This is a genomic window from Chitinophaga varians (assembly GCF_014529945.1).
Lineage (GTDB): Bacteria > Bacteroidota > Bacteroidia > Chitinophagales > Chitinophagaceae > Chitinophaga > Chitinophaga varians.
This window is the reverse complement of sequence record NZ_JACVFB010000007.1, coordinates 57,672-173,014: the sequence shown is the minus strand read 5'-3', so window position 1 is coordinate 173,014 and position 115,343 is coordinate 57,672. Positions and strand designations below refer to the sequence as shown.

Sequence of the window (115,343 nt, the reverse complement as noted above, 5' to 3'; positions counted from 1 at the left end):
CGAGTACAATGCACGCGACTCGGCAATCTTCAGCCGCAACTTCATCACATAATCCTGAAAACGTTCGTTGGCATTACGCCGGAAATACTCGCTGAAGTAGGTTTCAGCGATGTGGAAGTGCTTTGACAGATAGGGTACGCTCAGCTTGTCCACATCCATGATATTAAAACTGATGAAATTGATCAGGTCCGCAAACCGGGTGTCGGTAAACCGGCGGCCATCCAGTTTTTTCTTCTGGATATTACGGCAAATCACAGCCAGCACAGATACCAGCGTGTTTTGTATGATGAAGGCAGAACAGATATCTTTCCTTTCGTATTCCTGTAAGATGATGTCCAGCAGCTTTTTCAGCTGGGCCTTGTCGGCGGCGTCTTCTACCAGTTCTCCCGGATGATAGTCGTGATGCCCGAAAATAAAATTCAGCCGGCTAAACCAGCTGCTGTAATCTATCACGTCCGTTGGGCCGGGGATGAAATAACTCCCGGTGAACCGCACAAAGAGGAACCGGCTGGGTTCCTTTACTTCATAGGAATGGCATTTGGCCGTTGGTAAAAGAAAAATACCGTTTGAAGCATAAGGGAATTGCATCTGGTTGACCGTCTGGTAACCCGATCCGTTCAACACATACACCAGCTCGAAGAAGTTGCTTTTACGGCTTCTTTCCCTCCATTCATCGTATGTGGCGATTTCCATCGCAAAAGAATCATGTAAAAAATCCATGGTATAAAATTACGGTAAAGGAATACGCGAAAATGTTCCATCCCGGAATGTTACTGTTTTTTCAAAGTAGCGTACCGGGGTTTGTATGGCGGTCGAAAGACCTTTGTGCCGTTAAACATCAAAATAAAAAAAGATGAAAGCAGTACAATTAACCGCCTTTGGGACGGACCATCTGGTGATCAATGATATTCCCACCCCTTCCCTCAAAGCCAACGAAGTATTGGTCAATATCAAAGCAGTATCCTTAAACTACCTCGATCTGATCCTGCTGAACGGCACTTTCAGCAGAGGAGTGCAGTTTCCCTATATCCCCGCGTCTGATGGCGCCGGCGTGGTGACCGCAGTAGGCGCGGAGGTTACCCGATGGAAGCCCGGCGACCGGGTGGTCGTACAGTATGTGCAAAACTGGACCAAAGGCAAAGTAGATACGGAAAGTAATAAAGTGCGGGTAGCCTGGCAGACGCCCGGTGTGATGTCTGAATACACCGCTATTCCGGAACACGGACTGGTGAAGATGCCGGACAACCTGCGCTTTGAAGAAGCCGCGACGTTGCCCATTGCGGCACTCACCGCATGGTATTCGCTGATAGAGCAGGCGGGCCTGCGGCCGGGGCAGACGGTATTAACGCAAGGGACCGGCGGCGTATCGTTGTTTGCGTTGCAAATTGCGAAAGCGGCCGGGGCTAAAGTGATTGCTACCACCAGCAGCGAAACAAAAGCCGACCGTCTTAAAGCACTCGGCGCTGATGCGGCGATCAACTACCGGCAGTATCCCGAATGGCATGAGCAGGTAAAAGCGCTCAATGGCGGGGAAGGTGCGGATATCACCCTGGACGTGGCCGGAGCCGCTACCATCGGGCAGTCGCTGCTTTCGGTGAGAGAAAATGGTTTCGTGGGCACCACTGGTTTCATCGCGGGGCCGGAGCTGCCGCTGGACATTCACAAACATCAGATCAACCTGAATTTCCTTCGGATACAGGGGCTGGCAGTGGGCAGTGCGGAGAGCTTTGAAGCGATGAACCGGGCTATCGAAGTCAATGATATCCATCCGGTGATAGATAGCGTGTTCGCCATGGAGCAGGCGCGTGAAGCTTATCTGCGGCTGGAGTCCGGTCAGCATATCGGCAAGATCGTGATTACGCTCCCGTAATAACAACGTATATAACAAAGGGCTGCCGGCATGATGTGCGGGCAGCCCTCGTTGTTATATAATGGTAGGTTTATTTGTCGGTTTTGCTGATGATCACATCATCGAGGATGATCTCCTGTTGACCGGTATTTTTAAAGTAAATACGGACCGTCTTCATATTGTGGCCGTATTCTTTACCGGTCTGGAAGTGCAGCTGCTGGCGGGTGAACGTGTTTTTACCACTTTGCGTCTGCGCAGCGGCCTGTTGCAGTTCACCGGTAACGAGTTTCATATTCGCCACAGCGGCGTGCAGGGGGCTGTTGCCCTGCTGCCAGTAGGTCAATTGGTAGTTGGCGTCATTGTTCAGGTAGACATATTGTTCCATTTCCTGGCCGGGCTTCAGCAGCAGGCCATGGCTGCCGTTGCGGCCGTTGGTCAGCGTACCGTTGCCTTCCCAGGGTAGCAGGCTGGTATTGGCGTCAAAACCGGGATTAGGCAGTTCGTTGTTGCCTTCCAGTGGCCATTGGTAGCCGCGGATATAATCTACTTCCATGCTCACGGAGCCGCCACCACCATAAGCGCCCAGGAACACGTTCATGGCATGGTTGGGAGAATAAATCTGATGTTTGTCAGTGTATGCTTTTATCAGCTGGCCGTTGATATAATGTTTGATGCTGTTGGGCGTCCAGAGGATACCGTGGGTCACCCACTGGTCTTTGTGTTCAAACCCTTTGGCGATATGGGTGTTCAGGTTGTGCACAAACTGACCTTTCTCATCCACATGGCCGTGCAGCACAAACTGTGCGTCGATATTTTCAAACACGTCTATTTCAAATACCTGTCCTTTAGGACGCACGCCGGTAACGCCTTCCAGCGTGGTGCCTTCCTGGAGGTAGTATTTCAGGTCGGGCCCCGGGGAGTCGAACCAGTAGGCGGTGTTCAGCCCTTGTGGTTTACCAGTGAAGCTGCGTTTCACCCTTACTTCAAAATATCCGCCGCGGCTGTTGTCCAGCAGGTTCTCGTTGGTGCGCCAGTCGTACGTCTGAAGGGAGGATATCTTCCGGCCGTTGGACGGATAGAAAGCTTTGGCAGGCAGCGAGTCGTTGGTAAAGATATTGATGGTACGGCCGTTCAGCGTATAGGCCGCTTCCGGCAAAGTGCCATTGCGCATGGCTTCCAGATTGTCTTTGCGGAGGTAGTCAATATTGGAATAATAGGTCGTATGCCATTTGTTGCGGTCCAGCAGCGAATCGTTGAATTCATCGTGCCAGAAGAGGGCCATGCCTTCCGGCACAGCGGCGGAGCTGGAAATGTCGAGCTGACGGGCTTCGGCGGGGTCCAGCGACCAGCGCGTGTTGGTCAGTACTGTGCCGGTCAGTGGTTTACTGTGCCGGCGGTCATCAAAAGCTTCCACCCATACATGGTAGCGGGTGTTTCCCTTTACCTGCTGAATATAAAAGCGGGTGCTGTTGGCCGGCAGGGTAGCGATGGGCGTGGCGGGCTTCCTGTTGTTGTCCGACCAGTACAGATGATACCCTGTTTCATGAGAGGTTTTATCCTCCCAGTCCACCCTGATCCAGCTGCGGGTACCGGTGAGCCGGAGATTTGCAGGCGCGGATAAATCCTGCGCCTGCAAACCGGTAGATGTTAAAAACAATAAATAAAACAATCGCTTCATGGTCCTTAGTTATATCCTTCGTTTTGTTTGATAACACCATTGCTTTGTGTGATCACCAGCCTTGGCAAAGGCAGCAACACTTTATAAGCCTGGGCGGTAGTGGAACCGTCGTTGATGGCGCGCTGGATGTAAAGGTTCCAGCGGATCAGGTCATCTTTTCTCCAGCCTTCGCCCCACAGTTCAAACAGGCGTTCGTCCTGTATCTTAGCGAGGAACTGGGATTTAGAGAGACCGATGGGCAGATCGTCTACGCCGGCTCTTCTTCTGACTGTGTTGATGGCATCGTAAGCCGTTTGGTCCGGTGCGCCATTGGCTTCGTTGATGCTTTCAGCCAGCATCAGCAGCACGTCGGCATAGCGGTAGATCGGGAAGTCGACGGCGCTGTTCTGGGAGTTGGCGCGGGACGGGTCGGGACCGAATTTTACCGGGATAGCGCCCAGCTGGCCATCGGTCCTGGCATTTTTATAGATCACTTTGCCGGTGGCGTCTTTTCCTACCGGATAGGATTCGAGCAATACTTTCAGGCGTTTATCCTTTTTGTCGAATTTATCGTAGCTGGACCAGGGCATTTTATAACCACCCCAGGCTGTCAGCGGAATGCCGGTAGAGTCTTTGTAATCTGATGGCAGGGCATGTGCCAGCCACATGTTGGTGTACTGGTCGCCGCCGGAAGAAGAGCATACTACCGCGAGGATCATCTCTGTAGATACGCCTCCTTTGCTGGCCGTGGTGAAGTTGTCTTCATACTTCGGCAGCAGGGAGAAACCCATTTGGGTAATTTGCTGACCGGTCGTTACCGCTTCGGCCCATTTTTTTTCATGCATGTACAGCTTCATCAAACCGGTGAGGGCAGCGGCTTTGGAGAAGCGGCCGTAATCATTGCCGGTGAATTTGTCGGGCAGTGTGGCCGCAGCTTCTTTGTAGTCTTTTTCGATCTGCGCTACCACCACGTCTTTCGTAGGACGCGGCAGATAAGGCGCATCGGGATTGGCGGCTATTTTAGCGTCTGTTACAATCGTGAACGGGCCATAGTTGAAATAGAGCAATTGCGCGTAGTGTGCTCTCAGCGCTTTTAACTCCGCCAGGTACCGCTGTTTCAGGTTGGTTTCAATATTCAGGTTGTTGAGATTTTCCAGCGCGATAGCGATGCGGGAGATATAGGACGTATAGTTACCGTAGTTATGGGTCACCCAGTCAAAGTCGGGCGTATAGTTGAGGTTACGCAGCGGGATCCAGTTGCCGCCCCAGGAGCAAACGCCCTCGTCGGTGGTCATCATGGCCTGCGTGCGCCAGGCGTAGGTGCCGGCGTCCCAGCCGCCTTGCCAGTCGCTGCCACCAGCCAGGCCGGTGTACGCCGCATTAACAGTGGCCACAGCGCCTTCGTTGGTATTCACCACATCGGCCAGGTTGCCGTAGGTGGTGGTTTGCAGGTCTTTTTCACATGCGCTGAAAGCCGCGAGGCTGCCCAGCAAAACGAGTCGGTGATATATGTTTTTCATGATTGTCCGGTTAAGTGATTAGAAGGATACGTTTACGCCAAATACATAACTTTTTACCAGCGGGTAGAAGTTGTCCGGGTCCAGCTCAGGGTCCAGGCCAGGGTATTTGGTGATGGTAAACGGATTCTGTACGTCGAAGGAGAACCTTACACCAGAGAACACTTTTTGTTTTTCCAGTACTTTGGCCGGCAGGGTGTAGCCCAGCGTGATGTTGCGGCAGCGCAGGAAAGAAGCATCAGCGAGCCAGTAGCTGGCTTCATTCTGGAACTGGGAGTAGGTACCATCAGTCAGCGCTGTCGGGAAATCTCCGTTCGGGTTTTTGAATGTCCAGCGGCTGGAGGATATCGGCATAGCGTTGAAACCAAACGGATTGGTGGTGGTTTCATTGACTCTGCCAGACAGGTAGGGAGACCATTTTTTCTGAATCAGGCCGGAGAAGAAAATGCTCAGGTCAAAATTCTTGTAGGAGAATTGGTTGCCGATACCGAAGTTGAAGCGAGGGTCCTGATTGCCCAGCAGGGTTTTGTCGGCGGCGGAGATGGTGCCATCAGGGCCTACCACTTTGCCATTACCATCGAAGCCGTGAATGTCCTGCAGGATGAGGCCACCGGGCAACATGCCGGGCATATTAGCAGGCAGGTTGGCCTTATCACCGTTGTAGATGCCGGAGGAAATATAGCCGTAGTAGGCGCGGAACAGCGCATCTTTACCAGTGGCAGCCTCCCACGGTTTCAATGCTCTCAGGGCTGCATCCGAACGTTGGGTCCAGTAGCTGAGGTAATGAGAGAAGTTCACACTGGTAGACCAGGAGAACCCGCTGGCAGACTGGATGTTCTTGCTGTGCAGGGCTATTTCATAACCGGTAGATCTGGTTTTGCCCGCATTGGTAAATCCGTCTTTGAGGATGAAACCGGTCGGATAGGTGATACCGAAGATCAGGTTACGGATGTCTTTACGGAAATAATCGAATGAACCGGAGAGGCGGTTGTTGAAGAAGGCGAAGTCCACGCCTGCGTTCAGTTCACCGGCGGTTTCCCAGGTGAGGTTGGGGTTTTCAGCGCGGGTCATTATCAGCCCGGAATTAACGTTGCCGGTGCCAAAGAGGGGACTTCTGGAGGCATCATATACCACGTTGGCAGCTGAACCGAAGTTACTGTTACCGGTTTCACCGTAACCAGCCCTTACTTTCAGGAAGGAGAGCGGTGTAAAGCCTTTCAGGAAAGACTCATCAGAGAGTACCCAGCCGGCAGATACACCGGGGAAGTAGCCCCATTTTTTATTGGTAGCAAATACAGAAGAACCATCGCGGCGGATAGATGCCTGTAAGGTGATGTTGCCTCTGTAAGTATAGATCGCACGGGCGAAGTAGGAAGCCCAGATCGTTTCTGATTTGCTGGAGCCTACGATCGGTTTGATCGCTTGTCCGGAGCCGAGGTCATAGTATTTGGAGATATCAGAGAGGAATCCCTGGTTGGCGGCGTTGAAGCCTTCCCAGCCTGATTTCTGATAGCTGTAACCGGCAACGGCGCTGAGGCTGTGTTGCTCAGAGAAATTTTTGTTATAGGCAAGGGTATATTCCAGCAGGGTGGATTTGGCTTCTGACTGGGCGATGCTCGCAGAGCCGTTTACCTGTGAACCAAGGTAGAATGTTCTTGGCAGGTAGGTAGAACGTTTGGAGTTGGAGTTGTCGTAGCTGAAGCGAACATTGGCTTTCAGGTCCGGGATGATGCTCCATTCTGCAAAAGCGCTGCTCAGGGTGCGGGTGGTCACCGTCTGATCGGTGATGGTACCGTAAGACACCGGGTTAGGGATGTTAGGGTAATAGGGGCTTACCGGGTAGCTACCGTCGGGCAGCTGCAGCGGTTGCACCGGCGCCCAGTAGATAGCGGAAGTAATGATACCACCGTTTTCATTGGAGCCACCTGTGAAAGTATTATGAGCGGTGGAGTTGGACAGGATCATGCTGGCGCCCAGTTTGATTTTGTCGGACACCTGCTGATCGAGGCTTACACGACCGTTGTAGCGTTTGAAATCGGTACCAAGGATGACGCCTTTCTGGTCGAAATAGTTACCGGAAGCGTAGTAGTTGGTTTTGCCATTGCCACCGGAAACGGCGATGTTGTGTTGTTGGGTATAACCGGCGCGCGTGATAGCGTCGGTCGCTTTTTGATTATTGCCGCGCGCAGAGTCGATCTGGCCCTGGGAGTAGATCGGTTTGTAAGGCGTTACGGAAGCCGGATCGATATTGCCGTAGTAGGGAGCGATTTTATTATCGCGGTACCACATTTCTTCTTTCAGCAGGTTACGTTGTGTCATGTAGTCTGCCGCGCCATATACCGGGTACATTTTGTCTACGTTCTGAATGCCGTAGGAGCCGGTATATTCCACTTTGGGTTTGCCATTGATACCTTTTTTGGTGGTGATCAATACCACGCCGGCGCCTGCACGGGCGCCATAGATGGAGGCCGCGCTCGCGTCTTTCAGGAATTCGATGGAAGCGATATCATTAGGGTTGATGAAGTTGAGCGGAGATTTGTCTACGCCACCTTCTGCATTTTTACCGTATTTGCTGCCGGTGATCGGCTGTGCAGCGGCGTCCATTACCGGTACGCCGTCGATCACATACAGTACGCCTGCGTTGGCGAAAGAAGGGTTGCTCCTGATCTGTACATTGATACCGGCTCCGGGCTGACCGGTGCTTTGTGTTACCTGTACGCCGGAGGCTTTACCCTGTAACGCGCTCTGGAAGCTGGTGCTGGCGCTGATATCCAGGTCTTTGCCTTTTACGGTGGTCACGGCGCCGGTGAGGTTCTTTTGTTTTACCGTACCATAACCGATCACCACTACGTCGGACAGCGCGTTGGTAGCTCTTTTCAGACGGATGTCGAGGGTAGGCTGACCGTTGTAGGTGATTTCCTGTGTTTCAAAACCGATAGAGCGAACGAGCAGCACATCGCCTTTGTTGAGGCTGAGACTGAAGCTGCCATCTGCTTTGGTGATGGCGCCTTTCTGCGTGCCTTTTACCGCTACGCTCACGAACGGCAGCGGAGCGCCGTCAGCATCGAGGATCTTGCCGGTCACGTCTGACAGCAGGTTGCCGGTCAGGGTAGTGGCTGCCGCTTTTTTCCTGACGGTGATTTCTTTGCCCTCGATCACATAGGAGAGGGGCTGGTCTTCGAAAATGATTTTCAGTGCGTCTGCCAGCGGAACATCGGTGAGGTTGACATTGACCGGTTTGGCAGCGTTGATGTGGTCTTTTACGTAGAAAAAGTTGTAGCCTGTCTGACTTCTCAGTTTGTGGATGACCGTAGCAAGGGAAGCGTTTTTTTCAGAAAGGGTGACTTTCTGGGCGCTGGCCACAGCACTAAGGCTGATGAATGCTGTAAGCAGTAATGTGGTAGCAATCCGCATGAAAACGAAAATTTTGGAAGGCCGGCAATAGCTCGCCCTGCCTCCTTTGTGAAGAAGGTTTAATATCATACCTTTACGAGGTTTGGTTTTTAATGCAATGTTGTTTTTCCGTGCGTGAAAAATTGATTTTGATTGGAACCTTACGACCGAACGTGGAAGTGCTTCCTCACTTTCACGTTTTTTGTAAGGCCACATGCTGGTTGGCGCTTTTACTTCATTGGCGTGGATTTAAAGTTCACTGTTAATAGTTGTTCTCTTTTTGACACTCACATTGTTCACAATCGTGTTTAATACTTGGTTACATATATTTTTCCGGTTACTATCCTGAATTTTAATAGACCTGCTTTCTCGATGGTGTTTAATACTTTGGATACGTTTTCGAAGCGGGAGATGGTACCTTCCATTTCGTTGGTGGGGATGTCTCCTTCATAGATGACTTCCACATTATACCAGCGGGATATTTTCCGCATGATCTCATATATATTCTCGTTGTTGAATTCGAAGTATCCGTTTTTCCAGGCCACGATGCCGTCGGTGTTGACGGTAGTGATTTTCAGCGCACCGTTTTTATTGCTGATGGCTTGTTGACCGGGCTTCAGCACCTGTGCCTCGTTGATCTTAACGGCGCCGGAGAGCAGCGTTGTTCTGGCAAACGGTTCGTCGGCGTAGTTGTTGACATTAAAGCTGGTGCCCAGCACCTGTATCTGCTGGTGGTTGGTCCGTACTTTAAAAGGGCGGGCCGGATCGGCGGCTACTTCAAAGTAGGCTTCCCCGTTAACTTCCACGGCGCGTTCTGCCTGTTGTGCGAAGGAGGCCGGGAACGTGAGGGTGGTGGCGGCATTGAGCCAAACCTTTGTGCCGTCCGAGAGGGTGATCTGGAATTGTTCGCCGCGGGTGGTGCTGAGCGTGTTGTATTGAACAGCAGCGGCACCGGTTGTGGGGCGGTATTCCAGGGAGCCATCGGCCGCTTTGTTGACTTCTGCGCCCGCCTGATCTGTCAGTTTACCCGTCTGTGTATCAGATAGCAATATTTTCTTTCCGTTGGCCAGCGTGAGGGTAGCGGAATTTTTCCCCGCCGCCACGTCTGTTGTTGTGGGCACGGTGTGGATAGCCACCGGCGCGGGCTGCTGATGGCTGTGGCGGAACCAGTAAAAGCCGCCGGCCAGTAGGCCGGTGAGGGCAGCAGCCGCCGCGATGCGCCAGGGGAACACCCTGCCGCGGGAAATACCGGTCTGCCGCTGTATTTTTTTCAGGATGAGCGCTTCCTGTACGGACACGTCGCCGATATCCGGTTTACCTGCCTGCTGCGCGTCGCACCAGGCGCTGTACACCGCCAGGTCCTCATCTGTGGCCGTATTGGTCGCTATTCGATCTATAATATCTGCGATATGTTTTTCATCCATGGAAAGCCTGTTAAGTGCTGGTGTTATCTATTAAGGGACATAGATAGGGGCTACCCCCCAAAGGAGCAGAAAAAAAAATTATAACAACAGGAAGGAAAGCATTTTTTTGCTCAGGTCTGACCGGAGTTTTTTCAGGGCGATGGTGATCTGGTTTTCGACCGTTTTTTCGGAGATGCCCATCCGGGCGGCGATTTCCTTGTTGGTAAGGTGTTGTACCCGGCTGAGATGAAATATTTCCCGGGCCCGTTGAGGCAGCGTTTCTGAGAATTCATTGATCACCCTTCTCAGTTCTTTCACCTCAAAATCTTCTTCTATCCGGGTGATAGTAGGCAGTTCCACGTTAGCAGCGAGGATAGCGGCACGGCGGCGGGAGGTCTGGATAATACGGGCCAGCCGGTATTTCACGGCGGCCATCAGGTAACCCTTCAGGGAGGTCACTTCCAGCGTGCTGCGGTTTTCCCATAGCCACACAAATATCTCCTGCACCGCGTCGCTGCATTCTTCTTCATTATTCAGGATATTCCAGGCGTACTGGTACAGCAGCCGGAAATAGCGGGCGTACACCTCGTTAAAGGCCTGTACCTCGCCTTCCTTTAATAAAGGTAGCAATGCTGCATCACTGAACGCGTTATAATCCCTCATATACTAATAACCTCCGGCAGAGCCCATCGGCCAAATTTATTTAGTTATTTGATTATTTGGACATTTTATTATCGGATTTATGGATTTGGAGGTTTTTGCGGTTGGGATTTGGGGGAGATTAAAATACGATGCTAAAAATTAATTTATATTTGCTTTTGTCGATTTCATCCTGAAAAACACCAGCAAATGGCTAAACAAACAACAGGCGGAGCAGGCATACAACAGGCCGGATTAGATTTTTTAAATGTGCTGAAAAAAAATAACAACCGTGAATGGTTTAACGCACACAAAGACGATTATCTCCGGGAACTGAAACAGATGGAGACATTTGCCGATGCCCTGTTGGCCGATCTTTCCGCTCATGACGTGATAGAAACAGCTTCCGGCAAACAAAGCCTCCACCGCATTTACCGTGACACCCGTTTTTCTACAGATAAAACACCCTACAAAACTTATTGGAGCGGTGGTTTCAAACGAGCCACCCAACAGCGCCGCGGCGGATACTACTTCAGCATAGAACCAGGCGCTAGCTTCATTGGCGGCGGCTTCTGGGCCCCGGTGACCGACGATCTCAAAAAGATCCGCGATGATATCGCGTTTGACCCGGCACCGTTGCAGAAGATCCTTCGCAGCAAATCTTTTACCTCCACTTTCGGTTCCCTGGGAGGGGAGCAGCTGAAAAAGGCGCCCCGTGGCTACGACCCGGCACACGAGGCTGTTGACCTGTTGCGCTACAAACAGTTCCTGCTGATGCGCCGCTTTACAGACGAAGAAGTGATGTCACCGCAGTTCAGAAAAGAAGCAGGTAAAACATTTGCCGCCATGCGTCCTTTCTTCGACTATATGAGTGAAATTTTGTCCACCGATTCCAACGGATTATAATCATCAGTGTATGCCCAATATAGAACCGCTAGCTCCGGAGATAGAACAACGTGTGCGCGATAGTTTTGGCCGGCAGAAAATGATGGCGCTGTACGGCGCCACCATGACCGGCATTGGCAAAGGTTATGTAGAAATCAGCATGCCGCCCAGCGACATCGCCCTGCGCCCGTCGGGCATCTTCCATGGCAGCGCCATCGCAGGCCTGACAGATGTGGTGGCCGGCTACTGCGCCGCTACTATCCCGGTGGAAGACCCTTATTTTGTGACCGTCGAATTTAAAATCAATTTCCTGAATCAGGCCAAAGGTGATATGTTGGTCGGACAGGGAAGATCAATTAAAGCCGGCGCCACGCTGACCATTGTACAAACAGATATTTATACCCGTACCGGGGAGCGGGAAACCCATGTGGCTACCGCCCTGGTCACTATGATGAAAATCAATAAACGTTAACCTGTATGGAAATCACGTCTATCAACACTTTCCTGCCTTACTACGACAAAATCCGTGAGCGCACCAAAAGACTGCTCGCAGTAGTGCCACCTGATTCCCTGGACTGGGCCTACAAGCCTGGTAAATTCACTATCGGCGATGAGATCCGCCATATCGCCACGATTGAACGGTATATGTTCGCCGAAACCATCGCCGGCCGCCCCAGCTGCTACCGTGGCTGCGGCAAAGAACTGGCCGATGGCTACGACGCCGTAATGGCTTACTTCGATCAGCTCCATGAAGAATCGATGGCTATCTTCCGTGCCCTGAGCGAGGAAGACCTGCTGCGGAAATGCACTACGCCCGGCAACGCCACCATGCCCGTCTGGAAATGGCTACGCGCCATGGTGGAACACGAAATTCACCACCGCGCCCAGTTATACATCTACCTGAACATGATCGATGTGAAAACACCGCCAATGTTCGGGCTGAGTGCAGAAGAGGTAGCAGCCTATACGAAGTCGGAATAAACCGCCGTCCATGACATTACGGTCTATATCTATGCTGTTGCGCCCGGGCTTTTGCTGCGGGGCGCAGCCGTGTGTCTGGTCTGTTCGGGCATTCACCTGTGTTCAAAAAAAATCTAAAGTATGGCTGAGAATGATCTTATATTCAAATGTATCAATACCGGTGCGGAGCAGCTCGTGGTGATGATTGATTTTCCTGTTTGGAACATTGCACGACGAATAATCAATATGTTGGTATGAAAGCAGCTTTAAAATTTATTTCCTGGTATGCTGCCTGTTGCCTGGTGGTCATAGTGGTCCTGTATGGGTTGAAATTCTTTTCGGTCGAAATATTCTCCTATTTGTTGTGGTTTTATATAGAAGAGTGGCTGTTGGGATTGATCATATATCCTTTGATCAATCGTGGTGTTGAAAGGCTGCGTTCCGGCTATCTCCTGAAGATCCTGATGGATAGTGTGATAGTTATCCTGCTGCTGAACATCCCTTTCCTGATAGCTGATCACAGGATACTGACGGTAGATTTGGTAAAGCGTATAGGCAGTGGGGTTGATCTGCATGATAATATTAATCTGTTGATACATGTTGTATCGTTGTCCTGTATGATCGGGGTGGCAATAGTGACAAGAAGCGTGGTGGTTGAATGACTACAAATCAATACCTATGTATAGATTACTGCTGATAGTGGTGTTATTTAGCATGAAGGTCAGTGCCCAAATGAAATGGAAGCCATCTTCCCGGGAGTCATCCATTTGGATCGGGGATAATACAGACAGCCTTTTCTTCAGGGGAGATACTGTTAGCCTGATCAAAGCCCCGGCCACAACAGATAATTATATGATCAGGCATGACTTTGTCACCTTGGTGTTTGGAAAAGCGGGAGCGTTGGATATCTCCGCTACGAAGGTCAGTACATGGTCGGTAACAAAGCGGAAAGGACTTTATACCTGGCAGTTTGATCCGCAGCGTCAGTTGCTGACGATCTTTTTTAATGGTGGAAAGTGGGCCGTATTCCGGTTGGTATCTGAAATGCCTGTACGGCTGGAATCTTGTTATGTGAATGAGCCGGAAATAACCACCACCAAAATTACCATGAAAAGGGTCAGGCTGGCGCAGGAGCCTGTTATTTATAGCCTGTTTTATCACTGGAACAAAAAGAGCCTTGCCTTGGCACAGGATACGCCGGCAATACATCAGGACCGACTGGCAGGTTTTCTCGAATCATGGAAAATGAACCCCGATAGCTTTCATCATACCTCTTTGAGGTGGCGTTTTCTGGAACAGATTAGTGCTGAGTTCAACTGGAAAGATAAAAGATGGTCGGTTATCGAAATGATAAGAAATGGCGAGATAATGCGGGTGGACAACTATCTCGTTTTTTATCAGGGCGGAATAGCACATATTATGGCGTATCGCTATCAAACAGACAAGTGGGTGAAAATACAGGAATGGCAGGAACGTTTTAAAACGACCGGCCTGGTGAGAAAGATAGGTAATAACGCCGGAAGTCAGGGACACAATAACGGCGATGTAGTGGTGACGGACTTTACAGCTGCACTTCCGCTACGGGTGGCCTATTTTGCAGAATACACGGTGCCTCCGGGAAGTGAAATGGAAAGGATTATTTCTCATTCCCGCTAATGTGAGACGGACGGTCATAGGCTTGACGTTTTAAAGACAATAAAATAATAGATATGAAAAGAATGTTGGGTTACATTTCGTTGTCGATGCTTTTAGTATCCTGTTTTTCGCCTTTATTAGAAGTTGACAGAAGAGCGATAGCCAACATACCGGTTCCCGGCAAGGATTATAAAATAGTGATTTATTATATTTCCGGAAACGCGACAGTGCAGAATTGTATGCAGGTGGTAGCCTCGTCAAAGGATAAAGGGGAGCACGTGTTGGAAAACTACGAGCGATATAATACACTGGAATCTTATCGACTGGTGGCTGACTCCTCTCTGATGCTCGTTGTGGGCGATTCGATAAGCTATTTGGGCAGTAAAAGCAAGCCGGATACCATTTTTTTACCATTGAAGCAGATCGATTGAAAAATACACTCATCCTGCTGATCAGCATAGCGTTGATCAGTTGTCAGCACAAAAAAACGACTGCCTCCTTTCATCAACTGGATATCACCTATAGCAGTGGATGGGGGAAACGTTTTTCCGTTATCATTGATAGTACCGGGAAAGTTATTCTCGGGGAAAGATGGGCTGACAGGACTTTTTTCAGCGCGCAATTAGATGACCAGGATTTGCTAAAGCTGGATAGCGCCTATCGGCAGACGCCATTTGAAAGCTATGACAGTACTTATTATAAGGATGATGGTACGGATGCATACTCTTACAAAGTAGTATTGCCAGCCTTTAATAATAAAGCGGTATATGTATATGGAGAAATGGAACCTGGTTCATTGAAATTATTCATGGAGTGTGTTATAGAGATAGTAGACAGGCTGTCACCGGTGCCTGCTGATACCGCTGTTATCTTTGAAAGTCATAAAGGTTTTTATCCTCCACAGCCTCCAATTAAATAGTATAGTATAAAATGGATTTGTCGATTAACCGGATTTTAAATACAACATGATGAACTGGCTCCGTATTAAAGGCGACCTTAAAACCCCGCTGTTTGTGGCATTTGCTCTGCTGTTTGTGCTGATGCAGAATAAGCTAATTATTTGGATATTTCCTCCCGGAAGGAAGTATGGCGTGTCTTTTAATGCTGAGCGCGAGCGGCTGGGAATAGCGACGCTGCCTGACACCTGGACCACAGAGGATAAGTATAAAGAGCTGAAAGTATGGCGTGCACCTAATCAGCCTGACAGCGGATGCTTTAGCTCCGTATTAAGACTAAAATCAGTGGTGTCACATTTTGTGATACCACACAAAAGGCTTGTCCAATGCTGATTTGAATATTTGCATTATGAGAACCTTTGTTTCATTACGCAAATTATCAGTTAATTATCAGGAGGTAACGAGGGTATTGGATGAAATGCGTGAGTAGTATGATAATCAGTTTGAGGATATTTATCGGGTGCTTGAACATCTTATTCATAAGCCACAAGCACCACGTAATCTAATTGGTTTTAACCGACATAATGAATAAATGTAAAGCCGGGATTTGCAAGTAGGCCTATATTGTTAATAGCGCAATGATATCAAAACAACTCATCCAGCAACACATAATACGCCACCCTTTCCTCATCTCTCTCGATCCCCAGCCTTTCAAACAACATCCCTGCATAATCATCTGTTCCGAAATTATGCTTCAGCGACCGCACGCATAGTGCAATATCCTGATAGGCATCCGCCACGCCGGCGCCGCCGATATCGATGAAACCGCTCACCTGGCCTTGGTTGCCGAAGATGTTTGGCAGGCAGTAGTCGCCGTGGGTGAAGACGGGCGTGTACTGCGATGGCCTGTTGGCGATGAGATAGTCCAGCAGGGCCTGCGGAGTAGGGAAGCGGTTATTGTCTTCCCAGTCGGAGGTGTCTACCAGGCCGTGGGTTATATTATAGGCGGCGGCTTCGAGTTTCTTTTCCAGGCTGTTATCAAAAGGGCAATTGTCGATAGGGAGCGCAGAGAGCAGCTGTATGCCGTCGGCCAGCAGTTTGACCGTCAGTTCGGGATTGTCGAGGTAGCTGTCGGCGCAGAGCATTTCTCCGTCTACTGCAGTGGTGAGCAGATAATCGACCGTATCGTGGGTGCTGAAATACTGGATCACTGGTACGGGCAGTTTGTCCTGCAGCCAGGCCAGCACTTCATATTCGAGGCGCAGCCCTTGTCCGGAAGGCTGTGTTTTCAGGTAAAACACGCTGTGGGCGCTGGTGTAACGATACACGCTGGCGGCCGAGTAACCGATGGTGATGGGTTCGGGCGACATGTCTGCCAGCAGATGGGCCAGGTCTGTAGGGAGGTTGGGCATGGGTTCCTGTTTGGTGTCGCTGTAAAAATAGGGTTTTAATATTTTCGGGACATACTTGCATATGTAAAAGGCTTTTTTTTATTTTTATGGCTAAACCTTTCGTGTTTGGAGCAGTTGTCGGATACCGCGTTGCTGGAGCGTATGCAGGCATATAATGACAGGGCCGCCTTTGATGAACTGTATCACCGGTATTGGGAACAGCTTTACATGGCCGCATATGCCAGATTACAGCAGGATGCAGATGCCAAGGATTGTCTGCAGGAAGTTTTCGTTGCTCTCTGGCATAAGCGCCGGGAGTTGCGGATTCAGGGCCCATTGGGGCCATACCTGCATGTGGCGCTCAAATACAGGGTCCTCAACCATCTCCGCAGTCATCAGAACTACCAGAAACACCTGGATATCTTCTCCGCTATCCCACCGGCAGTATTTGACCGGGCAGACGACCGCCTCGCGCTGGCGGAAATACAACAGATCATAGAACAGACCATTGCGGCCATGCCGGAGAAAATGCGGCAGACCTATATCCTTAGCCGGCAGGAACAGCTGACGGTCCGCGAAATGGCCGACCAGCTGGGCGTTTCGCAGCAGACGGTCAAAAACCAGCTCACCACAGCGCTAAAGCGTCTGAAAGAAGCCCTCGCAGGATTCAAATAATCCCATCTCCCCAAAAAATATTTTTTAAGGCTTTAGTACTATCCTTTTCGGGCAGTGTCATTATTGTAGAAAACGGTTAAAACGTGCACGATCAGGAAAAAATAGCAGCGATCATCACACGGCTCGAAACCGGTACCTGTACTCCACAAGAACTGGAATGGCTGCATGAATGGTATCAATCCCAACACATGCAAGCCGGCACAGCGTTCCGTCATGAAGGCCATCGGCAGCAGCTCCGGACGGATATGTTGCAACATATCCATGACCAGCTGGATACGGTGCCCGTTGTGGCCGCAGGAAGGGTCGTGCCTTTCTATAGGAAATGGTGGGCGGCCGCCAGCCTGCTGGCCGCTATCGTGACAGTGAGCGCCTGGTGGTGGCATGACTACCGTCAGCAACATACCCTGCTGCTGGTAGAGGTAGGCCCGGGGCAGCAACGGCAGCTGATGTTGCCCGACAGCTCTCTGGTATGGCTCAACGCCGGGGCGAAACTCAGATACCCGCGCACGTTTGACGCGGTGCGGAAAGTGGAACTGGAAGGGGAAGGATTCTTTGACATACATCCGGATGCACATCATCCATTTGAGGTACATACGCAGGAACTGAATGTGCAGGTACTGGGTACATCTTTCGATGTGAAAGCCTATAACACGCTGGACGAGACACAGGTGACGGTGAAAACAGGCATGGTGAAAGTATTACACCATCAAACCGGCCTCGATGTGCTCAGCGCCAATGATCAGCTGACATACAGCCGCTCGGCGCAACAGTATATGAAATCAACCGTAGAAAACGAACAGATCAACGAATGGGCCACCGGCATGATCAGCCTGTCGCAGGCCGCCTTCGCAGAGGTAGCGCTCACGCTGGAAAACCAGTACGGTGTCCACATCCGGTACAACCCGGCGGAAATGAAGGCATTTGAATACACGCTGAGATGCAGCAAACAACTGTCGGTAACACAGGTATTGGACATCATCAGCAGCATACATCCGATACAATATGATATAAAGGACAACGAGATTACCATTCACCGTAAAAACTAATGTAGCACCAAGGAGGTTGCACCACCTATCAACACCGGGATGACAGCAGAAAAAGCATCCCTGGCACCGCTATGACCATATGTATACAAAAAAACCGCGTCTGTTGCAGCAGACACGGTTTGAATCATACAATGTTTTGTATGCATTTAGTAAAACACTAAAATCAACCAAAGATATGCAAAAATCGCTTTCGCTAACGTATATACGACGCTTAGTGAGATGGAGCATCGCGTTCACAGTGTTCTCACTGGGAAATATCAGCCTCCTTTCTTCACAGGTATATAGTCAGTCTGCGCAGCCGGTCAGTGTTACCGCTGCTTTTGAAAATGAAACGCTTGCATCCTGTCTCAAAAAACTGGAACGCAGCTACCACCTGTCTTTCGGCTACGATAGCCAGGAACTGTCCCAATACCGGATCGATAAACAACACTTCGTCAACGAGCCATTGGACAAAGTATTAACGGCCCTGCTCCGGAAAACAGCCTACGCCTGGCAGGCCAAAAACGGCGTTTACCTGATCGTTAAACAGCCAGTTACATTTGCTATGGCTACTACACCGGCCACGCCTGGTAAAATCCGCGGTCGTATTACGGATGCCACTACCAACAACCCCGTTCCGGGCGTAACGGTGCGTGTGGCCGGCGCTAAATTTTATGCCGTCTCCAACCCGGAAGGAGAATACGAACTGTTGCTACCTCCCGGCAATTATTCCCTTCTGTATTCTTTTATCGGTTATCAGGAAGAAGTAGTCCCCGCTGTGAAAGTCGCGCCAGCTGCCGTGGCAGCGGTGCCGGTAGCGCTGGTGGTGAAACCTTCCCGTTTAACCGAGGCCGTAGTCATCGGCTACGGTGTGCAGGAACGCCGTAGCTTGCTCGGATCGGTCACCAGCTTCAAAGCCAGCGAAATGCCCGGCCAGATGCCGCTTTCAGTGGATGAAGCGATGGTGGGCAAACTACCCGGCGTGTTCATCGCGCCCTCCAGCGGTGTGCCCGGCGCTGCCAGCAATATCACCATCCGCGGTATCAGCACCCTTAACGCTAACGGCAACACGCCGTTGATCGTCATCGACGGGGTGCCTATCTACGGCATTGATCCCAACCTCAACACGGTGGATTATGATAAAGGCACCACCCAGAGCTTTTCCTACGGTGGTAATCAGGTGGTGAACGAATACCGCCAGCCGACCACCTTCGAGAAAAACCCGCTGGCGACCCTCAACCCCGATGATATTGAATCCATCGAAGTGCTGAAAGATGCCTATTCCACTGCTATCTACGGCTCGCGCGGCTCCGGCGGCGTGATCCTCATCACCACCAAAAAAGGAAAACGCGGTAGTGCAAGGGTAGATGTGCAGCTGGGCGCTTCGATCGCTTCTCCCCGTAAATTGCCGTCTGTATTGACCGGCGATCAGTACGCCGATTTTTATAACAGGCTCTTTGCCGTGAAAGACTCCATCGGCCGCGCTACCAACCCTTTTTACCGTCCGCTCAATTATAAGTTCCCCAAAGGGGTTAACACCAACTGGCTGGATGAAGTAGTCCGTAATGCCGTTGGCAGCGATGCCAATGTGTCTCTCAGCGGCGGCACAGAGAAGAGCAATTACTATGTCAGCCTGGGATACGACCAACAACAGTCTTACATCGTGAATAACGATTTCACCCGCTATCAGGGCCGTGTGAACTTCGACAACCAGATGACTAAATCCCTGAAAGTGGGCGTGAGCATGTCTATGAACCAGGCTAACAACAACTCGCTCAACGCGCAGGAAGTATACCGCAACGCTATCCAGAAAGCGCCCAACATCGGTATCTATGACAGCACCGGCAATTTCAACTGGCGCTACGGCAACAACCCTACGGGGCCGGAAGCCGTGTCCAATCCGGTGGCGCAGGCTACGGCTACTAAAAACTATTCCACTGACAGCCGCATGCTCGGCAATGTGTTCGCGGACCTGAAACTACGCTCCTGGCTTAGCCTGCATTCCGATTTCGGGGTAGACTGGATCAACTCCCGCGCGTATAGCCGTAACATCGATCGGCCGCAGATGCCGGGAGGCAACGCCACCGAGTCACAACAGCAGCTACGCAAATGGGTGACCAACAACCGCCTCGATATCAACAAAGCCTTTGAGGGCGGACATGCTATCAGTGCCATGCTGGGCCAGAGCTTCGAAAAATCCGTGGAAAGCGTGAATTCCGTGGCGGGCGACGGTTTCCTCAACAACGATATGCTGAGCATCTCCACCGCCAAAAACAAACGTGTGGTCAATTCGCTGCAACAACAATGGGCACAGGTGTCCTTCCTTGGCAGGCTCAATTATGAATACCTCCACCGCTACCTGGTAGGTGTCACTTATCGTATGGACGGCTCCTCCCGTTTCTCTGCCAATCACCGCTATGTAGGGTTCCCTTCCTTTGCCGTAGGCTGGATACCGAGCGAAGAAACTTTTCTGAAAGGCAGCAAACTCATTGAACAACTGAAAATACGTGGTAGTGTAGGCTTCACCGGTAGTGACGGCGGCAACGGCTACTACGGTAATCAGGGCCAATATGTGGTAGACGTATACGGTGCTTCCTATGGCAATGTATCGGCCATCGGCGTCAAACAACCGGCCAACCCTAACCTGCAATGGGAACGTACCACCACCTGGAACGTGGGCATGGACCTGAGCCTGCTGAAAGGCCGCGTAAGCGCTACGCTGGATTACTACAGGCGACAAACATCCAACGCTATCCTCAGCTCCGTACTGCCTTATTTCATGGGCTTCTCCATGCAAAAACAGAACCTGGCAGACCTCAGTAATAATGGTATAGAGTTCAGTGTGACAAGTCAGAATATGGTGCGGAAAAATTTCAGCTGGACCACCAACTTTAATATCTCCGGTAACAGAAATAAAATCATCCGCCTGCATAAAATCAGCGAAGACCAGCTGGCTAATCAGAATGAAATTGAGGGCAACAGGTTCTGGCGGGTAGGGCATTCCGCCACAGCTTTTTATCTCTACAAGTGGGGCGGTGTTAATCCGGACAATGGTCAGCCGCTTTGGACCGATAATACCGGCAAAAGCGCTGAAACTCCTATTCAGCAACAGTATCCCAATGCGCCATACGTACACCGCGAATACATGGGCGATGCCATGCCGGTGGTATTTGGTGGCCTCGGCAATACGTTTACCTATAAAGATCTGGAGCTGAACTGCTTCCTGTCTTTCTCTGCCGGCAATAAAATCATCAATGGCGCCAGGGCCGCACAGTTCAGTTACCTGGGAAGTTCGGCTACCGCCAATAACGTGTATAACCTCTCTCCGGAGATCCTGCACTACTGGCAGTATCCGGGACAGCAGACAGACATTCCCGCGCTGATCAATAAGTCGAACGCAGCTGCCGCCGGTTTCGGCAGCTCCTACGACTATACGCTCAGCCGCCAGAATTCCCGCTTCCTGGAAGATGCGTCGTTCATCAAACTGAGAAGTGTGTCGCTCACGTACAATTGTACCCGCCTGCTGAAAAACAGCCGGTCGGTGAAGTCGTTGCGTGTATTCGTGGAAGGTAACAACCTGCTGGTCCTGACCAACTATTCCGGTCTTGACCCTGAGGTGAGCGCCTATGGCTCTTCTGCGCTGAACATGGGATTTGATGAGCTCACCATGCCGTCGCCGCGCACTTGGCGGGTAGGTATTAAAGCATCTTTTTAAAATGAGATTATGAAAAGATATTCCTGTTATATATATGCGGTGCTGCTGCTGTCGCTGGGAGCTTGCAGCCGGCAGCTGGACCTGAAGCCGGAAGGTACCATGGTGGAGGCAGACCTGCTGAAAAACAAACAGACCACCGAAAGTTTTCTGGCCGACACCTACCTGCAATTGATGGAAGCGTGCGGTGGTAACGCTTTTATCTTTGGAGATGTGACCGGCAATGTGGTGAGCAGCTTCGACCAGGCATTGGTGAAAGGCGCGGTAGACCCAAGGGACGGTAACTACGACGCGTTATGGTCCAACTATTACGCCACTATCAACCAGGCGAACGTGATCATCACGCAGCTGCCCAAATATGCCGCCTTTGACGTCGCTACGCAACAGCAGTTTATGGCGGAAGCGAAGTTTATCCGTGCCTTCGGGCACCTGATGTTATTGCGGATGTACGGCGACGGCGCCTTACAGGCAAAGCCGGGCAATATGGGGATTCCGCTGATGCTGCAAGCTTTCGACGGATACGATGGTTCCCAGAACAAAGCCAGAAATACGAACGAGGAGGTATATACGCAGATATTAAAAGACCTGGATGAAGCCATGGCCGCACTACCCGAAACGAGGACAGATCCCGTGGCGCAGGCCAGTCGCGCTACCAAAGGAGCCGCCGCAGCGGTGGCGGCAAGGGCCTGCCTGTACAAACAGGACTTTGCCAAAGCGGCCACCTACGCCAATATGGTGCTGGCCAAACCGCTTTACAGCCTGCAACCTTCCTTCGTGGCGCTGTGGCCCGACAATTCACAAGGCAACGGTAAATATCCGCTCAGCAGTGAGATTTTATTTGCCTTCCCGGAAAGCTGGAATAGCACCAGCTATGGTAAACATGAAATCTATTACTCCTATGGCTTCTATCAGCCACTGCCGGAATTCCTGGCTATCTATGAAGCACAGGACGAGCGCCTCACAGATATGTTTACCGCCACTAACATCATGCGCAAGTTCACCGATCCTAAAATTATGGACAACGTGAATATGGTCCGGCTGCCGGAAGTGATGCTGACGGCGGCGGAAGCGATGGCACAAACTACCGGTGTGAACGCCGCTTCCATAGACCTGCTCAACAGGGTATACGCCCGCGCCTACACGAAAAATCCCGTACCTAAAGTATACAGCGTGGCCGATTTTACCTCCAAACAACAGCTGGTAGATCGTATTCTGCTGGAACGCAGGCGGGAACTGGCTTTCGAAGGCTTCGCGCGGTTTGATGCGATCCGTAATGGGCAACAGCCTAATCCGCAGCTGCCGGCCAACCGCTATTGTATGCCCATTCCACAACGGGAAATTGACATCACCGGTGGCCTGATCGTACAGAATCCGGGCTATGCACAATAACGTAAAAGTATAAACGATAAACCATGAAGAAAATCATCACCACCCTTTCAGGAGCTTGCCTCGCGCTCAGCTGCCTGGCACAATCAGGGAAAAACATCACCCTACAGGGCGACATCTCGGGAGACCTGAAAGGACACAACAAAATGTATATCTATACCCGTACCTACAGAGACTCCGCAGTTATTGAAAACGGGCATTACACCTTTAAAATACCTTTCGACGGGCCGGTGTTCATGATGTTGTATCCGGAATATATACAGGCGGAACGCCAGATGTACGTGCCTTATGGCGTATTGATGGACAAACCCACCACCTATACCGTCACCAGCGACATCAGCAAAGGCATGAACGCCTCCACAGTAAAAGGTTCAGAGGCGCCGGAACTGTATCAGGCCTATAGCAGAGATAAATCTGCTGCCTGGAAAACGATCAGCGCTACGCTGCAAAAGGAATTTGGTAAACCATGGCTGCAGGAAAACGACCCGCAGTATGAAGCTTTCCAAAAAAGACAGGAGGCACTGCAAAAACAGCATCTGCTGCCGTTACTGGAGAAACTGGTGAAAGAACATCCCAATTCCTACGCTACAGTATTCAGTTTGAGCGATGCCCGCGAGATCGCTACGGTGGAGCAACAGGACCGGCTATACGCTATGCTGTCCAAAGACATGAAAGCTTCCACACCGGCGAAAGAATTTCATCAGTTTACCAGCGGTATCCGTAACGCCGCTATTGGCAGGCAGGTGAAAGATTTTAGTCTGCCCGACCCGCAGGGAAATGCCATCTCTTTCAGCAGCCTGAAAGGCAAATATGTGCTCATCGACTTCTGGGCGAGCTGGTGTGCGCCCTGCCGTAAGTCCTTCCCGCATATGCGGGAGGTATACCAGCAATACAAAGATCAAAACTTTGTCATCTACAGTATTTCTATCGATAAAAGCAAAGCTGACTGGTTAAAAGCCGTGGGAGAGGAGAACAATCCCTGGCTGCAATCCCTGGACAATATCAACATTGCTGGCAGCGGCTTTGCGATCACCGGTGTGCCCACTACCTACCTGATTTCTCCCGAAGGAAAAATCCTGATGAAAGAAATCGGTTTTGATGATACCGGCAACGGTAACATCGAAAAAAAACTGGGGGCTCTTTTTGGCGGCGCTGCGAAAAAAGCACCAGAACAGCCTAAAGCAGATGGAAAAGTCACAAAGGCCATACCCATGGTACCTATGCAATAGTAAATCATAAACCATCCACATGCAAAAAAATCAACGTTCCTGGTTGTTGGCCCTGCTCGCCGCTGCCATGGCGCTGCCGGCGGCAGCGCAGACAAAAAAGTACATCACCGTGAGCGGAAAAATCAAGTTTCCCCCGTCAAAAGAACAACAGGAGAAATTTCCCTTCCGGGTACAAAAACAGGATGGCGATGATCGCGTCACTATCGATACCATCCATCTGAAGCCGGATGGCTCCTATAGCATCAAGATAGATGCTACCCGGCCACAGTTCTATATCCTGAACGAATTTGAAGAAGACAGGCTCACCATCTGGGCCAATAAAGACAATCTTCAGATCGATTTCAGAGGAGAAGATACCGCTGCGATGAAAATCAAAAACCCACCGTATGTGTACATCCACGGCAGCGAAGAGAATAACCTGATCAATCAGGTGAATTTTATTACGTACCGCAACTACCAGCAAATGATCGAGAACGGCGGCCTGCAATATCAGGCATCCCTGGCCAAAGACACGGCGTTGGTGCGGGTAATGCAGGACCAATACACCTGGCTGGGTGAAGATATGGGCGAGCGCATAAAGCTGCTCATCAAAATGTATCCCAACACACCGGTACTGTTGTATGCGCTGGATTATCTGCATCCGCGGAGAGACAAGGAACTGATCAATACGGAGCTGGCTAAGCTGGTAAAAAAGTATCCCTATCTCGAAGAGGCTAAACGAAAACAGGCGGACCTGGTGAAGGCGGAAGAGATCGCCCGTAAAACCGATATCGGTGTTACGGCGATGAACTTCACGCAGCACAATGTGAGCGGTAAAGCGGTACAGTTGAAGGATTACAGGGGCAAATACGTACTGCTCGATTTCTGGGCCAGCTGGTGTGGTCCCTGCCGGCAGGAAAATCCTAATGTACTGGACAACTACGAAAAGTATCACAGCAAAGGACTGGAGATACTGGCTGTATCACTGGACGATAAAAAAGACGCCTGGGTGAAAGCCATTAAAGATGACGGCCTTACCTGGGAGCATGTGTCTGACCTGAAAGGCTGGAAAAACGAAGTGGCAAAAGAATACAATATCCGCGCGGTGCCCAGCAATTTCCTGATCGACAAGGAGGGGAAAATTGTGGCGAAGGACTTGCGCGGTGAAGAACTGACGAAGAAACTGGAAGAAATTTTTGGTAAATAGTGTTTAAACAAAACTGTAAAGAAGCGTTATGAAGCGATTGTTATTATTGTTGTGTATCTGCTGGAGCGGCGTGTCCATGGCCCAGATGCAGGCGGCTAAAAAAATCATCCCTGACTACACCCACGAAACACAAATCAAAAGTTCGACGGTGAAAATATGGCGCGTGATCCGTGACCTGCCACAGGTGAAAGAATATTCCAATGGTATGGTGCGGGAAGTGAATGTACGGACCGTGAACGATACAAAGTACCGTGACCTGACTTTCAGCGATGGCCGCAAACGTACCGATGAAATTGAACAGATACATGACCAATACAAGTTCTTTGTGTTTAATGTGCAGGGTCCTTTGCCGGCAGGCATCAGCAAAGCAGTTGTGACGGCGCTGGTAGAATCGATGCCGGACAAGGACGATGTGTCAGTAGTGCGCTGGAGCATTATTCTGGAGGGCGATAAGGCTGGCCGGAAGCCGCTGGTAGAAAGCCTCTCCGCGGAGATAGCCAATTATGAGGCAGGGCTGAAGAAGATGCTGGAATAGCAAAGAGAGAAAAGAGCCGGGTTCATCACCCGGCTTTTTTATTATTCGTTCAGGAAGTCGTCTATCATGGCTACCGCCATTTGTGGCGTGTGGCTGTGGTGTTTGGCCGTCAGCACATCGCCCAGGAATTCTCCGTGTTGACCTGGCAATATGGAGAGGCGGCCTTTAGGCAGCAGTCGGTACATGGCGGTGGCATGTTCCGGCGTGATGGCATCCTGATCGCTGATCAGTATCAGTGTGGGTACTTTGATGGAGCGGATCATATCATCGGGCCAGTCTTTAAAGGCCAGCATCCGGCCATTGTCCTGGTTGAACATGGTCTGCAATGCTTTAGGGTCGTTGTGGACAGCGAGGAATGCGTCTTTAAAAGGTTGCGGCATATCGCTGAGGTGGGCTTTTTTCATCATGTCCCAGAACATGGGAGGCAGGCCTTCTCTTTTGTAGAAGGAGGAAATGGCTACAATGCGGCGTACTAGTTCAGGATGGCGAACGCCGATCTGTAGCGCTGTACAGCCGCCGTTGCTAAAGCCGAGGATGTCCGCCTGTTGAACGTGCAATGTTTTTAGCAGGGCCGCCACATCATCGGCGTCTTGTTCGAAGGTAGTAGGACCGGGGCGTGCTTCCGTGTGCCCGTGGCCTTGCAGTTCTACAGCTATCACCTGATGATGTTGCGCAAAATCATGTAGCACCTGCCCGAAAGTGGTGCGGATAGTGGAGCCGCCGCCGTGGATTAATACCAGCGGGCTGCCGCTGCCATGGATTTCATAATACATTTTGATGCCGTTGACCGTAGCGTAGGCGCTGGTAGTATCCGTTTGTACGGTGGTCTGGGGCAAAGGAATGGTGGTTCCGGATATGGCGCCGTGGAGGGCCATGGTCAGAAAAATACTGGTAAACATATATCTGTTTTTGTGTGGGGAGATCAGCGGATGCCTGCCGGTTGGAGGTGTGCCTCGAGGATGTCGAGCATCTGTTCCCAGCTGGGGTAGGCGCCGGTTTTTTTAGCCAATGCCATGTTGACTGTCTGATGTAAAGTGAACAGGGTTTTGTTGCCCTCCGGCGTGAAGGTGACGGTCAGGATGGTCGCATCCGGCCAGTCGGGGTCCATGCCGGCTTCCCGGGAAGTGATGGGGTTTCCGTTGGCGTCTGCCACCTGCAGTGTGCAGACGATTTTTTCGGGCCTCGTGATTTCCAGGAAAGTGGTTTTGCACCAGCAGTTCTTGTAAGGGCCGTCCGGATTGCGGATGCAGGAGAGGAAGCCGCCGCCGGGGCGGATATCGACCTGGGCGAATTGAACAACGCAGCCTTTGGGGGCATACCAATGTTGAAGATGTTCTTCCTGGGTCCATGCGTCAAAAACCAGTTCCTGTGGCGCGTTGATGATACGGGAGATGAACGTGTCCTGATTATTGCTGTTTGCCATGTTTTTTATTTTTAGTTTGTAGTTGCTGTAAATAATCCTCCATGGAGTCGATGGCCGCGTTCCAGTATTTGTTGCATTCTTCCACCCATGAAGTTACTTCTTTCAGTTTGTCTATTTTCAGTTCACAATAGCGTTCCCGGCCCTGTTGGCGGATAATGACCAGCCCGCATTCCGTCAGCACTTTAATATGCTGGGAGATAGCCGGTCTGCTGGCCTCGAAGTTGTCCGCTATCGCGTTCAGGTTCATCGACTGACGGGCTATCAGCGAGATGATTTCCCGCCGGGTGGGGTCTGCTATGGCCTGATAAATATCCCTTCGTTTCTCCATTATGTAAGTATTTGCTTACAAATATAGTAAATGTAAGTAAATACTTACAAAATATTTTTTGGGAGATAATTTGGGCATCTTCCGAAATCGAAAAATCGCCCCTCAAAAAAATATAAATAAGATAAATGCGAACAGGGACGGGTATACGAAAAGCAGGTGGTTGATTAGTATAAACAACATGCAGGCATCGATAGCTGTCATTTTTGTGTGGAGCTGACAGCCTGCTATTTTTAGTTTACCTTTGCGGAAACTAAAAACAGGAGATGGGACCGTGGTTACATATCTGTGCGCAATGTGGCGCCAAAGAATATTATAAGGCATGGGACTTGTGTCAGCCGGAAGTTCATTGCCGGCAATGTGGGTTTGTTAAAGTGAACCCGCCGGAAGAGGTGGAGCGGATGCGGAGGATACAGGCGGAGAATAGCTGGTATGCCGGTTTTGTGGAACTGTTATTTGCGATAGAGGACGAGCTGGGCATCGAATATAACGGCAAGGAGTTTCCGGAGCCTTTCGCTACGTGGAGAACATTGTTGGAGGCCACGTTGCAATACACTGATACGGCTATAACGGAAGCGCAGGTGATGGAAGTGATAGCCCGTTGTGCCGGTGTAACGGAAACGAGTATACGTGAAAAAATAGATAAACCGATTGGGATATAAAAAGTGACATTTTATATAATAGTCAGGAAAACTAATTATAGGTTTATTTTATTTGTTGGCTTGTAATCCTTTGTGGTATTGTGTTTTAGGCTTGTTTGATGAGGTTATTTGTTAATCTTTCAAATTTTTTTCTAAAAAAATTTGGTGAAATCAGAATCTTATTTATCTTCGCTTCACTTATCCAAACAGTCTGTTTTTCTAGTTGTCCCAAAGTTGTCCCAAAATAGTTGAATAACGTTGTACTACCCCTGAATACTTATACTTATACTGAGATTGGCTATATCCTGAAACATCAATTCCATAGGTTTTACAGAAAAATATCCCTTCGCTGCGGTTACTGTTATCAGTATTATCCGTTGGTGCCTGTTGGGAAAACAGATGTATCGAGTGCATGTGATTGTTATGTATGTATTGCTTCGTGTGTAAGGAAGTGTTGCGCTTATCCCTGGCCGCACTCTGCTTAATTTCCGTTCTTTAAGATTTGCTTATTGTTTTAAATCTGACTTCTTATGAAAGAGAAGATCCTCTCCGTGACCTTGCCTGTCGCGGTCTCGTGGGCCTGTAAGGTCTTCGCGCAGGCACCGGTAACAACGGTTACAGCTGATGCTTCCGCAATAGTGGCGGCTCCTGTATGGTGTTCGCGGACCAATGGTAACATAGGCTTTGGCAGCACTGCACCTTCCGGGACAGCTGGTGTTGTGACGCCAGCTCCTGGTGGTACTCGCAGGACTTCCGCTTTCTGGGAACGAAGTATCATAAACGCTGAAATTGTTGATGCAACAGGTGACGGGTAACCGCAAAAAGTAACTGATCGGCAATTCCGGCTAAAACCAAATGGTCCTGTACTTCACCTGGGTGCAGGCCTTTGGTATCCCTACCCTGGCAACCCAAAAATTTTTGAAAGATGTATGCAACCATGCTTATGAAGCGGCTAACCCTGCGCGTGCAGCAGAGATATGAGATAGTCTTTGCCACCGCATTCTCCCTTTCCTTTTTGTTACTGCACACGGTCATTGTGCATGCGCAGGGAAACCTGATGATTTACCCAAAACGAGTGGTATTTGATGGTTCCAAAAGAACGCAGGACCTTGGCCTCGCCAATACCGGCGCGGACACGGCTACCTATCAGGTATCTTTCGTTCAGATCAGGATGAAAGAAGACGGTTCTTTCGAAAACATCGAACAACCGGATTCCGGACAAAGCTTCGCAAGCGCTAACCTCCGTATTTTTCCCCGTACCGTTTCCATTGCACCCAAAGAGTCACAAGCCGTGAAGCTACAGGTCATCAATACTGGTAGCCTGCCTCCCGGCGAGTACAGATCTCATGTGTATTTCAGGTCTGTTCCTGCTCCCTTACCTGCCGGTGAAACACCACTGATGCGACCCAAAGACACCAGTAACGTGGAAGTCAAACTGGTCCCCGTATTCGGTGTCACCATCCCCGTCATCATCCGTGTGGGCCCCGATTCTACCCTGGTCGTTATTTCCGACATGGACATGGATTTTAAGGACCCCAAACAACCACAGGTGATGTTTGCGCTGAACCGCAGCGGCAATATGTCGGCCTACGGCGATCTGACGATCGACTATATCTCGCCGTCAGGCCAGCGAACGCGTGCCGCGGCGGTAAAAGGAGTGGCGGTGTATACGCCGCTGTCCAAAAGGAAAGTCAGGATAGATCTCGACAACACGGCCAGGCTTAATTATCATCAGGGCCGGCTGGAAGTCAACTACGAAACGGCTTCCGGTAAACCAGTCACCCTGGCTAAACAGGAAATAGTTCTGCGCTGAGATAAACAGATGATTGTTTAACCCCTTAGCATTTACCCGATCATGTGTATGCATTTTGTACAGCACCCTGCAGGGTGGGCTGTGACGGGCATCTTATGTTTACTGCATTGTTTGCCCGCGGCAGCACAGGTAACGCCCACCATCGTTCAGCAACTTAGTTTTGGCTCCTTCAGTACCGGTCAAAGCGGTGGCACCATCTCCGTGAATGCAGATGGCGCCACTACCACCACCGGAGATGTGATCACCATTGGCAAAGGAACCATGCCCTCACCGGCGGTGATAGAACTGATGGCACCTGTTGGCAGCAGGATCGCTATCCTGGAAACCAACTCCCTGCTGAAAGGTAGTAACGGCAACACCCTGTCACTGCGCATCAAAGGTTCGGACCCGGTGATGCCTTTCATTACCAAAACACCCAGGACCAGCATTCATATCGGCGGGACGTTAACAATCAATAAACCCGGACAAACAGCTTCAGGAAATTATAACGGACAGGTCTTCATCACTTTTTTAGCAGGCGAGTAACCCCCGCCATCTATGTGAAACCATGACCCATGAAAAACCTTCACGATATGCTCATGCCCGTTCTGTTCGGCGCGCTCTGCATCGCGTGCGCCATCACCGGAACATCGGGCAGCTGTTATGCACAAAGCCCCGGCTCAGATGAAGAACTGGTAGTGACCGTGGGGATGCAGGAATTGGGGAACGCTGAGATATCCGCCATTATCCGTAACCAGGACGTTTACCTGTCAGTGAGTGACCTGTTCGATTTCCTGCAAGTAAAAAATATACTGTCACCCCAGGCTGATACCCTGTCAGGATTTATCATCAGCCCGGACGACAAATTTATCATCGACAAAGCAACACGTACCATTACCTACAATAAAAAAACATTCACCATGGACGCTCAAAAACTTCTCTGCACGCCTGCGGGATTCTATCTCCGCTCCGCCAGCTGGGCCGATGTGTTCGGGGTGAACTGTGTATTCCGCTTCCGCGATCTGTATGTAGCGATGACGACTAAACGTGAGCTGCCGGTGGTCCGTGAAATGAAACAACAAAAACTTCGTGATAATATTAACCGGTTAAAAGGAGAGGAGAAAGCAGATACCGTTATCCGCAGAAAAGCCACTGCTTTCAGCATCAATGCGGCCGACTGGTCAGTAATGACCACCCGGCAGCAGCAGGCTTCCAGCACCACCCTCAACCTGTCGCTCGGTGGACAAATGGCCGGTGGCGAAACCAACCTGCAAATGAATTATATCGATGGAAACCTTGACATACGCAACCAACAATTCATGTGGCATTATGTGAACAATGACCATCCATTGTTACGGCAGGTTACCGTAGGCAAGATCAATAGTATGGCGATCGCCTCTGTATTGTATCCGTTGGCCGGCGTGCAGTTCACCAATGCATCCACGCTCAACAGGACTGCCTTCGGTACCTACCGGTTGACCGACATCACTACGCCTGGCTGGAAAGTAGAGCTGTATATTAATCATGAGCTGATCGACTATCAGCAGGCAGATGCTTCCGGTTTTTTTGCCTTTAATGTGCCCATCATTTATGGCAACACGACTGTTACCCTTCGTTTCTATGGCCCCTTTGGGGAGGTGCGCACCGAACAGCGGGAAATTATGGTGCCTTTTAATTTCCTGCCTGCCGGTGAAACGGAGTACACCGTTACCGGCGGCATCCTGCTCGACGGACAAAGCAGCCGTTACGCCATGGGCACTGTTCATTATGGTATCACCAAACGTATCACCGTAGGTGCTGGTACGGAATACCTTTCATCCATTGCCGGCGGAAAACCCATTCCCTTTGTGCATGCCGCCTGGCGGTTGACCGACAACCTGATCTTCAGCGGTGAATATGCCTATGCGGTAAGAAGCAAGGCCTCCCTGTTCTGGCATCTGCCCTGTGAAATGGAAGTTGAAGCACAGTACCTGCGTTACAAACCTGGTCAGCAGGCGGTGAAATACAACTATCAGGAAGAACGCAAGTTGTCTGTTATGCTGCCTATACGAAAACCCAATTTTTCCCTTTTCTCCCGGTTGACAGTAGATCAGATCACCATGCCGCCGGCAGAACAGACGCCCGTGATAGAAAAAATTCCATCGACGCCTGCTGTCCCTTTGGTGAAATACACCACCGTGGAGTGGATCACTTCCGGTACCATAGGCCGTGTGAACACTAACCTGACCACGTTCTGTAATTTCCGGGAAGATGCGCCGGCAGTGGCGTACAGCACCTTAACCCAAACGTACCGGCTCTTCTCCAATATGTTTGTCATGCCCCGGGTACAGTATTCCTATGACAGCCACCAGTTTTCCAACGCCCGCGTGGAGCTGGAGCGCAACATCAGGGAACGCACCTACGTAAGATTATCTTTTGAAAGAGATTTTATCAACGAGCAGTTTATCGGTGGTATCACCCTGCGTTATGATTTCAGATTTGCGAAAGTGGGAATGAGCACTATGATAGCAGGCCGTAATTCATCGATCAATGCTTCAGCAGGCGGCAGCCTGCTCTATGACCGGGAAAGCCACTACCTGATGACCAGCAATGTAGGTAGTGTGGGACGCGCACAACTGACGGTACTGGCTTTCCTTGACATCAATGGCAATGGTAAAAGAGATGCCGGTGAACCCAAACTGGACGGACTTTCTATACAGGTAAACGGTGGCTTGTCTGTATTCGACAAACAGGATACCCTTTACCGTGTCTTTAACCTGGAACCTTACCGAAAATACCTGATACGTTTGAACCCTGATGGCCTTGGCTCCGTTGCCTGGCAGCTGAAACATACCGCCATCGGGGTTACCGCACTGCCCAATCAGTTTAAACCGGTAGAAATACCGGTGACCGTTTCCGGTGAAGTAGCCGGTATGGTCAGGAATACCCAAAAACAAGGCATGTCCCGTATCCGGATAAATATACTGGATACCGACTGTCGCACAGTTGCCTCCGTACTTACGGAACCCGACGGTTATTTCAGCTACCTTGGCCTTCGTCCCGGTACCTATACCCTAAGCCTGGACCTGGCGCAGCTGCAGCGCCTGCATATGACAGCCCAACCCGCTGAAATAACCGTTACCATTAAACGAAATCCCGATGGCGATGTAGTGGACGGGCTGATGTTTAAACTTATTTCGAATCTATCCTCTAACCCACCCAAATAGTTGTGTTGAATTAACCCCAAACTTTTTTATTAATCACTTATTTATTATTCATTTTTTAAAACCCAAATTTTATGAAAAAGGTGTTATCATTACTGGCTATCGTTTCAGTTATCTTCGCTGGCAAAGCAGTTGCCCAGACATCCGCTACCGCAACAGCCAATGCATCTGCTACTGTCATTACTCCCATTGCCATTGCGAAAACCCTCGACCTGAACTTCGGTGTTCTGGCTTCATCTCCCATTCCAGGTACCCTGAAAATCAGCCCTGCTGGTGTTCGTACCACTACAGGTGGTGTGTCTACACTGTCTACCACTGGTACCGTTACCCCCGCGATCTTTTCCGTGACCGGTGAAAACAATTTCACTTACGCCATCACACTGCCGCTCATCCCTGTAGTATTGAACCATACTACACTTCCGGGCGCATTCATGCTGGCTACTAACTTTACCAGCTCACCTGCAGTGATCACTGGTGGTGTTTTGACTGGTGGCTCCCAGGCACTGAACGTAGGTGCTACCCTGTTTGTTGGCCCTAACCAACCTCATGGTCTGTACACTACCAATATTCCGTTCCCGGTTACAGTAAACTATAACTAAGCAATTGTTGCGGTTGCTAGAACAAGGGGTTGTCCTGCACACAGGGCAGCCTCTTTATTTTTATATCTTTGCGGGCTGCTGATCAGATGGGTGGCCTACTACATGGGAAAGAAAAGTAATCGTAAGAGGGGGCGGCAAAAGCCTGTGCTATACGAACAAAAAAATGTCTTCGCCTGCTGTTCACCGGACAGCCAGCTCTTTGGGGGAAAAAAATGTCCGCTGCAATTGTAATGCTGCTGCCCGATAGGGCGGCCCCCGGGGCGTGACCCCGGGAAATCATCTATATCCTTATTGCATGGCTGTCACTTCCGGCAGCTGTTTGCTCAGATAGCCGATAAATGTCCAGATTTCAGCCACTTCATTGATGGGCACTTCGAAGTCTGTATATGCTTCGTTGAGAGAGCGCAGCAACAGCGTGCCTTTTTGTTTGACGCGGCTGGTCACCAGTTTGAAGATGATATCTTCTTCTCCGCCCTTCAGCACCAGCACGCAGGCGGTATTATCTTTCAGGTGCGACCAATCTTCCAGATACTGGGCGATGATATGGCTGCCATCGGGGATGGGATGCATGGAATCGCCGGAGATAGGGAACATACGGATGGTTTTACCGCGTGGCAGTTCCGGCAGGGAGAACTTCGGCAGGCCGGCGATAAACTCCGGATCGGCATGGCCGCTGCGATAGCCCGCCCTGGCGCGTGCCGGCACATACTCCATATTTTCTTCGTTGTCCTGATCTACCGTGATCGGCAGAATGCGTATATGCCTGCCCGTTAAATCCACCGTGTTACCGGCTTCCAGCTCCAGCAGCTGTTCTTCTGTAGCCTGTTGCAGATCATTTTTGATAAACGTGTCCAGATCTACCCGGAAAAAGTCAGAGATCAATACCAGATCTTCCAGTCGTGGGTTCCGTGTTTTACCACTTTCCTGCGCTGTAATTTTGTTTCTGTTGATACCCAGCAGATCGGCCAGATGCTGCTGTGAAAGCTTTTTCCGCATGCGTAATATCCTCAGGTTCTCTCCCCAGAAAGTCGGCTTCTTCATCATTTTCCGGTTATATTTAAAATAAATTATATTTATAACGAATGAAGGCAAAAGTAATCAATTACGAATTATGAATGACGAATTACGAATGGAGAACTTATTTTAAGCAGGTAATCTTAGTGATCTCCCTATAATAAACCCCTGATTCGTCATTCGTAATTTGTGATTCGTAATTTATCCCCGGTGGTATCCCTTGCTGTATAGCTCCGCGGCAGTGTACGCGGCATAAGGGGCTTCCAGCAGGGGATAGTCCCAGCAGCCCATGCGATGGAACAGCTCTCCGCCGAAGCCGTTTTTGAACTTGAAGAGGCCATATAGCGGATGTTGCGGATCGGGTGTGGGAGACACGCCGAAGAAGTCATACTCCGTACAGCCTTTACGTTTAGCCCGCTGCATGGCTTCCCATTGCAGCATATAGGTACCCATGTAATTCCGGTGTGTATCGGAGGAGGCGCCATAGAGGTAAGTGCCGCGGTGGCCCGCCACTACGAGGAACATCGCGGCCAGCGGCATACCATCAACTTCCGCCAGCAACATCTCCACGTCGGCAGGAGAGGTGCTGTTATTGGCCCGGGCAGTGAGGATGGTCCTGAAGTAACCGATATCTTCCTGTACAATGCCGTTGCGTGCGCACGTTTGTGCGTAGAGGTGATACCAGGTGTCGATGTTCTCCAGTCCGGCAGCTTTTACCTGTACCCCTCTACGACCGGCCAGCTGGATGTTGTAGCGGGTCTTGGTTTTCATCCGGTCGAGCAACTGCTGATCGTCTTTCTTCAGGTCCATAAAAATGGTATTGGAAGGCAGGATGTCGGTATTGGATTTTTTCAGGTTCTGGCCGCGGGTGCTGTAGTTGAATCGCAACTCCTGCATTTGTTTGCCCGGAGGGCCCAGCCAGCAGCCGTTTTCATCGAGATACCGGTCTTCGCCGGACCAGTGCGACTGCCACGCCAGATCGTAACGTATCATAATACACTGCTCCGGCAGGAGAGGCCGCAGGCATTCCGACAGCTCCTCCAGGAATACGCCCTGACAGTCGGTGTCAGGCTCTATCTCCGGACCGTAGGGCACATACGCGATATAATGTTCATCGCTGATCTGCCGCAGGATCACCAGCACGTCACTCTCGATATAGTCTTGTCCCACAGCGCCGGCAAACAGTTCCTGTCGCCGCACTTTAAAATCAAACGCGCAGGTTTCCCAGCCCTGGCGGCTTTTCACCTCCGACCAGTAAGCGGTCTGCTGTAAAATAGCTGTCTTGTTTACCTGCCTGATCTCTTTTTTGCAAATGTCAATATACATGATGCATCACGATTGGATGTAAAAAAAGAAGCGCTTCACTTCCAACCGGAAATGAAACAAATAAAAAATAACGCTATAAGTATGGGTTCCCCGGGTATACGGCCGTTAGATCAACAGCCCGGGGCTTGTGTATGGAAGTCTTTGAAATTGGAAATGAAGTACAGCTTTTCACAGAAGCAGCAGCAGGAGATAGCAGTGCCTATTTCCGCTACAGGAGCAGAAAGCATGCGGTGTTGCATTTTGTTGTATGATAAAAACTGTAACATAACGGCTGCAAAGATATGGAAAAAATATGGGGGGATCCCAGGTTCCCAGGGTTTTAGCCCTGGGGCAAAATAATGGGGGACCGATATCGTATCGGTCCCCCATTATTTTAAAAATACGTTCTAATCTTCCAGCGCCTGGTACACGGCCACTTTAAACTCGTCGCCAATGCTCCAGTAAGGCGATAAATACTCCTGGGTGAATATGAGTCCGACCAGGTCTTGTTTTGGATCGGCCCAGTAGTGGGTGTTAAAAGCGCCGGCCCAGCTGAAGGTGCCGATGCTGTAGGGCATCAGGTGGTCGTTGGCTTTTGTCTCGAGGGAAAAACCGAGCCCGAAGCGGAACGATTCCGGCTGAGCAGGCAGGGGAGAAGGACGTACGCCTTCTTCCAGCTGGTTGGTCAGCATGAGGGCTACCGTAGCGGGACTGATAAGTGTTTTGCTGGTGTTGTTGTTTTTGTCGATGTACTTTCCTTTCTGCAGCAGGAGTGTCAGGAATTTGCCATAGTCGGCGGTGGTAGACACCAGTCCTGCGCCGCCGGAGAGGTAAGTGCCCTGCCGGTTGGGGAACAGCGGGTCCAGTCCTTCATAGATGGGATGGTTGACCAGTTGCATTTTCCCGTTAACATCTTCGTACAGCGTCACTAATTTCTTTTGTTTGTCCGCCGGCAGATGGAAGTAGGTGTCTTGCATGTCCAGTGGTGTAAATACCCGTTGTTGCAGGAATACGTCCAGTCGTTGGCCGCTCCATATTTCTATGAGATAGCCCAATATGTCGGTGTTGAGGCCGTAAGTAAAGGCTTGTCCCGGGTCATGCATCAGCGGCTGTTGCGCCAGCAGGGGGATTTTTGTTTTCAGGTCAGAAGCCATGGTGCCGATGCCGCTGGGCACTCCTGCTTTGGCGTAGATGGCCTGCATCTGCGGATCGCTGAACACGGCGGCGTAGGCGATGCCGGAGGTGTGGCGGAGCAGGTCACGTACGGTGATTTCCCGTGTAGCCGGTCGCGTGGTATAGCTGCTGTCTTTCGGATTAAAAGAAACCTTTACCCGTGGGTTTTGGAAGGCGGGGATGAATTTGGATACCGGATCATCCAGTTGGAATTTACCTTCTTCCCAGAGTATCATGACACCCAGGCTGGTAATGGCTTTAGTTTGGGAAGCGATGCGGAAGATGTTGTCTGTCTGCATGGTTTTACGGGAGGCCACATCGGCGTAGCCGAAAGCCTTGTTATATACCACCTGTCCGTGGCGGATAATGAGGGCGGTGGCGCCGGGAATATGTCCGGCTGCTATATGGCGATTGATTACGTCGTCAATGCGGGAGGTCCGTTGTGCGTCCAGTCCGGACTGGGCATAGGTTGTAAGGGTCATGGCCACGACGGCGATGACAGTAAATATACTTTTCATGATGGTTGTGTGTTATTTTTTGTATTTGATATGGCAAAGATGGGGCCGTTTGACGTATAAATAAAATAGGATAAATTATATCAATCTATAAAATGATTTATACATTTGGGATATGGTGAATTTTGAATGGTTTCGCACTTTTAAGGCTATTTATCAGACGGGCACACTTACGGGCGCTGCGCAGGAGTTACTGATATCGCAGCCCAACGTAAGTCAGCATCTGGCTGCACTGGAAGCTTATATCTGTCATCCTTTGTTTGAAAGACAGCCGCGCCGTATGGTGCCCACTGATTACGGCAAGCTACTGTATACGGAAGTCATTGATGCGGTAGAGAAACTGGAGAAAGTAGAGCTGGACTTCCGCAATACCTACGCCTGGGAGGTGCCGCTCACCTGCCTGGGCGCCCCGAAAGAATTTTTCCAGGCCGTGATAGCGCCGCGTATCGGTCAGTCGGATGCCAACTTCATCTTCGAATTTGGCGACTCAAAAGCTTTGCTGGAGAAGGTGATCAGGAAGGATATGTATTTTACGCTGACGACTACCTGCGGTCACGAGAAAAACATCATGTATGACCCGGTGCTGGAAGAGCGGTTTGTTTTGGTAAGTAATGTGGGACTGGATGATACTGTTCTCCGGAAGGCGGTCCGGAAAAATGATAAGGCAGCAGCAGAAGCATGGCTGTACGACCAAACCTGGTATACCTACAGCAGCGACATTGCTCCGGTACGCCGCTTCTGGCAGGAGAATTTCTATAAACGCCCACAGATAAGGCCCCGCTTTGTGATACCGGACTACGACGCTATCCTGAAAGCGCTGGTCACCGGCGAGGGTGTCACCATCGTACCAGACTACCTGGTGAAAGAGCACCTGCGCAGAAAAGAGCTGAAACAGCTCTGGCCAGACGCCGAATCGGCTAGTCAGACCATTTATCTGGCCTATGATAAAACGCGCGTCACCACTCCGCAGGTGCAGCAGGTAAAAGCGCTGTTGCATTTGTAGATCCTAATGGTTATTTTGTTCTGCAACTACAGGCAGTTGTTGTCATTCCACGTTAAAAAACAGCTACGGGTGTAGCTGCCAGCGGCTGCTGCGAACAAAATAATGCTTATGTACCGTTCAGTATGGCTAACGGTGGCGTATATACTCATTACCGCCACCACCTTTGCCCAGCGCAATGCGCAACGTGCCGGCCTGCTACAGGCGGCGGTCGACAAACATCTGTACGAACCGCGCACCGGCCTTTATATCCAGACCAGCGATCCGGCCAAAAACCATAACCCGCATGCCGATCTGTGGGGGCTCTGTGCGCTGGTACAAGCGGCGAATGAAATGGAGGCGCTGTATCCCGGAAAGCGATATCTGCAGCCGGTGGTGAAAGCCATTGATCAGTATTACGATCCGATACCGCCTGCGCCCGGGTATGCGTCGTATGTGGTAAAGGAACGACGGGAAGACCGCTACTACGACGATAACCAGTGGATCGGCATCGCTTACCTCGATGCTTTTGCCCGCACCCAACAGCGCGCTTATCTCGAGAAAGGCGCGGAGATTTACCGTTTCATGATGACCGGCTTTGATACCGTGAGCGGGGGAGGGCTGTACTGGAAGGAAGGTGACAAGACCACTAAAAACACCTGTTCCAATGGTCCGGGCATACTGCTCGCTTTGCAGTTGTATGAAGCCACGCATCAGCAACCCTATCTGGACACGGCCTTGCTGCTCTATCACTGGACAAACAAACATTTGCGGAATGCCAACGGTGTGTTCTGGGATGCCCTCAAGCCGCTGGAGCACAACCGCATCGACTCCGCTACGTATACCTATAACAGTGGTACTATGCTGGAAGCGAATGTGAAATTATATCGTATTACGCGGCAGCCGCAGTATCTCAAAGAAGCGCAGCAGATAGCTGCCGGTACGCTGCAGCGGTTCTATCGTGATGGCCGGTTTCATTCTTCCTATTGGTTCAATGCCGTGCTGTTGCGCGGCTATCTGGCCCTATACCGGGAAGACAAGGACAAACGGTATGTAGCTGCCATGCAGACCTATGCCGATAAAGTATGGGAGGAGGACCGGGACGCCGGTAACAATATGCTGGGAAAGCGGCCGGAGAAGGAGTTGCTCGGACAGGCGGGTATGATGGAGATTTATGCCAGACTGGCTTTAATAACCCAATAATAAAATATCAGAACACCCTAAATAATAAGCCGCGCTGGTGAAGACCAGTGCGGCTTTTCCTGTTGTTGTCGTTGTCGTATGATTAAAATCTTGTAACCAAAGCAATGCCCTGATAGGTGTCCAGGGAGTTTTCGTTGAGGAACACTACGTTCCCGCCTTTATTCAACACGGAGTCGATGACCGGCAGCGTTACGTCCGTAGAGCCGTTGCCGTTACCCAGGCTGATGATGCCTTTGTCGATGTGGCCGGAGGGGAGATAGGTCTGCTCAATATAGAGCGTATCTGCCTGACCGTTTTCCGCGGCGGTGTAGATATCGTTCAGGTCTACCAGGAGGCGTTGCGCAGACTGTGCGGTGTTGATAGCCAGGAGGGCTGTGTCCTGTTTGCCGGCAATGTATTGTTGGATGACCGGGAACGTCACTTTCGCGATTTCCGGGTCGGAGGTGTCGTCGAAGCTACCGTGATGGGTGCCCACTACCAGTCCTTTGATGTCCATTATTTCCTGATAAAATACCAGGTTTCTTTCCTCTCCCAGCAAAATCACCGGCAGCGGATTTTCTTCATAATATTTTTTAAATCGTTTATCCGCCGTGTTAAAAAATTCTTTCAGGAGATTGTCGATGATAAGGTCCTGTTGCTGGCGCATGGGATCGGTGGTATAATATCCGTTGAGATAGGGGAAGTCTTCATTGGTCACCTCATGGACTATTTTATCGTTGAACGCTTCCAGCAGCCGTATTTTCTGGCGGGAAACGGTGAGGATATAATAGTGCTCACTTTGCTGGATGGCTTTGAGCAGGGGGCGGATTTCGAAGCGGTCGCCGATCACGTACCGGTCGGTAGTGGCGATGGGCAGGCGTTTTACCTGTAGGAAATCCGCGCTGGCAAAGATGACCAGCGTATCCAGGTTATAGTCGTGATTGATAGACTTCTCCGTTTCTTTTATTTTATCGAGCACGGGCCAAACGATCCGTTTATCGAACTGTTCATATAGTTCTTTTTCCACCTGCGTGATGAGGTTTTTGAGGTGGATGCTGTCTTGTTTGTTGTCAGGGAAGGTGCGGTGAGTAGACACCAGGATGGTGACGGCCGGTGTACCGGTGTACCGGCTTAGATCGATGAGTGCTTGTTCCATAGTGTCCTCCTGTTTTTTCTGGTGATAAACAATCCGCGATGGGTATGTTTCCCTGCGTTTACAATGCAAAAATGCGATGAAACGCGCACCTGAAAAATGACAGGGGTCAGTTTATGCCCTGATGTTTGTCAGCCTGTTGTCTTCCTTTAGCCGTGAGGTAGGGATAGAACTGGTTGAACAGCACCTGACCGTAGTACTGGACTGCTTTTTTGCCTTTGAGCTGCATTTTTATTTCGTTGTGCGACAGGGCAAAGTCGGCCATGATATATTGTTGGGTGATGAGATTTTTCCAGATATAGGGAGGGATGTCATCGCGGAAGATGCCTTCTCTGATGAGCGTGTTGAACAGGAGGAGAAATTGTTCTTCGCGGGCTTTGTCCCAGCTGTTGTAGAGGGTTTTGATTTCCGGTACGCGGCGGGTCACTTCCACGAAGTGGAGGAAGATGAAGCGGTATTGCCAGATGTGTTCAATCAGTATTTCCACCCAATGGCGGAAGTCTTCCAGTGTTACCTGTCCGCTGTTCTCCCGGTGGGTAAAAAAGCGGGAGAAGCCCTCGTTGAGCTCATTGAAAAGCACGAGGATGATATCGTTGGTGTTTTTATAGTGGTACTGGAGGTTGCCGTGACTGATGTCCAGTTCTTTAGCGATATGCCGTATGGTGATGGCATCAATGCCCTGTTCGTTGAACAATTTGAGGGCCGCTTTCCGTATTTTCTCTTTTGTGTCTACCATTAGTACAAATGTACTATTTTTTTCCGGGTGATATTATTTTAGTGTGTAGGATGATATAATATTACATAATTCCTTAATTTTAAGTTTTTCATTATTTTTCAGGGCGGGAAATATTCCCGTTGTGTTAAACGATAAACCTATCCTAACCTATGAGGCTGTTGTTGTTCCTGGTTTTTGCCTTCGTGCAGTTGACTGTCAACGGACAGACGGCGACGCCGACGGCTAAAAAAGGGAACCGCGCCACGGAGTTCCAGATGAAAGAGGGGAGTTACCTGGCGTTTGCACAGGTGAACCTCAGTATGGGCGAAATCGGTTTCCGGGTAGAAGTGGCCTGTGAACACAAGAAGAGCGGTTCCAAACTGGAGTTCCGTATCGACAAGCCCAAAGGTAAAATTATCGGCACGCTGGATATTCCTTACACCGGCGACAGTACCTACGCGCTGAAGTTGACCGGTAACCTGCGACATGCGGAAGGTGTACACGACCTGTACCTTGTAGCCAAAGGGGGCGTGGCTTTCAGCGTTACCTCCTTTAGTTTTATCCACAATTATTAGTATATTCTTTCCCGTTAGTTTGAAAAAAAATTTACTTTTTGTTTGGAGAATTAAAATGAGTGCTTATCTTTGCGCTCCCTGATCACAATATCAGTTGCCCAGATGGCGAAATTGGTAGACGCACTGTGTTCAGGTCGCAGCGCCTGCAAGGGTGTGCTGGTTCGAATCCAGTTCTGGGCACTAAAGAAGGTTGTAAGTTTAAACTTGCAGCCTTTTTTGTTTAATGAAAGTTTGTATTCCAGAATCTTACAATTTAATATTGTTTTTTTAAGGTGATATATATAATCTGAGCTTGGATTGGCAATTTTGTTTTTTTAAGGTAGATGATCTGTAGTATACTAAGTAGTTTCCCTTCCTATTACCAGGAAAATTGAATAATTTATTACATCAATCAATCAACAATAATTATCCCTAAATTCTATTAAGCTTATGTATCCCCAACTGTTGCAATTAAGCGTGCCTGTGAAGGTTAAGCAGGTACTTGTATTTCCTGTAGTGTTATTTATAATGGTGTTTTCCAATAAGGCTAACGCACAAAAACTTACTGAACAGGAGCTGACAAATAGGTTAAATAAGATAAATTCTATACTGAGCGGTCGGGATACAAGCAATTATGTGTCATCCCATATTTTTGATACGATCATTAATGATAAGCAGAAAATGATCAGCGGAATACAGGTGAGGGACGGTAAAATAGCTAGTACCTCTGTTTCTATTCAAGATAAAAGTGTAACATTCAATCTTGCCATTGGCAAGAACAATTTTTTCATTCAACCATCGATCACCGGGAGTTCTAGTAAAGATTTTGTCAGTGTATTTACTGGAGATAAATATCAACGAACTTTGACGGGGGGATTGAATTTTCAATGGTTTTTTAATAAGAGGGCATTTTTTGATCGATCAGATAGAGTATACCTCCATAATCAATTGCGTTTTGAGGAAGCTCAATTTACTCCACAGAAGGGAACCTCTGATGAAACAAACAGACAATTTGTAGCTGCCTTCGATTCAGCTTATCAGTTGTATGCTAATATGGCCGTGTACGATGTGCAATTTACTGCAAAGAGTGCATTCTGTACAAACAAGTTAAACAACAAAGATACGATTATATCCTACGGAAAAGGCCCTGTGGATTCCTTGAGACGGATGTATGAGCTGGCGCCTAAATTAGTAAAAAAGGGTATACTTCCGGTAGACTGGGACCAGAAATATCCAAAAAAAGTGTATGCGCTTGTCAGAAAAATCGACACGACTCTTGTGGACGATTCTATTGCATCCAATCAACAGCGATTATTGGGAAGGTTGAATGAATTGCAGCAAATTGCACCATGGAACTCTTTTTATTATTGGTGGGTGTCTGGTGGAGTACAAATAAACCAGGCCACTAACGCTATTTTTAATCCAGGTGCCGGTATAAAGGAACTTTTTAAAAGGGATGAAAGGGATGTTTTTGTCAGTGGTCAATTTTCATTCAATTTTTTCCGAAACGGTAAAAGAAACCTTACAAATCAATGGTTGTCTATTACACTTAAATATACCAGTCAAAAGAAGTTTGACAGTAAGGACCAGATAAATATTCAGGCAGAATCTTTATTCCCCGTTAACGGAGACACTGTTGTTGCGATTGGAAAATCTGTAAGTTTTTACAAAAATGATGTAGAAAGAAAAGACTATATTTCAATGGAAATTCCATTTACGTATTACTGGGTGAACAAAAAATTTGGAGTTGATGTTGCTGCTGGATTTGATCTAAGTCCTAAGTTTGATAACCTTGCTGCAAGATTTGGAATTTATGTACCAATCAGTTCGGGTGATAAGGTGGTGACTGTTGAACCCCTTCTTAAGTTTATTAATCTTAACAAAAGTGGTTTAGTCTTCTTTCAGGATCAGGTAACCTTTGGGTTTAGTTTAAGTGTTGCGATTCCAAAATTTGTATCCAGTAAATAGATGATCAACGACAATAGTCGAAAATTGATTGTACGAACGAGAACCTTTATTTGTAAATAGCTAATTAAATAATCCGACACATTATTGATGTAAATAGCTCACAATGTATTCAATATCAAATAGATAGAAGTTAGTTTCTGGGCACATAATAGAAAGGCTTGTAAGTTGATACTTACAAGCCTTTTTTCTTTGAGTTGGTTGTCGCTTTATCCCACCACGTACCACAGAAATTTGACACATTCATTCACGCACCCATTACAGGAACAACACCCCTTCACTCCCCGTAGTTTTTTGCGACGCTGTATAATGTAAGGAAACTTAATGCTGCTTTAATCTTAATGTTAATTATTCCCCTGAAGAAAATATCATCAGGCAACCTGCGTTAATGATTTACCGTATATTATAAATTGTCAAATTAACAATTATATTAATCGAAAAACCTGTGAAATTAATGAAAGTAAGTGCCTTGGGGGGAATACTGTTATTTTTCGTCATAACAGCCTGTAGAAAAGAGATGGTCAATGCTGAGGAAAAATTGACCTTGAACAATCATGATACCGTTTTCGTGCATCCGGGATTGTTGCATAAACAATCCGATTTCGACCGCATGAAAAACAAAGTGGGGGCGGGGGCAGAGCCGTGGTTGTCTGGCTGGGGCCAGTTGACCGCCAATCCGCACAGTGCCCTTAGTTGGCAGCCTAACCCTGCGGATACCGTGTACCGCGGCAGTGATGGGATTCACCGTGAGAACTACGGCCAGCTCTATAATGATATCGCTGCGGCTTATGCTACTGCATTGAGATGGAAGGTATCGGGGGATAAAAATTATGCGGAAAAGTCGATACAGATCCTGAACGCGTGGTCGGCCCGGCTAAAAGGCATCGGCGGCAATAACGACGCCAATCTGGCCGCGGGGATATATGGGTACCAGTTTGCCAATGCTGCCGAAATAATGAGAACGTATGATGGCTGGGCGCGGGCAGATTTTGCCCGGTTCCAAAAGATGATGCTGAAGGTTTTTTACCCTCTGAATCATGCTTTCCTGACAAGGAAGGAAAAGTGCATGAGCCATTTCTATGCCAACTGGGACCTCTGCGTGATGAACTCCATCCTGGCTATCGGCGTATTATGTGATGACCGGGACCTATATAATGAGGCGATCCATTATTTTAAGTATGGTGCAGGGAATGGCGCCATCGCCAATGCCGTTTATTTTATTCATCCCGATGGCCTGGGTCAGTGGCAGGAGAGTGGGCGCGACCAGGGCCATACTACGTTTGGCATTGGATTGATGGGAGCGTTTTGTGAAATGGCCTGGAACCAGGGAGATGATATGTATGGTTACGACGACAATCGGTTCCTGAAAGGGGCGGAGTATGTGGCAGCCTATAATCTTGGCGACTCGGTTTCCTTTAAGCCCTATACCAATTGCGTCGGCGTTGTACAGAACGTCATCAGCAGCTCCGGTCGGGGAAATACACGTCCTGTTTGGGAATTGGTATATAACCATTATGTAAACCGCAAAGGCATGGCTGCTCCGAATTGTGCGCGGTTTGCCCAGAAAGTACGGCCGGAAGGCGGCGGCGGAAATTACGGCCCCAACAGTGGAGGTTATGATCAACTCGGCTATGGAACGTTAACCTGTACCCTGAAATAAACTCATCTTATTCATGCCAGGGCAGCGACCAATCGCAGCGCTGACCTGGCATTTTTGTTAGCCCGATTTATTGCTTTATCGTATAATCCTTTACTGCTACTTCCGATAATCTGAAGTAGCCATAGGCGAAGTTTTCGAAATGGCTCTGATTGATGATATTTCCTCTCACTGCGCCCGGGGTTGTCTGAAACGGGCCACTACCAGCCCCGGAGGCTGCCAGCAGCTTTCTGAAATAATCGTAATACCTCCTGGAAATTCCATACAGCCTGATGTTGACCAGATCTCCGGCTTTTAGGTCTTTGTCGGAGAAGTATTGCTGCATTAGCTTGCCCTGACTGTTCTCGTCATCTTCGGCTTTATACTCCGGAAACACAGATACGGGTGATAGAATACGGTGCAGATAATGGTTTTCCTCTTGGCCATTATCCTGATAGTAGTAGGTGATTTCCAATTCATCACCGCCAAATCCGCCGTCGTTATGTTGTGCAATATTATCTTCAATTTTTGGTACGCCTATACACGTTTCGGTTGCGGTGTACGTCTCCCCGTTTAGAGCCACTTTTAAGGTATAAGTTTCCCCGATGGCCGGATGGAAATTGGAGCAGATATATTCTCCTGTCCCGGGATTTTCTACAAAACTAAAAACAGTATTTGCTGCATTGGTCACCACGATGTCCGCGCCTGACACTGTGGGAATCGTGGTGCTGTAATACCCTGTTGTGGTGGAGAGTTTGATTTTCTGCTCCTGGCCTGTGGTGCCTTTCACCCAATCAATAGACGCATCAATGACCAATCTCGGTGGTGCTGTTTCCAGACCCACTTCCACCACTTTGGTGCAGGACAGCAGAAGAAGACAGCAGGAGACAATCTGGTATCTAAGTATATCTTTCATGTTTAGATGATTAGCAATTAAAATCTGAAATTGTAAGCCACCCCGGGAATGATACCGAAAATCGATATCCGCTTGGCTTCGCTCAGCCCCGTTTCCCTGTTTTGCTCGAACATAAGCGAGGCAGCGTTGTTTCTGGCGTAAACATTGTAAATACTGAATACCCATTCACCTTTCCACCTTTTTTTGCTGTCGGGCCTGGGTATGTACGTGGCCGAGATGTCCAAATGATGATAAGCCGGAAGCGAATTAACATTCCGCTCTCCGTAATTCGCTATCGTGATGCCCTGATACTGATATTTGCCGATGGGATAGGTGGCAGCTTTCCCTGTCTGGTAGGTGAAAATGCCGCCAAAACTCCACTTTTTCGTCAGTTGATAAGCGGCGGTCAGTGAAAGGTTATGTGTTTTGTCGTAATTGGCACGATACCATTCGCCATTATTAATGCCGGGTTCTCCTGCGTTTCTGCCCGGTGTGCGCTGTTCCGCTCTGGAAAGTGTGTAAGAAAGCCAGCCGGTCAGTTTTCCGGTATTTTTCTTCAGCATCAGTTCCAGTCCGTAAGCCCTTGCCTCCCCGTTTAACATCACCTGTTCTATGGCTTTGCGGGCAATTAACTCAGCACCGTCAATGTAATCTGCTCTGTTTTTTATTTTCTTGTAAAAAGCTTCTGTTTCCAGAGAGTATCTTCCATTGTGGAAATTTCTGAAATAACCCAATGCAACCTGGTCGAGGATTTCAGGTCTCAGGTATTGGTCGCTCGGCGCCCAGATATCAAGAGGAGAAACGGAAGCAGTGTTGGAAATTAAATGGATATACTGGCTCATCCTGTTATAGCTAGCTTTAATGGACTGGTCGTCGTTGATGGCATAGGACACTGCCAAACGTGGTTCCAGATTTCCGAAATCAATAATCTTTTCATTTTTCTTGTAATGTGTTATACTGGTGGGTGTTCCTTCTTCATAAATCTGTAACTCCGGATTGAAAACTACCGCCTGATTATTGGCGTAGTTGTTCACGTTCTGCTCCCCCAGCCGTAGGAAGCTGCTGTAACGGAGGCCATAGTTCAATGATAATTTTTCCGTAAGTTTTTGCTCGGCGCTGATATACAATGCATTTTCCCAGGCGTATTTTTTTTCGAGCTGGTCGGGATTAACAGGGGACGTAGCTTCCAGAGGTTTTATGGTGCCGGGGTTGAATTGATAATAGATGGAATTGATGCCGTAATTCAACGTCAGCTTATCAGACAGATGATGGCTAAAATCGTACTTCAGGTTGTAATTACGGATATCCGATGCCCAATCAATGCCCACGTATTTTATTTTCAGGCCATAATCGTACTTACTGTAAATAACCGATGCATTGGAGAAAAATTTCTCAGAAAAATTATGGTTCCAGCGAAGATTAATGAAGGAGTTGCCGTAGTCGTTGCTGAAAAAATTGTTGAAATCCATGTTGTCCTTGCCGAAATACCCTGAAAGGAAAATCCTGTTATTGTCATTGAGCTTATAATTCAGTTTAGCATTCAAATCATAAAAGGAAACACGATTGTCGTTATTGGCCAGTTTCATCAACAAATGAGCATAGGACGCGCGGCCGGCAACTATAAACGAACTTTTATCTTTTACGATAGGGCCTTCTGCCAATAGCCTGCCCGACACCGCTCCAATGCCACCCGTCAGGTGATATTCCTTGTTGTTCCCTTCTTTTTGATACATGTCCAAAACGGAAGAAGTGCGCCCGCCGAAATTGGCGGGTATGCCACCCTTATACAGTTTCAGATCTTTAATCACGTCCGCATTAAAAACGGAGAAGAAGCCAAACAGGTGAGAAGTATTGTACACGACGGCTTCATCCAATAAGATCAGATTACCGTCAACCGAGCCGCCCCTCACGTTAAAACCTGTGGCGCCTTCCTGAGCATTGGACACCCCCGGAAGCTGCAGAATAGCCCTCAGAATATCAACCTCGCCCATCACCGCCGGCATCTTCCGGATGGTGGAGATAGGGAGTTTATTCACACTCATTTCGGGTTTTCGGATATTGCTGGCTGAGCCGTTGTATTTTATCACTACTTCGTCTAACGTTTTACTCTTTTCAACCATCGAAAAGTTCTTCCTGGTGTTGGAGGTCAGCGATATAGGTTCCTCTATCGTCTCAAATCCTATGCAGCTGATAACGATGGTGTACGTTCCTTTGGGCAGGGTGATGGTATAAAAGCCATAGGCATTGGTAACAGTGGAAACTTTTGCTTCAGGAATGAAAATGCTGGCGCCGATGATGGTTTCGGTGTTTGTTTTGATGGTGATGGTGCCACTCACGGTGACTTTCTCCTGTGAATAGGCCCCGAATGAAATGGTGACAAATAACAGTGTGTAAATGGCTTTGTATCTCATCTTTTAAAAATCGATTTAACAGTTGATTGCAGACACAAAACTATTCCTTTGGATAACCGCCTTTTTTTAATTATACCAAACGTGGTATCTTTTATAGCAAACTATATTATGATTCTATGAAATATATCTCTTGTTTTATGCGTTTTTAATGCTTCCGGCTTTCGTATAAAAAGCATGTACTTTCGTATAAAAGCTGGTCAGACCACGGCTTTAAATATTAAGTTTGTTCCATACGATTGCTACATGAATGATTTTACCCGTCAACAGCTGATTAGTGAAACCGCGTTTTTTCGTTTCCTGATTTCACCTGACCGCAGGATACTCCGGCATGTGCTGCTCATTGTTTTTATTGGTACCGTATTGTATAACAGCGCTTCCGTCATTGACAATCCGATAGTGGTATTTCTGTATTTTATTACGTTGTTTTATGTAAATATGTACGTGCTGGTACCAAAGCTTTTGTTCAGGAACCAGAATATTGCATATTGTTTGTCTGTGGTCGGTATCCTGGTGGTAGTGGCGGTTTGCGGTCGTTTTTTTAATCCGTTTAATAAAGAAAACGGGTTGAATATTCCGCTTTTTTCCTTTCTTACCGTACTGTTGTTAGCAGCTTCCGCTTCCATAAAACTGTTTCAGAAGGGGATGAGGGACAAGCAATTGATCTACGAGCTGGAGCAGTCGAAAACTTACACGGAATTGGAACAGTTGAAAAACCAGATCAACCCGCATTTTTTGTTTAACATGCTCAACAATGCCAATGTGCTAACGAAGAAAGACCCGGAAAAAGCCTCGCAGGTGCTGATGAAGCTGAGCGACCTGCTTCGCTATCAACTTTATGACAGTGCCAGAGATAAGGTGCTGTTAACCTCCGATATTCGTTTCCTGGAAGATTTTTTAAATTTGGAAAAAGTAAGGCGCGATAGTTTTGATTTCCTGATTTCTAAAGAGGGCAACCTGAGCGGCGTACAAATTCCGCCTTTACTGTTTATTTCGTTTGTGGAAAATGCGGTGAAACACAACAATGACGCCACCAAATCGTCTTACGTACAGCTATATTTTAATGTTAGCAATCATGAACTCTCCTTTAAATGCATCAACTCCAAGCCGATGCTAAAATCCGGTAATAACACAGGCGGATTGGGGTTGACGAATGTGAAACGAAGACTGCAACTGTTGTTCCCGGAAAAGCATAGTTTGGATATCGAAGATGACCCGGAAAGATATTGCGTAACCTTAACCATACAGCGCTGAATCCGGCATTGTAAAAAAGAAAATTCAAAAATCATGAACTGTATTATTGTAGATGATGAACCATTGGCCAGGGAAGCCATTGAGATGTTGATTGACCAGACTGACGGGCTGGATGTAATCGCTTCTTTCAATAGCGCCGAAGCTGCCGCGGATTTTATAGCGGGAAATGCAGTCGAATTGATCTTTCTGGACATACAGATGCCGGGAATTAACGGAATTGAATTTGCCCGGACCATTCCGAAAGAGACATTTGTGATTTTTACAACGGCCTATGCTGAATTTGCTACCGACAGCTACGAAGTAGATGCGATCGACTACTTAATAAAACCTGTAAAACCAGCACGTTTTCAAAAGGCGGTTGAAAAAGCCCGTACCTACGCCAAATTATTGAAGGCAGACTACGGCAACAACAATATCGAACAGGTAGCGGATGATTTTTTCTTTGTGAGAGCAGACCGGCGATTTTTTAAAGTTCATTTCAACAACATACTTTTTATTCAGGGTTTAAAAGATTATGTTGTCATGCACACTGAGAGCCAGAAAGTAATTACGTCGATGAATATCAAAACGATCTATGATCAGTTGCCCAGAGATATGTTTGTGAGAGTAAGCAAATCCTATGTGATCAATATTAAGCATATCGGTTCGGTGGACAACAATACGGTGTACATCGGTACAAACGAAATCCCTATCGGAGGTATTTACAGGGATTACTTTTTCAATGAATTTGTGGCAAAAAGGATAGTGAACAAGTAGTTACCTGTTGTTAATCCGGTTTTACATGCATGGCCGGATATGACGCCTTGTTGTCCTTTACGGAAAGCGCGGTAAAGGCTAATTTTGCCGCATGACCAGAAAAATTGCCTTTGTACTGCCTCCGCTGGTGGAGCTGTTGGACCTGGCAGGGCCGACCCAGGTATTCAGGGAAGCAAGCCTGATGGGGATTGATATTGACATAACATTTTATGCCGTAGATCATCAGGCAGCCAGTGCAGTGGGACTGCCTTTCGGAAAAATCATGAATTACCGCAAAGCGGTCCTGGGCGAAGGTGATTTTATCTTTATTCCCGGCTTCTATTTTGAAGGCCTGAAAAGACGTCCTGATATTGAAACCTCATTTTTTCGCTGGCTAAGCGATTGTTCAACCCGCAAGATCAACATCTGTTCGGTATGTAATGCTGCCTTTATACTGGGCAGCGCCGGTCTGCTGGACGACCGTGAATGCACCACCCACTGGAGAAGCACAGCGCTGTTGCAAAGTATGTTCCCTGCTGCCCGTGTACTGACTGACGTATTATTCGTAAAGAGCGGAAATATCTATACCAGCGCAGGCATTAGCTCCGGAATTGACATGGCCCTGTCTATCCTGGAAGAATGGCTGGGGCCATTGGTGGCTAACCAGGTGGCCAGGGCACTGGTGATTTACCATCGTAGGAGTGGTAAACACAGCCAGCAGCATATCTACCTGGATTACCGGAACCACCTCAACCCCAGGATCCATCAGCTGCAGGATTATATGATCAACCATCTGGAGGAGTCCCTGACAGTGGACACGTTGGCTGAACTTTTTAATAGCAGCTCCAGGAATCTCACGAGGATTTTCAAAGAAGCCACAGGTATCACAATCAATGAATATCTCACCCGTCTTAGGGTGGAAAAGGCAGGTACGTTGCGTAATAATCCTGCATATACCATTACTAAAATAGCCTCGGAGTGCGGATTCAGGTCCGCCCGGCAATTACAAAGAATTCTAAAAAAGTATGGCGAAAGTGAAAAATAGGAAAATGACTTATGGCATCCTGCTGACTATTGGCGTGACAATGATCTGGTTTTTTTATGCCTGCGCCCCCGTGCGGGAGTTTATGCGGTGGAAATCATTTGAGGGGCACGCTGCTGTAAGCTGCCAGCGCCCCGGTTTCGATGCCGCTAAAGAGACAGTGATACTTGTCGCAGATAACGAGGGTACTGAAATATTCGACCTGATGGCGCCGTACTACCTGTTCAGCGCTACAGGAAAGGCAAATGTGTATGTGGTAGCAGAGAAAAAAGAACCTGTTATCATCAGAAAGGGACTTTTCCTGCTGCCGCATTTTTCTTTCGATGAATTCGATTCTATGGGCATCGTGGCGAAAGTGGTCGTTATTCCTAATTTATCGGCAATGGATGCACGTCACCAAAATCCCAGGATCGTGAATTGGATAAAAAAACACTATCATAGCGCTACTACTACTATGCTTTCCGTTTGCGACGGCGCGCTGACAGCAGCGGCTACCGGTATTTATGATGGCAGGCCGCTTACTGCCCATGCGTCTGACTACGCAGCCATCCGGAAGCAGTATAGTAAGCCGCAATGGGTTAACAACATGCGCGTGACCCGCAGCGGAAACCTTTATAGCACCGCCGGTGTTTCCAACGCCACCGATGGAGGGCTTTCCATTATTGATACCCTTTGGGGACATCAAACGATGTTACGGGTAAGCCGGTTGATCAACTACACCGCTTCTCCCCAACAGACAGCACATAAGAGCATCCCCATTGGTTTCAGTGATAAAATAGCGATCGGGAAAAAAGTATTGTTCGGAAAGAACAGACGGATCGGGGTACTATTACAGGACGGCGCCAACGAGCTGGAGTTGGCCGCGGTATTGGACACTTATAACCGGACGTTTCCCCAATCACTGGAAAGCATAACACTGAATGGTAGTAGTATCACTACCGGCTATGGGCTTACTTTGCTGCCAACCGCCGGTTTGGATAAATTCCATCCCGATGAATTGCATGTTCTGTGTCCGGATAAGCTTCCCTCAAAAATTCAATTCCTGAACGATACTTCTGTATTAGTCAACTATGACAGGCAGGTTTCTCTGTATATCATAGACGCTTGTCTGAACAGGGTCCGGCAACAATATGGTGCAAGATATACGGAAGTCGTAAAGCGATTACTGGACTATAACTAAACCTGCTGCGTATACGACACTTAAAAACCAACTATATCCAATTGCTTTTTGTAGTTCCCGGGGGATGCGCCGGTGATTTTTTTAAAAATTTTGGAAAAATAAAACACATTTTCAAAACCTGTTTGCGTGGCGATCTCCGCAAAAGTCATCTGGGTGGTTACCATCAGGTACTGCGCCCGCTCGATTCTTTTTTCCTGTATATATTTTACGGGCCGTTCTCCGGTGTGCTGAAGGAAAAGACGGGAGAAATAATCCGCATGCAGGTTGGCTCTTTTAGCCAGGGTGGCTACGGAAAGATCACGATGCAAATTTAGTTGGATATGACTGATGGCATGTAGAATCTTTGCCGGCACCTGCGGGGTATCGCTGTATTTAGAGGCGTCCTGGGTCAGGAAGCGCGAAACCAGTTGAAGCAGGATGCCATGCGTTTCCGTAAATGTGGCCATGCTTTGGTGGTTGTTAAGGTCCTGGTAGGCTTTATAAAAAGTATTTTTTTCATATACTCTGGGATTATCAGAACCCTTGATGCCTCTGCCGGGATTAATTTCCAACAGGCGCGTAAAGTTGAGTATATCAATTTGCGTCGCTTTTACCTTCAGAATAGACCTGTTGTTTTCGAACAGTGAAATACCATCCGACGACTCTTCAAAAAACTGAACGAAATACTGGCTTAGATAGTGTGGGCATACCAGATTACATAATGTGAAGCTGGGTATAATATACAGAAAGCCAGGCTCCAGTTTTACCTTGGTGGACGTATCCCAGATTTCCCCTGCACCGCCGTCAATGTAATATATCCTGAAATAAGGACTGATCACATTTTTGTAGTTCCATTTGGAACCGAGCTTTACATAGTCAACATTCAACAGCGTGAAAGTCTGTTTTAGTGTCCTTTTAATCATAAGATACCGTTATCGGCCCCAAGTTAGTCGCCGGTGTTTGTCGATACAATATTCTCCAATGTCACCATTTCACGATAGCAATGATAAATAAATAGTCGGATTTGTATAAAAAAAAGTCTAATTAGGCTAAATGTTTCGTAGCTATTTCAGCGTAGGTTTGGTTTATCAATCAGGCTTTTCTGTTGCAAGCCGGGAATTGCCGGTACAAACAGGTAATTCCCGGCTTGTGACAGCAGCCGGTAAAATTAAATTCCATGAAAAGAAGAACGCTGATAAAAGGCATGGCTGCAGGCCTGTCGTCCCTATATTTATCTGATCTGTATGCACGCAATTTGTTAAATGCCGGGTCGGTTCCACGTATGGCCTCAGGCCCGTTTCAGCCCACCTGGGATTCACTGGCGCAATACCAGACACCTGACTGGTTCCGTGATGCAAAATTTGGCATCTGGGCGCACTGGGGACCGCAATGCCAGCCGGAACGCGGCGATTGGTATGCCCGTGGAATGTATCAGGAGGGTAGCGACCAGTATAAATATCATCTTCAGAAATATGGTCACCCTTCTAAGTTTGGCTTTAAGGACGTGATTAATGACTGGAAGGCAGAGAACTGGCATCCGGAAGAGCTGGTGGCTTTGTATAAAAAGGCCGGCGCCAGGTATTTTATGGCCATGGCCAATCACCACGATAATTTTGACTTGTACGATAGTAAATATCATCCCTGGAATGCGACTAAGCTGGGGCCCAAAAAAGATCTGATCGGAGGATGGGTAAAAGCAGCCAAAGAACAGGGATTGCCCTTCGGTGTTACGGTGCATGCTTCCCATGCGTGGACCTGGTACGAGGTGTCACGTCGTTCGGATAAAAGCGGGCCTTATGCCGGTATTCCGTATGATGGAAAACTCACTAAAGCTGATGGCAATCATAAGTGGTGGAAGGGATATGATCCACAGCAGTTATACGCGCAAAATCACCCGTTGAGCAAGGATAGCCTGAATGATAACAGTATGTTCGGCCAATGGGATTGGGGGAATGGTGCCAATGTGCCCGCAAAAGCTTACTGCGACAGCTTTTTAAACCGGACCATCGATCTTATTGATAAGTACGGTCCGGAGCTGGTTTACTTCGATGATGATGCTTTGCCGCTCTGGCCTGTCAGTGATGCCGGACTAAAAATAGCAGCACATCTCTATAACAGCAGCATCAAAAAGCACGGGAAATTGCAGGCAGCGCTGTTCGCGAAAAAGTTGGACGAACAGCAACGCAAATGTATGATATGGGACATTGAGCGTGGACAGAGTGACCAGATAGAGCCGCTGCCCTGGCAAACGGACACCTGTATCGGTGGCTGGCATTACGACCGCCGCCTGTTCGATAATAAAGGGTACAAAAGCGCTAAAACAGTTGTGCATACCCTGGTGGACGTGGTCAGCAAAAACGGTAATCTTTTACTGAACGTACCTATACGGGGAGATGGCTCCATTGATAGCGAAGAGCGCGCCGTGGTGGAGCAGGTGGCTGCCTGGATGCAGGTCAACAGTGAAGCGATCTATAGTACGCGCCCCTGGAAAATATTTGGGGAAGGGCCTGCCACGGCATCCGTAGCTGCTGCCGGCGCCCCCAGCTTCAATGAAGGAAAAGGCAAACCATTTGTAGCGGAAGATATTCGTTTTACGACCAAAGGCAAGACACTGTATGCGGTCATGCTGGGATGGCCGGCGAATAATACGATATCGGTGAAAGCGCTGGCTGAAAATAACCAGGTAGGAAAAGTAAGCCAGGTAAGCCTCCTGGGCAACGACAGGCTGCGCTTCCAACAAACAGCGGAAGGCCTGAAGGTACAGTTGCCCGAACAGCCACCCTGTAAAGAAGCTTTTGTATTGAAAATTGAAGGGGCGATCGTCTGAACCGGGAGGAACGAGTATCAATAACATTATTAGAATAAGATGCGTAACAAGTGCTTATTTATTTCAACCTTATTGGTTATTGCCAGTCATACCAGCCTGGCAATAACCAATAAGGTTTCTTTTCAAAAGGACTCTGTGCCTACTTTTGCGGAGCCGCCGGCAGGATTTAATGCGGTGCGCAATAATATCCCGCATGGAAAATTGACAGCCGTCCGGTACGAATCAAAAACACTGGGGAAGCTCCGGGAAATGAATGTATACACGCCTCCCGGATATTCGGCAGACAAGAAGTATCCCGTGCTGTACCTGTTACATGGGGTGGGGGCCGACTATCGTCAATGGACGGAATGGTGCCAGGCAGATAATATTGCGGATAACCTGATCGCAGAAGGCAAAATTCAGCCTGTAATCATAGTTTTCCCAAACTGTGATGCCAGGCTGACAGTAACAGATACTGCCACAGCCAGTCGTTCGGGGAGAGCGGATGGTTTTGAAGGTTACCGAAAACCATTTGAGACGGATTTACTGGAAGATATCATTCCTTACATCGATTCACACTATGCTACCCTTCATGACCGCGAGCATCGTGCTATAGCGGGCTTGTCAATGGGAGGTGGACAGTCATTGAATATTGGCCTGCATCACCTGGAAACTTTTGCCTATGTAGGCGGGTTCTCTTCGGCGCCCAATACCAACAGGTTTGGAGGCATGTATAACGATGTTGAATTTATTCCGGATGTCAAAGCTGCCCGGGAAAAGCTGAAACTGTTATGGCTGGGATGTGGTAATAAAGATGGCCTTTTTGCCATTAGTGAAAAGGCGCACCAGTATCTTAGCGAAACGGGGATTCCCCACGTGTGGAATGTAGATACTAACGGGCATGATAATCAGGAGTGGGACCGTAACCTGTATCTGTTTTCTCAGCGTGTTTTCGGGTTGAAAGAATAGTAAATACTATTGTTCTGACAATATTCGGTAGTCATCATCTGCCGAAATCCCGACTAACGGATGCTTGGTCATTTTTCTGAAGGTGGATGGGGGGATGGATTTATATTTCAGGAACTGTTTGTTAAAGTTGGGGAGCGTGTTGAAACCGCTTTCGAAACATATTTCAATCACGCTTTTGTTGGTGTCTTTCAGCAGCTTGCAGGCATGGCCTATCCTGATTTCGTTTAGATAATCGACATAGGTTTTTTTGGTGCTCCTGCGGAAATATTTACAGAAGGCGGGGATACTCATGTTGACTACCATCGATACTTCCCGGAGACTGATTTTATTTCGGAAGTTACGATTGGTATATTGAAGTATCAGGTCGATTTCCTCCTGTTGTAAACTATAGACGGTGTCTGGCGCCTGTGAGGACAGTGCCAGGTATTCTTTTGATTCCGCCATCATATTCAGGCACTGAAAGAGGCTGATGATGCGTGCAAAACGCTGCTGATTTTCCAGGTCTCGTATGATACCGGCCATTTTCTCTCTGCAATGGCCGATTATCTTCAATCCCTGTGTGGCCGCCAGCAACAGGTTTTTTATATATGCTCCTTCCGGTAAATTAATCAGATCGCTTCCTACAGTATCATCGGAGAATTGAATCACCACTGCGCTGGTGATCACATTTCCGGCCTTCTGAAAGGTATGGGGCAGGTTGGGTGCGAGAAAGAAAATATCTCCGGGGCTGAAATCACCGATATGATCTCCCACAAAAGCAGTGCCTTCCCCCTCCAATATCAGGATGAGTTCATATTCATTGTGCTGATGCCAGGGCACCTCAAAGTTAGGCGTACGATAGGTCCTGGCCACAAAGGAAGTATTTTCAGATAACGTGAGCTTCTCGATTAACGGCTTCATGATACTCATGAGTAAAAATATTATAATATGTTGGCGGCGACGCCGGGAAAAATAGTCCGGGTCGCTCTTAACCGGCAATGTCGGAAAACTAAGATAGGAATTCCTGTGTTAACAGGCGTTTTTTACGCTCACCGTGTATAATAGTTTATGTTTTGTAGATAATAGGAGTAGTTGCGGGAAGTGCTGCCACGTACCTTTATTGCATCATCATTGGTTGGATAAACACTTGTGTTCAGGACATAGGTGTTGGCCGTATCCTTCGCCGGGATAGGGTTACAAAGTATTTTAATCTCATTGGGTTAAATTAATAGTCATGTATTTTATTGGTTACGATATTGGTTCCTCTTCTATAAAGGCTGCATTGCTGGATGCGGATAGTGGCAGATGTGTGGCATCAGCCATCAGTCCCTCCCGGGAGATGCCCATACAGGTGCCCGCTAAGGGCTGGGCAGAGCAGGAACCGGAAAGCTGGTGGCAGGAGATCATCGCCGCTACAGAGATGCTGAGGCAACAGGCCCGCATTGATTTTTCCGCCATTGGCGGTATTGGCATTGCCTATCAGATGCATGGCCTCGTGTGCGTGGACAAGCAACAGCAGGTGCTGCGCCCGGCTATTATCTGGTGCGACAGCCGTGCGGTGCATATCGGCAACAGGGCCTTCAGCGCCTTGGGGAAAGAATATTGCCTCGACCATCTGCTGAATTCCCCGGGAAATTTTACGGCTTCCAAATTGCGGTGGGTATACGAAAACGAACCACATGTCTATGAACGCATTGATAAGGTCATGCTGCCGGGCGATTTCATTGCCATGAAACTTACCGGCGATGTCCGTACCACTGTTTCCGGTCTTTCAGAAGGAGTTTTGTGGGATTTCAAGGCCAATACGATCAGCCGGACATTGCTGGATTATTATCAGATCGATGAAAGCCTGGTCCCTGCCATCGTGCCTGCTTTCGGCACACAGGGCGTACTGACGGCCGCCGCAGCTGCCGCGCTACACCTACCGGCAGGTATCCCCGTTACTTACCGCGCGGGGGACCAGCCCAACAATGCTTTATCGCTCAACGTGCTGCGGCCGGGGGAAGCAGCTGCAACAGCGGGCACTTCGGGCGTGGTATATGCGGTGCACGACAAACATGCGTCCGACCTGCAAAGCCGGGTGAACACTTTCGTGCATGTGAGCAACGATGAGCAGCATCTCCGCGACGGGGTGCTGATGTGTCTCAACGGGACAGGAATTGCCAACAGCTGGTTGAAAAATTTGCTGGGCGATGTTGACTACGCAGCGATGAACAGCGAAGCGGCAGCATGCGCGCCCGGCGCAGACGGGCTGCTGGTATATCCGTTTGGGAATGGTGCGGAGAGGATACTGGGCAGCAGGCATATCGGTGCTTCCGTCAGGTACCTGGACTTCAACAGGCATGGCCGCAGACAACTATTGCGGGCCGTGCAGGAGGGGATTGTTTTTGGTCTAAACTATGGACTGGAGATCATGTCCACCATGGACCTTAAAGTGCATCGGGTGCGGGCCGGCAACGCCAATATGTTTCTTAGTCCGCTGTTCCGCGAAATCTTTGCCAATACGGCCAACACGGTGATAGAACTGTATAATACCGACGGCGCGCAGGGAGCCGCGCGCGGTGCTGCCATCGGCGCCGGATATGTGAGCATGGAAGACGCTTTCCGGGGAATGGAGCGCCTGATGGTAATTGAACCGGAAACAGCCCTTCAGACACAGTATGGTGATGCCTATGGCAAATGGCTTACCGAATTACGTTCAAAATTATAATCATTTTAAAAATCCACCTTATGAACATCACAAACGGAAATCAAGAGTATTTTAAAGGGATAGGCAAAATCAGTTACGAAGGCCCGCAGTCAGACAATCCACTCGCCTATAAGTGGTATGATGAAAACAGGATCATCGCCGGAAAATCCATGAAGGAACTTTTCCGCTTTGCAGTCAGCTACTGGCATACCTTCTGTGGTACCGGCGCTGATCCCTTCGGGCCAGGCACGAAAAACTTTCCCTGGCTTACCTCCACAGACGCTGAACAAAGTGCCAAAGACAAGATGGACGCAGCGTTTGAGTTTATCACCAAAATGGGATTGCCCTACTACTGTTTTCATGATGTAGATCTGATTGATGAAGGCACAGACCTGGCCACCTACGAAAAGCGGATGCAGCTGATCGTGGACTATGCCCGCCAGAAGCAGGCCGCCAGCGGCGTGAAGCTGCTCTGGGGTACGGCCAATGTATTCAGTCATCCCAGGTATATGAACGGCGCTGCCACCAATCCTGATTTTACGGTGGTGACCTACGCTGCCACACAGGTGAAAAACGCACTGGATGCCACCATCGCGTTAGGGGGCGAGAATTATGTTTTCTGGGGAGGTCGTGAAGGATACATGACCCTGCTGAATACGGACATGAAACGGGAGCAGGAACATCTGGCGCGTTTCCTGGGCATGGCCCGCGACTACGCACGGAAGCAGGGCTTTAAAGGCACATTCTTTATCGAGCCTAAACCCTGTGAGCCCACCAAACATCAGTACGATTTTGACAGCGCCACTGTCATCGGTTTCCTGCAACGGTATGGACTGGAAAAGGACTTCAAACTGAATATCGAGGTAAACCACGCTACACTGGCGGGGCACACTTTCCAGCACGAACTGCAGGTTGCTGCCGATGCCGGTATGCTGGGCAGCATCGATGCCAACCGCGGAGATGCCCAGAATGGCTGGGATACCGACCAGTTCCCCACCAGTCTGAATGAACTCATCGAAAGCATGCTGATCATCCTCGAAGCCGGCGGGTTCTCCGGCGGAGGCGTGAACTTCGACGCCAAAACCAGGCGTAATTCGACGGACCTGGAAGATATATTCCACGCGCATATCGGCGGCATTGATACTTTTGCGCGCGCTGCCGTGATCGCAGAGAAAGTACTCACACAAACGTCCTATAAAAAATTCCGCCAGGACCGCTACGCATCATTTGATACAGGCAAAGGCAGGGAATTTGAAGAAGGAAAGCTTTCACTCGAAGACCTGCGGCAACTGGCTTTCGCAGGAGGCGCGCCGGCGCAAATCAGTGGAAAGCAGGAGTGGCTGGAGAACCTTATCAACAATGCTATCTTTTAGTAAACAGGGAATATAACAGCGTATTTAAAACGACAAAGCACAACAGATACCTGTTGTGCTTTGTCGTTTTAAGGACGAATAGTATCACCGTTGTTGTTGCGGGATATCGCCACCTGCCAGCTGCCGTATCTTCTTTTTATAATGTCCCGGATTCTCCCCGGTTTGTTTTTTGAAAAACCGGTTAAAATACGCATCGTTCTCAAATCCAAGGCTGTACGCCAGGTCTTTGATGGCGATGTCGCGGGTCATCATTATCCGTTGTGCTTTTTCTATTTTCTGCTCGATAATATATTTCCCCGGTGTGCAGCCCATGTCTTTTTTGAACAGCCGGATAAAATGGTCTTTGGTAAGGAAGCTGTTCGCTGCCAATGTGTCTACGCTGATGGGCTTGTGCAGGTGGGTGCGGATGTAGTGCAGCGATTGCAGAATGCGTTTGTCAATATGCAGGTTTTTGTCGGCAGCCTGCATCAGAAACCTGGATATGATCTGCCTGATGATGCCTTGCGCCTCCATTTCGAAGCCCAGCGGCGCCGCATGTTGGCGGGCGATGTTACGGGCAAGCGTAGGCAGGTTATCATAAGACCAGGGATCAAAATGCGGCAGCTTCCGCTCAGGGTGGATACGGGCCAGGCGTTTGATCAGCTGTATGACCAATGGATCGGCTTTTATCTCCACCGGAACATCTATCAGGTCAAAGAGGCTGGTATGATCACCCTGTTCTTCATAAATATGGAGGTAATACAAAGACAGATGACCTTCGCATTTGTACCCGTGACTGGTATAAGCCGGTGTAAGGTACAGGTGGTTCCTGGTCAGCTCATATACTCTGTCCTCGCGGATAAGCCGGGCGGTGCCGCTTTCCACAAAATGCACCCTGATAAAAGGACTGCAGACCTTCCGCCAGTTCCAGTCGGCATTGTGTACCGCATGGCCGATGTTCAGCAATATAAAGTTGGGGTGCGTCAGTTCTCTGCCCATGGTAAATACGGAAAATAAGAAATATCGATAAAGTACAATTTTTTATCGATATAAGTAAAGTATGAAAATAATACGATGGGTACTTTTGAGAGAGATATAAACGTTTTTTTTCATGAAGGGACTGATCTTGAGGTCTTGTTTTGTTGCCATTAGTCATCTATGCCGACAACTACCGTCCCGGAACAATGTCGCTTTTTAAACAGAGTCCATGCGGATCATTTCATGTATTAAGCCGGGGCAGTTGGAATACCGTGAAGTTCCGGAGCCGGTATGTTTACCCGGTTATTCCATTATAAAAATACGGCGTATCGGGATATGTGGCACCGATATCCATGCTTTTGGAGGCACGCAGCCTTATTTTAACTATCCCCGTGTGCTGGGCCACGAGCTGGCGGCCGAATTTGTGGAGGGCGATGCACCACGCCTGCGCAAAGGTGACCGGGTCACCGTTATTCCTTATCAGCATTGTGGCAAATGTATAGCCTGCCGCAGCGGGCATACCAATTGCTGCCAACATATGCAGGTGATAGGCGTTCATGCCGATGGCGGGATGGCGGAGCTGCTGATGGTGCCCTCGCGCCTGGTGCTCTCTGCTGAAGGAATGGACCCCGACCGGCTGGCATTGGTGGAGCCATTTGCTATTGCGGCGCATGGTGTCAGGCGGGCTGCAGTACTGCCACAGGAAAATGTGCTGGTAGTAGGGGCAGGGCCGATCGGGCTGGCAACAATGGAAATGGCGGCTATTACCGGCGCTCATGTGCTGGCGGTGGACGTGAATGATAACCGCCTGGCCCGGGCTAAAAAAATAGCCGGTGTAAAAGCAGCCTTCAACGCGCAGGACGACCACCTGGAAGCGAAAATAAGAGCGGCCACCGATGAGGATATGCCTACCGTGGTAATAGATGCCACCGGCAATCTGCATGCGATCAACAACGCCTTCCGCTTCATGTCGCACGCAGGGCGGTACGTGTTGGTGGGACTGCAAAAAGGCGACATCACTTTCAGCCATCCGGAATTTCATAAACGCGAAGGCACGCTGCTCAGCAGCCGCAATGCTACGCGGAAAGACTTCGACTGGGTCCTGGAAAATATCCGTACCGGCAGGATCACACCCGAAAAATACATTACGCACCATATACACTTTAACGATATAGTGGAGGAATTCCCTTCCCTGATAGCCGATGCAGGTCTTGTAAAGGCCATGATCAGCCTCGATTAAAACAGCTTTCATGCGTTCACCATTGCTCATCAACGGGCAGCCGCTACCGGAATTGATTTTTGGTACCAGCGGCCTGGGTAATCTGTTTGTCAGCATCAGCCGGCAGGAGAAATTTAATATTGTACAGGAATGTATACGCCATGCGCCGGAGATGACCGTCTTTGATTCGGCTGGTAAATACGGCGCAGGGCTGGCCCTGGAAATATTGGGCGCTGCCTTGAAAGATATGCAGCCGGACCCGTCGACGGTGATTATCAGCAACAAACTGGGATGGTACCGCACCGAACTGAAAACACCGGAGCCTACTTTTGAACCCGGCGTATGGAAAGACCTGCGGCACGACGCCGTGCAGCGGATCAGCTACAACGGCATCATGGAATGTTTTGAACAGGGCAACGAGCTGCTCGGAGGCTTTACGCCGCAGATGGTTTCTGTGCACGATCCGGATGAATACCTCGCCCAGGCAAATGATGCACAGCACCGTGCACGGCTATACGATGATATCCTCCAGGCTTACCAGGCACTTTTTGATCTGAAAGAAAAAGGACGGGTGGCCGCAGTGGGAGTGGGCGCCAAGGATTGGAAGGTGCTGCAGCAGATAACACAGGACATCCCGCTCGACTGGATGATGGTGGCAAACAGCCTGACGGTATTCTTCCATCCGCCGGAACTATTGTCTTTTATCGACGGGCAGGAAAAAAAAGGTGTTCACGTCATCAACTCGGCAGTGTATCATTCCGGGTTCCTGCTGGGCAGCGATTACTTCGATTACCGGAAGCTGGACAGCAGTCGGCCGGAAGATGCCCCCTATTTTGAATGGCGCGAACGTTTCAACTGCATATGCGGGGAATATCAAATCAAACCTGCGGAGGCGTGTTTAAGTTTTGGCCGGCATATTCCGGGCGTAAGGAGCGTGGCGGTTAACACCACAAAGGCTGCCAGGGTCAACGAAAATGTTGAGATGATCAATAAAGTCATTCCGCCTGCTTTCTGGGAACACATGCAGGCGGCAGGATTAATTTAATAAGAATGAGGCGGGAACAGACAGTGGAATCAGGTATTTGTAACAAATCAACCCGCTGATTGCAACAATAGGGATCCATCAATACAGATATAGCCCCCTATTTTTACAATACCTAATCCACGTATATGAAACTTCAACTGTTCCACGGTCGCAAAGGCCGACGGCAATTTATTGCGCGATTGAAAGCATTATTACTACCGGATATACTATTTATCCCGTACTCATTTTCAGGAGATATCGCCGGATGGTGTTTTGTTCCCGGTAAAGATGCGGTTTACCGGGAACATCCGGCACACCGTCGACGATACTCATTCTGACAACACCCTCTCATTGCACAACCGGTAATACCCCTGATTCTCGAACGTTCATGCAATCGGATTTCCATCCGATTGCTTTGGGGTACTTACTGGTGAATACCAGAAATTTTGCTGTCCTAAAAAAATTGTTATGCGCTCAACCAAAATAAATCGCTTTCAGGCAATGCTGCCTGTATGGCTGCTATGGGCACTCCTTGTCAGTACCTATGGTTTTGCCCAAACTCCCGGAATAAGCGGTACTGTCTCTCATCAGAAGAATGCTGCCCCTATACCGGGAGCTTCTGTTACCCTAAAAAATACCAATCGTCATGCTGTCACGGATGAAGCCGGACGTTTCTTCATCGATGCGTCGGCAGGAAATGTATTGATCGTTTCCATGATGGGATTTCAAAAGAAAGAAGTAATGATCACGAATACCGGCACTATCAGGGTGGAGCTGGCAGAGACTATTTCCCAGTTGGAAGATATAGTGGTGATCGGCTATGGAAAAACAAAACGTAAGGATGTTACCGGTGCTATCTCTTCTGTCACAGGAGATGAGCTCCGGAGAACGCAACCGGTCACTTTCGATCAGGCCTTGCAGGGAAAGGTGCCGGGACTGGTGGCACAACAGATTTCCGGGCAGCCCGGAGGAGCGGTGTCCGTGCAAATACGTGGCATTTCTTCTTTCGGCGCCACCACCCCGCTGTATGTCATCGATGGGGTGATCATTGGTGGCACGGCCTCACCAGGCGCCGGTACCAATCCCCTCGCAGGCATCAATCCTTCTGAGATTGAATCCATAGATGTCCTCAAAGATGCTTCTGCTACTGCCATCTACGGTTCTCAGGCTACCAACGGCGTGATCGTCATCACCACCAAAAGAGGATTGATCGCTCCGCCGGCCATTACCTACGACATGTACACCGGCTTTCAGCAGCTGCCTAAGAAAATGCCGTTGATGGACCTGCGCGAGTATGCTGCTTTTATCAATGAACGCAACAAAGGCCTGGGTTGGGGATTCGACACCCGCCCGGAGTTTGCCAACCCGCAATATTTGGGGGGAGGTACCAACTGGCAAAAAGAGCTTTTCAGAAACGCTCCCATGTACAATCATTCATTGACTGTTAACGGCGGGGATGCGAGAACACAATACCTGCTATCCGGCTCGTACTTTAAACAGGAAGGCATTGCGCTGGGGTCCGACTTTAAACGGCTTTCGGTAAGGCTTAACCTCGACAATAAAACGACCGACTGGCTGAAAATCGGTACCAGCCTGCAACTGATCAACATCAAAGAAAACGTGAATGCTACCAGCTCGAATGTGATCAACACTGCATTGAGCCAAACACCGGACATCGCAGTAAAAAATACAGATGGCAGCTGGGGAGGTGCTTATAATCCCAACGGGTGGGTCAATAGCACGGTGAACCCCTATGCCATCGCACTGATTAATAAAGACCAGGTAAACAGAAATCAGCTCTTTGGGAATTTATACGCTGAAATCTCTTTTCTGAAAGATTTTGTGTTGAGAAACGAAGCCACTGTGAGCTTTTCCATGGCAACGGAAGATCGTTTTAATCCTTCCTATACCTTCGGGCTCGTAAAAAATATCAATAACAGTGGCGCGTATATCTATAATCAAAACCTGTTTACCACCGTCAGAAACTTTCTCACCTATTCACATCTTTTTAAAAACAGGTACCATGTGAATATGCTGCTCGGACATGAAGCGCAGTTAAGCACTAACGAAGGCACCAGCGCCACCCGCTCCAATTTCCCTTCCAACAATGTGCAGGTTATCAGCAGCGGTGACCCTACCACAGCGGCTAATACGGGCATTAAAGGCCAGAGCGCACAGGAGTCCTATTTCGGTCGCCTGAACATGGGTATCCATGATAAATACCTGTTCACTGCCAACGTACGCGCAGACGGGTCTTCGAAGTTTGCCCCGGAAAACCGCTGGGTAACTACCTGGTCGGGTGCATTCGCCTGGAAGCTGAAGAACGAAGATTTTTTACAACAGTTCCAACAGATGAACGACCTGAAGTTAAGGTTGGGATATGGCCTGACCAACAACCAGAATATCAGGGACTACGCTTATACCTCTACGCTGACCACGGTAGCAACGGGCCTCACGGGAGTGGCGCAACTCACTGTCAACGTAGGCAACCCATATGTGCAGTGGGAAAAAACCAAATATGCGAACATCGGACTGGACGGAACATTTTTTAACTGGCGGCTGAATTTCTCCGTCGATTTTTATAACCGGAGAACAGACGGACTGGTGATGCAGGTCCCGCTGCCGTTGTATTCCGGAACGGCCATCGGTTGGGCGCCCGGCTCACTGGATGCTCCTTTTGTGAACATCGGAACGGTCAATAACAAAGGCTTCGATTTTAGGATCAGTTCCACCAATATCCAGGGAAAAAAATTCACCTGGAAAACAGACGTTACTGTTTCACGTAATATCAATGAAGTGATCAGGCTGAATACCGACGGCGCTTCACTGGACAGGCCCTATAGCAAAACTGTTGTGGGCAGGTCCATTGGTGAATTCTACGGCTATGTCATCGATGGCGGCGTTTTTGCCACTCAGAAAGATTTTGAGACCCATGCACTGCCGGTAAAGAACGGGGTGCCGCTGCCCGTGGGCGCCGCTGGTGGCAGTATCTGGTATGGAGACCTGAAGTTTAAAGATTTTAACGGCGACGGTATCATCAATGAGCTGGACCAGACCTTCCTCGGGTCGCCCATTCCAACATATCAGATCGGCCTGAATAATACTTTCTCCTATAAAAATTTTGATCTCAACATTTTCTTCAATGCCAACATCGGCAACAAAGTATTTAATCAGCTTCGGATAAACGGTGATTATCCCGGTACCAGTTTCGGTTATCTCCGTTCGCTCATGAACTATGCACAGCTGGCGCTGATAAATCCGGAAGGCTCTCCGACGGATATCAAAAACGTCTATGTGAAAAATCCGGATACCAGGATCGTTGGCCTGAGAAATGACAATACCAATGATAACAACCGCAACTCAGACAAGTTTGTGGAAAGCGGCACTTTCCTGCGATGCAAAAACATATCGCTGGGGTATGCGCTGCCGGACAAGCTGCTCAGTAAAATCCGTATCCACTATCTGCGGTTGTATGTCAATGTTTCCAATGCATTTATCATCACCAATTATTCGGGCCTGGACCCTGAAATCGGCTCCTGGGACCCGCTGAGTGCCGGTATTGACAATGGATTCTATCCGCAGCCACGGACGTTCACCATTGGCGCCAATGTAAAGCTGACCAAATAAAGTAATTCACGCTAATTCGGATCGTTATGAAGTCTATCATAAAAATATTGTTCTGCCAGATACTGGTGACCATGCTGGCGGGATGTTCAAAAAGTTTCCTCGACCGCCCGCCGCTGTCTCAGATCAGCGCGGATAATTTTTACCAGTCCACCAATGACCTGCGATTGGCCACAGCGGCACTGTATGCGGGCTCTCCCTGGGGCGACTGGAACTACAGTTGTTACCTGCCGGTGGGGGATGTGCTCAGTGGCAATCTGGCCGTTGGGTATTGGGGAGACGCTGTACAGTTGAACACCTTCTCTGTCACCGGACTAAATGGAATTATGATTTCCAACTGGAAGTCGATGTATAACATCATTGCGCATTGCAATGTTACCATCAACGCTATTAAACAGAAAGCGCCGGACAGCATTTCCGCAGGAAACAAAAATGCCGCCATCGCGGAGGCCCGGTTTATACGTGGCTTCGCCTATTATAACCTGGCAGTGCACTGGGGCGCAGTACCGGTGATAGAAGATAACAGTAAACTGGTGATCTCCCCGCTGGTCAACCGGATAAAGACGGAAGATGTATTCCGCTTTGTGATCAGCGATCTGACTTTTGCAGCGCAAAACCTGCCGTCCGCAGATGTGGCGGGGAGGGTGACTACCTGGTCGGCGCAGGGTATGTTAGGCAAAGTGTATCTGACGGCAGCAGGCCTCCATCATTCAGGCACACGCGATCAGGCGCTCCTGGACAGCGCCCGGAAATATGCCGGCAATGTATGCAGGAACAGTGGCCTGTCACTGCTGCGCAATTATGCCGATATTTTTAAAACACAGTTTAATGATAACCCTGAATCATTATTCGCTTTGCAGTGGGCACCCGGTGGCGCCTGGCTGGAAGGAAATATGTTACAGATCTATTCGCCCGGCGGCGCAGAAATATCTGCTAACGGTCAGCCTGGATGGTTCAATATCCGTCCTACCGTAGACCTGTATAAGTGTTACACCTCGCAGGATTCCGTCAGGCGTAAAGCCACTTTCATGCTGAAGGGGGATTATTATACGGAGCTGAATGCCGCCGGTGGTGGGTATCACTTTACCGGCGACTGCGGATTAAAAAAGCATATCATCGGGACGAACAAAGATAACAATGCCCCCACCATGACGCTGTCGTCCTCCACAGAACATAACGCCTTGCTAAGGCTGGCAGACGTATACCTCATTTATGCAGAAGCGGTGTTGGGTAATAATGCTGCTACCAGCAATGCCGAGGCGCTGCTTTATTTCAACAAAGTGCGGGAAAGGGCAGGCATAAATCCGGCTCCGTCGATAGACGCTGACAGCGTGCTCATAGAACGCAGGCTTGAACTGGCGGCAGAAGGGCAGTACTGGACAGACCTCGTGCGTTTGTCGTATTACAATCCTGTGAAGGCGATCAGCAAATTGAACGGGGAAGCGCGGGTAACGTTTTCCTACACTAATAATGTGGTCACGCCTGCCGATCCCTATGGTGTGATCACGCCTGCCACCATCCACAGCTTTTCTTTTCCGGTCCCTTCTTCCGAAGTGACGGCTAATCCTAAGCTGCTGGAGCCTCCGGTATCCTATTACTAACATGTAAAAATTATTCCAGTGAATAAATTGATCTCAAACTCAGTCAGCAGGTTGTTGTTATGGATGCTCGCCGGGGTGATGACACTGGTGCAGGCTGCCTGCAGGAAAGACCGAGACGGCAATGGCCCCCTGATCACACAGGTGAGAAATTATGCGGCCTCTCCCAATGATACGTTGTTGACGGCGGTGCAGCCGGGGCAATGGGTCGTATTGTCCGGCCAACACCTGCAGGGTGCCCTGGCGGTGACGTTCAACGGCGTGCCTGCCAGTATTAAAAGCGTCATGTTTTCTGATACCAGTGCCGTCATGCAGGTGCCGGAAGTAATACCTTTTCCGTCTGTTGCTGCTGAGAACCTGAATGTCATCCGGTATATCACGCCGAAGGGCACGGCTACCTTCTCTTTCAATATTGAGGCGCCACCGCCGGCCATCACCGGTGTTTCCAATGAAAATGCGCATGCGGGCGATTCTGTATACATATATGGCACCAATTTCTTTTTTACCAAACAGGTCACTTTTGCCGGCAAACCAATCCATGATTTCACGGCGACGGCCGATGGCACATCTATTGGGTTTATCCTGCCGCAGCTGGACCATAGCGGCAAAGTGGAAGTAGTCACAAAGTCCGGCGCAGATTCCACCCAATACAATGTCAACGACCTGGCCACCGGTATGCTCTGCAATTTCGATGATATTAATCCATTCGGTTGGGGTACGAACCTGGAAAGCACCGGTACAGACTTCCCCGGTAACAGCGGCACATATGCCGTGCTGAAAAACGGCGTGCTGGCCGGTGGCGACGGCACCTGGTGGGGCGATCAGCGCAGCATCAATACCAATGAGGTGCAATGGGTGCCGCATGACAGCCTGCAGGTGGCGATAGATCAATACGCACTGAAATTTGAGATCAACGTGCCGTCAGCCTGGAACGGCACGACCATCTACATCGTCAGAAATTACAGCAGGGACTATCTGGCGCGTTATGAACCGTGGCAGAGCGCCACGGGCACGGTTGCCAGCTATGTCACCAAAGGCTGGCGTACCGTGACCATTCCCTTTAGCAGTTTCCGATCGAACGATGGCAAAGGCGTGAGCGCCACGGACCTGACGACATTACTCACCAGCACCGGCGCAGGCCCCGTGAACATCCAGACCGCTAATTTTTCTGCTTCGCCTACCGCTACCGGGTTGTATGCCGCTATTGACAATATCCGGGTCGTCAAAATCAAATGATAGTTTCATGATAAAATCTGGTAAATGAAAAAAAGTATTTCGCTGTTATGGCTATTGGCGACACTAACGGTGTCGCAGGCTTTTTCCCAACAGGACCATCCCTTTTTCCCGGCTAAGCGCCTGATCACAACGGGTATTTATTATTATCCCGAACATTGGGACCCGGACCTGTGGGAGCGCGATATCAAAAGGATTTCGGAGATGGGTTTTGAATTTGTGCACCTCGCGGAGTTTGCGTGGAGCAAGATGGAACCGGAAGAAGGGAAGTTTGATTTTGTGTGGTTGGATAAAGTAATGGACCTCTGCGCAAAGTATCACCTGAAAGTAGTGATGTGTACGCCCTCGGCCACGCCGCCCGCCTGGCTACGCTACCAGTATCCCGAAACTTTTCAGATGAACAGCCAATATATCCGCGGCGAGCATGGCACCCGCGGCCTGGGATCGGTGGCAAGCCCGGTATACCGCCGCCTGGTGGAAACCATCGTCACTAAAATGGCGCAGCGGTATGGCAAAAATGAAAACGTGATAGGCTGGCAGCTGGATAATGAACCGGATGCAAAGCCCGATTTCAGCCCGGCTTCACAGGAGGCGTTCCGGCAATGGCTGAAAAATAAATATCACGCTATTGACACCTTGAACACGGTGTGGGGCAATGCCTTCTGGAGCCAGTGGTACAACAGTTTTGACCAGGTCTTCATTCCGAACGTGAACCTCGTTGGCTGGTGGGGCAGCAACCCGCATGCCGTGCTCGATTTCAAACGATATATGGCCGATGTGCAGGCGGAATACCTCGATTTTCAGGCGCGTACCTTACGTGTAAATATTTCACAACATCAGTTCATCACCACCAATTATACGGCCGTGTCTCCCGGCGCTGATCCACGGCGCACGAAGCAACTGGACTTTGCTACGTACACCGCTTACCCGAATGGCGGCACTAATAACATCGGCAAACAGGGATTCCGATTAGGTAACAGTAACGTGATCCTCTTCGCCGCCGAATATTATAAATCGGTGGGTGGTGTTAGCGGCGCCATGGAAATACAGCCGGGAACGGTGAACTGGGGCAACTTTACACCGTTACCATTGCCAGGTACAGTACGCATGTGGCTGTACCACATTTTTGCGGCTGGTGGAAAGCTGGCATGCTCTTATCGTTTCCGACAGATCAACTACGGCGCGGAACAGTATCATTCCGGTATTATGCTGACAGACGGAGTGACGCCGTCGCCGGGCGGCAACGACTATATGCAGTTCATGAAAGAAATGAACACGCTGCGCAAGGAAGCCGATGTCAAAGCGCCTTTACCGGAGAAGCTGGCGAAACGTTCTACCGCCATCCTCTGGAACCTGGAAAACTACTGGTCTTTTGATCAGCAGCGACAAACCCGGCAATGGGATTCCTGGAATTATCCGATCAAATTCCTGCAGATAGCCAAATCTTTCGGCGCGCCCACAGAGGTAGTTGCAGAAACAGCGGATCTCTCGAAATACAAATTTGTGATCGTACCGGCTTATGAATTGGTGGATAGTGGGTTGATAAAGAAATGGGAGACATATGCTGCTAATGGCGGCCATCTGATCATCACCTGCCGCACGGCGGCCAAAAACCGCGCAGGCTACCTCTGGGAGACCGGTTGGGCGGCTCCCTTATCAACGTTGATAGGCGCCCGTATCAATGCCTTCGATATGCTGCCCGACCAGTATTACGGAGACGTACAAACGAAATCCGGCCATTACAACTGGAACAACTGGGGAGATCTGCTGCAGCCGGATGCCAACACAGAAGCAGTGGCCGTCTACAATGATCAGTTTTATAAAGGCGCTGCCGCAGTGGTAAAACGAAAGCTTGGCAAAGGTTCTGTTACCTATATCGGCGTAGACACTGATGACGCGAAACTGGAAAGAGACGTGTTGCGGGATGTCTATACTGCGGCGGGGGCCACTACGGAAAATTACCCGCCGGGTGTGTTGGTCTACTGGCGGGACGGTTTTCATGTGGCGGTGAATTACGCCTCTGATGACTACACTATGAACATGAGCGCGGCTGCCCGCGTACTGATCGGAGAAAAGACCATAAAACCAGGTGGTGTGCTTGTCTGGAAAGAATAACCTGTTGAAAAAAAACGAAATGAAAAAATACTGGTATGTGATGGCTGCGGCGTTCTTACTCACTACAGCAACAGCCACTGCACAAAGAGACCATCATCAGGATCGGGCAATAAATGTTGACCTCAGAAAAACAGCCGGACCGCTGCCCGCCATGCTCAATGCATGTGTGGGCGCAGGCCGTGCTGCCGAAGGACTTCGTGCCGACTGGCAGCAGCAGCTGGCTTATGTCAAAAAGGAATGTGGCTTCCGGTATATCCGCATGCATGGACTGTTAAACGATGAAATGGCCGTCTACAGTGAAGACGAAAAAGGCAATCCGCAATACAACTACATGTATGTGGACGCACTGTTCGATTTCCTTCATAGTATCGGGATGAAGCCTTTTGTGGAACTGGGTTTTATGCCCACAGCACTGGCCAGCGGGCCTAAGACCATCTTCTGGTGGCGCGGCAATGTGACACCACTGCGGGACTATCAAAAATGGGAAAAACTGATTCGAAACCTGGTGGCCCATTTTACAGAGCGGTACGGTGAAGAGGAAGTGAAGAGCTGGTACTTTGAAGTATGGAACGAGCCTAACCTGGACGGTTTCTGGGCCGGCAGCCAGGCAGACTATTTTAAGCTGTATACACATGCTGCAAACGGTATAAAAAAAGTCAATCCCGCTTATCGTGTAGGCGGTCCCGGTACCGCAGGAGCAGCGTGGGAGCCCGAAATGATCGACTATTGTTATCAAAACAAAGTGCCGCTCGATTTTATCAGCACGCATGCCTATGGCGTAAAACAAGGATACCTCGATGAATTTGGCCATTCCGGTACCGTGCTGGATAAAAATCCCGCGAGTGTCAGCGGAGATGTGTTACAGTCAAGAGCAGAGATCGAAGCTTCGAAAATGCCGGGACTGGAACTGCATTATACCGAATGGAGCGCGTCCTACACGCCGGCAGATCCTATCCATGACAGTTATCATGAAGCGGCCTATGTGCTGCAAAAATTAAAGCAGGTGGGCCATGCGGCCAACTCTATGTCGTATTGGGTCTTTACGGACATCTTTGAAGAGCCGGGGCCGCGGTTCACACCCTTCCATGGCGGTTTCGGCATGCTCACTATCCAGGGGATCAACAAGCCGGTATTTTACGCTTATCAATTGCTGAATCGGTTGGGCAGTACGGAACTGGCCAACAAAGACGCTTCATCATGGGTATGCCGCGATAACACCGGAAACGTACAGGCGTTGGTGTGGGATTTCACGAACACGCATCCGGGGGATTCCGTGCATAATCAACGGTATTATGTCCGCGATCTTCCATCTAAAGCAAAGGGAAAACTGCAATTGAATATTGCGGGCATGGCCGCAGGGCAGTATGCTGTGGAGCTGTATAAAGTGGGCTACAATTGCAACGACGCCTATACGACGTACCTGTCACTGGGCAGGCCGGCACAGCTGAATAAACAACAGTTGGAACTGATAAAGCAGCAGAACAACGGGGCGCCGGTGTCGCGCACCATCATCTCCATTAATGAAAAAACACCTTTCACGGAAACAATTGATATCCGCGAAAATGATGTCTTCCTAATCAATATCCTCAAACTTTAACCGTTTTTTTATGCTACGTACAAATGTTCAACACTGTATTAAGCGTTGCATGCGCATAGCGGTGCAACTGCTGCTATTCCTTTTTACGGGCCTGCAGCTGTCCGCTCAATTGCCTACGGCGCAATTTATTGCCGGCAAGATGAAGGTAGGGTGGAACCTGGGCAACACGCTGGAAGCCATTTGCGGAGAGAATGCGTGGGGCGGCGCCGTTACGCAAGCCACCATCGACGCCGTGAAAGCATCCGGCTTTAATACCATCCGGCTGCCGGTTGCCTGGGACTGCCACAGTACCAACGGCGTGATAGATCCGGCGTGGATGGCCCGCGTAAAAGAAGTGGTAGATTATTGCATGCGGGATAGCCTGTACGTCATGATCAACATCCACTGGGACAATGGCTGGCTGGAAAATAACATTACGCCGGCCGCGCAGGCACAGGTGAATGCCAAACAGCAGAACTATTGGACGCAGATCGCCAATACTTTTAAGAACTACAATGAACATCTGTTGTTTGCCAGCGCCAATGAACCTGCTGTTGACGATGCCACGGGCATGTCGGTACTGTTGTCTTATCATCAGACATTTGTCAATGCCGTGCGGGCCACCGGTGGTAACAACAGCTCCCGTACCCTGATCATTCAGGGGCCGAGCACGAACATCGATAAGACGAATACCCTGATGAACACGCTGCCTGCTGATCCTATTGCCAACAGGTTGATGATGGAAGTACACTACTACGATCCTTCCCAGTTCGCTCTCATCACGCAGGACGAATCATGGGGCAAAATGTTCTACTATTGGGGCGCTAACTACCATTCCACTACAGACACCTACCGGAACGCCACCTGGGGAGAGGAGAGCTATATGGACACAGAGCTGAATCTTATGAAAGCAAAGTTCATCGATAAAGGGATACCCGTGATCATCGGGGAATTTGCCGCTATCAAAAGAACGCTCAGTCCTCCTTCCGACCAGGCGCTGCACGATGCCTCCCGGTGGCACTTCTACGATTACCTCGTGCGTGCTGCAAGGGCCAGGGGACTTATTCCCATCTGCTGGGACATCAATAAACAGATGTACGACCGCGCCACCGGGACGGTGCTGGACCAGGAAACAATCTCCACTATCATGCAGGCCGCCGGCAATACGCCCGGGTATGTGAGACTGGTGAACCGCGCCACCGGCCTGCTGGCAGACGGTATGTACAGAAGTACCAATGGCGCTAACACCGGGCAGTGGAGCAATAGCGGCAGCGATGCACAGCAGTGGGTTGTGGAAGCGGCCGACGGTTATATCAGGCTGAAGAACCGGGCCACCGGACTGTATCTCGATGGGATGGGAAGAACACCGGACGGCGCTGTGGCCGGTCAGTGGAGCTTCAGCACCAGCTACAACCAGCAATGGAAGCTGGAAGTGACAGGCAGTTATATCAAACTAAAGAACCGTGCCTCAGGGCTGTACCTGGATGGACTTGGGCAAACAGCTAATGGTGCTGACCTGGCGCAGTGGTCAGGCAGCAGCAGCTACAACCAGCAATGGACAATGACGGGCGTGGCATTGGCGGGAGCGCTGACCGCAACAACTGCAGCTGCAGGGTTATCCGGTCCGTCCACGAAGGAACTGAACGTATACCCGAATCCGTTTACCACTACCTTCAGTGTTAAGGCAGATAAACAGGATAAAATAGAACGTATTACCATTATCGATGCCTCCGGGAAAACGGTGGAAGTAAAAGTACATCCATCGGCTTCAGACCTTTTGTCGATGGGAGCAGCACTGAAAACAGGCGCTTATGTAATAGAAGCAAAGGGGAGAGGCTGGACAAAAAAATGCAAGGTGGTCAAGATCGTTCAGTAGCAATGAGCTTCAGCGTTTCCGGTACTCCCGGAGTACCGGAAACGCCTTGTACTTATAAGAACTTTTGGAGTTTGCGCTGAAAGAAATCCGCATTTTCGGCGATACTGTTCATCGCGTTGCCGGTGCGGAAGTTGCCGCCCTGCTCGAGGAAATAATACTGCATGCCCGCCATACTGTAATCCGGCAGGATTTTCGTATAGTCGATGGCGCCTTTGCCTAATTCAGTATAGTCCTCCGTTGTACGGTCCATGTCTTTAATATGCCACATCACAAAACGCCCCGGTTGTTGTTTGAAAAATTCAATCGGCTGTTTTTTTGCGGCGCGTACTACCCAGTACATGTCCATTTGTAATTTTACCAGTTCAGGATCTGTTTCCCGCATGATGATCTGGTAGCCGTTGATGCCGCCATGGTCCGTAAATTCGAAATCATGGTTGTGATAAGCAAACCCGAGACCGGCTTTCTTTACCCGCGCGCCAATGATGTTGAGCCTGGAGGCCAGTAGTTTAAACTTGTCAATGCTCCTGTCTTCCGGCGCCAGCCATGGCCAGGTAATATACTTTTGGTTCAGCCGCCCGGCACCTGCTATACATTGATCCACGTAGGAGAGGAGTTCTGTTTCCGGTGCGTTCAGGTATTTGAACAGATCATAGTGGCCACTGGCGGTAGTAAGTCCGTTGTCCTTCAACAGCTGGTTGAAGTCTTTCGCGCTGCGGCCATAGTAGCCAATTTGCGCCGGGTCGAATCCGTACGTTTCCACATCCTGGTATCCCAGGCTGGCTACTTTTTTAAGCGTACCGGCAACATCTTTTTCCATGGCTTCGCGGATGGTATACAGTTGCAGGCCCATTTTAAACCGGGGTTTGGCTAGTGAGGCCAAGGCAGAAGAAGAAATAAGGGCCGCCGCGGCCGCCATACCCGACCGGGCGAGGAAATTTCGCCGGTTGATGGAGTCCAATTTCATAGATAACAGATTAGGTTTATTAAAAATAAAACTAAATAACTGTTTAGTTGACAAATTATTTTGTAATGGAGAAAGAAAGTTCAGCATGCTTATCCTGTTCGTTAAAACGTTTGTCTTAACTGTATAGTGTTGTGCTCTGTGTGTTTGTTTTTTGATGTGGAAAAATAATTGTATAAATGACATTTTTTAGTTTTATTGCAAAGAGATAAAATTCCACGGCAAGTTAAAACAGACACACCTCCGCTTTTCCATATACGGTCGTTTAAAAATCAGATAATATCATTGACATGAAAAAATGGATACTATTGCTGCTGGGCCTGGTCGCCAGCAGAGGAATGTTATGTGCGCAACAATTAACTGTACCATCTCCCAACGGGAAAATAACGGTGGCGCTTTATTCCAAACAAACAACAGATGATGGTGAATGGTGCCTCCATGCCACTTACAATACTAACGGAAAATCATCGGTGGTCATTCCTCAGATTGAGCTGGGCTTAATCCGCAGCGATCAGGAATTTTCAAAGCATTTAAAATTTCTGAAGGCAGGAAAGCCACTGCTGATCAATGAAAGCTACACTGTCCCGCACGGAAAGAAGTCGGTTTGCACTAACCAGGCCAACGAAGTGGTGGCCACTTTTGAAAATCCGGCTAAGGAAAAACTCCAGGTGATCATCCGGGTGTACAATGATGGTATTGCTTTTCGTTATGAATTCCCGGAAAAGAAAGGAACGTTTACGGTGAAAGACGAATTGACGGCCTATTCCATTCCGTCGGGCGCCATGCGCTGGATGGAAAAATGGAACACGGCCAATGAAGGCTTTTATACCGCCATGAAAGATGATAAGGTGCTGAAACAGGAATGGTGCTACCCCGCGCTTTTTCAGTCGGAGGATAAATCCTGTTGGTTCCTGCTGCATGAAGCGGACGTGGACCGCCAATACTGCGGCACCAAGCTCAGTAACACCGAAGACCCGTCCAGGTACAAAATCACCTTCCCCGACCCCCGCGACGGCAAGGGACTTGGCGCTGCCACACCAGTGATCACCCTGCCCTGGAAATCGCCCTGGCGGGTGATTGTCATGGGCAGCCTGTCGGACATCGTGGCGTCTACGCTCGTAGACGATGTGTCGTCCCCTTCAGTCATTAAAAATACCGGCTGGATAAAACCCGGCGTGGCGTCGTGGAATTATTGGTCCAACAACCACGGCACCCGGGATTATAAAATTGTCTGCAACTTCACCGATCTGGCAGCGACCATGAACTGGCCTTATACATTGTTCGATTGGGAATGGGACGCCATGGATAATGGCGGCCATCTGGAAGACGCTGTCAAATATGCGTTGTCCAAAGGAGTGAAGCCACTGATGTGGTACAATTCGGGAGGGCCGCATACGGATGTGTCCTCAACGCCACGCGACCGGATGCTGACGCATGAAAGCAGGATGGCTGAATTTGCCAAATTAAAACAGCTGGGCGTGGCAGGCGTTAAAATCGACTTTTTTGAAAGTGAGAAACAGGACATGATCAAATATTACCTGGATATCCTGGAAGATGCCGCCCGTGCTGAAATGATGGTGTATTTTCACGGATGCATTGTGCCGCGGGGCTGGGCAAGGACTTATCCTAACCTCATGACTCATGAGGCGGTGCGCGGCGCAGAATGGTACAACTATGGCATCGATTTTACCATGGCGGCGCCTGAACATAACGCGGTCCTTCCTTTTACAAGAAACGTGGTGGGCGCTATGGACTATACGCCGGTGACGTTCACCAACTCACAGTTCCCGCATATCACGTCATACGGCCACGAACTGGCCCTAAGCGTATTGTTCGAATCCGGTATTCAGCATATGGCCGACAGACCGGAGGGCTATCAGGACTTGCCCGACGTGGCCCGGTCTTTTCTGAAAACAGTGCCCGCTGCCTGGGATGATACCAAACTGCTGGACGGATACCCCGGACAGGAGGTGATCATGGCCCGGCGAAAAGCAGATACCTGGTATATCGGAGGGATCAGCGCCGGCCAATGGGCGAAAAAGAAAACAATCAGGTTCAACTTCCTGAAAGAAAATACAAAGTACAGATTGACATTAATAACAGACGGCGTGCACGACAAAACTTTTACTACCCAATACAGTGTGATCGACAACAACAGCACCGTGGAAGTAAAGCTGCTCCGCTCCGGAGGTTTTGCCGCCACGATCGTGCCCATGCCATAATCATCTGCTATCTATCATTTAACGGAAACAAAGGCTGACCTTTAAGGTCAGCCTTTGTTGTGCCAACATCGCCTGACGCTGAAAACCAGCGGATTGCAACATATGATACCCCAAATTGTAACATCCGTTACCCCTCACATTCCCCTACATTAACCAACTTTACGGCATTAATCCACGTAAGACTTTCACCACGTTATGAAAAGGACGATAACTGTCGCTTGGCTTTTGCTTATGCTTGTTTACCACGTTTCAATGGCAGGCACGCCGTTTTATTTACAAACAAAAGATGGGGTCACCGTTTATACAGACCCCTCTTTTACCGGTACTTCCAACACTGTCAGATTGTATGTGATCACCGATGATATTATCAGGGTAGTGGCCGCGCCGGGAAAAGAGCTAAGACCTGTTCAAAGCCTGATGAGGATTGATGCAGGCAAACCGGCGCCCGAATGGAAACTGACTGCTTCCCAGGATGCTGTTACGCTGAAAACGAAAAAGCTAACGGTGACGGTGGGCTTAAAAACAGGCACTGTTTCTTTTCTGGATGCCAAAGGCGAAAAAATCCTGGCAGAGAAATCAACAGGCGGACGGACTTTCAGGCCCACTACTTTTGATGGACAGCCGTATTATCAGCTGACCCAACAATTTGAAGGGGCGGAGGGCGAAGGCTGGTACGGCCTGGGCCAACACCAGGACGGCATATATAATTACAAAGGACAGCAGGTTAATTTTTTCCAGAACAATACAGAGGTGGCCATCCCCTTTCTGGTCTCCCATAAAAACTATGGTATACTCTGGGATAACTATTCGCTAACAACAGCCGGAGATATACGGCCGCTGTATCCGTTGTCCGCTTTACAGCTTTTCTCCAAAAATGATGAAGAAGGATGGCTGACCGCCACTTATGCCAATGATGCCCGTCATCCACAACAGGTTATTACCACCCGGGCAGAATCAGCGATTAATATGGAGTTTTTGGGAGACTCAAAAGTTGTGCTTCCGCAGGCGTTCACTCCGGCCACTGGCATGGCATCATGGGAAGGAAGTCTGGCCAGTCATGTTTCCGGGCTGCATCAACTGCGGTTTACCTTCGGTGGCACGCTGAAAGTATGGCTCAACGGAAAACTGGTACTGGACCACTGGCGCAAGGCATGGAATCCGGCACCGGCGTTGGTGCCGGTCAACTTCGAAAAAGGGGTGAAGGTAGCTGTCAGAATAGAATGGACACCCGAAAGCCCCGAGTCCTATTTGTCGTTGAAATGGCAGGCGCCTCTGTCTAAAGAAGAGCGGCGTTGTTTTGGCTTTTCTTCTGAAGCAGGTCATCAGGTAGATTATTATTTCGTGCATGGCGGCAATATCGACGAGGTGATAGCCGGCTATCGGGAACTAACCGGCAAAGCGCCGATTGTTCCTAAATGGGCCATGGGTTTCTGGCAAAGCCGCGAGCGGTATAAAACACAGGAGGAGGTCCTGTCTACGGTAGATCAGTTCCGTAAAAAGAACATACCGCTCGACAATATCGTGCTGGACTGGAGCTATTGGAAAGAAACTGCCTGGGGAAGCCAGGAGTTTGACGCCGCCAGGTTCCCGTCGCCCGACAGCATGATCGATGTATTACACAAAAAGTACCACACGCAGATCATGATATCGGTATGGCCTAAGTTTTATAAAGACATCCCCGCCTATCATGAATTTGATAAAAAAGGATGGCTGTATAAAAGAAATATTGCGGATGAACAACGGGACTGGATCGGTAAGGGATATGTCTCTACATTTTACGACGCTTTTAATGAAGATGCCCGTAAAGGCTTCTGGGACCTGATCAATCAAAAGCTGTATACCAAAGGGATCGATGCCTGGTGGATGGACGCAAGCGAACCGGATGTCCTGTCCAACGTAAGCCCTGAAAAAAGAAAGCTGCAGATGACGCCTACCGCGTTAGGTCCTGCGGCGGAATACGTGAATGCCTATCCGCTGCAAAACGCCAAAGGTATCTATGAAGGACAGCGACATACCGACCCCGACAAAAGGGTGTTTCTCCTGACGCGCTCAGGCTTCGGCGGCTCACAGCGTTACGCAGCAGCTATCTGGAGCGGCGATATCGGCGCCACCTGGCGGGATATGCAAACGCAGATAACGGCGGGCATCAACTTCTCCCTGTCGGGTCTTCCTTACTGGACCATGGACATCGGCGGATTTGTGGTGCCGGCGAAATTTGAAAAACCGGATGCGGAAAATCTGGAGGAATGGCGGGAGCTGTGTACCCGCTGGACTCAGTTCGGCGCATTTGTGCCGCTGTTCCGCTCACACGGACAGTTCCCTTACCGCGAAATCTTTAACACCGCCCCGGAAGATCATCCGGCTTACGAAAGCTTTTTGTATTACGACAAACTCCGGTACCGCCTGTTGCCTTACAGTTACTCACTGGCCGGCGCAGCCTACCATGAAAATTATACGATCATGCGCGGACTGGTCATGGACTTCGCGAAGGACACCACCGTACTGAACATAGGAGACCAGTTTATGTTCGGCCCTTCCTTGTTGGTTAACCCCGTTTATCAATACAAACAACGCAGCAGGGAGGTATATCTGCCTGCCGGGCAAGGCTGGTACGACGTATATACCGGCGCCTGGAATGCAGGCGGTAAAAGGATCTCCGCCGATGCACCTTATGGCCGCATGCCGCTGTATGCGAGGGAAGGCGCCATCATTCCCGTAGGCCCCGCGCTGCAATACACCGCTGAAAAACCGGCCGATACCATCACATTGTATGTTTACGCCGGTAAGAATGGCAATTTCCGGTTGTATGAAGATGACGGCAGCTCCTACAATTACGAGAAAGGACAGTTTACCATTATTCCACTTGACTACGATGAAAATACAAAGACATTAACGATCGGCGACCGTAAAGGCGCCTACAACGGTATGCTGCAGCAACGCATATTCCGGATTGTCCGGGTGAGCGCTGCCACGCCCAAACCGCTGGACCCGGACGGTAAAGCCGATCAGGAAATACGTTATGAAGGGAAAAAAATGACCATCAAAATATAAGCGCAGGTTTTATCAACTACCAAAATCCAAATGCCCGACGTTATGAAAAAATCTAAAAAAGATACCCGACAGCTGCTGCTGTATGCATGGCTGACTGTCATATTATTCATAAGCCATTCCGTGATGGCACAAACGCACCAGGTGACGGGACGGATCACCTCCCGGGGTACCGCCGCATCGGTGGCAGGTGCGTCGGTGACCATAAAAGGGACTACCAAAGGCGCTGTTACCGATAATGGCGGATTCTTTAAAATAGAAGCTGCTCCCGGCGCCGTGCTGGTGGTCACCTCTGTCGGTTATGTGCCGCAGGAAGTAACGGTGGCCGGCAACGAAGTAAACGTGCAACTGCTGGCGTCGGTCACGCAGATTGAAGACCTCGTCGTGATCGGTTATGGTGTGCAAAAGAAGAAACTCGTTACCGGCGCCAACTTACAGGTAAAAGGAGATGATCTTCAGAAACAAAGTACGACCAACGCTCTACAGGCCTTACAGGGACAGGCGCCCGGCGTACAGCTTACCAGCAATTCCGGACAGCCCGGCGCCGCTATGAACGTAGTGATCAGGGGGAAAGGCACCGTGGGCAACTTCGCCCCGTTGTACATTGTTGATGGTGTACAAACCAGCGATATTACCTACCTCAATCCCGCAGATATTGCCTCTATCGATGTGCTGAAAGATGCCGCGTCTGCTGCCATCTATGGTTCACAGGCGGCCAACGGTGTGATCCTCGTCACCACCCGCACAGGAAAAGCCAACCAGAAAACGCAGGTCACCCTGGATGTTTTTTATGGCCTCCAGAACGTAGCCCGTAAAGCAAAGCTGCTCAATGCAAAGGAATATGCGGCCATCATGAATGAAGCGGCCGTCAACTCCGGTAAAGCACCGTATTTCACCAACGATGTGATCGACAACCTGCCGGTAAATACCAACTGGATGGACGAGATGTTTAAAAAGAACGTGCCTACCCAGAACTATGTGCTCGGCATACAGGGCGGCAGCGCCAGCTCCGTATATTCGATGTCGTTAGGTTATACCAGCCAGGGCGGTATCGTAGGCGGCGCTGCTATTTCCAACCTGGAACGTTACACTTTCCGCATCAATTCCGAACATAAGTTATACAAAGACATCGTCAAAGCCGGGGAACACCTGACATTCAATTATCAGAACACCTATGGCATCGGGGTAGGGAACCTGTACAACAACTCGCTGCGCGGAGCCTATACCGCCAGCCCGTTCCTGCCCATGTATGACAGCGATGGCAATTTCTTCTCCTCCGATAAAATTGGATGGTACCCCGGAAAACCCGATCGCGCCTGGAACAACGGAGAGTCCAATCCCTATGCGGTGATGTATTATTCCAACCAGAGCCGCAACAGCAGCCAGGGCCTCTTTGGTGATGTGTACCTGCAGGCAGAACCCATTAAAGGGCTGAAATTCCGCACCAGCCTGGGATTGAATTATTACGCCAATCAAAGCCATGGCTTCACGCCGGTATACCACCTTTCTATCTACTCCTTCAATGACACCTCCAGGGTAACACAGTCCATGGGCAGCGGCCAGACCATACAGTTCGACAACTCCCTGAGCTATGATTTCAGCCTTGGCAATGATCATAGCTTCAGCGTGATGGCGGGAACTTCGGCACTGAAAGCCACCGGCGTCAGTATGACCGGCAACAACCGTGACCTGCGCATTGCCGATTTATGGCATGCCTATCTTTCCGTGGCACAAAATGTTACCAAAGGCGCACCGTATATGAGCCTGAGCGGTGGCCCGTTCACCAACGCGCTGGCTTCTTACTTCGGAAGGTTGCAATACAACTACCGCGAGAAATATCTCTTAAACCTTACTTTCCGTGCTGATGGCTCTTCCCGCTTCGCACCGGAAAACCGCTGGGGTTATTTCCCTTCCGTATCAGCAGGATGGGTGATGTCCAAAGAAGGATTTATGGAGAACATCCACTGGCTGGATTTCTTCAAACTGCGCGCCAGCTGGGGCCAGGTGGGCAACCAGAACGTGGCGGCCTATCAGTACCTGTCGCCCATCACTTTCAGTAATGCCGCTTATAACTTCGGACCGGTGGAAGGTGTCAACACACAGGGCGCTTATCCCAACCGGCTCGCCAATCCCAACGTAAAATGGGAGACATCTGAACAGACCAATATCGGCTTTGACGCTTCGCTGATGAAAAATCTGAGCGTGACATTTGAATACTATGTCAAAAAAACGAAGGACTGGCTGATCAGCGCGCCGATACTGGCCACTGCCGGCGCTGATGCACCGCTGATCAATGGCGGCGATGTAAGCAATACCGGTGTGGAGCTCGGACTTTCCTATCAGAACAGCATCGGCAAATCTTTCAACTATACCATCGGCGTCAATGGCGCTTACAATAAAAATAAAATAGGCAACATCCCCACAAACGATCATATCATCCACGGTAGCACCAATACCTTGTATGAAAATGCGCTCGAATTCTACAGAGCGGCAAATGGTTTGCCGATCGGGTATTTCTGGGGACTGAAAACGGCCGGTATCTTCCAGACGGAAGCTGAAGTGAACGACTACAAAGGCAAGGCCGGCAAGCCTATCCAGCCCGATGCCAAACCCGGCGATGTGCGTTTTGAGGACCTCAACGGCGACGGCGTGATCGATGCCAACGATAAAACCATGATCGGCGACCCGAACCCTCACTTCACCTTCGGTTTCAACATAGCGCTGGATTATAAAGGATTTGACTTACAGGTACAGGCATCCGGTGTGGCCGGCAATAAAATAGTGCAGTCATGGCGGGGCCAGTCGAGCGCGCTGGGCAACTATTCCACCGCTATCCTCGATCGCTGGCACGGCCCCGGTTCTTCCAATAAAATGCCCAGGGTAACAGAAGATAACCGCAACTGGACACAGTTCTCCGATCTGTACATCCATGATGGCAGCTTCCTGCGCATCAATACCATCACGCTGGGATATGATTTCTCCAGACTGGTGTCCCGTAATTACCTGGGCAAACTGCGTGTATACGCTTCCGTACTCAACGCCTTCACCTTTACGAAATATAATGGCATGGACCCTGAGATTGGCTACAATGAAGGTTTCTCCACGGGCGTGGACCTCGGTTATTATCCAAGACCCAGAACAGTCATGATAGGTGCTAATCTCCGCTTCTAACCAAAATCAAACACGAAGATGAAAAAGTTACGCATATATACGCTGCTCCTGGCGCTCTTATCAACGGCGGCGTGCAGCAAAAGTTTTCTCGATACCGAGGATGTGACCACCGCAACAGAACAGAACTTCTATAAAACGCCCAACGACGCTTTTAAAGCGCTGGTAGGCGTATACGATGGGCTGCAAACGGTGTGGAACGGCGGCGTTTCACTGCCCATAGCATCGGAAATACTGTCTGACAACGCTTTCGGCGGTACCGGTGCCGCAGATGGATTCGGTTATCAGATGATCGACGAGTTTGATAAACTTCGTTCCCCTTCTGATCAAAGCATCTTTGGCGATAACTGGAGCGCCTATTACAAAGCCATCTACCGCGCCAATATGCTGCTGACGCATCTGGACCAGGTGGATTGGAAAGGCAGCGAAAACCAGCGTGCTGTATATGAGTCCGAAGCGAGATTTATACGCGCTTACCTGTATTTTGATATGGTAAGGTTATGGGGAAATATACCGCTGCTGTCAAAACCTACTACCGACAATGTTCCGCAGGCCAGCCCGGACAGCGTGTACAAGCTCATTACAGACGACCTGGTATTTGCGGCCAACAATCTCCCTGCGGTGAATTATGCCAGCCAGCCTGTCGCCACCCACGGCAGGGTCACCAAATGGGCAGCGGCATCGCTGATTGGACGCGTGTATCTCTATTATACCGGCTATTATGGCAAGACAGACCTCGTAGGCACCGTGTCCAGACAACAGGCATTGGCTTACCTCGAAAATGTGATCACCAACGGCGGCTTTGGGCTGATAGAGAAATTTGGCAACCTGTGGCCGGCAGCATCGCTCGATGATTATGTGGGAGAAGATAACAAGGAGACAATATTTGCTATTAAATACACTTTTACCAGTGATTACAACGGGAATGCAGATGGCAACTATTGGATGGTGATGAATGGCCTCCGTGGCCAGAGTGTTTTTCCGTATGGTATGGGATGGGGCGGTAGTCCGGTGAATGCAAGGCTTTGGAACGCCTATGCGGCCAACGATACCAGAAGAAAGGCCACTATGATATCCATTGCGGATGAAGGGCTGGCTTTTACGAACAGTAAAGACCAAAGGGAATACACCGGCTATTATATGAAAAAGTACACCCCATTGGTAGATGCTGCCGGCAACAGCCTGGCGGTGAAAATGGGCGGCACCAATTTTATGATAGGGCAGTATCAGGACTATGTGTCCATCCGTTATGCAGACGTATTGCTGATGGCAGCAGAACTGGGCTCTCCCAATGCGCAGTTGTATTTCGACGACGTGCGCAAACGCGCTTTCGGGGATAGCTTTGTGCAGTTGCCCGTCAATCAGGCTAATATCATCAATGAAAGACGGCTGGAATTTGCGGGAGAAGGTATTCGTTACTGGGACCTGCTACGTCAGGGCATCGCAGCCGCCGCAGCCGCCATTGCTGAAACAACCACGGTGAAAAACGGCGATGTGAGCACCACGAAGACCATTCAGGCCGCAAAGATCACTGAAACAAAAGGACTGTCACAAATTCCCTATTCCCAGGTGACCCTGTCAAATGGCGTGTTAAAACAAAATGCAGGCTGGTGATCATCTCCCAAAACATACAACTATGCACAAGCTGTCATATCTAAGGCCAGCAGTATTGCTGTTGCTCATCGTTATATCCACTATACTCTCCTGTAAGAAGAAAGAATACAGTCTGCCGCCACTGTCTGATAAGTCGGCCATTAACATGGAAGTAAAACAGGACCTGACGGTAGATCCAGGAGGCAACACCCTTTACTTCATCAATCATACCAGCGAAATCATACCTGTGTGGGACTACGGCACGGGCAGGTCCAGCCGGCAAACAGATACCATTCACTTTGCCTTCAGAGGCGACTATGTGATCAGGCGTTCTGCAGTGACCGGCGGTGGTATCGTGCAGCTGGATTCCATTACCGTTCATGTCACCGCCGATAATCTGAATTATGTCAACGACCCGTTGTGGAATGCGCTGACCGGTGGCGTAGGCCAGGAAAAAACGTGGGTGCTGGATATAAATACCACCGCGTTCGACGGCCCGCTTTTCTTTTATGGTACCGATAATGGCTGGGGGGGTGATTGTATGAAGACCGGCGGCGACTGCTGGTCGTGGGCGCCCAAATATGCCGACAACGCCTGGCTGATGCCGGCAGGCGATTATGGTACCATGACGTTTAGCCTGAAGGGCGGCCCGTTTGTGAAAGTAGTACATACGCAGGTGCCCTCCAGAGGAACAGAAAACGGGACTTATTATCTGGATGTCAATACAAAAAGGCTCACGATGACAGACGCCACGCCCATCCATGATGCCGGCCGCGACGCCTGCGTGTCAGCCTGGGGCAATATCCGGTTGATTTCATTAACAGAAAAGACCATGCAGCTGGGCGTCCTGAGAACATCGTGTGACGGACCTGCGCTGATGGTATATAACTATGTTGCCAAACAATAGCGATTTACTCGTACCAGCTTAGATGTATGATGAAAAAATTATTTTTTTGGATGATACTGGGTTGCCTTCTGGGCTCCGGTGTCATCGCGCAGATAAGGATGCCCAAAGTATTTGGCGATAGTATGGTGTTACAGCGTGAGCAGCCCATCCCGGTGTGGGGATGGGCTGTACCCGGAACAACAATAACGGGCACGCTGGGAACAGCACAGGTGAAAACGCTGACCAGTAAAGACGGGAAATGGATGCTCCGTTTTCCTGCCCGCAAAGCCGGCGGACCTTATACGTTAAAAATATCCGGTGGGGGAGCTGAGGTGGCATGTAAAAATGTATTGATCGGTGATGTCTGGCTGGCATCGGGGCAATCCAACATGGAGTGGCAGGTAAAAGACGCAAAGGACGCAAAGAAAGAAATAGCTGTGTCCAATTGGCCTCAGATACGTTTTTTGGTGGTGGAACACAATAAAAGCCTGATGCCGCAGCAGGACATTGCGGACGGGAAGTGGAAAGCCTGTGATACCGCCCATACGGGACGGTTCTCGGCGGTGGCATACTACTTCGCGCGCAGGATTCATCAGGAACAGGGCGTTCCGGTAGGAATTATCCAGAGCACGTGGGGTGGTACGCCGGTAGAAGCGTGGACAGGAAAGGAAGGGCTGCTGGCATTACCGGTGGCGAAACAGCGGATACTGGCCAATGACACCCTGACGACAGCCGATTTTGTACAGGACAGCATTGACGGGTTACGGTTCTGGGATATGGTATATCATCCGCAAAACAATGCTGATCATGACGTACCGGCAGCGGCATTTGATGATGCTTCCTGGTCGCAGGTCAATATGCCCGCGCTGGTAGCGGATTTCGGAGGGCCCTATGAAGGAGTGGTGTGGATGCGAAAAAAAATCGTCCTGCCTGCGTCCTTTAAGAACGAAGCCCTGACAGTGGAGTTGGGACATCCTGAAATGAACTATTCCCTCTATGTCAACGGACATGAAATCTGTAAGACGGTATGGAACGCCAGCTTGTCCCATCGTTATAGCATTCCCGCAGCTTTGCTGAAGGCAGGGGAGAACGTTATCGCGCTCCGGATAGCCATGCTATGGGGCGGAGGTGGACTGAATCCGCCGGCAGACAGCATTTACCTGACAGATGGCATTACCCGGATTTCGCTGGCCGGGCCATGGCGGTATAAAAAAGACCTGGAATCTCCGTTGCCGGCCATTCGCAATTATCATTGTTATCCCGCGATGTTGTTCAACGCCATGATTCATCCGCTTGTTCCCTATGCGATCAAAGGAGTGATCTGGTACCAGGGAGAAGCCAATGAAAATGCCGGTTTCGACTACCGGCAGCTGTTCCCGGGGCTGATCAATGATTGGCGGCAGCGCTGGCAGCAGGGGGCTTTCCCTTTTCTGTATGTGCAGCTGGCCAACTATAAAAAAATGCAACCGGCGCCTTCAGAGAGTGGATGGGCGGAGGTAAGAGAGGCCCAGGCGATGACATTGTCGCTGCCTAACACCGGTATGGCCTGCACTATCGACATTGGAGAAGCAGATAATATTCATCCGGCCAATAAACAGGAGGTGGGCCGCCGACTGGCGCTGGTAGCGGGCAAGCAGGTGTATCATCAAAAGGGCATTGTGTCCGGACCTGCTTTTGCCGGCTTTAAGATCACTGCTCATCGCGTCCGTATCCGTTTTGCAGATACCGGCACAGGCCTTTCCACCCGCGATGGCAAAGCAGTGACAGGTTTTGCCGTTGCGGGCGCTGACAAACATTTTTATTGGGCCACTGCGGTCATCGAAGGAAACGAAGTGGTCGTCTATTCAGATCAGGTACCAACGCCAACGGCTGTACGTTATGCCTGGGCAGACAACCCGGTTTGTAACCTGGTCAACTCCGCCGGCCTTCCGGCAGTGCCCTTCAGGACAGACAGCCGGGAAGGCACCACGCCACCGTAATGGCTTAATTATCTGCTTCCTTTTTACGCATCGTATATTGTGACGGGAGCACTTTAAACTCCTCTTTAAAAAGCTTCGAGAACTGTTTAGGATTGTTGAATCCTACCTTATAGGCAATCTCCGCGACTGTCATACCGCTTTTCTCCAGCAGCTGCGCAGCGCGTTTCAGCCGGATGGAGCGGATGAACTCCAGCGGGGATTTGCCGGTAAGCGCCAGAATTTTCCGGTAAAGTGTTACCCGGTTCATATGCATGGCCGTACTGAAATCCTCTACGGAAAAATCAGGATTGTCCATTTGTTTTTCAATAACGTCCAGCGCCTGCTGGAGGAAGGTTTCATCCACGGAGGTGACCGTTATCTCTGCCGGGTTCACTTCAATCTGTTTCTGGAATCGTTTCTGTAACAACTTCTGCTGGGCCAGCAGGTTTTTAATTCTCGAATCCAGTATCTCAAAAGTAAACGGTTTGGTGATATAGTCGTTTGCGCCGGCTGAAAAAGCCTGTAGCTGCCTGCCTTCATCACCTACGGCAGTGAGGAGGATAACGGGGATATGTGCTGTCTCCGTTTCTGTTCTGATATTTTTAACCAGATCGATACCGTCCGACAACGGCATCATGATATCGCTGACCACCAGATCGGGGTTGCACTGCCTCACTTTTTCCCAGCCTTCTTTGCCGTTGGTGGCTTCTTCCACATGATAACGGCCTCTCAGGTTGTCTTTCAGGTAAAAACGCAGGTCCTCGTTGTCTTCCACGACGAGGATGGTTTTCATTTTGCCATTTTTCCGTGTTTCTTCCGACAGCATTTGGGTGGCATCTTCTGCTGTGACCAGCGGCGTCGTATTACGCATGGCGGAGTCGTAAATTTTTTTTGCCGGAATGCGGACAGTGAAGCAGGTGCCGCTACCGGGCGTACTTTTCACGGTGATCACCCCCTGGTGAAGTTTTACAAACTCTTTTGTGATGGCCAGTCCTATGCCGGTGCCCTGGTTGGCCATATCTGCCGGCACATCGGTCTGGAAGAAACGTTCAAAGATTTTCTGTTGCTGGTTGTCGGGGATGCCGATGCCGGTATCTGCTATTTCTATCACCAGCGTGGCGTCATCTTCATTCGCAGAAGGCTGTTCGCAGGATAGTTGCAGCGTAACAGCCCCGTTGTCCGGCGTATATTTGAAAGCGTTGGACAGCAGGTTAAACAGGATCTTTTCAATCTTGTCTTTATCAAAATATATTTCAAGATTGTCGATAGCAGTGGAAAAGTGAAACGAGATGTTCTTTTTCTCCGCGATGTCCGTAAAAGAGTGACTGATGTCCCGGATAAACTGTACAATGTCTCCCATGGCCAGGTGCAGCCGGATGGCCTGCACTTCCATTTTTCTGAAATCAAGCAGTTGGTTGACGAGGTTCAGCAGCCTTTTGGCATTGCGGAGCACCAGGCCTAACTGCTTTTGTTGTGTTTCATCGCGGGTGTTTCTGATGATGGAGTCCAGTGGGGAGATGATCAGGCTCAGTGGCGTGCGCAGTTCGTGGCTGACGTTGGTGAAGAATTTTGTTTTGACCTGTTCTATGGCATGGGCCCTTTCCGTTTCGCGGCGCTGCTGTTCTACTTCATACCGCATGCGGATCCTGTCCAGCGTAATGCGCCGTGCCAGCAGAAGCAGGCCGGCCGTGATCAGCAGGTATATCGCAAAGGCAAAGGGTGTTCGCCAGAAGGGCGGCTCCACGTGGACCGCCAATGTTATCGGCTCGCTCCACGAACCATCGTTGTTGAGTGCTTTGACCTTAAAGGTATAATTCCCGGGGTCAAGGTTGGTGTAGGTGGCCTTGCGTTGGTCGCCGTCTGCATAGAGCCAGTCGGTGTTAAATCCTTCCAGCGTGTAGGCGTAACGGTAGTGTGCCTTCCGCCCATAGTCCAGCGATGCGAACTCGATAGAGAAAACGTTCTCCCGGTATTTCAGGTTGATACGCTTTTGCCTGGAGAGGGACTGCTCCAATACAACGCGACCATTCACCGTTTCTCCCGGTTTAATAGTATTGTTCAGTATCTGAAGGCTGGTGAATATCAGTTTGGAGTTATCAACTGTTTGCCGTGACTGGTTGGTATTGATGATATTAAAGCCGGACGGGCCGCCGAAAACGAGCTCGCCTGCGTTGGTTTTGAGCGCGGCGTTTTCATTGAATTCGCGGTTCTGCAGGTTGTTGGCCTCATCGTAGCCGGCCACCGACAGCGACACACAGTTGTCTTTCTGGTGGAGCGTAGCGCTGCAAAGTCCGCTGGGAGTGGACAGCCACAGCCTATGCGCGTCGTCTTCCAGCACGTTGAGGATGATATTGTCCGGAAGACCATCGGCCATGGTAAACAGCTCAAAGTCGCCTGTTTGTTCGTTGAACAGGTTCAGTCCTTCATGGGTGCCTATCCATATCCTGCCTTTACTGTCTTCCAGAAAACAGATGACATTATTGCTGCTCAGGCTTTTGAGGGCGCTGGTGTGACGGTAGGTGGCGACAGGTTTTCTTTCGCGGGAGAAAACCATGATCCCGTAGGTAGTGCCTGTCCATAAATTGCCTTTGCGGTCTTCCATCAGTGCGGAGATGTAATTGGACGACTGGTTGCCCGACCGCTCCCGGTAGAAATGCTGAAAGTGGCCTGTATGGCGGTCAAACAAGTCCAGTCCGGAGGCCCAGGTACCTATCCACAGGCGTTGATCTTTGTCTTCATAGATCTCCCACACTTTATCATCGGCCAGGGATGATGTGTCCTGGTCGTTGTGCCGGTAGCGGGTGAATTTTTTACCGTCGAAGCTGTTGAGTCCTCCGAAGTAGGTGCCTATCCAGAGAATGTCCTGGTGATCGAGCCAGAGGCTGACGATGACATTGTTGCTGAGGCTGTTGGGATTGCTGGGGTCATGCTGGTACTGCCGGAAGGTATTGTTTTTCCGGTCGAAGTAGATAAGCCCGCCGCCATTGGTACCCATCCAGAGGTTGCCCTGCTTATCTTCCACAAAGCGGTTCACATCATCATAGGGGAGGCTTTGGGGATCTGCATCCTGATGGTGATAGTGTGGAAACCGGAGGATGTTGCTGTTGAAATAATTCACGCCTTGTTTGTAGGTGCCGGCCCACAGGATGCCCCTGTCATCTTTATACAGGGTATTGATGCTGTTCTGGCTCAGGCTCTGAGGGTTTTTAGGGTCATTGAGCAGGTAGCTGGTATGGAACGCCTTCTTTTTATCGATGAGCGTGATGCCGCCATGGTCGGTTGCTATCCATATCATGCCGTTGTTGTCCTGCACGATCTGGCTGACGAGGCTGGATGGCAGTCTGGACGGGGCGGAGTTTTCGTTGAAGGGCCTGATGGAATTGTCCTGCGGATGGAAAACGCTGGCACCGTAGGCAAAACTCCAGAGCCATATATCGTCGTCGCTATCAATGAAAAGATTGGTAGGATGATGGCCTTTAGCCTGCTGTTGCAGCGCGGTGCGCGTGGAAACAATTTTACCTGAGGAGATGTCGTATTCCTGTAAGATATCGTTCTGGTAGAGCAGCCATAATTTACCGGCGGCTGTTTCCCGTACGGCGATGATCTTGTCTACAGGGTTGATGGTAATTTTTTTAGCCTGTTTGTTGACATACAGCAACAGGCTGCCGTTCTCATAAAGAAACCAGTATCTTCCGTTATTTCCTTTGGTGATGCTGTACACAGCGCCGTCGGGCAGGCCAATGGATTTCAGATAAGTACCATAATTGATGTGGAAGCTTTCCGTATAGGTGTCGTAGATGCAGGGGCCGCCTTTGGTCGCCACCCAGATTTTCTCATCCGGAAGTTCATACAGTGAAAGCACATAATTGTCTGTCAGCGAGCTGCTATCGTTCTGCCGGTTGCGCAGCACCTTACAGGTATGGCCATCATAGCGGTTAAGCCCCGATACTGTACCAAACCAGAGATAACCTTCTGTGTCTTTGAGGATGGCCGTCACCTGGTTATGAGACAAACCGTTATAGATATCCAGTTTGGAAAAGCTGTAGTTGGCTACCTGTGCAAAAACCTGAAAAGGTGATGCCAGCATTGCCAGGAAAAGGAAAATGCGCATCATAACGTGTTGAACTTATTTATTGTTGCAGCATAGGAATGCCATGGGAACATCCTGCCTGAAAGAGTGCAACGAAGTGACAGCTGATTCTGACTGTGTGAATACCTGGCCAACTAAAAACCTGCTAAAAACGTCATCCCGGCCCTTATGGGGGCCCGGGAGTCGTAAGTTAAATATAATTGTAGTAGTGACAAATAAATATTTTGGGGATATTGACACATCCAATTGCCGTAAATAAATATTTTTTGGTATCAACAGGCAGGTACTTGTTGCCATACGAGTTTCTACTGACACATGCGTATTTATACTGATTCTTGTAAGAAAGTCGGTCCGAAGCTTTTGTTTTTTATTAAAATATAATTGTTTTGCTATCCGAAATATCACCGCATCGCTACAATTGCTTTCGGGAGTTGATACAGGTAACCATGCCATAATAATTATTAATACAACAATGATCACAGAAGAATTAAAAGCGCTTCTGGCCAATAACCCCATGCCAGATACTCTTGCGCCTGCAGACAGGCGCAGAGTATACCGCGGCAGTACTGCCGTTGTTAACTTCCTGCTGACTTCAAAGGAAACCAATAATGCACTTTCCATTATAGATGGTACCGCCAGGAAAGGCGGCGAGCCACCCAGGCATGTGCACGAACATGAAGATGAAACGTTTATTATCAAAGAGGGAGAGATAGATTTTTACATTGGCGATCAGGTAATACACGCTAAAGCCGGCGATACCGTATTTGCCCCCAGGAGGGTGCCACATCATTTTGTGGTAAAAAGCGACTACGTGAAAAACCTGATCGTCATGACACCCGGCGCCTTTGATCAATATTTCTGGTACCTGTCTGTTCCCTATGGTGCGGAAAAAACATCAGCGCCACAGCCACTGACGCCCGAAGAGATGAAGAAATGGAAAGATCTGGTAAAGCTTTTCGGCGTGGACTTTTTATAGCGAACTTTCCAGGGTGAATATGTTTCACTCAAACCGGTTCAGAAACGAGTTGGCCTGATCAACAAAGAGCTCCGGATACTGGAAAAGAGACCCGTGTGCGGCATCAGGATAGTAGGTCAGGACCGCATGCGGGATCTGTGAAAAGAGTTCCAGAGACGACGCACTATCCATCATTTCGTCGTTGCTCCCCTGAATGATCAGCACAGGCTGAGTTATCTTTGAAAGATCGATCGTTACCGGGTCAGTACCCCAGCGGGTAAGCGCTGTAATTTGCGCCTGAATAGCGGCCGGGGTGGTTTCACTGTCCCGGTCTTGTTGTCGTTCCATTAAACGTTGCAATGCAGCACCCAGCTTAGCCCTGCTCTTTTCGGAGCGGGTGGCGAAAATGGAAAGGAAGATTTCCATCGGTGCGAGCTGGAATGCTTTGTTGACTAGTTGTGGGAAGCCATGCAATGCCTTTGCGCCCTGCGGCGCGGTGCCAACGAGGATGATTTTACGTACAAGTGCCGGCATGGCTACGGCGATGCTTTGTGCAATAAAGCCGCCCAATGAAAAACCCAGTAAGTCACATTGTGAGATGCCCAGCGCGGTAATTATTTTGATGGCATCGACAGTCATATCCTGCACGTTATCAGGAGTGATACCACCCGAATTGCCGATGCCGGTATTATCAATGGTGATCACCTGCCTTTCCAGCGCAAGGCCGCCAATAATCATGGGGTCCCAGTTGTCAAGCGTTCCGGTAAAATGTTGCAGGCAGACAATAGGAACGCCTGTTTGTTTACCGATGGATCGATAAGCATACTGTACTCCGGCGAGGTCGATATATCGGGTTGGAGCACCTACATAGTCCAAAACTTCTTTACTCATAACACATTTTTTTAGGATCATTTGAATTATAAACCCGCTCGTCATCGTTCAACAGGGAAGCGGCGGTGATGTGATGACAAAAATATCACCGGAAGCGGCCGCAAGTCAAGCAGCAATGTGGTAAAACGGACCAAACGAATTTCAAAGCAGGCAATATCAGACCTGAAACCTCCGGGTCCATGAATGCTGATACCTGGCTTTGCTGAGCGCCGCGATAAAGGGCGCCATGGCTATATTAAAATGGGGCATGATATCATCATGCCCCATTTTGCTTTTATATTGTTTGTAGCCGCTGTCGAAAAGGGTATTATCTGTTATCAAGCCAGTGCAGGAATTCACTGACTTTTTCCTTTGAAACGATTAGTTTTTCTCTTACTGATATCACCAGGTTCACCAGGAGCTTTCTGGCAAAGTAAAGTTCTACTTCCTTTATTGCGCTAAAGTTAATAATGTACTGTCTGTTTAGTCTATAAAATTGTTTTTTAGATAACAGGTGCTGTATTTCATCCAGCGAATAATTTACAAAGTATTCCTGTTTATCAAAAGACATGATCATGGTCGAATTATACTTAATGTAGAAGAAGGCAATATTGTCCGTCGCCACGTTTGAGTATTTGTTGTTTTTGAAAACGAGGAAGCTCTCTTTGCCGCTCTGGGCGCCGAGTTTGGCCAGTAGTTCATTGAGCAATGGGAGAGAGGACTGCCGGAAGGAGTTTGTGTGCTCCGCTGCTGTGCCTTCAGCCGGGACATCGGTTTCGTCGGGAACGAATGAAGCCAGCGACGCTAATGCGTGCGTTGAATCATAACTGTGTAAGGTAGCTTGGCGTTTCATGTAACGGGTTTTTGTAAAAATTTTCAGCTATTATGGGGGAATCGGAAAACCAAACACGGTGCGATACCCGCAAATGGTTACGGACTAATAATTGGAGTGGCAGGAGCCATATCCTGCCACTGCGAAATAAAATGGTAACATCTCCTGGTAAATCATGTCTGGCACACACCCTTGGTTAAAATTTCCAAAAAACGGGGACTGAAAAATGAAACAGTATGTAGTCGATATTTCAACGACATCTCATAGTGCGGCGGTGCGCTGATGATCTGTGCTCTGCGCGAGGGATTCCCATTCTTCTACCTCTTTGGTGATCCGGGCTATTTTCTCCCGGATATTTTTTACCGCATCTCTTCCGATCGGCAGGTGCAAAGGCGCATGATCACTGGCCACCAGTTGAATGATCACGTCGGCGAGCTTCTTGGGGTCTCCGGGTTGATTACCATGAAAATGTTCCATGTGACCGCTGATCATGCCGACGGTATCCTGGTAGGCTTCCAGTACCAGGGCGGAACGCTGGTAAGAATCCGTTGATACGAAATCAGTAGTAAACAATCCCGGCGCAACTGCGGTAACTTTTATACCAAGCGGCGCCAGTTCAGTGGCAAGTCCTTCAGACAGGCCTTCCACGGCGTATTTTGTTGCACCATACACGCCAAAACCAGGCGTATTGTTGAGGTAACCAAACAGGGAGGAGATATTGATGATATGCCCGGATGCCTGTTTGCGTAATTGTGGCAGCGCAGCCCTTGTCACATGAAGCAGACCAAATACATTGGTGTCAAATTGTTTCCTGACCTCTTCCGCAGATGCTTCTTCTGTTGCCGCCAGCAGACCATACCCTGCGTTATTGACCAGCACATCAATGCGCCCAAACCGGTCGATGGCTGCCTGTATACCGGCCTGTACATCTTTTTCATGGGTGACGTCGAGCGTTACAATAAGTGCCTGGTCTCCGCCCCCGAGTTGATCCGCCAGTTGTGCAGCATTCTTTCTGACTGTTCCTACTACCTGGTCTCCATTGGCCAGTGCGGCTTTGGCTATTTCAAATCCAAAACCTTTGGAGACACCTGTTATAAACCAAACTTTGTTTTTCATCATGGTAATTTTTAATGTTTTGATAGATGTTTTTTGTTTTCCTATAGCGTTGAACTGATATTGATCAGCATTCCGCATTTATCGATTTTCAATTATTATTCTAAGAAATATGACCGATCGGTCATATTCTTGGCAAAAAAAATAGCTGCTATCGTCCCTGGTCATTTATTAATTGCTTCAAAAAGTTTGTTACAATCCTTACTTTGTTATTATTACCTGCAACGCGTGAAATTATTACGCCTCCTTCAATGGTAGCAAGCATAAGGGTTGCAAACTCTTTATAGTTCCAGTCGGACTTAAATTCTCCGGATTTAATGCCTTGCCGGATAATATCAGCAATCATCTTTTGTGTATATTCAAATGCCTGGTGTATCTGTTGATTCACCGCAGGATTGGTATCATCAGCCTCTGTACCAAAATTGACCATGGGACAACCACCGGGTACGGGAGGATTCAATACATCGGTCAACACATCTATAAATGCAAAGAGCTTTTCCCTGGCTGTTTTCACTTTGCCGGTGGCTGCGCTCACTTTTGTTTCCAGGAGTTGCAGGTTGTACTGCACGACAGCCTGGGCTAATTGCTCTTTATCTTTAAAATGCACATAGAGCGCACCTTTGGAGAGTTTTGTCACCTCCATGATATCGCTCATGGCCGTTGCCTCAATTCCCTTGATATTGAAGACCGGCGCCGCTCGTTCGATGATGAATTGCCGTGTCTCTTCTCCTTTTGACATCTTCGATAAATTATGATACAAATATAATGACCGATCGGTCATTTTTTGCACTTCAGCATTCGTTTAACAAAATTTTGACAATTCCCCTCTGCCGAGCCTGATGGCGCAGGCATTCCCAAATGCGCTTCACGATTCAAAAAGCCTGCCTCGCGGCCTATTTGGTCTGCCTAAGCAGCTTCCCGATTGTCTGGGGGAGCGCTCCAACATTACCTTCGACAAAGTATCGCACTGAAGTGATATTAGAGGTAGGCCTCATTTCCTGACAGGGAAATAACCGGTACAAATATCACTTCCTGAGTGCCCCACTATTTAAAAATTAATATAGCCATGAATGATTTACTAAAAACAACCGTCGATGCGCACGGTGGATTGGAAACCTGGAACAAATTCCGGAAAATCTCTGCAAGAATTGTCTGTGGAGGTGTTACATGGGCGATGAAGCAACAGCCTGGTATAATGGATGACCTGTATGTTACCTCCGATACCCGGCGGGAGTTTACTTCGCATTACCCTTTTATAAACAGCGACTGGCATACGTCTTTTGAGCCGGGGCGTGTAGCTATTGAGAACAGCCGGGGTGAGGTGGTGGAGGAGCTGCTGGATCCACGGTCATCTTTTACAGGCCATACAGTAGAAACTCCCTGGACGCGGTTACAGCTGGCCTACTTTGCCGGGTACGCTATGTGGACTTACTTTAACGCGCCATTCAATTTCGCAGGAGACAACTATGAGGCGAAAGAGCTGGTACCCTGGAAAGACGGACAAGAGACATTCCGACGCCTGCGGGTGACCTTCCCGAAGGAAATAGCCTCACACGGGGCGGTACAGACTTTTTACATCGATGATGCAGGACTGATCAGACGACACGACTACGACGTAGACATCTTAGGAGGATCAGGCGCCGCGCATTTTTTATCTAATTACGTCGATGTTCAGGGTATTAAAGTGGCCACCAAACGGAGCGTGTATGTTAGGCAGGAAGACAATTCCCCACTGGTGCCGGAGCCACTGCTGGTATCAGTGGACCTGCGTGAAATCACCCTGGAATAACATTGCGGTTTTCGGACCGGTCATAAAGGAGCGGTGATCCGGGAAGGTCTACATCTTGTGCAGTTAAAAATCAGCGGATAATGTCGTCTCTCTCCAGGTCACCATCTCCGCGGCCATTTGTTGTAACTTGCCTGATGCGCGGGTATAGGCATCTGCACCCAGATAGAGGTGCAGTGGAGGGTTTTCGCTTTCGGATACGCGAATCAATATTGCTGAAGCACGTTCCGGATCACCTGGTTGTTTGCCATCGACAGCCAGATACCGGGCCTGCGTTTCTTTGACGGCCAGGTATCCTTCAATTTGGCTCCGTGTGTACGCGAGCGAATCTTTGGTGAGGAACCCGGTACGAAACCCGGAAGGCTCCACTACAGTAACATGGATGCCAAATTCTTCCACGTCCAGCGCCAGTACCTCTGAGAAAGCTGCAACAGCCGCCTTGGTGGCGGAATAAACTGACCACCCCGGTGCGCCCGCGAACCCCGCCACGGAACCTATATTGATGATGTGACCTGAACGCTGTTCCCTTAATACGGGTAGTATATTTTTGGTCACATTGATAGTAGCCATCACATTCACGTCAAAAATTTTCCGTATGTCTTCTTCAGTGGTCTCTTCGACTGTTGCCGCCAGACCATACCCGGCGTTATTTACCACCACGTCGATCCGGCCGAATGATTCCAGCGTCCGGGTCACAGACTCCTCTATGCAGTCAGTGTTCCCCAGATCTACTGTAAGTGGCAGAAAGCGTTCGTGATCAGTAATGGCAACGGCATCTTTTAACAGCTGTGCATTGCGTGAGGTGGCAGCCACACGGTAGCCTCCTGCCAACAGTTTCTTAACAAGCGTTAAACCCAGTCCCTGCGATGCACCGGTAACATACCATACTTTTGAGTGAATCATGCTGCTAATTTTTTGTGGTGGATGAATAAAAGGTATTCGTTTCCTCCACCAATGCACGCATCAGTTCACCTGCCTTTCTGTGTTTTAACAGCGGCGCTATTTGTCCGCCCCAAAAAAATACCATATCCCATTTTTCCTTCTCCAGGGAAGCTTTTCTCAAAGGGGACATCAATTGCGTCTGTAAAGGAAATGGCAGAAACTGCCCTGCGGTGTCCTGTAATGCTTTGGTGATTCGATTACTGATGCCTCTGCCCAGCCTGCCGGTGAAAGCACGTGTAAGCGAGGTGTATTTTGCGTGGTCGGAAAAAAGCATTTCCCTGTGACTGGGTGGCGCTCCGGATTCATCGCAGGCCAGAAATGCGGTACCTATCTGCACAGCATCTGCTCCCAGTGTTAACGCCGCAGCGATGCCTTTGCCGGTAGCGATACCTCCTGCGGCGATTACCGGAACCTTTACTTTTTCCCGGATTAATTGTAAAAGCACAAAACTGCCCATGGTCGATGATTCGGCAGAGGCCAGGAAGGAAGGGCGGTGGCCACCCGCCTCAAAACCTGAAGCAATGATCATATCGGTTCCCGTGGCTTCCAGGGCTATGGCTTCATCCGGTGTGGTAGCAGCACCTGCTGTGATAATACCCCGCCTGCGACATTCTTCCAGGATTTCCGGCGAAAGCGTGCCGAACATGTAGCTGAAAACTTTCGGACGCAAATCCAACACTAGCTGTAATTGATTTTCAAATCTTGAATGGAAAGGAGCTGGCTTTTCCGGCAGGGGCAATCCGGCTTCATCAAAATAAGGTTTGAACAGCGCCGCTGTTTGCTGAAAATATTCATCGGTGATAGTGCCGTCCGCGTTAGGGACATCGGTGTCCGATACCCAGAGGTTTAGGTTATAACCTTTATTGGTGGCGGACTTTATTTGCCGGTCTATTTCAATAATCTCCTGCGGCGTATTCGAATAGGCTCCATATCCACCTAATCCACCCGCATTGGAGATCGTGGCAACCAGGTCAACCGATGAAAGATTTCCGCCAAAAGGGCCTTGAAAAACGGGATAATCAATCCCAAGAAGTTTTGTTACTGCTGTATCGTTCCACATAATTTAATCACTTTATTGTCTTACCTATCATCTGTCTTTCATCAAATATGACCATTTATACCTGATGTGTAGTTTGTTTCAATGCGTACCTCCGTCGTGATAATCACTTTTATCTTTTACCGGGAGGACTCACTATTTTGCATTTTCTGCGACGTCGCTGATCATTTTATTAACGATAAGCCAGTGGCCGTTTATTTTGTGAAAAGACAAGTACTCCTGATAAATGAAATCGTACATCTTCACCTTCACTTCAGCCACCGCGATAGAATTGGTAACACGTACATTCAATACTTCGCCTTTGAAAGATTTGCCGGAATCTTTAGGACTTTGCCTGCCTGCCACGCCGGTTAAATATTCGTCCAGTGTTTTCGCGTAAGGCTGGCCTTTTACATCTCCGAAAAGAAGTGTGCCGGAATGATAGATCCTCCGAAGCCTGGCGGTATCACCGGTATAGATACCTGTAAAGTAATCGTTCTCCAGCAGCTGTGATATCAGTTGTGCATCTTTCTGTGCTGTTTCCATTGTATTGTAGTTTTGACAATACAAAGTAACAACGCGGAAGGAAGTATATTACGTGACCTATATCACATTCTTATGGTTATTATACAAACGGCTGAGCGTCTCCCTGGAAACGCCCAGATAAGCGGCGATAAGATGCTTGGGAACAATACTATAAAGCTGGGGGTATAACTGCATCAGCTCTTCGTAACGGGTCTTGGCGTCGTTGTTCATAAAGGACAGCAATCTTTTTTGTGCCGCCACATAACCCCGGTTGGTACGCCAGCGGAAAAAATGGCCCACCTGGGGAATTTCGCGGCATAGCTTTTCCCGGTCGTCGTTTGACAGACTCAGTAATTCGGCATCTGTGATACAATCAACGTTAACAGTTGCCCTGGTGCCTGAATACAACGCCTGGTAATCGGAAGCCCACCATGTAGGCATGGCAAACTGGAGAATATACATTTTAACATCATCGTTGATGAAGAATGTTTTCAGACAACCCGAAACAACAAAGTACTCGCAATCTACCTTGTCTCCTTCTCTTATCACCATTTGTCCTTTCCTGAAAGAAATGGGTTTAAAGTGAGCATAAAAGCGTTCAAATTCATTCTCCGTGAGGGAAGCCAATTTAGCCACATGGGCCTGTAAAAGCGTAGCAGTATCCATAGTATATAAAGATACTCTTTTCCGGAATTGAATCGTTTTAGTCAGCTAAAGGCCGCATACGGGAAGTATACATGATTTGATTTTTTATGCTAAAATAACCTCTTCTGCTAGTTGAGCGGTGAGTGTTACCTTTAACTCAAAATCATTGTAGATAAGTGTATCGCCCAGGTCTTTGAAGAAATTGCCGGAGCGGAAGCGGATGCCAAACAGGGTACGGTCAACAATGATGGTCGCGGTGGCAGTAAGTGAGTCTTCGTTGAGCTGCAGCTGCGTCTCAAACCTGACGGTATTTGTAATACCTTTCATAGTGAGGTTCCCTTCCACATGGTTACCCTCCACGCTGGTGAGTTCAAAATAGGCTTCAGGATATTGCTCAATACCGAAAAAGTCGTCGGAAGCGAGGTGACCGGCAAACTGCGTATTGGCAGCCGGATCGGTAATGTCTAGTATTTTGATGGAGGTGGTATCGATCGTGAACGCGCCCCCGGAAAGTTGACCGTTCTGCAGAAGCAGCGTACCATCTTTCAGGGCGATGGTGCCATTATGGGCGCCTGTTACTTTGCGGCCTACCCAATCAATGTTGCTTTGTGCAACGACGAGCTGAAATTTTTGCTGTTTCATTTTTGTGGTTTATTAATACCGCAAAGTAACAGCAGCAGCGGAAGCCGATTGCGTGACATACATCACATTTTATCATCGGGAGGAAACGTGTTGACGCTGCATCTGATTGATCAATATTTGATGGGTAAGAAGGTCATCTCCATATAAAGTTGATCTTTGCAGAAGACGTGTGAGTGACTTTAGTTCGTTACCAATTCAAAATATTGGTACTTTTAATTACTTGTCATCCTTTTTGAAATGCTACGGAAAGGCTGCTTATGATTAAAAGAAACGGCTATGGATACTTATCAGCTACAGTTGGAAACAGGTAATTACATCATCCGTCAACTCCTGGAAACGGAAGCTCAGCTGTATAAAAAAATTCGTTTAGAAGCTATTTATACAGAGCCAACGATGTTTCGATGCACTACGCCTGCGGAGTCTGAACTGACAGATGCTGAATGGGAGGAACGGGTAAGGCACCCAAGGGCAATTTTTGGACTTTTTAAGGACGATGAATTGATTGGAATGACCAGTATATTGTTGTTAAACGAAGAAGAAGCTTATTTGGGTCAATCGTTTATCCGCAACGAATACAGAGGTATAGGACTTTCTTCACTTTTTTACAGGATAAGATTTGCATGGGCATCGAAGTGGGCCCTGAAACGGTTGACCATAAGTCATCGTGAGAGTAACAATATCTCCAAAGCCGCCATCCGGCGTGCCGGATTCAGCTACAGTTACCGGGAGTCTGTCAACTGGCTTGATGGTACTACGGAAGATGTGATCTATTATATGTTGGAATTGTAATCCTGGCAATATTACAAACCAGTATATACTTCGCTCTTATGTGGCGCCCCGGGGAAGTATCTGTTTGGGGGGCCACATAAGAGCGAAGTTTTCATATTTATCCGGGTTACTGTTGCTTACCTGGTATGGTAATATCCTCCGAAATATTTTACAGGCGACCAGGCTGGAAGTATGTCTGGGAGCTGTGGTGCCATGCTGCTATATTTACCGGTACCAAATACCACGCTACCATCTACCACGGTTAATACAGCGGATATATTTTTTATCTCATCTTCCGGTACGGTAAAATAGTCTGCGCTGAGCAGGGCGAAATCTGCGAGGTTGCCGGGGGCGATCCTGCCTTTTTCATGCTCATTGTGCTCAAACCAGGCGGCGCCGAGGGTATATAATCTGAGCGCCTCTGCCCGGGTCAAACGATTGTTTTTGGCCAGTATTTCCGAACCTGATACAGACTTGCCGGAAACGGTCCAGCCAATGCCGATCCAGGGGTTGTAGGAAGAAGCCCTGAAGCCATCTGTGGTCATCGCCAATGGGATGCCGCTGTTCACGAGGCTTCGCAGGAGAGGTGTCTGTAGGGCCTTCCCGGCGCCGTACGTCTTCACGAAGGCATCTCCGTGCAATGCCATTTTATCGTCGAGGGCAATGCCGCCCCCCAGTTTTTTTACCCGTTCTATATTTTCCGGGCTGATAGTCTCCGCATGTTCGATACTCCAGCGTAGCCCGTCAAGCGGTGTTTGCCGGTTTATTTTTTCCAATGCGTCCAGGAAGGGGGAGATGTTTTCATTATAGCTGATATGCATCCGGAAGGGAATCCTCCTTTTTACCAGTTGGTTTACATCTTCTTCGATGTAATGGCGCATAGTGTCTGCATTGATAACTACAGCCGGTTCATCGAAATTTTCATAGTCGTGCAGTGCTACCCTCAGCAGTTCGCCGGCGCCTTCATACTCGTGGCCATGTACCATGGTGGGGTGAATATTCTCCCCGGGGCTTATGGGAGCAATCTTTGTGATGGCTTTAATGTCTGCTTCTACCATCGAGCTGCCATCAGCCCCTGCTGACTGCAGGTCGATGAACGGAAAACGAATGTTCAGTCGATTGTTCCGGATCAATGCCTGCAGCGGTGCGTGTGATGCGGGATAGCCTTTGATGCTGCCCCCGTCATTCACCGAGGTGATCCCGAAACGGTTCAGATCGTTGATCACGTACGCCATGGAGTTCACCTGCTCTTCAGGCGAAGGCTGGGGTACCATGTTCTCCAGGGCCAGGAAAATAAAAGCATAGCCAACGATCACGCCTGTGTATTGTCCCTTCTTGTCTTTTTCAAGCACGGTGCCCGGTACCATCGGGAACTTCGGGGTACCCAATCCCATGGCCTTCATGGCTGGCTTATTTAAAAAGGCTCTGTTATAGGCATACTGCACAATAAGCGGTCTGTTGGGCACTGCCTTGTTCAGTTCTTCCACCGTCGGGTGCCGGTTTTCTCTGAACTGATAAGGCGACCAGCCACCAATAACTTTCACCCATTGTCCTTCCGGCGTCCTTTGGGCCTGCTCTGCCAGCATCTCGAGTGCCAGCTTCAGCGTAGGTACGCCATCCCACCTTATATTGTAATTATAATTGCTTTCATTGAGCACGTGTAGATGAACGTCATTGAGCCCCGGTATCAGGCGGCGGCCGGCAGCATCAATCAGCCGGGTATTGTTGTCTTTCAGACTAAGGATCTCGGCGTCTTGTCCCACTGCATATATCCTTCCTCTTTTTACCGCCAGGGCGGATGCTTCCGGTTGGGCCAGGTTCTGGGTGGTGATTTTGGCATTAAATACGATCATGTCGGCGCCGATAAGCGGTGGGCCGGATTGGACGTTTACAGTAATGACGAATAACGTTGCTATTATTAAAGCGGCTGCTTTTTTCATTGCTTTTGGATTTTGATACAAAGGATATTTGCGTGTCTTTATGGTTTTATCTGTTTTCTGAGCTATATCATCAGGCTTGCTGTTCATACCTGATTTTACCATACTTGCCATGATGAAAATCGCTATAGGCGGTGGAAATCTCCTGCTGCGTATTCATGACAAATGGGCCTTGTGCTACGATCGGCTCTGTGTAGGTAGCGCCGCCAAAGAAAATGATATCAATGGGCGCGTTTGAATGATTCCGGCTTTCGATGGTACCGGAACTTTTATCAAAAAGCAGGAACTCGCCTTGGCTGAACTTAGTGTCATTGATTGTTGCTTCGTTGACCAGGAAAGCGGCATATTCTATACCTTTTTCGTCGTGCAGCAGGAACGTCTTTCCCGGTTCCAGGTGGAGATGATAAATGAACTGGTCCAGGTAAACAGGGATTTTGGAGGTGTACTGTCTATAGGTGCCGGTAACTGCTTTTAGCCATCCTGCATGATCCTCCAGTTCCTTTACAGGGATTTCCCCGGCCTGTACGGGAACGTAATCGGGCTTTTCGGCCTTGTTTTTAGCGGGCAGGTTCACCCAGAACTGAAATCCGTGTGTAAGGCCATTATTGGTCTGAGGATCTGGATTTATTACCTCGTCATGGATGATGCCGGTCCCTGCCTTCATCCATTGGGCACCACCGGAATATACTTTGGCGTGATGGCCGTTGCTGTCAAAATGGTCAGCTTCTCCGTTCAGTACATAGGTTAATGTAGCAATCCCCCGGTGAGGATGGGCGCCGCTCCCGTTCACTGCTTTGCGGGGTTCGTCAGCAGCGTGCTGCACAGGCGGCACATAGTCCAGGAATACAAAAGGGCCTACGGCCTTCACATAGTGGTTAGGAAGGATGCGATAGATTTCATAATCGCCTACGTCGGCCCGGCGGCCCTGCGATGTGAATGTGATCTTCTTTTTCATAGCATTTTGTTTTGATGTCAGTAGTTGTGTTGACAATGCAAAAATGCTATGAACAGGAGGCTGAAAGCGATGATAAATGCTGCAAAATAACGTTGACATTTGTCAACGACCTGTTTGGGAGAGGCTGTCTTTATTTTTTGCCGCTTTGGCTGCGTACCCTGCTAAGGGTTTCTTTGGCGACGCCAAGGTAGGAAGCTATGATATGCTGCGGAAAACGCTGCAGGAAATCAGGGTATCTTTCTACCAGGTCTGCATAGCGTTGTTCCAGCGGGAGGCTATTGGATGCACTAAGCCTTTTCATGTTGGCGAAAGCGTGCTTTTCGTCCAGCTTTCTGCTCATTTCATGCAGTGCCGGAATGGAATTGAACTCAGCCAGCCTGGCCTGGGTGATCGTCAGAATGTCTGTGTCTTCCCAGGCATCTATGTTATACACCGTGGGAGTAAGCATTATAAAGCTTTCACGGTCTCCTGCCCACCAGTCCTCCACATACAGACTCAACACATGCTCGCTGCCCTTGTCGTCAACACTATACATACGCATGGCCCCCTTTACGATAAATCCCATATACTTGCATACCTCGCCTTCCTGTAAAAAGTATTGTTTCTTCCGTATTTTTTTGGGTACAAAAATATCCTTAATAATTTTGACTTCCTCTTCGTTGAGCGGCTGGGTGGCGTGGGCGTTGATATATGAGATAAGTTTTTCGTACATTAGTTTATAGGTTGTTACCGCACAAGATACGTTATTTGACACCGTAACGATGGAAAAAATGATCAAAATACCCAGCCAGGTGATCAATGCTGACACGGCACAAAACAGCCTGGCTATTGATGGATGTCCCCTGATAGAGCAATGTCTGCTGACTGCCGAAGAAAAAGGTATAATGTTCCTGGAAGAGCATGTGCTGCTTTTTGTGTTGCGGGGCAGTGTTTCATTGACGCTGGGGACACGGACGTATACGGTCGGTAAAAATGAAATGACCTTGCTGAAGAAAACAACGGCCGTTCAGTATGAAAAAAGGGGTGACCCGGAAGACGGGCATATCTATTACGGCATGATGTTCAGCATAAAAGACGACCTCATAAAATCGTTTCTGGCCACTACGGAAAAGATAACGCCAAAAGGGACAGATGGTGAGACGAGAGCCGGCGTACATACTATGACTGAATGCCTGATCACCTTTGCCGCATCACTGAGCCCTTATTTTCATAACAGCGCCGAAGTTTATCCGGGACAACTGAGCCTGAAGATGAAAGAAATGCTATATCATCTGGGCATAGGCAATCACAGCATATATCAACAGCTGATGCAGCTTTATCAACCTGCAAGGATAGGGATTCGCCACATCGTAGAAGAATATTATACCTCGCCCGTTACGATTACCGAACTCGCTCATTTGTCAGGAAGAAGCCTTTCCAGTTTTAAACGGGATTTCCAGGCAGCTTATAGCATGCCCCCCGCGGAATGGATGCGGAAGAAACGCTTAGAGAAAGCAAAGGCGATGCTCGAAACAACCCGCCTACCGGTATCGGATATATGTTTCTCTCTGGGCTTTGAGAATATGTCGCATTTTTCGAGAATATTTAAGGAATACCATGGAAATCCTCCATCATTTTATCGCCACTAGCAACTGATAGCCGTCACACTACTTTCCCCGGAATGCAGTTGTCAAAAATGGACCAAATAGAAAAATAATCTGGACGCTTTGGAAAAACAAAGGATACGCATCTCCCATACCTTTATATCCTGAATAATCAATCAAAGAACATGGAATACAGTCAGGACAGCGAAATAATATCCGTATTGGAAAACTATGCAGCAGCATTAAGAGCTGGAAGTATAGAACAACTGCAAAAGACATTTCATCGCGACGCTATTATGTATGGATACTGGGATCAGCATCTTATCGAAGGAGGCATCGCCAATCTGTATGATTCTGTCGCCAGGCATGGATCTGCGCCCCACCTCAAGGCGCGTGTTGAAGTGTTGCACAAATCGGAAAACATAGCTTTGGCCCGCCTGGAATATGAAAATAATGCTGCCGGAAAGGATGGCGTGGATTACCATTCATTGATCAAAATTAAAGGTGAATGGAAGGTTATCGCCAAACTCTTCCAGACATTGGAAAAGTAGACAGGTGTTGCTGCACGCGGTGTGGTGTGGGGCAACTATCTATCTGGCTTAATACTGCTTTTGCTCTCAGGTGTAATCGTCTTGATGATTTTTGCCGGTACGCCGGCAACCACTACATTGTCCGGAACATCTTTTGAAACAACTGATCCTGCTGCCACAACGGCGTTCTCTCCGATGGTCACACCAGGCAGGATAGTAGCGGCGGCGCCAATCCAGGCGTTGCGTTTTATCAGGATCGGTTTTGTCACCAGCGCTTTCCTGTCGGCAGGAGTTAGGGGGTGGTTTTCGGTGATCAGGTTCACCTTAGGGCCGATGAGCACATCGTCTTCAACGGTAATGCCTCCCATGTCCAGAAAAGAACAGGCATGATTGATAAATACCCGCCTGCCCAGTCGGATGAACCGGCCGAAATTGGTAAAGAAAGGTGCAAACACGGTGGTGCTTTCGTCAATAGCCTGACTGGTAATCGTACTTAGATGGCTGCGTATTTCGGGAATAGTGGCAGCCGTATTCAGTGCTGATGATAGTTGAATGGTACGGTCAACAATTGTTTGTATTTTATGGTATTCGGGGTCATCCAGCCGGATGGGCTCCCCGGCTCTCAGCCTGGAGAGAATGTCCTGTTTAATGTCTTGCATGCTGTTGTTATTATCCTTTATACTGCTGATCTGTTACCTGCTCCAGCCAATCCACCACTTTACCGTCCAGGCTCTCCTGAATGGCAATATGGGTCATCCCGGTAGTGGCGGTGGCGCCATGCCAGTGCTTTTCATGAGGCTCAAACCAGATCACGTCGCCGGGACGGATCGTTTCTATAGGGCCACCTTCCCGTTGAGCCCATCCACAGCCGGCTGTTACAATCAGTGTTTGTCCAAGCGGGTGAGTATGCCAGGCTGTTCTTGCTCCCGGTTCAAATGTCACGCTGGCGGCGGCTCCGCGCCTTGCGGCATTGGGGTCAAAAAGGGGGTCTATTCTTACGGCTCCTGTAAACCAGTCGTCCGGGCCTTTAACGGAGGGCCTTTCTCCTGCTTTTGTAATGTTCATTGTATTGTATTTGCTTTCATGCCCGTATGGGTTATAATACAGGACACAAAGCTAACACGCAGGGGAGGCGCTTTGTTAAAGATTGTCAAACCAAAAATTAAGAAATTCAAACTTCCTGTTCCCGGAAGGAGGTGGGGTTGGTACCGGTGAGCCGTTTAAAAAAGTTGTTGAAATAGGTAGGGTATTCAAAACCGAGTGCGTAGGCAATATCGGCAATGTTCCAGTTGGTATGTAGCAGCAGCGCTTTGGCCTCGCTGATAATACGCTCTGTGATATGGGTGGTGGTAGATTTGCCGGTTACTTCTTTTATCGCCCGGTTCAGATAATTAACGTGTACATGTAAATGGCGGGCGTAGTCCCCGGCTGTTTTCAGTTGTAGCGGGAAATCAGTGCTTTCGATCGGAAATTGTCGTTCCAGCAGTTCCAGAAATACGGCAGTAAGACGGGAGGTGGCATTGTTATGTTGGTGGATATGCTCTGTGGGCTGCAGTTTCAGGGCTTCGTGGATGATTAAATGAATATAATTGCGTATCAGGTCGTCCTTATACTGGTATTGACTTTGTTGCTCAATCATCATTTTCTGGAAGATGCTATTGAGATACAACCGTTGTTCTTCGCTGATACTTAAGACGGGCGTACCTCCGATTTTGAAAAAGGGGGAGCTTTGTAGACTTTCATTTCGTTCTGACCTGTTGAGAAACGCTTCAGAGAACAGGCAGGTATAGCCTACGTAAGTGGTGGAAAGTGTTTCCCAGGAGTAGGGAATATGAGGATTGCCAAAGAACAAGATGGTGCCCTCCGTTTCAAAAGTACGGTCTGCGTAATGTATGGCACTCTTGCCGGTTGTCAGGCAAATTTTAAAAAAGTCCTTTCTGCTGTAGATACGGGTTGCGTTGGAGTCCGCCTCAATAGCAAAAGCGTTGAATCCCTTTAGCTTTAATTGGCTGTTATATTCAGAAACCGGCCGCAATGCGCGCTTTTTCATCACCCAAAGTTAAGAAATTCAAAACTTCCCGGGCCGGTTAGGTATTACAGGGTCATCATTTGTTTTTAAACAGCAGGCGCACAATCAGTTTTCCGCGCTCGTCTATCAACTCCCTGAAGTCTTTCGCAGACACCTGGAACAACTTTTTGTACAAGGGGGCCATGATCAATGGGTAAGACAACAGCGAAAATAAGTTCATCAGAAAATGAACAGGGTCCATCTTCTCTATCGTTCCTTTCTCCATTTCGGCTGCAGCTTCCTTTAAATACGACTTTACAGGGGCCGACTGGATATCGCTGATCAGTTGTTTGCCTAACGTATTGATCTCGGTCACCAGAAAAGTTTCCTGATAGGGGAAAGCAATCATATGCTTCAGGAAAACGGCGATAATATTTTCTGTTTTCGCTTTAAAAGGTTGCTCAGCCGTCATGCATTCGTTGAGGCGCTGGCTCAGGTCCCGCATCGCTTCCTGAAATATCGCAGCAATCAACTGGTCTCTTGAACGGAAATAGTAGTGTAGCGCCGTTCTGTTAACCCCCGCAGCATCTGCTATTTCCTGCGTGGTGGCATGGAGTTTCCCTTCTGCGAAAAGCAGTCGTTTAGCCGTGTCTTTTATATGTTGCTCAGTGCCTGTATTTTTTAGTGGCATATTTTTTTAAGTTAAACTGATGCTATAGTCAATTCCGATCTCCCTGATAAAATAATCATCATGCGAAATCACTAACAGCGTGCCTCCGAAATTTTTTACGGCCAAAGTTAATACTTCCAGGCTCTGAACATCCAGATTATTGGTCGGTTCATCCAGGATCAGTAAATCCGGCGCCTGATTACTGACCAACAGGCAACTCAACGATAACTTCATTCGCTCCCCACCACTTAATCCGGCACATTTTTTATCGAAGGCGGCCGGATTAAACTGGGCGTGGACCAATAATTCCGTTAATTCATCTTCATCCAGCCCACGTTTGTTATGTGATTGTATTTGTTCATACACCGTTAATGCCGGATCTATCATCGAGTAGTTCTGGTCGAGGTAAAAGTGGGAGAAGGCCGCGCTGTTGTAACTGCCTTCAAACGGTGGCAGCTCCCGTGTGATAATTTTCAACAGGGTGGTTTTCCCGCTTCCATTCTCGCCTTCAATCTGTACCCGTTCGCCCGATTTGATCTGAAAGCTAAGATTATTCCATAAAAAGCTGTCGCTATACTTAAAGTTGATACCTGCCATGTCGATCAGCAGCGTGCCGGGCGTGAGTGCCGGCGCCATGATGTCGATTTTAAGCGTTTCATATTCCTGGATTTTTGCTTTGGTGGCTGCTATGCTGTGCAACAGCGTGGTTATCTTTTCTTCATGTGCGTTTAACATGCGCGCCGTACTGCGCTCGGCTTTGTTTTTTAAGCCGCCGGCAATAATACGGGGGATGGAATTGCTCAATCCGGCCGACCGGCCTTTGAGTTCCTGTTGCGCCCTTTGATCAGTCATGTCGGTGGCCTTTTTCTCGTATGCTTTCAGTGCTTTGGACTGCTCGTTGAGCCGCGCCCGTAAGGCGCTTACTTTTTCCATTTTTTTCTGCTGATAGAAATCAAAATTCCCTCCGAATACTTCGATGCCTTTTTCAGTCAGTTCCAGCGTTTTGTTCATAAGGTTCAATAGTGTTCTGTCATGGCTCACGATCAGCATGGTCGACTTACTTTGCAGGATCATCGAATACAGTTTCATCCTGGTTTTGATGTCCAGGTGATTGGAGGGCTCGTCCAACAGAATGAGGTTGGGACTGTTCATATCCATGGCGGAAAGGAATACTTTGGTTTTCTGGCCGCCGCTCAGGCTGCCCAATAGCCGGTTCTCATCGATGTTGCCCAGGTCCCATTTTTCAAGGACCCTTCTCACTTTATTTTCGATGTCCCAGTCATCCTCTAACGTGGCGAAGTGCCGTGGGTCAGTATCTCCTCCTAAGATAGCATGCAGTGCATCCAGTTTTTTATCTGCTTCCAAGGCCTGCGCGACCGGCCATCTGTCAAACTCTCCGAGGTGCTGTGGCACATACCAGGGGATTTCCGAATGGATGATTTCCCCTGATGTTAATTCCGTTTTCCCGGAGATAATGCGGAGCAGCGTTGATTTACCGGCGCCGTTGATCCCCACCAATGCGGCCTTTTCTCCATCATTTAAAATAAAGTTCAGGTCATGAAATAGCTCCGCATTATCTGGATGAACATAATGCAATGACTTTACAATTAAGCCCACAGGATGTTGATTTTGAACATGAATACTTCAGTCTATGAAGACAAAGGTGTAATTAAATATTCATTTTTGTTAGACAAAAATGTTAAAATAAAAAACAGGCTGACTAGAGATAGGACGATATTCATGTTTTGATCTTTAGGTCAATGTCTTATATATATTTCTGGGTGTATATTTGATTTGCTGGTGACAGATACTTTATGGAACAGGTGATGTTGGGGTGGTTAGATCATCCGGGGAGACTATAAAAATCCGTTATCTTCGGCGCCCAAAATCCTTATGCCATGAAACTTCCATTGTGGGCGTTGATGATTTCCGTTCTCGCCCTGTTCTCCTGTCAGAAGTCGGACCCCCCGAAACACAAAGACCTGACAGACACAACGAGAATACGGATCAGTACCGTTTTGGTGCAGGACTTCGATAACATTACTATTCAGGCCTCCTTCATGGGGATTGACACGGCTAAAGTGCGCTCCTGTGGCTTTTACTGGGGGGGTACGCCGGAGTTAACCATGAATAATCGCCGGCTCTTATCCACGCCGGCCGCCTTCAGTGCTTCATTAAACGCAGTGGGGCAAGGAAAAACTTTTTATTGCAAGGCTTTTATCGTCGTCAGTGACAGTCCGTTTCCCAATGATAGTTCGCAAATGATAATTTATGAAAGCAAAACAGAAAAAATCACCACCGGCGCGCTGGCGAAAATCTGGGAAAAGGAATACAGCGATATAAGCGGGGTAGAGACTTTGCAGGTGCTGCCAACGGAGGACAACGCCTTTGTGGTGCTGGCAAATACCTATGGCAGCTCCAAATCATGGCCCAGGCTCATTAAAATAGATACCACCGGCAAAATACTGTGGGACAAACAATACCATGAACAGGAACCATGGACGGCGGCCGGCGTGATGAAAGTAAAGGACGGCTACCTGCTGGCGGCCAATTATACCCATTTCTATGCTCCCAGCGTAGCGATCACGAAGGTAGACCTCAATGGGAACCTGCTATGGGAAAGGAAACTGGATATTATGCTGATGCAGGAATTTGTCCGGTTCCAGTTACTGAAGGACGATGTGATTAAAGTGACGCTGAGGACGGTCTCAGGGTATACGCCTGATCCCGCAAATCCTACACTGACAGACTGCTGGTACGACCTGAATGGTAATCAGCTCTCCCATCCCGGCGGTGCTTATTATGAGCGGTTTGTTAATGGATTATCTGTTTTCAATACAGCGACAGCCCCAGACTCCGGTTTTCTGATTTCCTATCAGTATTACTATTATTATCCTCCCGGGTCCGGGATTTCCAAGGGCAACGCAAGGCTTCATTGTTTT

General features: G+C 49.2%; 93 protein-coding genes and 1 tRNA gene (2 of these 94 cut by a window edge). 54 read left to right on the top strand and 40 right to left on the bottom strand.

Annotation, left to right across the window (positions count from 1 at the left end; genetic code table 11):
* A protein-coding gene (locus ICL55_RS29515; protein WP_188104482.1) for a helix-turn-helix domain-containing protein crosses the window boundary here: on the bottom strand, nucleotides 1-720 show its 5' portion. Its footprint begins 117 nt before the window's first position; 720 of the gene's 837 nt are visible here — the first part of the coding sequence; it begins with the start codon at nucleotides 718-720; the stop codon falls past the left edge of the window.
* A 133-nt stretch (nucleotides 721-853) separates the two neighbouring features.
* On the opposite strand from ICL55_RS29515, the gene ICL55_RS29510 reads away from it, so the two are divergent.
* On the top strand, nucleotides 854-1,870 hold the full coding sequence (locus ICL55_RS29510) for a zinc-dependent alcohol dehydrogenase family protein (RefSeq protein WP_188104480.1): 1,017 nt from the start codon (nucleotides 854-856) through the stop codon (nucleotides 1,868-1,870).
* Between the two features lie 70 nt (nucleotides 1,871-1,940).
* Here ICL55_RS29510 and ICL55_RS29505 read toward each other — a convergent pair whose 3' ends face one another.
* From ICL55_RS29505 to ICL55_RS29485, 5 genes are all read right to left on the bottom strand, one after another.
* Complete coding sequence (locus ICL55_RS29505) at nucleotides 1,941-3,527, bottom strand: fibronectin type III domain-containing protein (RefSeq protein WP_188104478.1); 1,587 nt, start codon at nucleotides 3,525-3,527, stop codon at nucleotides 1,941-1,943.
* A 5-nt stretch (nucleotides 3,528-3,532) separates the two neighbouring features.
* Entirely contained in the window at nucleotides 3,533-5,026 is a 1,494-nt protein-coding gene (locus ICL55_RS29500; RefSeq protein WP_188104476.1) for a RagB/SusD family nutrient uptake outer membrane protein, read from the bottom strand.
* An 18-nt stretch (nucleotides 5,027-5,044) separates the two neighbouring features.
* Complete coding sequence (locus tag ICL55_RS29495; protein ID WP_188104473.1) at nucleotides 5,045-8,437, bottom strand: TonB-dependent receptor; 3,393 nt, start codon at nucleotides 8,435-8,437, stop codon at nucleotides 5,045-5,047.
* A gap of 287 nt (nucleotides 8,438-8,724) precedes the next feature.
* Entirely contained in the window at nucleotides 8,725-9,840 is a 1,116-nt protein-coding gene (locus ICL55_RS29490; protein WP_188104471.1) for a FecR family protein, read from the bottom strand.
* 78 nt (nucleotides 9,841-9,918) lie between these two features.
* Nucleotides 9,919-10,482 carry an RNA polymerase sigma-70 factor gene (locus ICL55_RS29485; RefSeq protein ID WP_188104470.1) on the bottom strand — a complete coding sequence of 188 codons (564 nt, stop codon included), beginning with the start codon at nucleotides 10,480-10,482 and terminating at the stop codon, nucleotides 9,919-9,921.
* Between the two features lie 186 nt (nucleotides 10,483-10,668).
* Here ICL55_RS29485 and ICL55_RS29480 point away from each other — a divergent pair, with 186 nt between their 5' ends.
* The 3 genes from ICL55_RS29480 to ICL55_RS29470 are packed head-to-tail and all read left to right on the top strand — an operon-like array spanning nucleotide 10,669 to nucleotide 12,324.
* A complete protein-coding gene (locus ICL55_RS29480) occupies nucleotides 10,669-11,364 on the top strand; it encodes a DUF2461 domain-containing protein (protein WP_188104468.1) in 696 nt (231 codons plus the stop codon).
* Between the two features lie 10 nt (nucleotides 11,365-11,374).
* Nucleotides 11,375-11,815: a PaaI family thioesterase gene (locus tag ICL55_RS29475; protein ID WP_188104466.1), complete on the top strand. Its 441-nt coding sequence runs from the start codon at nucleotides 11,375-11,377 to the stop codon at nucleotides 11,813-11,815.
* 5 nt (nucleotides 11,816-11,820) lie between these two features.
* Nucleotides 11,821-12,324, top strand: a complete 504-nt coding sequence (locus ICL55_RS29470; protein ID WP_188104464.1) for a DinB family protein — start codon at nucleotides 11,821-11,823, stop codon at nucleotides 12,322-12,324.
* A gap of 245 nt (nucleotides 12,325-12,569) precedes the next feature.
* On the opposite strand, the gene ICL55_RS29465 is transcribed toward ICL55_RS29470, so the two are convergent.
* A complete protein-coding gene (locus tag ICL55_RS29465; RefSeq protein WP_188104461.1) occupies nucleotides 12,570-12,902 on the bottom strand; it encodes a hypothetical protein in 333 nt (110 codons plus the stop codon).
* A 79-nt stretch (nucleotides 12,903-12,981) separates the two neighbouring features.
* Between ICL55_RS29465 and ICL55_RS29460 the strand changes: the two genes are divergently transcribed.
* Genes ICL55_RS29460 through ICL55_RS29445 form a run of 4 tightly spaced genes read left to right on the top strand, consistent with a single transcriptional unit; the run spans nucleotide 12,982 to nucleotide 15,227 of the window.
* A complete protein-coding gene (locus ICL55_RS29460; protein WP_188104459.1) occupies nucleotides 12,982-13,959 on the top strand; it encodes a hypothetical protein in 978 nt (325 codons plus the stop codon).
* Between the two features lie 53 nt (nucleotides 13,960-14,012).
* The gene (locus ICL55_RS29455) at nucleotides 14,013-14,369 is read left to right on the top strand and encodes a hypothetical protein (protein ID WP_188104457.1); all 357 of its coding nucleotides are present in this window, start codon (nucleotides 14,013-14,015) and stop codon (nucleotides 14,367-14,369) included.
* Nucleotides 14,366-14,857 (top strand): hypothetical protein, encoded by a 492-nt coding sequence (locus ICL55_RS29450; RefSeq protein WP_188104455.1) that lies wholly within the window; start codon nucleotides 14,366-14,368, stop codon nucleotides 14,855-14,857. Before ICL55_RS29455 ends, ICL55_RS29450 begins: the two co-directional genes overlap by 4 nt.
* Nucleotides 14,858-14,903: 46 nt before the next feature.
* Nucleotides 14,904-15,227 (top strand): hypothetical protein, encoded by a 324-nt coding sequence (locus ICL55_RS29445; RefSeq protein ID WP_188104453.1) that lies wholly within the window; start codon nucleotides 14,904-14,906, stop codon nucleotides 15,225-15,227.
* Between the two features lie 251 nt (nucleotides 15,228-15,478).
* On the opposite strand, the gene ICL55_RS29440 is transcribed toward ICL55_RS29445, so the two are convergent.
* On the bottom strand, nucleotides 15,479-16,246 hold the full coding sequence (locus ICL55_RS29440; RefSeq protein ID WP_188104449.1) for an APH(3') family aminoglycoside O-phosphotransferase: 768 nt from the start codon (nucleotides 16,244-16,246) through the stop codon (nucleotides 15,479-15,481).
* A 105-nt stretch (nucleotides 16,247-16,351) separates the two neighbouring features.
* Between ICL55_RS29440 and ICL55_RS29435 the strand changes: the two genes are divergently transcribed.
* From ICL55_RS29435 to ICL55_RS29405, 7 genes are all read left to right on the top strand, one after another.
* Nucleotides 16,352-16,900, top strand: coding sequence for an RNA polymerase sigma factor (locus ICL55_RS29435; RefSeq protein ID WP_188104447.1), 549 nt, complete (start codon nucleotides 16,352-16,354; stop codon nucleotides 16,898-16,900).
* A gap of 83 nt (nucleotides 16,901-16,983) precedes the next feature.
* Entirely contained in the window at nucleotides 16,984-17,946 is a 963-nt protein-coding gene (locus ICL55_RS35315) for a FecR domain-containing protein (RefSeq protein WP_188104444.1), read from the top strand.
* A 175-nt stretch (nucleotides 17,947-18,121) separates the two neighbouring features.
* On the top strand, nucleotides 18,122-21,640 hold the full coding sequence (locus ICL55_RS29425) for a SusC/RagA family TonB-linked outer membrane protein (protein WP_188104442.1): 3,519 nt from the start codon (nucleotides 18,122-18,124) through the stop codon (nucleotides 21,638-21,640).
* 9 nt (nucleotides 21,641-21,649) lie between these two features.
* Entirely contained in the window at nucleotides 21,650-23,026 is a 1,377-nt protein-coding gene (locus ICL55_RS29420) for a RagB/SusD family nutrient uptake outer membrane protein (protein ID WP_188104440.1), read from the top strand.
* Between the two features lie 23 nt (nucleotides 23,027-23,049).
* Nucleotides 23,050-24,252, top strand: a complete 1,203-nt coding sequence (locus tag ICL55_RS29415) for a TlpA disulfide reductase family protein (RefSeq protein ID WP_188104439.1) — start codon at nucleotides 23,050-23,052, stop codon at nucleotides 24,250-24,252.
* A gap of 19 nt (nucleotides 24,253-24,271) precedes the next feature.
* On the top strand, nucleotides 24,272-25,438 hold the full coding sequence (locus ICL55_RS29410; protein ID WP_246496700.1) for a peroxiredoxin family protein: 1,167 nt from the start codon (nucleotides 24,272-24,274) through the stop codon (nucleotides 25,436-25,438).
* Nucleotides 25,439-25,466: 28 nt separating this feature from the next.
* Nucleotides 25,467-25,973: a hypothetical protein gene (locus tag ICL55_RS29405; RefSeq protein ID WP_188104437.1), complete on the top strand. Its 507-nt coding sequence runs from the start codon at nucleotides 25,467-25,469 to the stop codon at nucleotides 25,971-25,973.
* Nucleotides 25,974-26,014: 41 nt separating this feature from the next.
* Here the strand turns inward: ICL55_RS29405 and ICL55_RS29400 are convergent, their stop codons facing one another.
* Genes ICL55_RS29400 through ICL55_RS29390 form a run of 3 tightly spaced genes read right to left on the bottom strand, consistent with a single transcriptional unit; the run spans nucleotide 26,015 to nucleotide 27,724 of the window.
* Complete coding sequence (locus tag ICL55_RS29400; RefSeq protein ID WP_188104435.1) at nucleotides 26,015-26,872, bottom strand: alpha/beta fold hydrolase; 858 nt, start codon at nucleotides 26,870-26,872, stop codon at nucleotides 26,015-26,017.
* 23 nt (nucleotides 26,873-26,895) lie between these two features.
* Nucleotides 26,896-27,396, bottom strand: a complete 501-nt coding sequence (locus ICL55_RS29395) for an SRPBCC family protein (RefSeq protein WP_188104433.1) — start codon at nucleotides 27,394-27,396, stop codon at nucleotides 26,896-26,898.
* A complete protein-coding gene (locus ICL55_RS29390; protein ID WP_188104431.1) occupies nucleotides 27,380-27,724 on the bottom strand; it encodes an ArsR/SmtB family transcription factor in 345 nt (114 codons plus the stop codon). Before ICL55_RS29390 ends, ICL55_RS29395 begins: the two co-directional genes overlap by 17 nt.
* Before the next feature lie 263 nt (nucleotides 27,725-27,987).
* On the opposite strand from ICL55_RS29390, the gene ICL55_RS29385 reads away from it, so the two are divergent.
* From ICL55_RS29385 to ICL55_RS29365, 5 genes are all read left to right on the top strand, one after another.
* Nucleotides 27,988-28,383, top strand: a complete 396-nt coding sequence (locus ICL55_RS29385) for a hypothetical protein (RefSeq protein WP_188104429.1) — start codon at nucleotides 27,988-27,990, stop codon at nucleotides 28,381-28,383.
* 922 nt (nucleotides 28,384-29,305) lie between these two features.
* On the top strand, nucleotides 29,306-30,175 hold the full coding sequence (locus ICL55_RS29380) for a fimbrial biogenesis chaperone (protein WP_188104428.1): 870 nt from the start codon (nucleotides 29,306-29,308) through the stop codon (nucleotides 30,173-30,175).
* 48 nt (nucleotides 30,176-30,223) lie between these two features.
* Complete coding sequence (locus ICL55_RS29375; protein ID WP_188104425.1) at nucleotides 30,224-30,700, top strand: DUF4402 domain-containing protein; 477 nt, start codon at nucleotides 30,224-30,226, stop codon at nucleotides 30,698-30,700.
* 29 nt (nucleotides 30,701-30,729) lie between these two features.
* The gene (locus tag ICL55_RS29370) at nucleotides 30,730-33,360 is read left to right on the top strand and encodes a carboxypeptidase-like regulatory domain-containing protein (RefSeq protein WP_188104423.1); all 2,631 of its coding nucleotides are present in this window, start codon (nucleotides 30,730-30,732) and stop codon (nucleotides 33,358-33,360) included.
* Between the two features lie 71 nt (nucleotides 33,361-33,431).
* Nucleotides 33,432-33,956 (top strand): DUF4402 domain-containing protein, encoded by a 525-nt coding sequence (locus tag ICL55_RS29365; RefSeq protein WP_188104421.1) that lies wholly within the window; start codon nucleotides 33,432-33,434, stop codon nucleotides 33,954-33,956.
* A 288-nt stretch (nucleotides 33,957-34,244) separates the two neighbouring features.
* On the opposite strand, the gene ICL55_RS29360 is transcribed toward ICL55_RS29365, so the two are convergent.
* The 3 genes from ICL55_RS29360 to ICL55_RS29350 all read right to left on the bottom strand — a co-directional run bounded on the left by ICL55_RS29360 (nucleotide 34,245) and on the right by ICL55_RS29350 (nucleotide 37,966).
* On the bottom strand, nucleotides 34,245-35,000 hold the full coding sequence (locus ICL55_RS29360; protein WP_188104419.1) for an XRE family transcriptional regulator: 756 nt from the start codon (nucleotides 34,998-35,000) through the stop codon (nucleotides 34,245-34,247).
* 171 nt (nucleotides 35,001-35,171) lie between these two features.
* Nucleotides 35,172-36,296: a lipid II:glycine glycyltransferase FemX gene (locus ICL55_RS29355; protein WP_188104416.1), complete on the bottom strand. Its 1,125-nt coding sequence runs from the start codon at nucleotides 36,294-36,296 to the stop codon at nucleotides 35,172-35,174.
* Between the two features lie 386 nt (nucleotides 36,297-36,682).
* Nucleotides 36,683-37,966: a serine hydrolase domain-containing protein gene (locus ICL55_RS29350; protein WP_188104414.1), complete on the bottom strand. Its 1,284-nt coding sequence runs from the start codon at nucleotides 37,964-37,966 to the stop codon at nucleotides 36,683-36,685.
* A 112-nt stretch (nucleotides 37,967-38,078) separates the two neighbouring features.
* Here ICL55_RS29350 and ICL55_RS29345 point away from each other — a divergent pair, with 112 nt between their 5' ends.
* Complete coding sequence (locus ICL55_RS29345; protein ID WP_188104411.1) at nucleotides 38,079-38,966, top strand: LysR family transcriptional regulator; 888 nt, start codon at nucleotides 38,079-38,081, stop codon at nucleotides 38,964-38,966.
* 108 nt (nucleotides 38,967-39,074) lie between these two features.
* Nucleotides 39,075-40,145 carry a glycoside hydrolase family 76 protein gene (locus ICL55_RS29340; RefSeq protein ID WP_188104408.1) on the top strand — a complete coding sequence of 357 codons (1,071 nt, stop codon included), beginning with the start codon at nucleotides 39,075-39,077 and terminating at the stop codon, nucleotides 40,143-40,145.
* An 82-nt stretch (nucleotides 40,146-40,227) separates the two neighbouring features.
* On the opposite strand, the gene ICL55_RS29335 is transcribed toward ICL55_RS29340, so the two are convergent.
* A complete protein-coding gene (locus ICL55_RS29335; protein WP_188104406.1) occupies nucleotides 40,228-41,280 on the bottom strand; it encodes an AOC03_06830 family ribosome hibernation factor in 1,053 nt (350 codons plus the stop codon).
* A 106-nt stretch (nucleotides 41,281-41,386) separates the two neighbouring features.
* The gene (locus ICL55_RS29330; RefSeq protein WP_188104404.1) at nucleotides 41,387-42,013 is read right to left on the bottom strand and encodes a TetR/AcrR family transcriptional regulator; all 627 of its coding nucleotides are present in this window, start codon (nucleotides 42,011-42,013) and stop codon (nucleotides 41,387-41,389) included.
* A gap of 149 nt (nucleotides 42,014-42,162) precedes the next feature.
* On the opposite strand from ICL55_RS29330, the gene ICL55_RS29325 reads away from it, so the two are divergent.
* The 4 genes from ICL55_RS29325 to ICL55_RS29310 all read left to right on the top strand — a co-directional run bounded on the left by ICL55_RS29325 (nucleotide 42,163) and on the right by ICL55_RS29310 (nucleotide 46,171).
* Nucleotides 42,163-42,567: a carbohydrate-binding protein gene (locus ICL55_RS29325; protein WP_188104402.1), complete on the top strand. Its 405-nt coding sequence runs from the start codon at nucleotides 42,163-42,165 to the stop codon at nucleotides 42,565-42,567.
* Nucleotides 42,568-42,663: 96 nt separating this feature from the next.
* Nucleotides 42,664-42,747 (top strand) — tRNA-Leu (locus ICL55_RS29320).
* 249 nt (nucleotides 42,748-42,996) lie between these two features.
* Entirely contained in the window at nucleotides 42,997-44,514 is a 1,518-nt protein-coding gene (locus ICL55_RS29315) for a hypothetical protein (protein WP_188104400.1), read from the top strand.
* A 541-nt stretch (nucleotides 44,515-45,055) separates the two neighbouring features.
* Nucleotides 45,056-46,171 (top strand): alginate lyase family protein, encoded by a 1,116-nt coding sequence (locus tag ICL55_RS29310; RefSeq protein ID WP_223151635.1) that lies wholly within the window; start codon nucleotides 45,056-45,058, stop codon nucleotides 46,169-46,171.
* Between the two features lie 67 nt (nucleotides 46,172-46,238).
* On the opposite strand, the gene ICL55_RS29305 is transcribed toward ICL55_RS29310, so the two are convergent.
* Together ICL55_RS29305 and ICL55_RS29300 are read right to left on the bottom strand one after the other, a co-directional pair.
* On the bottom strand, nucleotides 46,239-47,063 hold the full coding sequence (locus tag ICL55_RS29305) for a DUF4249 family protein (RefSeq protein ID WP_188104394.1): 825 nt from the start codon (nucleotides 47,061-47,063) through the stop codon (nucleotides 46,239-46,241).
* 17 nt (nucleotides 47,064-47,080) lie between these two features.
* The gene (locus ICL55_RS29300) at nucleotides 47,081-49,453 is read right to left on the bottom strand and encodes a TonB-dependent receptor (protein ID WP_188104392.1); all 2,373 of its coding nucleotides are present in this window, start codon (nucleotides 49,451-49,453) and stop codon (nucleotides 47,081-47,083) included.
* A 243-nt stretch (nucleotides 49,454-49,696) separates the two neighbouring features.
* Here ICL55_RS29300 and ICL55_RS29295 point away from each other — a divergent pair, with 243 nt between their 5' ends.
* The 4 genes from ICL55_RS29295 to ICL55_RS29280 all read left to right on the top strand — a co-directional run bounded on the left by ICL55_RS29295 (nucleotide 49,697) and on the right by ICL55_RS29280 (nucleotide 53,661).
* Nucleotides 49,697-50,704, top strand: coding sequence for a sensor histidine kinase (locus ICL55_RS29295; protein ID WP_188104390.1), 1,008 nt, complete (start codon nucleotides 49,697-49,699; stop codon nucleotides 50,702-50,704).
* Nucleotides 50,705-50,737: 33 nt separating this feature from the next.
* The gene (locus tag ICL55_RS29290; protein ID WP_188104388.1) at nucleotides 50,738-51,460 is read left to right on the top strand and encodes a LytR/AlgR family response regulator transcription factor; all 723 of its coding nucleotides are present in this window, start codon (nucleotides 50,738-50,740) and stop codon (nucleotides 51,458-51,460) included.
* Between the two features lie 91 nt (nucleotides 51,461-51,551).
* Complete coding sequence (locus ICL55_RS29285; protein ID WP_188104386.1) at nucleotides 51,552-52,484, top strand: GlxA family transcriptional regulator; 933 nt, start codon at nucleotides 51,552-51,554, stop codon at nucleotides 52,482-52,484.
* On the top strand, nucleotides 52,474-53,661 hold the full coding sequence (locus tag ICL55_RS29280) for a DJ-1/PfpI family protein (RefSeq protein ID WP_188104384.1): 1,188 nt from the start codon (nucleotides 52,474-52,476) through the stop codon (nucleotides 53,659-53,661). Before ICL55_RS29285 ends, ICL55_RS29280 begins: the two co-directional genes overlap by 11 nt.
* 20 nt (nucleotides 53,662-53,681) lie before the next feature.
* Here the strand turns inward: ICL55_RS29280 and ICL55_RS29275 are convergent, their stop codons facing one another.
* Nucleotides 53,682-54,563: a helix-turn-helix domain-containing protein gene (locus ICL55_RS29275; protein ID WP_188104382.1), complete on the bottom strand. Its 882-nt coding sequence runs from the start codon at nucleotides 54,561-54,563 to the stop codon at nucleotides 53,682-53,684.
* A gap of 254 nt (nucleotides 54,564-54,817) precedes the next feature.
* On the opposite strand from ICL55_RS29275, the gene ICL55_RS29270 reads away from it, so the two are divergent.
* Nucleotides 54,818-56,467: an alpha-L-fucosidase gene (locus tag ICL55_RS29270; RefSeq protein WP_188104380.1), complete on the top strand. Its 1,650-nt coding sequence runs from the start codon at nucleotides 54,818-54,820 to the stop codon at nucleotides 56,465-56,467.
* A 135-nt stretch (nucleotides 56,468-56,602) separates the two neighbouring features.
* Nucleotides 56,603-57,415 carry an alpha/beta hydrolase gene (locus ICL55_RS29265; protein ID WP_223151634.1) on the top strand — a complete coding sequence of 271 codons (813 nt, stop codon included), beginning with the start codon at nucleotides 56,603-56,605 and terminating at the stop codon, nucleotides 57,413-57,415.
* A gap of 6 nt (nucleotides 57,416-57,421) precedes the next feature.
* Here the strand turns inward: ICL55_RS29265 and ICL55_RS29260 are convergent, their stop codons facing one another.
* A complete protein-coding gene (locus ICL55_RS29260; protein ID WP_188104375.1) occupies nucleotides 57,422-58,315 on the bottom strand; it encodes an AraC family transcriptional regulator in 894 nt (297 codons plus the stop codon).
* A 313-nt stretch (nucleotides 58,316-58,628) separates the two neighbouring features.
* Here ICL55_RS29260 and ICL55_RS29255 point away from each other — a divergent pair, with 313 nt between their 5' ends.
* On the top strand, nucleotides 58,629-60,104 hold the full coding sequence (locus ICL55_RS29255) for a xylulokinase (RefSeq protein WP_188104373.1): 1,476 nt from the start codon (nucleotides 58,629-58,631) through the stop codon (nucleotides 60,102-60,104).
* A 20-nt stretch (nucleotides 60,105-60,124) separates the two neighbouring features.
* Nucleotides 60,125-61,456 (top strand): xylose isomerase, encoded by a 1,332-nt coding sequence (gene xylA / locus ICL55_RS29250; RefSeq protein WP_188104371.1) that lies wholly within the window; start codon nucleotides 60,125-60,127, stop codon nucleotides 61,454-61,456.
* Nucleotides 61,457-61,540: 84 nt separating this feature from the next.
* Here xylA and ICL55_RS29245 read toward each other — a convergent pair whose 3' ends face one another.
* Nucleotides 61,541-62,434, bottom strand: a complete 894-nt coding sequence (locus tag ICL55_RS29245) for an AraC family transcriptional regulator (protein ID WP_188104369.1) — start codon at nucleotides 62,432-62,434, stop codon at nucleotides 61,541-61,543.
* Between the two features lie 208 nt (nucleotides 62,435-62,642).
* Between ICL55_RS29245 and ICL55_RS29240 the strand changes: the two genes are divergently transcribed.
* The 8 genes from ICL55_RS29240 to ICL55_RS29205 all read left to right on the top strand — a co-directional run bounded on the left by ICL55_RS29240 (nucleotide 62,643) and on the right by ICL55_RS29205 (nucleotide 76,678).
* Nucleotides 62,643-63,653 carry a zinc-binding alcohol dehydrogenase family protein gene (locus ICL55_RS29240; protein WP_188104367.1) on the top strand — a complete coding sequence of 337 codons (1,011 nt, stop codon included), beginning with the start codon at nucleotides 62,643-62,645 and terminating at the stop codon, nucleotides 63,651-63,653.
* 10 nt (nucleotides 63,654-63,663) lie between these two features.
* Nucleotides 63,664-64,677, top strand: coding sequence for an aldo/keto reductase (locus ICL55_RS29235; RefSeq protein WP_188104365.1), 1,014 nt, complete (start codon nucleotides 63,664-63,666; stop codon nucleotides 64,675-64,677).
* A 447-nt stretch (nucleotides 64,678-65,124) separates the two neighbouring features.
* Nucleotides 65,125-68,283, top strand: coding sequence for a SusC/RagA family TonB-linked outer membrane protein (locus tag ICL55_RS29230; protein ID WP_188104363.1), 3,159 nt, complete (start codon nucleotides 65,125-65,127; stop codon nucleotides 68,281-68,283).
* A gap of 26 nt (nucleotides 68,284-68,309) precedes the next feature.
* On the top strand, nucleotides 68,310-69,881 hold the full coding sequence (locus ICL55_RS29225) for a RagB/SusD family nutrient uptake outer membrane protein (protein WP_188104361.1): 1,572 nt from the start codon (nucleotides 68,310-68,312) through the stop codon (nucleotides 69,879-69,881).
* Between the two features lie 18 nt (nucleotides 69,882-69,899).
* Nucleotides 69,900-71,114 carry a glycan-binding surface protein gene (locus tag ICL55_RS29220; RefSeq protein WP_188104359.1) on the top strand — a complete coding sequence of 405 codons (1,215 nt, stop codon included), beginning with the start codon at nucleotides 69,900-69,902 and terminating at the stop codon, nucleotides 71,112-71,114.
* A gap of 24 nt (nucleotides 71,115-71,138) precedes the next feature.
* Complete coding sequence (locus ICL55_RS29215) at nucleotides 71,139-73,226, top strand: beta-galactosidase (RefSeq protein WP_188104357.1); 2,088 nt, start codon at nucleotides 71,139-71,141, stop codon at nucleotides 73,224-73,226.
* Nucleotides 73,227-73,245: 19 nt separating this feature from the next.
* The gene (locus tag ICL55_RS29210; RefSeq protein WP_188104355.1) at nucleotides 73,246-74,823 is read left to right on the top strand and encodes a GH39 family glycosyl hydrolase; all 1,578 of its coding nucleotides are present in this window, start codon (nucleotides 73,246-73,248) and stop codon (nucleotides 74,821-74,823) included.
* Nucleotides 74,824-74,833: 10 nt separating this feature from the next.
* Nucleotides 74,834-76,678 carry a cellulase family glycosylhydrolase gene (locus ICL55_RS29205; RefSeq protein WP_188104353.1) on the top strand — a complete coding sequence of 615 codons (1,845 nt, stop codon included), beginning with the start codon at nucleotides 74,834-74,836 and terminating at the stop codon, nucleotides 76,676-76,678.
* 52 nt (nucleotides 76,679-76,730) lie between these two features.
* Here ICL55_RS29205 and ICL55_RS29200 read toward each other — a convergent pair whose 3' ends face one another.
* The gene (locus ICL55_RS29200) at nucleotides 76,731-77,642 is read right to left on the bottom strand and encodes a sugar phosphate isomerase/epimerase family protein (protein ID WP_188104351.1); all 912 of its coding nucleotides are present in this window, start codon (nucleotides 77,640-77,642) and stop codon (nucleotides 76,731-76,733) included.
* 287 nt (nucleotides 77,643-77,929) lie between these two features.
* On the opposite strand from ICL55_RS29200, the gene ICL55_RS29195 reads away from it, so the two are divergent.
* The 6 genes from ICL55_RS29195 (at nucleotide 77,930) to ICL55_RS29170 (ending at nucleotide 90,535) form a co-directional block, all read left to right on the top strand.
* Complete coding sequence (locus ICL55_RS29195) at nucleotides 77,930-79,861, top strand: glycoside hydrolase family 97 protein (protein ID WP_188104349.1); 1,932 nt, start codon at nucleotides 77,930-77,932, stop codon at nucleotides 79,859-79,861.
* A gap of 252 nt (nucleotides 79,862-80,113) precedes the next feature.
* Nucleotides 80,114-82,912, top strand: a complete 2,799-nt coding sequence (locus ICL55_RS29190; protein WP_246496698.1) for a TIM-barrel domain-containing protein — start codon at nucleotides 80,114-80,116, stop codon at nucleotides 82,910-82,912.
* Between the two features lie 42 nt (nucleotides 82,913-82,954).
* Nucleotides 82,955-86,080 carry a SusC/RagA family TonB-linked outer membrane protein gene (locus ICL55_RS29185; RefSeq protein ID WP_188104345.1) on the top strand — a complete coding sequence of 1,042 codons (3,126 nt, stop codon included), beginning with the start codon at nucleotides 82,955-82,957 and terminating at the stop codon, nucleotides 86,078-86,080.
* An 18-nt stretch (nucleotides 86,081-86,098) separates the two neighbouring features.
* Nucleotides 86,099-87,691: a RagB/SusD family nutrient uptake outer membrane protein gene (locus ICL55_RS29180; RefSeq protein WP_188104343.1), complete on the top strand. Its 1,593-nt coding sequence runs from the start codon at nucleotides 86,099-86,101 to the stop codon at nucleotides 87,689-87,691.
* Nucleotides 87,692-87,713: 22 nt separating this feature from the next.
* Complete coding sequence (locus ICL55_RS29175; protein ID WP_188104341.1) at nucleotides 87,714-88,577, top strand: hypothetical protein; 864 nt, start codon at nucleotides 87,714-87,716, stop codon at nucleotides 88,575-88,577.
* 50 nt (nucleotides 88,578-88,627) lie between these two features.
* Nucleotides 88,628-90,535, top strand: a complete 1,908-nt coding sequence (locus ICL55_RS29170) for a sialate O-acetylesterase (protein ID WP_188104339.1) — start codon at nucleotides 88,628-88,630, stop codon at nucleotides 90,533-90,535.
* 4 nt (nucleotides 90,536-90,539) lie between these two features.
* On the opposite strand, the gene ICL55_RS29165 is transcribed toward ICL55_RS29170, so the two are convergent.
* Complete coding sequence (locus ICL55_RS29165) at nucleotides 90,540-94,628, bottom strand: hybrid sensor histidine kinase/response regulator transcription factor (protein WP_246496696.1); 4,089 nt, start codon at nucleotides 94,626-94,628, stop codon at nucleotides 90,540-90,542.
* Between the two features lie 490 nt (nucleotides 94,629-95,118).
* On the opposite strand from ICL55_RS29165, the gene ICL55_RS29160 reads away from it, so the two are divergent.
* On the top strand, nucleotides 95,119-95,580 hold the full coding sequence (locus ICL55_RS29160) for a cupin domain-containing protein (RefSeq protein WP_188104337.1): 462 nt from the start codon (nucleotides 95,119-95,121) through the stop codon (nucleotides 95,578-95,580).
* A 24-nt stretch (nucleotides 95,581-95,604) separates the two neighbouring features.
* Here ICL55_RS29160 and ICL55_RS29155 read toward each other — a convergent pair whose 3' ends face one another.
* The 4 genes from ICL55_RS29155 to ICL55_RS29140 form a co-directional block, all read right to left on the bottom strand.
* Nucleotides 95,605-96,450 (bottom strand): alpha/beta fold hydrolase, encoded by an 846-nt coding sequence (locus tag ICL55_RS29155; RefSeq protein WP_188104335.1) that lies wholly within the window; start codon nucleotides 96,448-96,450, stop codon nucleotides 95,605-95,607.
* A gap of 307 nt (nucleotides 96,451-96,757) precedes the next feature.
* Complete coding sequence (locus ICL55_RS29150; RefSeq protein WP_188104333.1) at nucleotides 96,758-97,282, bottom strand: LytR/AlgR family response regulator transcription factor; 525 nt, start codon at nucleotides 97,280-97,282, stop codon at nucleotides 96,758-96,760.
* A 240-nt stretch (nucleotides 97,283-97,522) separates the two neighbouring features.
* Nucleotides 97,523-98,377, bottom strand: a complete 855-nt coding sequence (locus tag ICL55_RS29145; RefSeq protein WP_246496694.1) for an oxidoreductase — start codon at nucleotides 98,375-98,377, stop codon at nucleotides 97,523-97,525.
* A gap of 148 nt (nucleotides 98,378-98,525) precedes the next feature.
* On the bottom strand, nucleotides 98,526-99,113 hold the full coding sequence (locus tag ICL55_RS29140) for a TetR/AcrR family transcriptional regulator (protein ID WP_188104328.1): 588 nt from the start codon (nucleotides 99,111-99,113) through the stop codon (nucleotides 98,526-98,528).
* Between the two features lie 327 nt (nucleotides 99,114-99,440).
* Between ICL55_RS29140 and ICL55_RS29135 the strand changes: the two genes are divergently transcribed.
* A complete protein-coding gene (locus tag ICL55_RS29135; protein ID WP_188104326.1) occupies nucleotides 99,441-100,163 on the top strand; it encodes a hypothetical protein in 723 nt (240 codons plus the stop codon).
* Between the two features lie 63 nt (nucleotides 100,164-100,226).
* Here ICL55_RS29135 and ICL55_RS29130 read toward each other — a convergent pair whose 3' ends face one another.
* The 5 genes from ICL55_RS29130 to ICL55_RS29110 all read right to left on the bottom strand — a co-directional run bounded on the left by ICL55_RS29130 (nucleotide 100,227) and on the right by ICL55_RS29110 (nucleotide 103,950).
* Complete coding sequence (locus tag ICL55_RS29130; RefSeq protein ID WP_188104324.1) at nucleotides 100,227-101,063, bottom strand: SDR family NAD(P)-dependent oxidoreductase; 837 nt, start codon at nucleotides 101,061-101,063, stop codon at nucleotides 100,227-100,229.
* Nucleotides 101,064-101,067: 4 nt separating this feature from the next.
* Nucleotides 101,068-102,162 carry an NAD(P)H-dependent flavin oxidoreductase gene (locus ICL55_RS29125; RefSeq protein WP_188104323.1) on the bottom strand — a complete coding sequence of 365 codons (1,095 nt, stop codon included), beginning with the start codon at nucleotides 102,160-102,162 and terminating at the stop codon, nucleotides 101,068-101,070.
* 132 nt (nucleotides 102,163-102,294) lie between these two features.
* Nucleotides 102,295-102,684 carry a nuclear transport factor 2 family protein gene (locus tag ICL55_RS29120; protein WP_188104321.1) on the bottom strand — a complete coding sequence of 130 codons (390 nt, stop codon included), beginning with the start codon at nucleotides 102,682-102,684 and terminating at the stop codon, nucleotides 102,295-102,297.
* Nucleotides 102,685-102,741: 57 nt separating this feature from the next.
* Nucleotides 102,742-103,329, bottom strand: coding sequence for a Crp/Fnr family transcriptional regulator (locus ICL55_RS29115; protein WP_188104318.1), 588 nt, complete (start codon nucleotides 103,327-103,329; stop codon nucleotides 102,742-102,744).
* 84 nt (nucleotides 103,330-103,413) lie between these two features.
* Nucleotides 103,414-103,950 (bottom strand): YceI family protein, encoded by a 537-nt coding sequence (locus tag ICL55_RS29110; RefSeq protein WP_188104316.1) that lies wholly within the window; start codon nucleotides 103,948-103,950, stop codon nucleotides 103,414-103,416.
* 276 nt (nucleotides 103,951-104,226) lie between these two features.
* Here ICL55_RS29110 and ICL55_RS29105 point away from each other — a divergent pair, with 276 nt between their 5' ends.
* Entirely contained in the window at nucleotides 104,227-104,739 is a 513-nt protein-coding gene (locus tag ICL55_RS29105; RefSeq protein ID WP_188104314.1) for a GNAT family N-acetyltransferase, read from the top strand.
* Between the two features lie 116 nt (nucleotides 104,740-104,855).
* On the opposite strand, the gene ICL55_RS29100 is transcribed toward ICL55_RS29105, so the two are convergent.
* The 3 genes from ICL55_RS29100 to ICL55_RS29090 all read right to left on the bottom strand — a co-directional run bounded on the left by ICL55_RS29100 (nucleotide 104,856) and on the right by ICL55_RS29090 (nucleotide 108,322).
* Entirely contained in the window at nucleotides 104,856-106,658 is a 1,803-nt protein-coding gene (locus tag ICL55_RS29100) for an amidohydrolase (RefSeq protein WP_188104312.1), read from the bottom strand.
* Nucleotides 106,659-106,728: 70 nt separating this feature from the next.
* Entirely contained in the window at nucleotides 106,729-107,610 is an 882-nt protein-coding gene (locus tag ICL55_RS29095) for a pirin family protein (protein WP_188104309.1), read from the bottom strand.
* A 130-nt stretch (nucleotides 107,611-107,740) separates the two neighbouring features.
* Nucleotides 107,741-108,322, bottom strand: a complete 582-nt coding sequence (locus tag ICL55_RS29090; RefSeq protein WP_188104307.1) for a Crp/Fnr family transcriptional regulator — start codon at nucleotides 108,320-108,322, stop codon at nucleotides 107,741-107,743.
* Nucleotides 108,323-108,371: 49 nt separating this feature from the next.
* Here ICL55_RS29090 and ICL55_RS29085 point away from each other — a divergent pair, with 49 nt between their 5' ends.
* Both ICL55_RS29085 and ICL55_RS29080 read left to right on the top strand, forming a co-directional pair.
* Nucleotides 108,372-109,238 (top strand): helix-turn-helix domain-containing protein, encoded by an 867-nt coding sequence (locus ICL55_RS29085; protein ID WP_188104304.1) that lies wholly within the window; start codon nucleotides 108,372-108,374, stop codon nucleotides 109,236-109,238.
* Nucleotides 109,239-109,378: 140 nt separating this feature from the next.
* A complete protein-coding gene (locus ICL55_RS29080) occupies nucleotides 109,379-109,744 on the top strand; it encodes a nuclear transport factor 2 family protein (RefSeq protein ID WP_188104302.1) in 366 nt (121 codons plus the stop codon).
* Nucleotides 109,745-109,779: 35 nt separating this feature from the next.
* Here ICL55_RS29080 and ICL55_RS35485 read toward each other — a convergent pair whose 3' ends face one another.
* The 5 genes from ICL55_RS35485 to ICL55_RS29055 form a co-directional block, all read right to left on the bottom strand.
* Entirely contained in the window at nucleotides 109,780-110,382 is a 603-nt protein-coding gene (locus ICL55_RS35485; RefSeq protein ID WP_188104300.1) for a DapH/DapD/GlmU-related protein, read from the bottom strand.
* Nucleotides 110,383-110,392: 10 nt separating this feature from the next.
* Complete coding sequence (locus ICL55_RS29070) at nucleotides 110,393-110,788, bottom strand: (R)-mandelonitrile lyase (protein WP_188104297.1); 396 nt, start codon at nucleotides 110,786-110,788, stop codon at nucleotides 110,393-110,395.
* A gap of 106 nt (nucleotides 110,789-110,894) precedes the next feature.
* Complete coding sequence (locus ICL55_RS29065; RefSeq protein ID WP_188104295.1) at nucleotides 110,895-111,773, bottom strand: helix-turn-helix domain-containing protein; 879 nt, start codon at nucleotides 111,771-111,773, stop codon at nucleotides 110,895-110,897.
* A 55-nt stretch (nucleotides 111,774-111,828) separates the two neighbouring features.
* Complete coding sequence (locus ICL55_RS29060; RefSeq protein WP_188104293.1) at nucleotides 111,829-112,422, bottom strand: TetR/AcrR family transcriptional regulator; 594 nt, start codon at nucleotides 112,420-112,422, stop codon at nucleotides 111,829-111,831.
* 6 nt (nucleotides 112,423-112,428) lie between these two features.
* Nucleotides 112,429-114,018, bottom strand: coding sequence for an ATP-binding cassette domain-containing protein (locus ICL55_RS29055; RefSeq protein ID WP_188104291.1), 1,590 nt, complete (start codon nucleotides 114,016-114,018; stop codon nucleotides 112,429-112,431).
* A gap of 281 nt (nucleotides 114,019-114,299) precedes the next feature.
* Here ICL55_RS29055 and ICL55_RS29050 point away from each other — a divergent pair, with 281 nt between their 5' ends.
* Nucleotides 114,300-115,343, top strand: the 5' portion of a protein-coding gene (locus tag ICL55_RS29050; protein WP_188104289.1) for a hypothetical protein. 483 nt of this gene lie beyond the right edge of the window; only the first 1,044 of its 1,527 coding nucleotides appear in the window; its start codon is at nucleotides 114,300-114,302; the stop codon falls past the right edge of the window.

Coding starts and splice junctions, on each gene's coding strand:
- ICL55_RS29460 (WP_188104459.1), top strand. CDS start 12,982: ATGTATAGATTACTGCTGATAGTGGTGTTATTTAGCATGAAGGTCAGT.
- ICL55_RS29190 (WP_246496698.1), top strand. CDS start 80,114: ATGGCAGGCACGCCGTTTTATTTACAAACAAAAGATGGGGTCACCGTT.
- ICL55_RS29130 (WP_188104324.1), bottom strand. CDS start 101,063: ATGATTCACTCAAAAGTATGGTATGTTACCGGTGCATCGCAGGGACTG.
- ICL55_RS29185 (WP_188104345.1), top strand. CDS start 82,955: ATGAAAAAATCTAAAAAAGATACCCGACAGCTGCTGCTGTATGCATGG.
- ICL55_RS29275 (WP_188104382.1), bottom strand. CDS start 54,563: ATGATTAAAAGGACACTAAAACAGACTTTCACGCTGTTGAATGTTGAC.
- ICL55_RS29350 (WP_188104414.1), bottom strand. CDS start 37,966: ATGAAAAGTATATTTACTGTCATCGCCGTCGTGGCCATGACCCTTACA.
- ICL55_RS29235 (WP_188104365.1), top strand. CDS start 63,664: ATGCGTTCACCATTGCTCATCAACGGGCAGCCGCTACCGGAATTGATT.
- ICL55_RS29455 (WP_188104457.1), top strand. CDS start 14,013: ATGAAAAGAATGTTGGGTTACATTTCGTTGTCGATGCTTTTAGTATCC.
- ICL55_RS29305 (WP_188104394.1), bottom strand. CDS start 47,063: ATGAAAGATATACTTAGATACCAGATTGTCTCCTGCTGTCTTCTTCTG.
- ICL55_RS29095 (WP_188104309.1), bottom strand. CDS start 107,610: ATGAAAAAGAAGATCACATTCACATCGCAGGGCCGCCGGGCCGACGTA.
- ICL55_RS29345 (WP_188104411.1), top strand. CDS start 38,079: ATGGTGAATTTTGAATGGTTTCGCACTTTTAAGGCTATTTATCAGACG.
- ICL55_RS29160 (WP_188104337.1), top strand. CDS start 95,119: ATGCCAGATACTCTTGCGCCTGCAGACAGGCGCAGAGTATACCGCGGC.
- ICL55_RS29475 (WP_188104466.1), top strand. CDS start 11,375: ATGCCCAATATAGAACCGCTAGCTCCGGAGATAGAACAACGTGTGCGC.
- ICL55_RS29145 (WP_246496694.1), bottom strand. CDS start 98,377: ATGAAAAACAAAGTTTGGTTTATAACAGGTGTCTCCAAAGGTTTTGGA.
- ICL55_RS29500 (WP_188104476.1), bottom strand. CDS start 5,026: ATGAAAAACATATATCACCGACTCGTTTTGCTGGGCAGCCTCGCGGCT.
- ICL55_RS29165 (WP_246496696.1), bottom strand. CDS start 94,628: ATGATGCGCATTTTCCTTTTCCTGGCAATGCTGGCATCACCTTTTCAG.
- ICL55_RS29200 (WP_188104351.1), bottom strand. CDS start 77,642: ATGAAATTGGACTCCATCAACCGGCGAAATTTCCTCGCCCGGTCGGGT.
- ICL55_RS29365 (WP_188104421.1), top strand. CDS start 33,432: ATGAAAAAGGTGTTATCATTACTGGCTATCGTTTCAGTTATCTTCGCT.
- ICL55_RS29470 (WP_188104464.1), top strand. CDS start 11,821: ATGGAAATCACGTCTATCAACACTTTCCTGCCTTACTACGACAAAATC.
- ICL55_RS29480 (WP_188104468.1), top strand. CDS start 10,669: ATGGCTAAACAAACAACAGGCGGAGCAGGCATACAACAGGCCGGATTA.
- ICL55_RS29335 (WP_188104406.1), bottom strand. CDS start 41,280: ATGGAACAAGCACTCATCGATCTAAGCCGGTACACCGGTACACCGGCC.
- ICL55_RS29420 (WP_188104440.1), top strand. CDS start 21,650: ATGAAAAGATATTCCTGTTATATATATGCGGTGCTGCTGCTGTCGCTG.
- ICL55_RS29375 (WP_188104425.1), top strand. CDS start 30,224: ATGCATTTTGTACAGCACCCTGCAGGGTGGGCTGTGACGGGCATCTTA.
- ICL55_RS29380 (WP_188104428.1), top strand. CDS start 29,306: ATGAAGCGGCTAACCCTGCGCGTGCAGCAGAGATATGAGATAGTCTTT.
- ICL55_RS29325 (WP_188104402.1), top strand. CDS start 42,163: ATGAGGCTGTTGTTGTTCCTGGTTTTTGCCTTCGTGCAGTTGACTGTC.
- ICL55_RS29085 (WP_188104304.1), top strand. CDS start 108,372: ATGGAAAAAATGATCAAAATACCCAGCCAGGTGATCAATGCTGACACG.
- ICL55_RS29465 (WP_188104461.1), bottom strand. CDS start 12,902: ATGTATCAACAGATTAATATTATCATGCAGATCAACCCCACTGCCTAT.
- ICL55_RS29080 (WP_188104302.1), top strand. CDS start 109,379: ATGGAATACAGTCAGGACAGCGAAATAATATCCGTATTGGAAAACTAT.
- ICL55_RS29445 (WP_188104453.1), top strand. CDS start 14,904: ATGATGAACTGGCTCCGTATTAAAGGCGACCTTAAAACCCCGCTGTTT.
- ICL55_RS29390 (WP_188104431.1), bottom strand. CDS start 27,724: ATGGAGAAACGAAGGGATATTTATCAGGCCATAGCAGACCCCACCCGG.
- ICL55_RS29090 (WP_188104307.1), bottom strand. CDS start 108,322: ATGTACGAAAAACTTATCTCATATATCAACGCCCACGCCACCCAGCCG.
- ICL55_RS29260 (WP_188104375.1), bottom strand. CDS start 58,315: ATGAAGCCGTTAATCGAGAAGCTCACGTTATCTGAAAATACTTCCTTT.
- ICL55_RS29225 (WP_188104361.1), top strand. CDS start 68,310: ATGAAGTCTATCATAAAAATATTGTTCTGCCAGATACTGGTGACCATG.
- ICL55_RS29195 (WP_188104349.1), top strand. CDS start 77,930: ATGAAAAAATGGATACTATTGCTGCTGGGCCTGGTCGCCAGCAGAGGA.
- ICL55_RS29340 (WP_188104408.1), top strand. CDS start 39,075: ATGTACCGTTCAGTATGGCTAACGGTGGCGTATATACTCATTACCGCC.
- ICL55_RS29490 (WP_188104471.1), bottom strand. CDS start 9,840: ATGGATGAAAAACATATCGCAGATATTATAGATCGAATAGCGACCAAT.
- ICL55_RS29230 (WP_188104363.1), top strand. CDS start 65,125: ATGCGCTCAACCAAAATAAATCGCTTTCAGGCAATGCTGCCTGTATGG.
- xylA (WP_188104371.1), top strand. CDS start 60,125: ATGAACATCACAAACGGAAATCAAGAGTATTTTAAAGGGATAGGCAAA.
- ICL55_RS29215 (WP_188104357.1), top strand. CDS start 71,139: ATGAAAAAAAGTATTTCGCTGTTATGGCTATTGGCGACACTAACGGTG.
- ICL55_RS29315 (WP_188104400.1), top strand. CDS start 42,997: ATGTATCCCCAACTGTTGCAATTAAGCGTGCCTGTGAAGGTTAAGCAG.
- ICL55_RS29105 (WP_188104314.1), top strand. CDS start 104,227: ATGGATACTTATCAGCTACAGTTGGAAACAGGTAATTACATCATCCGT.
- ICL55_RS29245 (WP_188104369.1), bottom strand. CDS start 62,434: ATGGGCAGAGAACTGACGCACCCCAACTTTATATTGCTGAACATCGGC.
- ICL55_RS29140 (WP_188104328.1), bottom strand. CDS start 99,113: ATGTCAAAAGGAGAAGAGACACGGCAATTCATCATCGAACGAGCGGCG.
- ICL55_RS29065 (WP_188104295.1), bottom strand. CDS start 111,773: ATGAAAAAGCGCGCATTGCGGCCGGTTTCTGAATATAACAGCCAATTA.
- ICL55_RS29100 (WP_188104312.1), bottom strand. CDS start 106,658: ATGAAAAAAGCAGCCGCTTTAATAATAGCAACGTTATTCGTCATTACT.
- ICL55_RS29405 (WP_188104437.1), top strand. CDS start 25,467: ATGAAGCGATTGTTATTATTGTTGTGTATCTGCTGGAGCGGCGTGTCC.
- ICL55_RS29400 (WP_188104435.1), bottom strand. CDS start 26,872: ATGTTTACCAGTATTTTTCTGACCATGGCCCTCCACGGCGCCATATCC.
- ICL55_RS29210 (WP_188104355.1), top strand. CDS start 73,246: ATGAAAAAATACTGGTATGTGATGGCTGCGGCGTTCTTACTCACTACA.
- ICL55_RS29395 (WP_188104433.1), bottom strand. CDS start 27,396: ATGGCAAACAGCAATAATCAGGACACGTTCATCTCCCGTATCATCAAC.
- ICL55_RS29505 (WP_188104478.1), bottom strand. CDS start 3,527: ATGAAGCGATTGTTTTATTTATTGTTTTTAACATCTACCGGTTTGCAG.
- ICL55_RS29510 (WP_188104480.1), top strand. CDS start 854: ATGAAAGCAGTACAATTAACCGCCTTTGGGACGGACCATCTGGTGATC.
- ICL55_RS29175 (WP_188104341.1), top strand. CDS start 87,714: ATGCACAAGCTGTCATATCTAAGGCCAGCAGTATTGCTGTTGCTCATC.
- ICL55_RS29240 (WP_188104367.1), top strand. CDS start 62,643: ATGCGGATCATTTCATGTATTAAGCCGGGGCAGTTGGAATACCGTGAA.
- ICL55_RS29300 (WP_188104392.1), bottom strand. CDS start 49,453: ATGAGATACAAAGCCATTTACACACTGTTATTTGTCACCATTTCATTC.
- ICL55_RS29255 (WP_188104373.1), top strand. CDS start 58,629: ATGTATTTTATTGGTTACGATATTGGTTCCTCTTCTATAAAGGCTGCA.
- ICL55_RS35485 (WP_188104300.1), bottom strand. CDS start 110,382: ATGCAAGACATTAAACAGGACATTCTCTCCAGGCTGAGAGCCGGGGAG.
- ICL55_RS29285 (WP_188104386.1), top strand. CDS start 51,552: ATGACCAGAAAAATTGCCTTTGTACTGCCTCCGCTGGTGGAGCTGTTG.
- ICL55_RS29270 (WP_188104380.1), top strand. CDS start 54,818: ATGAAAAGAAGAACGCTGATAAAAGGCATGGCTGCAGGCCTGTCGTCC.
- ICL55_RS29330 (WP_188104404.1), bottom strand. CDS start 42,013: ATGGTAGACACAAAAGAGAAAATACGGAAAGCGGCCCTCAAATTGTTC.
- ICL55_RS29415 (WP_188104439.1), top strand. CDS start 23,050: ATGAAGAAAATCATCACCACCCTTTCAGGAGCTTGCCTCGCGCTCAGC.
- ICL55_RS29370 (WP_188104423.1), top strand. CDS start 30,730: ATGAAAAACCTTCACGATATGCTCATGCCCGTTCTGTTCGGCGCGCTC.
- ICL55_RS29485 (WP_188104470.1), bottom strand. CDS start 10,482: ATGAGGGATTATAACGCGTTCAGTGATGCAGCATTGCTACCTTTATTA.
- ICL55_RS29125 (WP_188104323.1), bottom strand. CDS start 102,162: ATGTGGAACGATACAGCAGTAACAAAACTTCTTGGGATTGATTATCCC.
- ICL55_RS29410 (WP_246496700.1), top strand. CDS start 24,272: ATGCAAAAAAATCAACGTTCCTGGTTGTTGGCCCTGCTCGCCGCTGCC.
- ICL55_RS29495 (WP_188104473.1), bottom strand. CDS start 8,437: ATGCGGATTGCTACCACATTACTGCTTACAGCATTCATCAGCCTTAGT.
- ICL55_RS29120 (WP_188104321.1), bottom strand. CDS start 102,684: ATGGAAACAGCACAGAAAGATGCACAACTGATATCACAGCTGCTGGAG.
- ICL55_RS29385 (WP_188104429.1), top strand. CDS start 27,988: ATGGGACCGTGGTTACATATCTGTGCGCAATGTGGCGCCAAAGAATAT.
- ICL55_RS29180 (WP_188104343.1), top strand. CDS start 86,099: ATGAAAAAGTTACGCATATATACGCTGCTCCTGGCGCTCTTATCAACG.
- ICL55_RS29205 (WP_188104353.1), top strand. CDS start 74,834: ATGCTACGTACAAATGTTCAACACTGTATTAAGCGTTGCATGCGCATA.
- ICL55_RS29425 (WP_188104442.1), top strand. CDS start 18,122: ATGCAAAAATCGCTTTCGCTAACGTATATACGACGCTTAGTGAGATGG.
- ICL55_RS29290 (WP_188104388.1), top strand. CDS start 50,738: ATGAACTGTATTATTGTAGATGATGAACCATTGGCCAGGGAAGCCATT.
- ICL55_RS29360 (WP_188104419.1), bottom strand. CDS start 35,000: ATGATGAAGAAGCCGACTTTCTGGGGAGAGAACCTGAGGATATTACGC.
- ICL55_RS29155 (WP_188104335.1), bottom strand. CDS start 96,450: ATGAGTAAAGAAGTTTTGGACTATGTAGGTGCTCCAACCCGATATATC.
- ICL55_RS29110 (WP_188104316.1), bottom strand. CDS start 103,950: ATGAAACAGCAAAAATTTCAGCTCGTCGTTGCACAAAGCAACATTGAT.
- ICL55_RS29115 (WP_188104318.1), bottom strand. CDS start 103,329: ATGGATACTGCTACGCTTTTACAGGCCCATGTGGCTAAATTGGCTTCC.
- ICL55_RS29355 (WP_188104416.1), bottom strand. CDS start 36,296: ATGTATATTGACATTTGCAAAAAAGAGATCAGGCAGGTAAACAAGACA.
- ICL55_RS29295 (WP_188104390.1), top strand. CDS start 49,697: ATGAATGATTTTACCCGTCAACAGCTGATTAGTGAAACCGCGTTTTTT.
- ICL55_RS29060 (WP_188104293.1), bottom strand. CDS start 112,422: ATGCCACTAAAAAATACAGGCACTGAGCAACATATAAAAGACACGGCT.
- ICL55_RS29070 (WP_188104297.1), bottom strand. CDS start 110,788: ATGAACATTACAAAAGCAGGAGAAAGGCCCTCCGTTAAAGGCCCGGAC.
- ICL55_RS29440 (WP_188104449.1), bottom strand. CDS start 16,246: ATGCCCAACCTCCCTACAGACCTGGCCCATCTGCTGGCAGACATGTCG.
- ICL55_RS29135 (WP_188104326.1), top strand. CDS start 99,441: ATGAATGATTTACTAAAAACAACCGTCGATGCGCACGGTGGATTGGAA.
- ICL55_RS29170 (WP_188104339.1), top strand. CDS start 88,628: ATGATACTGGGTTGCCTTCTGGGCTCCGGTGTCATCGCGCAGATAAGG.
- ICL55_RS29150 (WP_188104333.1), bottom strand. CDS start 97,282: ATGAAACGCCAAGCTACCTTACACAGTTATGATTCAACGCACGCATTA.